Genomic DNA, 113986 nt, shown 5'->3' on the forward strand with positions numbered 1-113986 from the left:
GGTGCTGTGCGGTGGGTGCCGAGCCGGCACTGCACCTGCGGGGGGGGGCCGCCTGCACGCAGTGGTGCAGGCGGCCCCGCTCGGATTCTCGGCATCCGGCGACCGGGCGTGCCGCAGGAGGTGCCACCCGGGCAACGCGCTGTGGTGCGGCGCCGTGCCGGTCAGGCGACCTGGTACCTGCCGACTTCCAGGAAGTGGCGCAGTGCTTCGGGCGTGTTGTCGTCGAGGGCGGCGTTGGCCGCCGCGCGCAGGGCCGGGCTGATGGACGGGTCGGCGAGGATGCGGGCGATGGCGACGCGGTCGTCCTCGGCCTGGGCGATGCGGTAGCCGGTCTCCAGCCAGGCGCGCATCGCGTCGGAGTCGTCGGCGTCCAGGAGGGCGTTGACCTCGGCGATGACGCGCCGGCCGCTGTCGGGGTCCGCGAGCAGGCGCGTGATGGCGACGCGGTCGTCCTCGGCCTGGGCGATGCGGTAGCCGGTCTCCAGCCAGGCGCGCATCGCCTCGGGGTCGTCGGCGTCCAGGAGGGCGTTGGCTTCTCGTGTCACACGCCGGCCGCTGTCCGGGTCGGCGAGGATCCGGAGTATGGCCACCCTCAGGTCGTCGGCGTCCGGCTCGTCCGCGGACGAGGACACCGCGGGCACCGTCACCGCGGTCGGTGCCGCCGTGGCGGCGAAGGACGGGGTGGCGAGCAGGAGGGCCGGGGCGAGGATGCCCGCGGCAATGCCGGGCGCTACGCGATGCAGTCGCAAGGAGAATGCTCCTCTTCGTTCGCTACGGAAGTGAGTTGAGGACGCCTCAGGGCGTTCACTTCGGTCATGTTGTCACCTGGGTCTGACATTGGCGGGTGCTCGCTGCGGTCGCAGGGCACCGTCGCCGCGGACGTGGCCGGTGTTTCATGGCGGCGCGTTCGAGAAGGGCGGCCTTGAGCGCGGCTCGTGACTGTCGGGGCATGATCGGGGCGAGACGATGCCCGGGGGCGGTCGTGGTGCGGTCCGAGCTTGTGGTGGTGCGCGACGGGGCTCCGCTTGTCCGCCGGGACCGGGGCGGGGCGAGGGAGCCGGTCGTGCTGCTGCACGCGAGCGGCTGCGCCGTCCGCGGGAGGGCCTCACGCCCCGCGTGCAACTGATCGAGCCCGACCGGGCCCTCCTCGGCTGCCCGGCGCACTCCCCTGCTGGCAGTTTCTCTCGGGGCTCCGCGGGTCTGGTGCATGCCTTTGTTGGAGGGTCCCTCGTCGCGTAGTAGGCCTGGTCGCGCAGGTGAAGGACCATGGACTGCCCGGCGGCCGCCGCGTTCGATCACGCGGTCGGCCATGAAAGTGGTCGGCGCATCCCGAAGCGAGCCGAGGTGGCTCCGTCACCCCATTTCCGCGAATACTTGGCTAGCCACACGATTGCTGCTACCTTGAATATGTGGCCAGCCACGCTTTTGGTGGCCGAAGGAAACGGAGTCATCATGAAAGCAATCATTTTCGACCGGTTCGGCGGCCCGGACGTGCTGCACGAGGCAGACATCGAGGTCCCGCAGCCCGGCCCCGGCCAGGTCCGGATCCGCGTGAAGGCCGCAGGGCTGAACGCGCTGGACGGCAAGATCCGCGCCGGGACGATGGAGGCCGTCCGCCCGACGCCCCTCCCCGCCGTCCCCGGTGCCGAGCTCGCCGGAGTGGTGGACGCCCTCGGTGAGGGCGTGAGCGACATGCAGGTCGGCGATGAGGTACTGGGCTGGTCGGACACCGGCTCGTACGCCCAGTACGCGCTCGCCTCCACCGTGGCCCCCAAACCCGCCGGCCTCGACTGGCAGCACGCGGTCGCGTTGCCGGTGGCCGGCGAGACGGCCGAGCGGGTCCTGAACCAGCTGGAGGTCGCCGCCGGGGAGACCGTGCTGATGCACGGCGCGTCCGGAGCGGTCGGCACCCTGGCGGTCCAGCTCGCCACGGCCCGCGGGGCACGCGTGATCGCCACCGCAAGCCCCTCCAACCAGGACTACCTCACCTCGCTCGGCGCCGGCGCGACCGTGTACGGCGAGGGTCTGGTCGAGCGGGTGCGGGCGCTGGCCCCCGACGGCGTGGACGCGGTGTTCGACCTGGCCGGAAAGGGAGCCCTGAAGGACTCCATCACCCTGCGGGGCGGCACCGACCGCATCGTCACCATCGCCGACTTCGGCGCCCGAGAGCTGGGCATCACCTTCTCCCAGGGGTCCCAGGAACGCTCCGCCGCCCGCTTGGCCGCCCTGGCCCAGGACGCCGCGGCCGGCAAGCTCGTCACCACCGTCACCGCCTACCCGCTCGACCAGGCCGCACAGGCCCAGCAGGTCAGCGACGCCGGGCACGTGCGGGGCAAGCTCGTCCTGACCGTCGGCTGAGCGACCTTCCCCAGCTCCCCCCACACACACAACCACCCCTCCCTTTGCGGTGACCGCCGGTCACCGCCCTGTCGAAGGACCCCTCATGCTGGATTCCCTGTGGACACCCACCACCCTCGGCGGCACATCCCTGCCGCACCGCCTGGTCATGGCCCCCATGACCCGTGACCGCTCGACCCCTGAAGGCGTACCGACCGAGCTGAACGCCGAGTACTACGCCCAGCGCGCCTCGCACGCCCTGATCATCACCGAGGGAACCCAGCCCTCCGCCGACGGCCAGGGCTACCTCCTGACCCCCGGCATCCACACCGACGAGCAGATCGCCGGGTGGCGCAAGGTCACCGACGCCGTGCACGCGGCCGACGGCCGCATCATCGTCCAGCTGATGCACACCGGCCGCATCGCCCACCCCGACAACACCCCCCACGGGCGCCGGCCGGTCGCCCCTTCGGCTATCCGGCCGGCGGGCGTGATGTTCACCGCGTCCGGGCCGCAGGAGATGCCGACTCCCCGTGCTCTGTCGACCCGGCAGGTCGCGGCCACCGTCGAGGACTTCCGCCGTGCCGCGGCGGCCGCCGTCGCGGCAGGCGCCGACGGCGTGGAGATCCATGGCGCCAACGGCTACCTGGTCCACCAATTCCTGTCCGACAACACCAACCAGCGCACCGACGGCTACGGCGGCTCGATCGAGGGCCGCATCCGCTTCGCCGTGGAGGTCGCCGCCGCGGTGGCCGACGAGATCGGCGCCGAGCGCACCGGCATCCGTATCTCCCCCGCAAACCCCTACAACGACATCGCCGAGTCCGACACCGCCGAGCTGTATCCGACGCTCCTGCGCGCGCTCAGCCCGCTCGGACTGGCCTATCTCCACGTGCTGCACGCGGGCGACGAGGAGCTGCTGGGCACCCTGCGCGCACTGTGGCCGACCACGCTGATCCTCAACCGGGGCGGCTCCGACCTGCCCACGCGCGCCAAGGACATCGACAACGGAACGGCCGACCTCGTCTCCGTCGGCGCCCTCGCGCTCGCCAACCCCGACCTGGTCGACAGGCTCCGCGCCGGCGCGCCGCTGAACACCCCCGACCCGGCCACCTTCTACGGCGGCGGAGCGACCGGCTACACCGACTACCCCACCCTTACCGGCTGAGGAGCCGAACCGGAACCCACCGCCCGACCCCCGCATCCCCCTACGGCCGGCGCGGGACCGATGAGCTACGCGATCCTCCCACTCGCCCGCGCCCACCGCGCCTACGCCGCCACCCTGCTGCGCGAGATGGACCTGCATCCCGGACAGGAACTGCGGCTGATGCACCTGCTGGACCGGGAGGGGCAGTCCCGGTCCGAGCTGCTCGAAAGCGTCGGTGCGGCCCACCCCACCCTTTCCAAGGCGCTACGCCGCATGCAGGACGCCGGGCCGCTTGTCCATGAGCCGGCCACACATGACCGGCGCTTCATGGTCGTCCACCTCACCGACAAGGACCGGGCGATGTGCGGGCCCGTCGCTGCGCTGCGGCAGGCCCTGGAGGAGACCTCCGCCCGGAGTCTGTGGGCACCGCAGGCGGAGTTCTTGGCTTCCCACCGGTGCCCGGCGCGACCTGGGCACCCGGATGCGCCCCTCCGAGGCCGAACACCCTTGGCCCGGCCACCACTTCAACCGACAGGGGCAGCCGCAGCGGGCTGCGGTTCGACCTTGCCCACCTTGGGGTCGTGGTGGAGTTCCTCGCGGACACCGCCGTCGACGACGGCCGCTACCGCCACCCGGTTTGCTTCCTGCGGGTACACGAAGATCTCACCGCCGACCAGCCGCCCGTTCTCGGAGCCTGACCTCGCGCCGTGGGGAGCCGGGATTCCCGGCCTCATGCGTTTCCCGGCCTGCCACGGCGGAGGTGGAAGCGCCGTTCCTGCGGCGAGGAACCACATGGCCGGCGAAGCTACGACTGGGCCCGTGTCGAGGTGAGCCGTGGCACCGCGAAGAGCGCCGGCACTTGGTCATCGCCCGCGGCAGTGTCAGCCGGCCCGAGGCCTGCCGGCACCGCTCGACAGTCAGCGGGCGATCGAGATGGCGAAGGGTGTGAATCCGGTGGCACGGATGACGTGAGGTACGAAGAGGATCGCGGCCTCTGTGGCCCGGGCGGTCTGGATCCCGCCGAGGTCGGTTATCCATTCCTTTTGCCAGCCGAGGTCGGTGAGCAACACGCGGACGCTCTCCTTGGCCTGCGCGTCCTCGCCGGAGAGGAACACGGTCGGTGTCTGGGCGAGCGTGTCCGGCGAGGTCATCACGGGGAAGAGCATGGTGTTGAGTGTCTTGACGACGCGCGTTTCGGGGAGCGCCTGCTGGAGCTGTTCGGCCAGGCTCGAGCCGGGGTAGATCAGATCGGCGGGCAGTCCGTCCGGTCCGTCGGTGGTGGCGTTGGAGACGTCGACGAGGATCGTGTCCCGGAGTTCTTCGCGCAGAGCGGCGAGCCGGTCCAGCGAGCCGGCGCCCGGGGTGGCGTTGATGACGATCCGGGCGGTCCGGGCGGCGTCGGCGGCGGCGCCCGGCGTGCGGGCCGCCACTGTCACTTCGTGTCCTGCCCGGGCGAGGGCTGCGGCCAGGTTGCCGCCGACGCGGCCGTTTCCGAGAACTGCGATCTTGGTCATGATGGTCTGGTCCTTCCGTGGACGTGCGGTTGGTAGTGCGCGCTCAGCGCGAGAGCGTGGACACGGCCTCGGCGTGGACGCCCGGCGCGGCGGCCACAAAGCTCTGGCTCCGGGGGGTCCAGGGGCGGCCCTCGGCGTCGGAGATCCGTCCGCCGGCCTCAGTGACGAGCAGCGCTCCGGGAAGCAGGTCCGCGCGGGCGCCGGCGAACTGCCAGAAGGCGTCGGTCCGGCCGGCGGCCACGTTGAGCAGGTGCAGGGACGCGGGCACGGCGACGCGGACGACGAGCGCGTCGAAGAGCATCGCGGTGATCGAGGCACCGACCCGCCGCACGACCTCTGCGTCCTCGTCCGGCCGGGCCTGGCTGGTGGCCACGATGCTCAGGCCGAGGTCCGCGGTCTGGGAGACGTGCAGCGGCCGGCCGTCGAGGTGGGCGCCCGCGCCGCTGAGCGCGGTGTAGGTCTCGCCGGTCAGCGGCAGATGCACTGCGGTGAGCACCGGCTGGTTCTCCCGCACGAGGGTGGCGGTCACCGCCCACTCCGGCAGGGCGTGCAGGTGGTTGACGTTGCCCTCGGCCGGATCCACGACCCACCACTCGCCGGACGGCAGCGCCCCGCCGTCCAGTTCGTCCTCCACCCAGCCTGCCTGCGGGCGCAGGCTCGTAAGACGCGGACGCAGGATGTCGAGAGCCGCGTCGTCGTTGACGGCCAGTGCGCGCATCAGCTCTTCGCGGCTCTGGTAGCGGACCACCTCGCCGAAGCGCTCGCGCAGCGCCGAACCCGCCTCACGCACGGCGATCGCGGTCTGGGCGAGCAGGTCGGCGTCGGAGGCGGCGACGTCGGTGGTACGGAGCGTTTCGGACATGGCGGTATTCCCGTCTGAGGTGGGGTGCTGAGGTCGATCGAGGGCCGAACTGCGCGTTCCTTCTTGCGCTTTCGCTCAACGGTAGGCAGCCCATCGATTAACTTCAAATGCATGTCAGGCACGGCTAGGATTACTCTCATGCAATTGGATTTGAACCTGCTCGCCGCGCTCGACGCACTACTGGAGGAGGGCAGTGTGGCCGGGGCGGCGGCGCGCCTGCACGTCACCGCCCCCGCGATGAGCCGGAGTCTGGGCCGGATCCGGCGCACGACCGGGGACCAGATCCTCGTGCGCACCGGCCGCACGATGACCCCGACGCCGTATGCGATCGCCGTCCGGGAACAGGTGCACCAACTGCTGCACCAGGTCCAGGGGGTACTGGCACCGAGCCGTGAACTCGATCTGGCAACGCTCGAGCGCACGTTCACACTCCGCTGGCACGACTCCCTCGTCGCCTTGAGCGGCCCCGCACTGCTCACGGCCGTGCGCGGACAGGCGCCGGGCGTGCGACTGCGCTTCGTCGCGGAATCGAGCATCGACACCCCCGAGTTGCGGCGCGGCGAGGTCGACCTGGAGGCGAACTCCAGCCTCCCGAGCGCACCGGACGTCCGTGCCGAGAACGTGGGCGAGACCCGCCTCGTCGTCGTCGCCAGGCAGGGGCACCCCCTCACCCGCGTCAGGGCCCTCACCGCACAGCAGTACGCCGACGCTGAACACGTCACCGTCTCGCGACGTGGAAACCTCACCAACGCCATCGACGACGCCCTCGCCCGGCTCGGCCTCATCCGCCGCGTGGTGGCGACGGCGCCCACGGAAGCGGCCGCGCTGGAGTTCGCGCGCGGCTCCGACATCCTGATCAGCGTCCCCGAAGCCACCACGCGGTCAGCGGTCGCCGACCTCGGCCTGGTCGTGCTTCCTCTCCCGCTCGAACTGCCGTCGGCACCGATATACCTGTCATGGCATCAGCGCTACGACACCGATCACGCCCACGCCTGGCTGCGCGGACTGGCGCGAACCGCGCTGGCCCTGTGAGGAGCGTCGTAGTCGGCGCGGTGGCTGCGTCACACGCATACGTCACGATCCGCGCGACCACTACGGCGATCTGCCTGAACGTCAGCAGCGGCCTGTCCGCGGGGATGCCGGCCGTGGAGGTGGCCAGACCGACGCCCGCGGCTCACCACCGCGGAACCCCGGTGCGCAGATCAAGCTCACCAGGGTTTCCTGTACCTCAACTACTATCCGGGAGGCGGGCGTTGACCGGCACAAGACCCACCGCCCTCTAGCCATGACAAGGGCGGGCTCGGCACCGCCGGGCCACGCGGGAACGGCCGCTGAGCCTTGATCGATCAACGCCGGAAGCGACAACTCGAGCCCACCCGAGGTAAGACCTCGACCCGTGACTGCCCTGCACGGCCGCATGACACCCAGGGGCGGCCGTCGACGTCTGCTCACCCTCACCAACCGGAAGGCCGCTCATGACCGCTGACACCATCCCGCCGCGCCCGCCGATCGTCGTCCTGTGCGGGTCGACCCGGTTCTGGGACGCGCTCACCGAAGCCGCCCTGTACGAGACCGTGGCCGGCCGGATCGTCCTCGCCCCCAACTGCAACCTCCAGCAGCCCCACCCGATGTGGGACGACCCGGCTCGCGCGGACCGGCTCAAGCACCTCCTGGGCGACCTCCATCTACGCAAGATCGACCTTGCCGACGACGTCCTGGTCGTCAACCCCGGCGGCTACATCGGAGACAGCACCCGCCGCGAGATCGAATACGCCCACAGCCTCGGCAAGCCGATCCGCTACACCCACGCGACTCCCGACCGCCCCTGACACCCGGCACAGCAAGAGGGCCCTTCCCTCCGCCCGGGCGCCAAGGCCCGCGCCCGCAGGTCGGAGCCGGGGGCACTGCGCGGTGTGAGAACACGGAGCCGGGCCTGAGGCTCTCGTGGAGTCACAAGCCGGCAGCGGTGAGGATTCGATACATCTGGGTCGGCCACAGCGCGGAGTTGGCAGCGGCCTCGTCGGCTGCCTGGGGGTCTGGGTCAGAGAGCAGATGCTCCAGCAACTCGGTCGTGATGTTGGGGTGACGGGCGACCCCGCGGCGCAGGAAGGGCTCTGCAGCGGCGGCGAGTTGCTGAAGGTCCGGCACAGGTAGTTCTGGGTCCTGCAGAGCGAGGTAGCGCACGTTCGGGCTTGGTTCGTCAACGAACGTGCGCAGCATGTGACGGGGGAAGTTGGGGTGGTCGACGAGGAGCGGTCGGATGTGGAACACGTCGCCGTGTGCGCGGACCAGCCTTTCCAGGACCTCGGGTGGTGTGTCCGGCCGACGGGCGGCCGCACGACGGACCACGAGTTCCGGGTCGTTGTCCAGCCGACGCCATGCCTCTTCAGGCAGGTCGTGACAGGAGGCCAGTACGCACCGGAATGTTGTGTACCGGCTGTCCAGGTAGGTCAGCCGCTCGTTGAGTGGCGCTTCGCGCAACCACTCCGGTTCGGCGAAGTTCCAGTGCAAAGCCACCTCGGCCTCGATGCTTCCGTCCGCACGTTCGGCTTGTACGAGGTCGTACAGTCCGTCCCGGGTGCCGGCGTCGACATGGCGACTCTGCGCGGCCGCGACCCGCACGAGCGGGTCGTCGCTGTCCAGTAGCCGGGCAACCATCTCTGCCGAGAGATGCGGGTTCCCGGCGACAGCCCGACGGACCTTCTCCTCCCCGCTCCGCATGAGCTGCGCAAACTGCTCCGAGGTGAGCGGGACGTAGCGCGCCACGTTGAGCCGCGTGGCAGGGTCGGCGAGGCAACGCTCCCTCCATTCAGGCGGGACACCCGGTTGCTTGTGCTCGGTGGCGACGGCACGGACCTGCGGATCCGGATCGGCAAGTAGCTCCACTTGCACGGCGAGAGGCCGGTCGTGCCAGGCTCGCGCCACCGCGGCACGCAGGCTCGGACTCGTCGCACCGACGAGTGCCGTCCGAGGCCGGCCGTAGGCTTCCTCCAGGTCATCGATGCCGATCGGCACCTCGCGATCCACCATGCCGCGGACGAAGTCTGCGTACGCGTCACGGATCGCCGGATCAGGATGCTCGGCGATCCTTCGGCGCATCTCCGGTGAAACCCGGTCGCCGTGAAGGCCCACCGCGGTGTCGCCGTCGCCGTGCGTCAGAAGAGCCGCGACCACAGCGTCCTCCAGTCGCCCGCGACGCAGTGATATCCCGTGTCGGCCGGCCTTGTGTGCGGCCAGGCGGACCAGGACGTCCCGAGGGGCTGCTGGGTTCCGCCCCAGCCCGGACAGCTGGGGGTGATCGAGGCTTGTCATGCGCTCAACCTAGTCAGGCCGAGGCGTGCGAGCAGGCGACCCGGCGGCTCACCCTCGACCAGGGCGACGACAAGCCTCTCGCGCTCGAAGCCGTCGCCTTGACCACCCTGCCGCCCTCCGCCGCGAAGGCCTCACCGTCCGGAAGCATGCGGCGTCCGGACGGCGGGGCCGAGGGTCGAGCGGGGGCGTCAGGGCGCCAGCATCGATATCCCGAACGGCGTGGCCTGCGGGGCCGATTCGGTGCCGTCGGCGGCCACGGCGGTGACGACGTAGTAGTAGTACGCCCGTGCCAGACCGGGATCCTTGTACGTCAGTGCCGTCACTCCCGTGGCGATGCGGCGCTCAGGGGTGAAGACGTCCGCGCTGGACGTGGACCGGTAGACGTTGTACGAGATGGTCGCACCCTGGTCGCACGCTCCGACCTGCCAGTTGAGCTGGGCGTAGTCCGCGCCCCTGCCTCCGCCGGTGATCCGGGGGGTGGGCGGTCCGGTCAGGACCGGGCAGGGCAGCGTGACCTCGGCCATCGGCGAGTAGTCGGACCACTGGCTGTGGGTGCTGACGGCGCGCACCACGTAGTACCAGGAATTGCCGGCGGGCACGTCCACGTTCGTGAACGTCGTCCCTGTGATGAACGGGGAGACCGAGTAGGCCGTCGTCGGGTCCGCGACGGTCGTGCGGTAGACGTAGTAGCCCGCCACGTCGGTCGACGCGCTCGCGGTCCACTCCACCCTGACGTTGCCGTTGTCGGCCGTCGCGGTCACCGAGGCGGGCGCGGCCGGCTTCTCGTAGACCGGCAGGCGCTTGCCGTAGACGGTTCCGTAGCCGGGTTCGGGCAGGGGGGAGACGTTGCCGGCGCCGTCGACGGCACGGACGGTGTAACCGAACTGCACGTCGGCCGCGGTGCTCGTGTCAAGGTACTTGCCGTCCCGCACCACGGCGATCTGCTCCCACGCGCCGAACATCGGCTTGCGCATGACCAGATAGTGGTCCGTGTCGTCGGTGTTGGGCGTCCAGACGAGGTGCACACCGTCCGTGGCGTCCCAGGCGTCCAGGCCGTACGGCATGTGCGGCGGAGTGACGTCGCGGATGCGGGTGGCCGAGACCGGCGTGGACGGGTCCGACTGCGTGCCGAGTGTCGTGACCGTCCTGACCTGGTAGTAGCGCACCTCGCCGACGGGCGCCGCGTAGTCGTCCCAGCTGGTGCCGGTGACCGGGGTGTCGGTCAACCGGGTCCACGGGCCGGCGGCCGAGTCGGCGCCGTAGACGTGGAACCGGTGGGACGCGTCGCCGTCGTACTGCCAGCCGACGGTGTTGCCGTCGAGCCGGCCGGTGGCGGAGACGGCCGTCGGCGGCAGCGGTTCGGCCTCGGCGGCGTCGAGCCGGACGGGCGCCGAGTACGCGGAGGCGTTGCCCGCGCCGTCCTTGGCCCGCACGCGGTAGTAGTAGGTCGTGCCCACGGCGGCGGCCGGGTCGGTCAGGGCGGCGCCCGGAAGGGGCGCCCCGACCGCGGCGAACGGCCCCTCGGGCGCGACGGCCCGCTGCACCTCGTAGGAGCTCGCCCCGCTCACCGGGGACCACGAGAGCCGGGCGCCGGCGGACGGGTCGTACGAGGCCGTGAGCCCGGTGGGCGCGGCGGGGGCCGTCCTGTCGGCGCTCACGACGCTCGTCACCGCGGACAGCGGGGAGGCGTTGCCGGAGCGGTCGACGGCACGGAGGGCGTACTCGTAGGCGGCGCCGGTCGCCGGAGGTGCCTCGGTGAAGGTGGTGCCCGTGATCAGGGTGGAGTTGCGCAGGCTCCAGCTGGTGCCGGCGACGCGACGGTAGACGCGGTAACCGGCCAGGTCCATCTCGTAGTTGCGGGACCAGGTCAGGGTCGCCTTCAGTGTGGACGCCGAGAAACCGGACTTCAGGCCGACCGGGGTCAGGGGGACGGTCTTGTCGTACGTGGCGCCGATGACCGGCGCGTAGGAGAAGGAGATGTTGGCGGTGCCGGTGAAGGCGGCGAAGTCCACGCGCAGGGTGTGGGTCCCGTGCGGGATGGTGAGGCGTACGGTCTTCCGCTGGGTCGAAGTGACGTTTCGCCACAGGTCGATCTTGCGGGAGCCGTCGAGGTAGACGCGGGCGCCGTCCTGGACGGCGAGGCTCAGGTCGAAGGGGCCGCCGGAGCCGAAGTTGCGGGTGGTGGTCCAGCGGACGCCGAAGTTGTCGTTCGGCAGGGCCACGCCGGAGGGGTCGCCGGAGCCGTAGTTCTCGGCGACGGCGCTGTCGCAGACGGTGGCCTTCGGAGTGCCGGAGAGGGTGGTGTTGGCGTAGTACTGGGCCTTCCACACGCCGGCCGAGCAGGTCACGGCCGCATGCGCGGTCGTGGGGAAGGCGAGTCCGGCCAGGGCGCTCGCCAAGGAGAGCGCTACCGCACCGCCTGTACGGCGGGTCGTGCCGAGAGATATTCGCATCTACGGATGCTCACTCTTTCGTTGAGGAGATGAGGACAAGACGTGTATGCCGCCCCAATAGTGCCATTCGAAAGATCACTTGCGTAGGTGGTTTGTACGGGGAAGTCGGCGACGGCATGGGATGGCGCAGGATGCGAGGAAGCGATGCTCCGGCAGCGCGGCGGATTCCCTCGGTTGCTCCATGACCGCCGCGCCGCTGAAGTCCTTTCCGGCGTCGTAGTTCTTCGGTGTTCTCGTCGACGCCGTGCTTCTCGGTGAACTCCTCGTAGGCATCGTTGACGCCACATTCTGGAGTTGCCGCCCCGGCACCAGGGCTCAGTGGTGTACTCGACGCCGTCGAAGCCCACGGCGATGGCGTGGCCGACGCCGCCGAGGATGTCCTTGAGGGCTGCCCTGCTCCCGTGCGTCCTCCCGCTCCTTGTCGTCACAGATGCCGTAGTTGCGCTGTACCGGGGGGCAGGAATCGCCCTTTGCCGAGGCGCAGTTGGCGCTGCCCCCACAAGATGGCTCCGTGCCTGCGTCAGCGCCTCGTCACATCAGATCCCGGCATGCCTCCCCCCTCGTCCCGACTTGGTCGCGTCCCGGGCATCGAGGTCGTCGAGATGGAACTCCTTGGCGCTCAAGGCGCCGCACCCACAGGTCCGCCGCCCAGCGCGGCTGCGGTTCCCCGCCGCTCAGCGCTCGTCCGTGCGGCGGTTCGACTTCTTGGCCGGCCGCGACCGGCCGCCGTTGCGCCGGGACGAGCGAGCGACAAATAGCATGCAACTGGTGCAATGAGTTGACATTCCGCAGAAGTTGGGCCACGCGCCAGTGGCAGGTCTGCGCGGTGACATCGGGGGCAGACGGCGGTTCGTCGGCTCCACCATCTTTGGCCGACACCGCCGTATCGCGCCGACCCGTGGGAGAACTGATGCCGACCGCCGCACCGGAAAGACCGGCCGAGCTACCGGGCGAGAGGCCCGGAGCCGCTCCGACCGGCCGCTCGTTCACGCTGCCCCGAGGCACCGGCCGCACCTCCGCGCGTATCGCGGCGCTGACGGTCTGCCAGGGTGCGCTGATGGTGGGCTTCGGGCTGCTGATCACCGGACCCGCCCGTGGACTGTGGCCGATGACGGTCGAGGACGACGTCAACGAGGGCCTCGAACACGCCCGGACCGGCACCCTCACCGCCCTGTCGTTCTTCGCGTCGGAGGCCGGCAACACCCTCACGGTGATCGCCATCGCCGTCCTTGCCTGCGCGGGCCTGATCCTGGTCCCCCGCCTCCCGATGTGGCGCCAGGCGGTCTTCCTCGCCGTCGCCGTGTCGCTCCAGTCACTGGTGTTCCTGGTCATCACCGAGTCGGTGGACCGCCACCGCCCCGACGTGGACCGCCTCGACGCCTCCCCGCCCACCTCCAGCTACACGTCCGGCCACACCGGGGCGGCCACCGCGCTCTACGGCGGACTCGCGGTGCTCGCGCTGTCCCGGCTCCGCGGGCCGTGGCGGCGGATCGTGGGCGGTCTCCTGCTTCTCGTGCCGCTGCTGGTCGCCGCCGCCCGCCTCTACCGGGGCATGCACCACCCCACGGACGTCATGGGCGGGCTGGTCAACGGCAGCCTGTCCCTGCTGATCGTCGGCCGTGCCCTGTTCACCGACGGAAGCGTGACCGCTCCGGTCGAGACGGACTCCGCGCCGACTGCCGCGAGCGCGGCGGGGGCGGGCTCGGACGTGCCGGCCCGGGGGCGGGCTGCGGTGATCTTCAACCCCACGGTGACCGGCGAAGCCGACCGTGCGGCGCTGCGAGGGATCCTGGAGCGGCACGGTCACCGAGCGCCGGTGTTCATCGAGACCACGGCGGAGGACCCAGGCACGGGTCAGACGGCCGACGCGGTCCGGGACGGCGCGCAGCTGGTCGTCGTCTGTGGCGGTGACGGCACCGTGCGGTCGGCCGCGAGCGCCCTGGCCGGCAGCGGCATACCGCTGGCCGTGGTGCCCTGCGGCACGGGCAATCTCCTGGCCCGCAACCTCGGCCTGCCGCTGTCCCCCACCGACGCGCTCGACGCCGCCCTCCGAGGCGCCCCGCACCGCCTCGACCTCGGCCGCGTCGAGGGCGACGACCTCACCGCCACCCACTTCGCCGCGATGTCCGGGGCCGGTCTCGACGCCGCGATCATGGAGCACACCGATGACCGCGCCAAGTCCGTCCTGGGCTGGCCCGCGTATGTGCTGGCCGCCATCGGCACGCTGCCGACCCCGCGGATGCGCCTGACCGTCCGGCTCGACGACGCGCCCGCCCTGCGACGCACCGCCCGTATGGTGCTCATCGGCAATGTCGGCACCGTGCAGGGCGGGACGACACTCCTGCCGGCCGCCCGCCCCGACGACGGTCTGCTCGATCTGATGATCCTCGACCCGCGCGGCGTCGGCGGCTGGACGCGAGCGCTGACGACGCTGCTGCGCGGTGGTGCGAAGGCGCCCCGGCCGACGGCCGTGGACACCCTCACGCCCGAGGACGGCGACAGAAGCGGCGTACCGGTGGAGTTCTTCACGTTCCGCAGGGCCGAACTGACCTTCGACTCCGCGCAGTCCCGGGAGCTCGACGGTGATCCGGTGACTCCGGGCCGCCGGCTCGCCGCCGAGGTCAGGCCGGGTGCGCTGACGGTGCTGCTGCCCACGGGAGGTGCGTGACATGGGTACCGCGACCAAGGTCCCCGAGACCCGGGACATGACCGGCGACGAACTGTCCGCAGACGAGGCGCTGGCGTCGCTGCGCCGCTACGGCCGCTGGGCCCTGCTGCGCGACTCCTTCGTCCGATTCCGGTACGCCGACGGCTTCACCCACTCCCGCGCGCTCGCCCTCCAGACGGTCCTGTCGGTGATCCCGCTGGCCATCGCGTTCGTCGGCCTCTCCACCACCCTGCACACCGAGAACATAGGCCGGATCGCCGAACTCACCATCCACCGGATCGCCGAGGGCCCCAGCGCCGACGTCGTCGACGACGCGCTGAACCGCAGCCGCCGCACGGCGGGCGACGGCGCTCAGGTCGCGCTCTGGTTCGGCCTGCTCTTCTCCCTGGTCAACACCACCACCGCGATGTGCCAGGTGGAGCGCGGCGCGAACCGGATCTACGGGAACGAGCGCGACCGCCCCTTCGGGCAGAAGTACCTGCGCGGCCTGGTCATGTCCGTCACCGCGGGGCTGCCGCTCGGACTCGGGTTCATCGTCATGGTGGCCGGCGGCGACCTGGCCTCCGCGGCGGTGACCGTCTACCGGCTCGACGGCGGTTCACAGACCGCCTGGGAGATACTGCGCTGGCCCTTCGGGCTGCTGCTCGCGCTCATCTCGGCCAGCGTGATCTTCCGCAGGTCGCCGCGCCGCAGACAACCCGGTTACACCTGGCTGGCCTTCGGCGCCGCCGTGTACCTGGTGCTGTGGACGGCGCTGACCTGGCTGCTGAGCCTGTACCTCGGGATCAGCGGCTCCTTCGACACGGTCTACGGCCCGCTCAGCGCCTTCATGTCGCTGCTGCTCTGGGCCTATCTGACCTCCATCGCCCTTTTCCTCGGGATGGCCTTCGCCGCGCAGCTGGAGGCCGCGCGCGCTCTGCAGTCCGGCCCGATCGAACCCGATCCTGGAGTCTGAATGGTTGTGCGAGCCGCGGTCCACCATCTCCGAGACCGTCGTCGCCGGGCGGCCGACCGCAGATTCGGCGCCCGGCTGTTCGGGGCGGCTGTCGTCGCCGCCGTCGCCGCCGTGCCCTTCGCGCTGCTGCTCGTCCTCGTCGAGGGCCAGTGGGGACCGCTGCGCCGCCTGGACTCGGGCGCCGCTCAGCGACTGCATCACACGGCCCTGACCCATCCGGCGTGGACCAGCGTCCTGCGCTTCCTGTCCGACTGGGTCTGGGACCCGGCCGTCCTGCGGAGCGTCGTCGCGCTGCTGACCATCTGGCTGGTCTACCGCAGGGCCTGGCGGCTGGCCGCCTGGTCCGCGGTGACGGCCGTGGCCGGTGGGCTGATCGGGCTGCTGGTCAAGACGGTGGTCGAGCGGGCCAGGCCGTCCCTGGAGGATCCGGTGGCGCACGCTCCGGGGTTCTCCTTCCCCTCCGGTCACGCGATGACGGCCACCACGTCGTTCGCCGTCCTGCTGCTCGTCCTGCTGCCCATGGTGCCGCGCGCCTGGCGGCCCCTGTGCTGGTGCGCCGCGCTGGTCTCGGTGATCGGGGTGGGCTTCACCCGGGTCGCGCTGGGCGTGCACTGGTTCAGCGACGTGGTGGGCGGCTGGCTGCTCGGCCTGGCCGTCGTCGCCCTCACCGCCTGGGCCTTCGAGGCCTGGCGCGCCGATGTCGGCCGGGGCCACGCCGAGATGACGGACGGCCTGGAGCCCGAACTCGTCGACGCCCACCCCGAGCCGTGACCGGAGAGGAGGGAGCGGCCCCTCCGGGGTGCAGTCCCTCCCTCCGGATACGGAGCCCCTCCCCCAGGACGCCGACCGCCACGGGTCATTGCCCGCTTCGGCGGTCGAGAAGGACACCGAGCCGCCTGGTTCGTCAGCGGGCTCAGGCGACGCCGAGGACCGTCCGGCTCTAGCTGTAACCGCACGGCGGCCGCCCCAAGGACGGTCACCCCCTCTGCCATGCTGTCCCTCGTACAGGGATGGAGGGCGCGTGACCGAGCCGATCACCGGATTGGATCCGGGGCCGCAACCTGCGTGCCCTTCTTGAGCTGCTGTCCTGCTGCACCGGGTACGCCGTCGACGAAACCGGCTGGGAAACCATAGAAATCGGCGTTCAGGACACCGATGACGAAGCACGCGACGGCTGGTATTCGTATCCCCTGGTCGGCACGATCGCCACGCTGGAAGTCTCGCTCGCCCAAGCCGTCGGAGGCGAAGAGGTGTCCGTCAGAGTCACGGGAGCCGAGACACCCGCACCACGGCTCCGGACAGACACACTCCTGTCCGCCTTCGCCGGCAACTGACCACCGGCGTGTGCGACCGGATGACCCACGGCCCGCTGTCGATCGACAGTTTGAGTGCCTGACGCGTCCCTGCCGCGCATCGTCAAGGCCCAGTGCGCCCCGTGAGCAAATACGTCCACTTTCCGCTATTTGTTACCTATGAGTGATTTCGACTACGCCGACAGATCCGACTTCGAGGACGCTGACCGAGGCTTCATCGCCGCCCTTTCACCGGCGATCGTCCGGACGGACGACGGCCAGGTGATCTGGGACGGCGAGGCGTACGCGTTCCTGAACGAGGACTGCCCCGACACCGCGCACCCCAGCCTGTGGCGGCAGAGCCAGCTGTGCAACAAGCAGGGCCTGTTCGAGGTGACGGCAGGGATCTACCAGGTCCGGAACCTGGACCTGTCGAACATGACACTGGTCGAGGGCGACACCGGCGTCATCGTCATCGACCCGCTGATCTCCGCCGAGACCGCAGCGGCCGCTCTCGCGCTGTATCGCGAGCACCGTGGAGACCGCCCCGTGACAGGGCTGATCTACACCCATTCACACGGCGATCACTTCGGCGGCGCACGCGGGGTCCTGCCGCACGGTCACTCCCCGGTACCGGTGATCGCGCCGGCCGGATTCCTGGAGCACGCGGTCGCGGAGAACGTGTACGCGGGCGGCGCGATGACCCGCCGCGCGGTCTACATGTACGGCTCCGAACTGGCCAAGGGGCCCGCCGGTCACATCAGTGCCGGGCTGGGCATCACGACCTCCAAGGGCACGATCACCCTCGTCCCGCCGACGCTCGACATCACCCGCACCGGCCAGGAGGAGACCGTCGACGGTGTGCGGATCGTCTTCCAGACGACCCCGGACACCGAGGCGCCCTCGGAGATGAACTTCTACTTCCCCGACCGGCGCGCCCTGTGCATGGCGGAGAACGCGACGCACAACATGCACAACATCCTGACCTTGCGCGGCGCGCTGGTCCGCGACACCCGCATCTGGGCGCACTACCTGGGCGAGGCGATCAGCCTGTTCGGTGACAGGGCCGAGGTCGCGTTCGCCTCCCACCACTGGCCCACCTGGGGCCAGGACCGCATCGTCGAGCACCTGGCCGGCCAGCGGGACATGTGGGCCTACCTGCACGACCAGACGCTGCGCATGACCAACCAGGGACTGACCGGCCTGGAGATCGCCGAGCGGATGGAACTGCCGCCGGCGGTCGCGAGGAGGTGGGCCAACCGCGGCTACTACGGCTCCGTCAGCCATAACGTCAAGGCCATCTACCAGCGTTACATGGGCTGGTTCGACGGCAACCCGGCCCACCTGTGGGAGCATCCGCCCGTCGAGCAGGCCAAGCGGTTCGCCGCCGACTACGGAGGCGTGCCCGCGCTGGTCGCCAAGGGCGAGGAGTACGCCGCCTCGGGGGATCTGCGCTTCGCCGCGACGCTGCTGGGGCACGCCGTTTTCGCCGCCCCTGACAGCACGGCCGCCAGGCAGGCGCTCGCCGGGGTGTACGAGAAGCTCGGGTACGGGGCGGAGAACGGGCCCTGGCGCAACTTCTACCTCATGGGCGCCCAGGAACTGCGCGGCACGATCGCCCACACCGCGCTGAAGACCACCAACCCCGAGATGGCGATGGCCCTGACCGTCGACATGCTCATCGATTCCCTCGCCATCCGCATCGACGGCCCCCGCGCCTGGGACCGGACGCTCACCATGACCTGGAACCTCACCGACGAGGACCGAACCTGGCACCTCCTGCTGTCCAACGGCGCCCTCACCTGTCGCAGCGCCGAGACCGCCTCCGAGGCGGGCGCGGCGGTCACGACCGCCGATCTGACGCTGACGATGACCAAGCCGCAACTCCTCGGCGTCCTGGCCGGCAGCGGATTGGACGGCGTGCAGGTGGAAGGCGACCCGCAGGTCTTCGCGACCCTCGTCGGCCTGCTGGACACCCCCGACCCCGACTTCGCCATCGTCACCCCGTGACACCGCGCCGTGCACGCCCCCGGGCGGCCGCTGCCCGTCATCTCACGACACGTGAGCCGCGCGGTCCTGCTGCCGTCGCCTCGCCCCCCTGCCTCAGCGCGTGATCGGCCGGACAGGGGTCAGTGCACCAGCAAGTCGATCACTCCGGTCAGGCTTTCCTCGCCCTTGCCCTCGGCCAGCCGGCGGCGCATCAACTCGAAGTACGGGCTGAGCAGTTCCGGGCTGACGCCCTGCTGCTCTGCGGTGCTCAGGAAGGTGGGCGTGCCGGCCACCTGCATGGCGAGGTTGGAGACGACGCCCTCGGTGTAGTCGCCGCTCGCCAACTGGGCGGCGGTCTGGTGAACTGCCGGGGCCATCGCAGCGAGCCAGTCGGCGAGCAGCGGGGCGAGCGCCGCCGGGTCGATGTCTTCCTTGCGGATCAGGGCGAAGGCGTGCGCGGCACCGGCGAACATCCCGTACATGGCGCTGAGAAGGGCCACGTCGTGCAGGGCCGCGAAGCCGGCGTCCGCGCCGACATAGGTGGCCCCGGCCGGGACGTTCAGGGTCGCCTGGTGCCGCTCGAACAGGTCACGCGAGCCGCTGTAGAAGACGTAGCCGCCGGTGTCCGGGGCGCCGATCATCGGGGGGACGGCCATGATCCCGCCGTCCAGATAGCGGGCGCCGCGCGCACGGGCCCATTCGGCCCGGGCGCGGGCCTGAGCGGGATTGCCGGTGGTCAGGTTGACCAAGTCCCTGTCGACCAGGTCGGTGTCGGCCAGCACTTCATCGACCGAGGTGTCGTCCAACAGGCAGAGGACGATCAGGGTGTTCGCCGCGACCGCCTCAGCGGCGCTGTCCGCGACCTTCGCACCCTCGATGGCGAGCGATGCGGCGCGGGCCGGGGTGCGGTTCCATACGGTGAGGGGGTGGCCGGCGGCAAGCCAGGTGCGGGCCAGCGCGGTGCCCATGGCGCCCAGCCCCAGCATGGTGACGGGAGTGTTCTCAACTGTGTTCTGTGGCATGCCGATTAGGCTCGTCGCAGGTCCCGGAGGTGATCAAGTACACACTTCGCAGTGGGTGGTTACCTCGGGGTGAGCGAGCACGTCAGAAGGGCGGGGCATGACGACGCTGAATCGGCCGGGCACGCCGGACGGACACGTCTGCGGGATCGACACCGCGATGGAGGTGATCGGCGGCAAGTGGAAGGTGTTGATCCTCTGGGCGCTGCACGAGCGTCCTCACCGACGCTTCGGTGAGCTGCGTCGCCTGCTTCCGGGGATCACCGAGAAGGTGCTGGCCTCTCACCTGCGTGAGTTGGAAGCGGACGGCGTCGTGCGCCGCGTCTCCTACGACGAGGTCCCTCCCCGCGTCGAGTACTCGCTGACCGAGGACGGCATGCGCCTCAATGACGCACTCCAGCCGCTGGCCGCATGGGGACGCGATCGGCCGACCATGCCACGACAGCTGGAGGACAAGGCGAGCCAGGGGCCGCTGTGAACCATCAGCACCATCGACACCGACCACTGTTCGAACCGGCATTGCCGGGAGCAAATCCGACGAGGAAACGCTCGGTCGGGGCATACCCAGGGGCTTGACGGCACGCATCGCCGCCTGGTCGGCAACAGGTCTCGTCGCCTACGTCGAGGCGGAGTACTTCGGCGGGGCCGGCGAGCAGCATGCCGCGGTCCGGGACGGGGGCACTGTCACCCTGGGACCGCTGCACCTCCCCGAAGGAGAGCCGCTTCCCGAAGACGGCGGGCCGATCTCCCAGGCCCTTCGGGGTCTCGGGGTCGCGAAGGGCCACGCCCACGACGAGTTCGAAGCTGCCGGCCTGCACCGCCACCGTCACACCGAGGACTGGGCGTCGCCCGCATAGCCGCCGGCGCCGCCGCACCCGTTGCACAGCAGCACAACCTCCGCGGTCGGGTGGCCGACCGCTGCGACAAGACCGCCCTCCTCCGTCTCCCGGACTCCACCTCTCGCCTCTCACCTCTCCACCATCTTCATCTGGTCAGCAAGGTGCTCCGGGGGAAACGCCCGAGGAGAGGACCCGGGAAACGCCCCGACCGGGCTGCGGACGCTGTCGCGGAAGGGGCGGTCACCGGCTCTCACGCCGCGGCGCGGTCGCCAGCACGGGCCGGACGACGCCTTCCGCGTCCCGCGCGGTACCGGCGCCGATCCACTGATCCCCGTACACCCACGCCCGTATCGTCACGGCTCGGCCTTCGAGAAGGCCGAGCAGAGCCGCGCCGCAGAGGTCGTTCGCGGTCGGGTCCCTCAAGCCGTCCAGGACGAGGGTGCGAGGTGCCCCGTGATGGTCCGCCAGTGACTCGACGAGCGTATGCGGGTCGATGCCCAGAGGCAGGTACGAGTACCCCCCGCCCGGGGCGGTGTGCCGGGTCAGCAGGTCGTTGAGCATCGGTCCGGTAAAGCTCCGTGACGGACAGTGAAGCGCGCGCCACTGACAACGGGCTCACCGGGCCCGGCCCCGCGCATCGCCGACCGACCGTGACGTGGGTGCGTGGGTGCGTGGGTAATGTTCAGGGGTGCCGACAGGGCCCTGGCGCCATCCCCTGCACGGTGGAGGAGATCACCAGGTCCACACTCCGGCCTTTCGGCCGATGTCACCAGCCGCTGCTGACCGGCAGCAACTGGTGGGGCCCGGTTCGCCGTGTCAGGAAGGCCGGTGGGTCTCATTTCCGGGAGACGTGCGGGAGAACCAGGTCCGCGTCTCGTCCGCGGTCAGGACGCGGGTCAGCTCGGCCGTGCCGGGGAGATGCGGGAAGAACCGGTCGGCGTTCCAACTGCGCTGATATGTCGGTTCGTCGAGCACCAGCAGGCGGCGTCCCTCCACCACGGGGATGTCGTCGGGCAGCCCCTCGTTCCAGATCCGCTCGCCGTTCGGGGCGAGGAGTTCGAAGGCGCCGGTCGCGACGGTCCCGGTGCGTCCGCGTGCGGGCTCGGGGTCCGTGGCCAGGCGGACGCTCTCCGCCGAGGGCTTGGCGCCGGGCACGTGGCCGCCGCCGACGAGGACGTGGGCGAGCAGCGTGTGCAACTGGAAGTTGTCCCCGATGCCGCCGATGCGTATCTCGAACCCGGTCCCGGTGGGCCTGTGCAGCACCACAAGGGGCTCGTCGTCCAGTACCGCCGACGCGTACGCCAGGCATTTGAGATCGTGCCGCTCCAGGGCCGCCAGGTCCAGGCAGGCGGGGAGGATCGCGGATCCGTATGCGCGGCGTACCTCGGCGCTGCGGCACAGCACGGCCAGCGCGGGAGGCTGCCACTCCTCGATCGAGCACCAGGCCAGCGCCAGTCGCGTCGCCTCGTGGACATCGCCACCGAGGCGGGCCAGGAGCGCGTCTTCAATGATCTTCTCGTCCGGCTCCGGCAGTTCGTCCTCTGCCGCGCCGGTGGCGGTCCAGCGCCGGGCGAACTCCAGGGCGTCGACCAGGTCCTGCCGGACAGCGCCGAGGATCGGCTCGGCACAGGCCACCGGATCGGCCCCGCGTTCGACGCAGAAGCCGGCCGCCATGGCCAGCATCGGCCGCGGACCGGTGGGCGGGAAGCCGGGAAGCAACGCCGCCAACCGGGGCCCTGCCAGGACGAGTTCGGCGTCCGACGCCGACTGCACAGTGCGCATCATCGCGGTGAAGGCAGGCCCGGTGCGCTCGCCGTCGCGAGCGGCCACCGCTCCCTCCAGCTCGGTCACGATGGCGGCGAAGTCCGAAGCGTTCCGCTTCTTCTTGAAGATCACCAGCACACCTTAGGCCCGAGGCCGACGCGGCGTCACCCGACCGAGACGGGCCGAATCCAGCGGAGCGCCGACTGATGTCGGACCAGCGGGCGACTCCCGCCATGGCGCGAGCGCCTGATCGTCGACGTCAGGCGACCATCGGGCCGGGCCGCCTCGCAGCGGACCTGATCCGCGAGGCGGGCGGCGGCCCGATCACGGTGGCGGCACACGAGCGACGCGCTGCCTCCGGTCTCCAGCCTCCGCCTTCCAGCCTGCGGCATCGGGTTGCCGTACGACGTGCTGGACGACGGTCTGCGGAGCAGAGCCCGGGCGGTCACCCGACCCGGACACCCGATCCGGTCACCCAGGCCGGTCAACCAGGCCGGTCACCCCGCCCGGACTCCCCGGCCGGTCTACCCGCCCTCGACACGGGCTTCCTCCCGGTGACCGCGCTGGGCCGGTGGCAGCGTGCCTCGTGTCTGCTCGTGGGGGCTTGTCGTCTCGTCGGTCGCGGGGCGCAGGCATTCGATGAGGTAGTCGCCGGTGTCGGGGTCGAGGGTCACGCCGTGGGTTTCGCTGCGGAAGCCGGGAAAGCGCCGGTCGAAGGACTCGAGGGCGGAGAGGTAGCGCAGCAGCGGGCCGTCGGCGGCGCCGCAGTTCTCGCCGGGCATCAGGACGGGGATGCCGGGCGGGGTGACGGTGATCATGGCTGCGGCCACCTGGCCCGGCGCCTCACTCAGCCTTACCCGGTGGGTACCGCCGCGGATCAGGCGCTGGTAGCACGGCCCGGGTGGAGTGACCGGTTCCGGCAGCTCCTGGAAGGCGGTGTCCAGCAGGTCGACGAGACCGACGGAGCGCAGGTGGTCGTGCATCTCCTGGCACAGCTCGCGCAGGGTCAGGCCGGCGTAGCGCCTGGGGTGTTCGGCGACCAGGGCCGGCAGGGCCCGGTCGAGGGGGGCGTCCTGGTCGTAGAGGGCCTTGAAGTCCATCAGGGCGTCGAGGAGGGTGCCCCACTTGCCCTTGGTGATGCCCATGGAGAACAGGACGAGCGTCGTGTAGCTGTCGGTCTTCTCCACGACGATGTGACGGGTGGCCAGGTACGCGGTGAGCACCCGTGCCGGGATGCCCCACTCGCCGGTCGTGCCGCTCGCGTCGATGCCCGGGCAGGTCAGGGTGACCTTGATCGGGTCGAGCATGCAGTAGCCGTCGGTCAGACCCGGGAAACCGTGCCAGGCGGCGCCGGGTTCCAGGTGCCAGCAGGCCGGTTCGGTGCGCAGCAGGTCGGGCGGGGCCTCGTCGAACGGCAGCCGGGCGCCGGTGCTCGGGTCGGTGACCGCGTCGGGCTGCCAGACGCCGAAGAACCACGGCGGTCGGTCGCCGGCCTCCTCGACCCGGCGCCGGATACGGACCATCTCCTGGCGGAAGCGGACCGCTTCGGTCACAGCCTCGTCGATCAGCCAGCGGCCCTGCGGCCCGTCCATCATCGCCGTCGCCACGTCCAGCGAGGCGATCATCGGATAGAGCGGGGAGGTCGTGCCGTGCATCATGAGCGCCTCGTTGAACCGGTCGTGCTCGACGGGCGCTCTGGGTGCGGGCTTGACGTGGATCATGGCGCTCTGCGAGAGCGCGGCCAGCAGTTTGTGGGTGGACTGGGTGGCGAAGACGGTCGGCCGGTCCGCACCGGGGAAGGTCACCTCGTCCACGGACATGCCGTACCGGCCGGCGTAGAGCGGGTGGAAGCGGGCGTACGCGAACCAGGCCTCGTCGAAGTGCAGCCTGGGCGTGCTCGCGGCGAGCGCCTGTGCCGCAGCCGGGGCGTCATAACACAGGCCGTCGTACGTGGAGTTGGTGAAGACGGCGTACTGGGGGTGCGGCGAGACCGCACCCGAGGTCAGCGGGTTGGCGGCGACCCGGGCCGCGACCGATTCCGCCGCGAGCTCCGCCGGGGGCAGCGGTCCCGCCAGGCCGTAACCGTTGCGGGTGGGGATCAGGTAGACGGGGCGGGCGCCGGAGACGACCAGCCCGTGCAGCACCGACTTGTGGCAGTTGCGGTCCACCAGCGCGATCTCGTCGCGGGTGACGCTGAAGTGGCCGACCACGCGGTTGCAGGTGGAGTCGCCGTGCAGCACGAAGTAGGTGAGACCGGCGCCGAAGACCCGGGCGGCGTTGCGTTCCGCCTCGCCGATCGGGCCGGTGTGCTCGAACAGCGAGCCGAGCTCCCCCACGGAGATCGACAGATCACTGCGCAGCAGGCGTTCCCCGAAGTAGTCGTGGAAGGCCCGGCCCGCGGGTGACTTCAGCAGAGCGACGCCGCCGGAGTGGGCCGGGGTGTGCCAGGAGTACTCGTGCGCGTCGTCGAAGCGGCGCAGCGCACGGAAGAAGGGCGGCAGGACGGCGTCCTGGTAGGTGCGCGCGGCGGTGGTGATCCGGCCCGCGATGAACCCGGGAGTGTCCTCCAGGGGCCACACGTATCCCACGACCGACTCCGACACCCACAGCGGCAGGTCCCGTACGCCGTCGTCGCTCATGACCAGGAAGACGGGAAGGTCCTGGAACCGCCGGCCGAGGGAGCGCAGGACGGCGGCGCCGCCGGGCTCGTCGTCCGCGCCTTCCGGGCCCGGCAGCTCCCAGGCGACGAGGGCGGCGGTCAGACCCGCCTCCGTCCGCAGTACCGCCTCCGCGTCCGCGACACCCGCCGCCCACCGGATGTCGAATCCCTTCTTCTCGATGGCCTCACCGATGCGCGCCAGCTGCCCGGCTCCGGCCCCCTCGTCCCGTGGACGTTCCCGTACCGCGACCAAGATCCTGCTGTCCGCCATGAGATCCCTTCCGGCGGCGCGCGCCGCCTTCCGGCTCAGTGTCCGAGCAGACCGGCCGCCACCCGCAGCTGCACGGTCGCAAACCGCCCGCAGGACGGAATGTGCGAGCTCGGGCTTTACCCGCCGGGCCGCACAGGGGTCGGGTGCCTGCGGCTGTTGCCGATCGCCCTCTCGCCACGCGGCCGGTCCGCGTCGCCCTCGGCGACCGGGACCCTTCCCTGGGAGAGGCCTTCTCGGTGGGACGTCTGTCCTCTGTTCGCACACGGCGCAGCCTGGCCGACAGGTGCCTGTTCGGGCGGGTCCCGTGGGCCGACACTGGCCCCTGACATCAACCGGCTGGGGGGCCAATGACGGTGCCGACAGAAGAGGACGTCCTCGACGTCTACAGCGACTTCATCCAACGCTTCCAGAGCCTCGCGCTCGCCCATGAGCGCAGCTACCCGGCCGCCGTCCACGTGAGATCGGCCCGGGAGTTGCTGGACAGCGCCCGCCATCTCATGGAAGTCCTGGACCAGCAGCCACGCGCTGTCGTCCGGGGACCGATGCCGGCGGCCAGGGAGATCGCCACCGCGCTGCGCATCGCCGTACCCAGCCTGCTGGTCCACGCGGGCTACGCCACTCCCCCGCTGCCCGCCCTGCACATCGTTCTCACCCAGCTGATCCAGGCGACCCACTACCTGCACCAGGCAAGCCGACCCCACCCTCGGTGGCGACAGCCCGAGTTCGTGGAACCGCATCGCGGCAGACTCCAGGACGCCCTCTCCGTGCTCGCGGAGATCAGCGGCACCCTCACCGGCGATCGCACCGCGTACCCCACAGTCCCGCCCGCTTCACGTCGGAGTGCGGTCGTGCAGGGCGTGCTGCGCGTCTCGCGCCGCCTGCTGCCCTTCTTCACGTCCGCCACCGCCGTGGCCTGCGCGCCGCTGCTGCTGCCCGAGGCGGGCGGCGTGATCGGCGCGCTGGCCTCCGTCGGGTCATCCCTCGCCGGCATCCTTCTGCCCAGCGCCGACGACCTCATGGAGGCCTTCAACGACCAGCCTGATCCCGTGACCGTGCCACAGACCCACCTGCTGACCGTGGCCGCGGACCAGGCGTTGCAGGAAGCCGAGTCGTACCTCCCGCCTCCCACGGACGACTCACGGCAGCAATGGGCCCATTGGGCCTGCCAAGCCGCCGAACACCACCTCGACGCCCTTCTGGACGAGGCAGGCGATATCGACCTCACCACGACTCTCGACACCCTCCGCGTACGAGTCAATCAGGTACGCGACACACTCGACTTCCCGCCGGCCGGTCTCAGAGACATCAGGACACGACTCCCCACGCGACGCGTACGCAAGAAGCCCGAGCAAGAACTTCGCCCCGAAGCCGAACCGAAACCCGAACCACCTGAGCCACCCCGACCGGGCTCCAGCGAACCGGACGTCAGAAGGCCGCCCGAACCAGGCTCACCTGGCGCAACCTTCCTGTGAGCGTCCGGCAGGCCGTCGGCCCGCGTTCGGCTCGGGCGGGGCGGCCGACCGCGCTCCGAGCACGGCGCGCGCGGCAGACCGCTTGCCGAGCACGCGCGCCGTGCGGTCGGAGTCCGCCGGGGACGCTGCTCGGCGACGGCGGGCAGCGGCTCCGTCATACGGGTTCGACGGTCGTCCGGCGTTACGGCGAAGCCTCCCGGGCGCGGTCCGACGCCGGTTCGGCGGCTACGGGCAGAACGGTGTGACCGGCTACCGCGAGATCGACGGGTTCCGCCTCGGCGCTCTCGCCGAGGAAGCCGCCCGACTGGTGCTGCCACAGCTTGGCGTAGGCGCCGTCCGCGGCGAGGAGTGCCGCGTGGCTGCCCTCCTCCACGACCCTGCCGCGGTCGAGGACGACGAGACGGTCCATACCGGCGACCGTGCTCAGACGGTGGGCGACCACCAGGGCCGTGCGCCCCCGCATCAGCCGCCACAGGGCGTCCTGGACGAGGATCTCGCTCTCCGAGTCCAGCGCGCTGGTCGCCTCGTCGAGCAACAGGATCGGGGCGTCGCGCAGGATGGCCCTGGCGAGGGCGACCCGTTGGCGCTGGCCACCGGACAGTTTCACTCCCCTCTCCCCCACCAGGGTCGCGAATCCGGCCGGGAGCTGGTCGGCGAACTCGGTGACGTGCGCCGCCTCGGCCGCGGCATGGATCTCCGCGTCCGTGGCGTCGGGCCGGGCGAACGCGATGTTGTCCCGCAGGCTGCGGTGGAACATCGCGGGCTCCTGCGGGACGTAGGAGATCAGTGAGCGCAGGTCGGCCTGGCGCAGGCGGCTGATGTCCTGACCGCCGATCAGGATGCGTCCGCCGTCGATGTCCGCCATGCGCAGCAGGAGCCGGGTCAGGGTGGTCTTGCCGCCGCCCGACCTGCCGACCAGACCGATCCGCGCACCGCCGGGCACATCGAGGTCGAGGCCCTGGAAGATCGGCTTCGCACCACTGTGGGCGAACGTCACCGACTCGAACCGCACGCACGAGCCCTGCGGCGCGAGAGGTTCGGGTTCCGCCACGTCGAGCACGGTCGGCGGGCGCAGCAGGAGCTCCGTGAACTGAGCCGCCTCCGTCATCGAGTTCTCCAGACGCCGGTAGATCTGGTTGAACTCGAACATGATCTGCGTCGCGTTGGAGTAGTAGGTGAAGGCGACCACGATCTCCTCCACCCCCTGGCCCGAGCCGCCGAAGGCGATGGCGACCAACAGGCCCAGCACGTTGGTGAGCACCGACATCGGAGCCACCAAGGTGTCGACGCGCAGGTTGCCGTAGTCCCACGACTGCAACGTCAGACACCGGGAGTCCGCGACGCGGCTGCGGTGTTCGTCGGCCTCCCGCTGCTCGGCCGCGAATGCCCGGATGGTCTCCATGTTCATGAGACTGTCGGCGACGTGCCCGGAGACCCGGGCGATCGCGGCCTCACGATCGTTGACGAGCGCCTGACGGCGGCGGATCAGGGGTGTCGCGACGACCACGGTCAGCGCGATCATCACGAGGAGGCCCACGACGAGCATCGGTTCGTAGTGCCACAGCACCACGGCGCCGAACACCAGCGGCACGAGGCTGCCCACGATCCGGTACGTCACGGTGTCGACGAAGTCCTCGAAACGCTTGCCGAAGCTCAGCACCCTCTTGGTCAGGGAGCCGGCGAAGTTGTCGTGGAAGAACGCCGCGTCCTGGGTGAAGAGTTCGTCCATGCCGATGACGTACAGATGCTCCATGCCCAGGGCGTCCACGCGGTTCAGGCAGTGCTGCCCGATGCGCCATACCGTCTCGGCGAGCAGCAGCACCACGCCGAAGCCCAGTACGTACGGCAGAGCGGAGGCGAGCGTGAGTCCCCCGTCGTCGGCCGCCTGCCCCGCCAGTTTGGCGATCAGCAGCGGGGCGATGTAGCGGGTCCCGATGTTGCCGACGGCCGGCAGGAGCAGGGCGGGCAGGGCCAGCCGTCGTAATCGGAAGAGCTCCCGGTTGTAGTAGCGCAAGGCGAGAACGAACGCGCTCCTGCCCGGCGTCGGTCCGTGCGGATCGATTTTCCCCATGACACCCCCGGTGTGAGAAGACGGAAGTCTCCCCTCCGAAGCGGGCGACGGTCCAGGCATTTACCACGGAAGGGTGATAACAGGACACCGCGGACGGCCGGATGGGGTGCTGCTCGGGCCGGTCAGCCGCTCCCGGGGGTTCGACCTCGGTGCGCGGTGGGTTCCCCGCCGTCAGCCCAGAACCAACTGAGCGTTCGGTAATACCAAAGGAGCGCGATCGCCGATCCGCCAACTCCTCTTGCCGCTGGGGTATTTGTGGCTTCACACTGGGCCGGTGACATCGGGTCGGACGCCGTACACCGGTTCTTCCTTATCGATCGCTCAGCAGGCAGCAGGGCGGCGACGATCGAGGCTGCCCTCTCGACCGCGAGGACCGGCACGGGCCGTCGGCACCGGCAACCGGCCGCTCGTCCCGGCCCGGCGACATCCCGCAGTCTCACCTTCATGGTTCAGCACCGACGAGAGGACACCCAGCATGGACAGGCTCGAGGCCCGCGCCCGGTTCCACGAACTCCGCAAGGCGGACGACCTGGTCGCCGCCGTTGAACTCGACGAGATCTGGGCGGCGTTGGCGACCGCCCGTCCCGAAGACATACTCGGCGGGTGGAAGGGCGGCGAGTTCCGCACCGGCCACCCCCTCGAGGGCATGCTGGCGGAGGCCTCCTGGTACGGCAAGACGTTCGCCGCCGTACACGACGCCAAGCCGCTGATGTGCCGGAACGAGGCGGGTGAGCTGTACTCCAACATCGAACTCGGCCAGGGCGAGGCCAGTCTGTGGACCGTCGAGTTCCGCGGCGAGTCGACGGCCACGATGGTCTACGACGGCCGACCGGTCCTCGACCATTTCAAGTGGGTGGACGACACCACGCTGATGGGGATCATGAACGGCAAGGGGATCCCCGCCGAGGGCCCCTTCTACTACTTCTTCCTCGAGCGCGCCCCCGAGCCCCCGCACGGGAGTCCCCGTGCCGGAGAGGGCGCGTGAGGCGCGTCCGCGCCGCGGTCACGCAGGAACCGGGCGCCGGGTTCACCCTGCGGGACGTGGACCTGGACGACCCGCGGACGCGCGAAGTACTGGTGAGGATGACCGCGGTCGGCATCTGCCACACCGACCTCGGCATGCGGAACACCTGGCCCCGGCGGCTCACCCCGATGGTCTTCGGCCACGAAGGCGCCGGCCGGGTCGAGGCGGTGGGCGCGGAGGTGACCGGCCTCGCGGCGGGGGACCATGTCTGCCTCACCTTCGCCAGTTGCGGCGTCTGCGAGGAGTGCGCGGCGGGCCACCCGGCCTACTGCCACGCCGCGCAGGCCCTGAACCTCTCCGGTGGACGCGAGGACGGCACCACCGCGCTCTCGCTCGACGGCGCACCGCTCCACGGCGCCTTCTTCGGCCAGTCCAGCTTCGCCACGCACGCCGTCGTGCACGAACGCGGCGTGGTCAAGGTGCCCTCCGACCTGCCGGCCGCGGTCGCGGCGCCGCTGGGCTGCGGCGGTCAGACGGGCGCGGGTACGGTGCTCAACCGGCTGCGCCCCGAACCGGGTTCCTCGCTGGTCGTGCTGGGCGCGGGCGGGGTTGGCCTGAGCGCGCTGATGGCCGCGGTGGCCGTGGGCTGCGACCCGGTGGTGGCCGTCGACCCGGTCGCCTCACGCCGCGCCCTGGCCACCGGACTCGGCGCGAAGGCGGCCCTGGCTCCCGGGAACGGTCTGGTGGCGGCGTTGCGCGACCTCACCGGCGGTGGCGCGCACCACGTCGTCGAGACCACCGGCCGTCCGGAGATGGCCCGCCGAGCCGTCGGCATGCTGCGCCCGCGCGGCGGACTCGCCCTGCTCGGCCTCGGCGGGGAAGTGACGTTCGACGTGATGGGCCTGCTCGCCCAGGGCGTCCGCGTCCACGGGGTGATCGAGGGTGACTCCGACCCGGGCCGCTTCCTCCCCGAGCTGATCGGCCTGCACCGGCGTGGCCTCTTCCCGCTCGACCGGCTGGTCACCACGTTCCCGTTCGAGGACATCGGCCCGGCCGTGGCCGCCATGGAGGACGGCAGCGTGGTCAAGCCGGTCCTCACCTTCACCTGACACGGGCGCAGCGGCCGGCCGCCGTGCGGGCACGGGGCGCGAGGGCGAGTCCGGCACCCGGAACGGCGGTGCGGTCCCGGCCGCCGTCCTGGTCGGATGCCGAAGCCGCCTGTTGCCGCCGCCCGGCTGCCGCCTGGGCGCGCGGCAGGCACGGCAGACGGGGCAGGCAGCAGGCAGCAGGCAGCAGGCAGCAGGAGCCTTCACCTCGCGGGCGAGCAAGCACCAGGGAAGTCAGTCCCCAGGCACGTCCCTGTGCGGTCCGCGCCGAGGGAGCCCGGCCCCCTGACGGCGTGTGATTGACTCGTCCGCATGGCCTCCGCCTCCCCACCTGCCCGTTCGTCCGCGACCGCCGATCCGACCGCGGCCGCTCGGCCGCGCAACCGCAAGCAGCTCATCGTCGAGGCGGCCGGGCGGGTCTTCAGCGAGCGCGGCTACCACACGGCGTCCATGGAGGAGGTGGCCGCCGGCGTGGGCATCTCGGCGGCCGCCCTGTACCGGCACTTCCCGAACAAGTACGCGCTCTTCGCCGAGTGCGCGGACGTCATGGTGGACGGGCTGGTCGCCGCGCTCGACGAGGTGCCGCCCGGGGCGACCTTGGCGGAGGTGCTCACCGCCGTCACGCGCATCACCGTCGCTCATCGCGCGTCGGGCGGCCTGTACCGGTGGGAGGCCCGGTACCTGAGCCGCGAGGACCGGCGGCGTCTCGGGGCGAAGTTCGGTCAGCTCGTCGAGCGGGTCGACGAGGCGGTGCAGCGCGAGTACCCGCGGTCAGACGGGCGCCTGCGGGCCATGGCGGCTCTGGGTGCGATCGGGTCCATCACGATGCACCACACCTCCATCGCCGGGCGCCGCGCCGAGGAACTGCTGCTGGCGTCCGCGCTGGGCGTGGCCGCGAGTGATCCCTCGGCGGGACGGCGGGGCGCGCGTCCCGTGGCACTGCCCGCCCGGCCGGTGCCGCGCACGCGTCGCGCGGAGATCCTGGCGGCCTCCATCCCGCTGTTCGCCCGGGACGGCTTCGCCAGCGTGACGAACGGACAGATCGCGGAGGCGGTGGGGCTGACCCCGTCCGCGCTCTACCGTCACTACCCGGGCAAGATCGACATCCTGGCGGCGGCATGCCTCCAGGCGGCGGGTCTGCTGGCCCAGGGGGTCGAGCAGAGTCTGCACGAGGTGGGCGGCCCGCACGACGCCGTCGTCGCGCTGGCAGCGACGTATGTGGCGTACAGCTTCGAACACACCGAGCTCAACAGCGTCGCCGAGGCCGAGCTCGCCGGTTTGCCGGCCGGCCAGCGGCGGCCCGTGGTCCTGGCGCAGCGGGAACACATCGCCGTCTGGGAGCAGCAGTTGCGGCTGGTCCGTCCCGAGCTGGACCCGCGCCAGGCCCGGGTGCTGGTGCACGCGGGGTTCGGCGTGGTGGTCGAGGCGGGACGCAGGCTGCGGTGGCAGGACAGCCCCGGCCATCGTGAGGCCGTGACCGCTCTGATCCTGGGCGCTCTGGGTCTGTGAGAGGCCGTCGGACCCGCCCGCGGCGAGGCGCCGAGTCGTCGAGCGCGTCGTGCGCGCGGCACCCCGGTGCCCGCCCCTCGGCCCGTCCGGCGCGGGGGCGGGCAGGTGAGTTCGGTGCGACGGCTCAGCCCGCCCGGTTTCCGGTGGGGATCGTGATGGGGGTGGTGGTCCCGGAGGAGCCCTTGTTGAGGAACAGCATGCCCAGGGCGCGCACGAACTGGTCGAACAGGTAGAAGGTGGCGGGCATGACGGGCGACAGCCCCTCGCGGAAGAGGATGAACGCCGGCCACGCGGTGCGGACCAGCGCCGCCGACGCGTAGTCGCGTTTCAGTCCCAGCCAGTCCCCGACCTCGTCGCTGAGGACGTAGCGCACGAACTCGTTCAGGAACCCGCGGGTGACGCCGAGGTCGATCTGCGCGGTGAGACCGAGCAGATCCTCGGCCAGTGCGATGCCCTCGGTCGACGGGGTGAGGATCGGCGTGAGCACCTGCGCCGACTGCTTCTCGGCGGCCGCCCACGTCTGGGGGATGTGCTCGTACGGCACACCGAGCAGGTTGATGGCGACCTGCCACGAGTGCAGGAACGCCTCCTGGTCCGCGGCGGGGAACGGGATCTTCCAGTCGAGCAGCTTCCTGTATACGTAGGTGCCCAGGCTGTGGAAGGTGACCAGGATGTCGGCGGCGCTGATCGGGACGGTCTCGTCGGCGACCGCCCGCCAGTGCGGCGACTGCGGCAGCAGGTGCCGCACCGCTGCGTGCACGACGCGCGTCTTGTTGGCGGTGACGACGAACTGTCCCGTCGGCTCGAAGGCTCCCAGCTGGGACAGGTCGTAGCCGAAGGTGAACGTCTTGGCCGCGCGGTCCTGCATGTCGGCGCCGCCGGCGGACCAGTAGACGCTCTTGGCCTCGCGCGGGATCACGGTGCTCATGATTCCGCTGCCGAGGCCGTACAGCATGAAGAGGTAGGTGTCCCTGCGCCGGTTGAAGTCGGCGGCGCGGGCCAGCTTGGCGGGGTCGGCCCAGGAGGGCAGCCGGTTGACCTGCCGCAGGTACGCGGCGAACTCGGTCGGCAGGCCGCTGGGCAGTGGGTCGTCGTTGTTGACCCACGACGCCCACGCGGTGTTGATCGCGGGCACGTGGCCGTTGTCGAGCATCGAGACCATCAGCGGGTCGGCCGCGTCGTCCCAGATCCATCGCGGATCCGTTCCCGCGGCTGCTCCGGCCACCGGACCGGACGCCGCCCACGCCTGGCCGGAGTTGGCCGCCCCGACGAGGCCGAGGGCGACGCCGAGGGACAGGATCTTTCTCCTGCTGAGATTCTCCATTTACTTACCTGCTTCCCTGATGGGGCCAGATGGTTCCAGCTGCTTCGCAGGTGTGCCGGTTGTGCGTCCCATGCGTGATGCACCTTGTCGCACGCATGTGATTTTCGATTAACATAGCGAGGTGTGTTGCCGTCGGCAATGGTGGTGACCGAGGGCTCGTCGCCGCTCCGGGCGCAGGGTCGTCCGCCCGCACCCCGTCGGCAGGACTTCAGGCGGCGTCCCGGCAGCCACGGCTCCGCCCGCGGGCGACGCCGTGACGCAGGACGGTGTTCGACGGGTCGTCAGGGCCTACGCGCGAGCGGAGGGGGGACGCGGGCGGAACGTGGGGTGGCGAAACGGCGCGATGAGCCGGCTTGCCCGGGACGCGGTCCCGGGCAGGCACGCCGCGCAGCCGGACCCGGCCGAGCCGGCGCCCTCCGGATGCCCGGCGCGCCGCGGGGCCGTCGTCGTCCTACGGCGTTTCCGGCGCGGTGCGGGCCACGTAGACGGTGTTGGTCGAGGTGCGCCCCTGGAGGGGGTTGTCGAAGTCGACGACGTGAGCCGCCGTCCGGGCGAAGACCTCGGTGAGCGCGGAGGTGAACTCCTCGTCCGGCGGGTCGTTCGACCACAGGGCGAACACCCCGCCCGGGTGGAGGTGCGCGGCGAGGGCACGGAGTCCGGCGGGCCGGTAGAGGGCCGCGTTGCGTGGATGGAGCACATGGCGCGGTGAGTGGTCGACGTCCAGCAGCACGGCGTGGAAGCGGCGGCCCGGGGCCTCGGGGTCCAGGCCGCGGGGGTCGGCGGCCAGGGCGAAGAAGTCACCGTGCGCCAGGCGGCAGCGGGGGTCCGAGGTCAGCCGGGCTCCGAGGGGTACCAGGTGCCGCTGGTGCCAGTCGATGACTGCGGCGAGCGCGTCGATGACGGTCAGCGACCGTACCCGGGGGTCGTCGAGGGCCGCCCGGGCGGTGTAGCCGAGCCCGAGTCCGCCGACGACCACGTCCAGTTCGGGATGGTCGGAGTTCGGCAGCGCGGCCAGCCCGAGTTCCGTGAGCGCGATCTCGCCGGCGGTGAAGAGGCTGGACATGAGGAACTCGTCGCCGAGCTTCACCTCGTACACGTCCTCCCCCGAGACCGGGTGGCGGCGGCGCCGCAGACTGATCTCGCCGATCGGTGTCGGCTGCCAGTCGATCTCCTCGAAGCGTAGGCCCATGCCTTCACCTTTTCTGACGTTCACGGATGCATGGGCGCCGTCGCCTCGGCGGCGACGGACGCCGCCCCGGCGCACCGGCGGGGAGCCGGGGCGGCGCGGGGCGGCCGGGCGGCGGGCCCGGTCAGGCGTCGATGATGACGGGGATGATCAGCGGCCTCCGGCGATGCGTGCGGAAGGCCCAGTTGGCCACGGCGCGCGCGACGAGCTGTTCGAGCTGGTGGCCGTCGCCGACGCCTTCCTGCGCGGCGTTGGCCAGCGTCTTCTCGATGACGGGGATGACCGGCTCGAAGGTGGTGTCGTCGTGGACGAAGCCGCGGGCCAGGAAGTCGGGGGCCTCGGCGAGGGCGCCGGTGTCGGCGTCGACGATGGCCACGACCGTGATGACGCCCTCCTGGGCGAGGGTGACCCGGTCCTTGAGGGACGCCTCGGTCGCGCCGCCGACCTCCATGCCGTCCACGTAGACGTTCCCGGCGGGCACCTTGCCGGTGATGGAGGCACGGCCGTCGACGAGATCGACGACGACGCCGTCCTCCGCGATGACGACCCGGTCGGGGTCGACGCCGGTGCGGATGGCGAGGTCGGCGTTGGCCCGCAGGTGGCGGAACTCGCCGTGGACGGGCATGACGTTGCGGGGCCGGACGATGTTGTAGCAGTAGACGAGTTCGCCGGCACTGGCGTGACCGGAGACGTGCACCTTGGCGTTGCCCTTGTGGACGACGTTGGCGCCCCACCGGGTCAAGCCGTTGATCACCCGATAGATGGCGTTCTCGTTGCCGGGGATGAGGGAGCTGGCGAGCAGGACGGTGTCGCCCTTGCCGATGCGGATCGCGTGGTCGCGGTTGGCCATCCGCGACAGGGCCGCCATCGGCTCGCCCTGGGAGCCCGTGCACACCAGGGTGATCCGGTGGTCCGGCAGCTTCTCCAGTTCCTTGGCGTTCACGACCAGGCCGGAGGGGACCTTGAGATAGCCGAGGTCACGGGCGATGCCCATGTTGCGGACCATCGAGCGCCCCACGAAGGCCACCTTGCGGCCGTGCTGGTGGGCGGCGTCCAGGACCTGCTGGATGCGGTGCACATGGCTGGCGAAGCTGGAGACGATGACCCGGCGCGGGGCGGTGCGGATCACCTGTTCGATCGCGGGGTTCAGTTCGCGTTCGGAGGTGGTGAAGCCGGGGACCTCGGCGTTGGTGGAGTCGGTGAGGAACAGGTCGACGCCCTCCTCGCCGAGGCGGGCGAAGGCGCGCAGGTCGGTGATCCGGTCGTCCAGGGGGAACTGGTCCATCTTGAAGTCGCCGGTGTGCAGCACCAGGCCTGCCGCGGTCCGCAGAGCCACCGCGAGCCCGTCCGGGATGGAGTGGTTGACGGCCACGAATTCGCAGTCGAACGGGCCGAAGCGGCGCCGATCGCCCTCGCGCACGCGCACCGTGCGGGGCCTGATCCCGTGCTCCTTGAGCTTGGCCTCGAGGAACGCGAGGGTGAGCTTGGAGCCCACGACGGGGATGTCCGCCCGCTCCCGCAGCAGGTAGGGCACGCCACCGATGTGGTCCTCGTGGCCGTGGGTGAGCACGACGGCCACGATGTCGTCCAGGCGGTCGCGGATCGAGGTGAAGTCGGGAAGGATCACGTCCACCCCGGGCTGGTTCTCCTCGGGGAACAGCACACCGCAGTCCACGATCAACAGCTTGCCGGCGTGTTCGAACACGGTCATATTGCGACCGATTTCGCCCAAGCCGCCCAAGGCGGTCACTCTCAGCCCGCCTCCGGGCAGTGGCGGGGCGGCTTTGAGTTCTGGGTGCGGATGGCTCATGACCTCACGTTACCGAATGGCCGGGCGGAGTGATCCACAACCCGCACGGTCGACGCGCGACGCGCGCCCCGCCCGGCCGCCCGGCGGACGTCTCGCGGGCCGTTCCGCACCCCCTGTGCCGGCTCCCGGTGTGTTCGCTACGACCGGTGCGACCGCAGCGCCGACAGCAGCCCCTCGGCCAGGTGGAGGGCCGGGGCCGGGCCGTCGGGTGTCGTCGTGGCCCGGACCACCGCCCGCAGCTGGGCGCCGGGACAGGTCTCGGCGTACACCTCCGCGTCGTCGGTCGCGTACGCCCGGGCCAGCGGGTCGCCGAGCGCCAGGGTGTGGGCCTCGGCGAAGGCCCGCGCGTTGGCGTCGGTGCTCAGTCGCGCGTAGGTGTGGCCGTAGGCGTCCGCCTCGGCCGGGGTGAAGGCGTTGGCCAGTGCGTGGTCGCGGGCGCCCGTGTGGGCGTCGGCGTAGCCGCCCGCCCGGTCGTAGGCCGCCTCGTACAGGCGCGGGAGCAGCGCGTCGAGCGCCGTGCGCCACGTGTCGGGGCCGGCAGGCCGGCCCTGTGCCGACGCGCGGTGCAGCTCCGTCACGGCGTCGCACCCGGCGACCTCCTCGTCGGGCGACGCGTCCGCGAGAAGCGGCAGGACCGTGTCGGCGTGCCAGAGGTGCACGACGCGCAGGCCGGTGATGCGCGGGTGTCCGTCGAGGAGGGCGTCGAGCCGGACGCCCCAGGCGTCCGCCGCGACGGCCGGGAGACGCTCGTACAGGGCGGCGGCGAGGTGCCACAGCCAGCGCGGCGGGGATGCCCCGGCCGCACCCGCGGGAGGCGCGGCGGACGGGGCGCGCAGCGCGGCGAGGAACGCCTCGGGGTCGGCGGTCGTGGTCATGGGGCACCCTTCGCTTCGGCCGTGTCCGGATCAGGCTTCGAGGCGGCTGCCGTCGACCGCCACGCGGCGGCCCTCCCGGGTGTGCGGGAAGTAGTCCCACACGGCGTGGTGCTGGACGCTGCGGTTGTCCCAGAGCACGAGGGTGCGCTCCTGCCAGCGGACCCGGCAGTGCAGCAGCGGGGTGCCGGCGATGTGCGCGTACAGCATGCCGAGCAGGGCGTCGCTCTCGGCGCGGGACAGCTGCGTGATGTGCGAGGTGTACGGGGCGTTGACGAAGAGCAGCTTGTCGCCGGTCTCCGGATGCCGGACGACGACGGGGTGTTCGGTGCGCGGGACGTCGTACTCGGGCGGCGGGGTCTGTCCCGCGGCGGTCCACGGCAGGGCTCCGTCGTGCAGGGCGGTCAGGCCTTCGAGGAAGCTCCGCATGGTCGGCGAGAGCAGTTCGTGGGCGAGGTGCATGTTGGCGAAGAGGGTGTCCCCGCCGCTGCCGCCCTCGGGGACGGTGGTGATGTACAGCAGGGAGCCGAGGGAGGGCTCGGGGTCGGCGGTGCCGTCGGCGTGCCAGCCGTTGCCCGCGACGGCGCGGGACTCCTTGGTCGCCTTGATCTCCAGGATGTACGGGTCGGACCCCTCGGGCGCGAGCGCGACGGGGTGCAGCTCGCCGAAGACGGCGGCGAACCGCTTGTGTTCCTCGGGGGTGATGTCCTGGTCCCGGAAGACCAGCACGTGGTGGGTCCGGAACGCGTGCTTGAGTTCCTTCTCCTGCTGGGGCGTCAGCTCCAGGGACAGGTCGAGTCCGGTGACCTCCGCGCCCAGGAGCGGGGTGATCGGGGCGACGGACAGGGTGTCGTAGGGCTCGGCGGGACGGGTGGTGAGCCGCTCGACGGCCTGGAGCGCGTAGTCCTGCATGAGGAACCTCCGTGGCAAGGGTGGGGCGGGTGGGGACGGGTGTGTCAGAGCCCTCGGTCGAGGAGCTCGGAGACGATCAGGCGGCCGAAGGCGAGGTTGCCGTGGATCGTGTCGTCGGCCTGGCAGAAGGCGGGACGTTGCAGACCCGTGCCGTCGGTGACGCGGGCGCGCAGGTCCACGATCTCGACGCCCCGGGCGGCGAGTTCGCCCGAGAGGACGTCCTGGGCCGCGAAGAAGACGCGCGGGTCGGACATGCCGGGCACGCGCTGGGGCGGCAGGGGGGCGAGCACCCGCAGTCCCAGCGCGGCCGTGAGGTCGTAGAAGGCGAGCGCGCCGCGGACGGTGGCCCGGACGAGGTCGGCGAAGAGCCGTCCGGAGAGGAACGCGTCCGGGACGGCGCCGTGGCGGTCGCGGTGGATGTCCCAGTTCTGCCGGGTGGCCACCGTGTGGGCGCTCAGCCCGAACGTGCACACCAGCGGAACCGCGAGTTCGCCGAGCGCGCGCGCCCCGAGGCTGTCGAGGAACTCCCGGTGGAGGCGCTCCGTCTCGGCTCCCCGGAAGGTGAGGCCGGTGGCGTCGGCGTCGAAGAAGGGGCCCAGGAAGTCCCGTCCGGAGCCGACCGGGCCACCTGCGAAGGGCAGGTCGGCGGCGCGCGCCGCGCCTCCGACGCAGCCCGCGTGGGAGTCACCGAGCAGGAGGAACCGGGCGGGGGCCGTGGTGCGGGCGGGTGCTGTAGTAGTCGAGCACGGCGTCGTCACACGCGTGGTCCTCTCCGCCGGTGGCAGGGGTGGGGGGTCGGGGCGCGGGACGCGCCGGCGCCGACCGGCCCTGGAGGGCCTCGAAGAAGTGCCGCATCACGAAGGCCACGCCGTCGGGGCGGACCGTGCGGAGGTTGGGCTCGTAGAAGGCCGCCCGGTAGGGGTGACCGGTGATGATCTCGTACGACGGGAAGTAGTCGACGGCGTCGCACTCGTCGGCGAGCTGGCCGGCCGCCGCGCGCAGCACGGACTTGGAGTGGGTGGTGGCGACGAGGGCGTGGCGGCCGGTGGCGGTCGCCGTGAGCGGCACCGGGGAGACGGTGAGGACCGTGCGCAGCCGGGGGTTGACGCCGTGGGCCAGGCCGAGCACGGCCGTGAGGTCGTCGTGGACGCGGGCGACGGTGTGCTGGTGCAGGACGTGCCGGTCGGGGTCGTAGGTGCCGCGTACGGTCCCGGGGCACATCGGCAGCACGGTGCCGCTGCGCGTGTCGTGCCAGGCCTCGGTCAGGCCGAGCGTGAAGACCAGCACGTCGGCCTTGGCGAGGGCCCTGCGGACGGCCGCGAGGGTGACCTCGCGGGAGCGCAGGACGTCCTCGGGCGAGGCGAAGCCGTCCGGTTCGACGGTGGGCCGGTAGGGGTCGTGGAAGGTCCCGTCCTCCTCCCAGACCTCCTCGGGCGGCTTCTCCTCGCCGAGGGCCCAGGCGACCCACTGGCGCAGTGCGGCGGCGGTGTAGACGTTGCCGGTGCGGAAGGAGAAGCGGCGGTAGCCGCGTGCCGACCGCTCGGCGCGGGTGAGGCCGGGGGGCGCGGGTTCGGCGTCGTACCAGTGCATGCCCTCCTCCAGCAGGGCGCGCCCGACGTGGGCGGCGAAGCAGGATCCGGCGGTGACGACGGGGTCGTCCTGGCCGATGGTGAACTTGGGCGTCCACAGGTCGGTGATGTGGAGCGGGTCGGGTTCGGCGACGGCGGTGCGCCAGAAGGACCGCGCGGGCAGGCGGGTGTAGGGGTTCGCCACGGTGGTCTCCTCAGGTCCGTCCGGCGGGGTGGGGCAGGTCGGCGGGTGTGTCGGACGGCGGTGCGGCGAGGGCGTCGGCTATCGCCTGGACGTGCGGTGCGGTGACGAGTTCGTAGTGGGTGGCGTCGACGTGGTGGAGGCGGGAGGCCCGGGGCAGATGGGCGTCCCAGGCGCCGGGCGCGGTCGGTTCGGGGGCCAGGACGCCGTCGTCCACGGGGCGTTCGGCGAGCCACACGGTCGTGGGCGTCCGGTGGAGCCGAGGCAGCCGGTGTCCGGCCATGGACGCGAGGTTGGCGCGGCAGCAGCGCGCGAGGCGCTCGGCGTAGGCACGGCCCGGCCGGTTCAGCGGGTCTCCCGCGTTGCCGCCCAGTTCCCGGGCGAAGACGGCGTCGATCTGCCGCTGGTCGTAGGCGGCGAGCCGGCCTCCGGCGCCCGGCGGCGGCGGGTCGAGGAGGTGGAGGCCGGCGGCGGGGCGGCCGTCCGACTCGGCGAGGGCCGCCATCGACAGGGCGGTCCACGCCCCGAACGACCAGCCCGCGAGCCGCAGTCGGCGGTCGGAGCCGGGGAACTCGGCCCGGACGGCGTCGAGGTAGTGCGCGGCCCGGTCGGCGATGGACCGGACGGGCGCCCGGGGGTCGCGCAGTCCCGGGTCCGCGATCAGGCACACCGTCAGGTCGCCGGGCAGGGCGGCCACCAGCGGCCGGTAGGCCTGGATGTCGCCGCCGACGGGATGGACCAGGCAGAGCACGTCCGGGCCCGTGCCGCGCTGCCACACCTCGACGTCCACGGCGGCCGCCGCCGGGGTGCCGGTGCCGAGGTGGCCGAGGATCTCGGCGAGGCTCACCCGGTGGCTGAGGCGGGACAGGTCGAGGTCGGCGCCGAAGAGGCGTTTCACCTCGTCCAGCAGCTCCAGCAGGGTGAGCGAGTCGGCGCCCAGGTCGTAGAGCGCGGCGTGCGGGTCGACGGCGTCCACGCCGAGCAGGCCGAGCAGGGCCTCGGTGAGCTCCGCGGTGGGGTCGCCGTGCGCGGTCGTGGCCGGTGTCCCGGACAGGGAGAGCGACGCGGGGGCCGGCTCGTAGAAGTACGGGGCCTCGGCCAGCGGGGTGGTGTTGACCAGCAGGTGGGGCAGCTGCAGGTGCAGGGCCCGTTCGAACACGGCCGTGCCGTCCTCGGGGGTGAGGGCCACCGCCAGGTGGTCCCGGTGCCGGGCGTCCGCGGGGAGGGTGTGCTGCGCCATGCCGACCTCGCGCCAGGCGTCCCAGCCGATGCTCATGCGCACGGTGGCGTCCTCGCCGCCGGGGGGCGCGTAGTGGGCGAAGGCGTCCAGGCAGGCGTTGGCGGCCGCGTAGTCGAACTGTCCGACTCCGCCGTACCGGGCCGCCATCGACGAGCAGTACGCGGCGTAGTCGGGATCGTGCTCGGCGATGAGCTTCTCGACGAGCAGCGCTCCGCGGAGCTTCGCGGCGGTGGAGCGCCGGGCGGTGGCCGGATCGCGGCGGGCGAGGAGGCCGCCCGCGGCGGTGCCCGCGGCGTGCACGATCCCGGCGAGGCCGTCGAGGTGCGGGGCGAGCCGGTCCACGAGCGTGTCCAGGTCGTCGGTGGCCAGGTCGGCCCGGACCAGGGTGACGCGGTCCGGGTGCGCCCGCAGCACGGCGGGCGGGTCGCCGCCGCGGGCGACCAGCACCACGCGGTTGCCGGGGTGCTCCAGAAGCGCCGCGGCCAGGGTGCTTCCGATGCCGCCGGTCCCGCCGAGCACCAGGTGGGTTCCGGGGGCGGCCGACCGGACGGCGGAGGGGGGTGCCGCGGCGCCGGGGACGGGCTGGACCGCCCTGCGCCACCAGAAGCCGTCGCGCAGGGCGGTCGCCGGCTCGGCCTGGGTGTCGTCGAGGAGCAGGTCGGGCAGGTGTGCCGCCCAGTCCGCCGGGCGGGCGCCGGGCAGATCGACCCAGCGCAGGGACACGTCCAGTTCCTGCCGGGGCACGTCGAGAGCGGCGCCCAGCAGCCCGGCTCCGGGGACGCGGACGGCGCCGGTCACCGGCTGCGCCTGGTGGGAGAGCAACCAGGCGCGCGACCGGTGCGCGGCCGGAACGTCGGCCAGCGCGCGGGCGAGGGCCACGACGGTGTCGAGGCACGCCCACCGGGCCGTGTCCCCCGCCCGCTCGTCGAGCACGTCGTGCAGCGCGAGCGGCAGCGCGTGGAGCCAGTCGACACCGGCTCCGCCGTCCTGGGTCACGCGGTCCAGCAGGGACGCCAGTTGTCCGGCGTCGGTGGGGTCCGCCTCGTAGCGGTCCTCGCCGAGTCGGGTGAAGGTCTCGCCGGCCCGGACGGTCGTCACACGGGCGTAGTGCCTCTCCAGGAATCGCCAGGTCTCGGCGTCCGTGTGCCCCGCCGTGACCACCACGGCGGTGCGCCGGGGTGCGTGGGCTTCGGTGCGGGCGCGCCGCAGACGCGTCCACTGGGGCTGGTGCAGCCACTGGTCGGCGGGCAGCCGACGCGGTCGGGCCGTCGGTTCGGGCGTCGCGACGGGCGCGCGCGGGAAGTCGTGGTCGGTGGTGTCGAAGGCGGGCGGGGGGAAGTCCCACGGGGCCGGGGCAGGGCCCGCGGGCCAGTCGAGGAGGTACCCGGCCGTCCACGCCCGGGCGAGCGTGTGCGGGTCGCGGTCCTCGGTGGAGAGACGGCTCCCCGTGGGCGGCGCGGTGATCTCCGCCGGTGCGTCGAGCCAGGTGACGGCGGCGTCGACGTCCGGGCAGACCGCCGCGGCCCGGTGGCCGAGCGCGGGGCGTCCGGCCTGGAGGTGGCGCAGTACGCGTGGGTAGGCGTCGGGGTGGGCGCGCAGATAGGCGGCGACACGCTGCCCGTCGGCACGCACCGCGGCGGCGGAGGCCCCGGACAGCACCAGGCACGGCGCCGGCTCGGGGGCGGGCCCGGGCGGCGGTGACTCCCCGTGCTCCAGCAGCAGGTGGGCGTTGGTGCCGCCGATGCCGAAGCTGCTCACGGCCGCGACGCGCGGGGCGCCCTCGGGCCAGGGTTCGGCGGCCACCGGTACGCGGAAGGGCCCGTCCTCGATCTCGGGGTTGAGCCGGTCGAAGTCGGCGGTGGGCGGGATGACCCCGTGGTGGACGGCCAGGACCGCCCGCACCAGGCCGACGACACCGGCCGCGGCGCCCAGGTGACCGATCTGGCTCTTCACCGAGGACAGTGCCACGCGCGCGTCGGCCGCCAGGTCGTACGCCTGGCGCAGCGCCGCGGCTTCCACCGGGTCTCCCAGCCGGGTGCCGGTGCCGTGGGCCTCGACGTAGCCGAGGTCGGCGCCCCCACGTCCGCTGCGGCGCAGGGCCGCGCGGATCGCGGCGCGTTGCCCGGTCAGGGCGGGGGCGCTGTACCCGAGCTTGTCCGAGCCGTCGTTGTTGACGCCCGAGCCCGTGATGACGGCGTACACGGTGTCCCCGTCCCGGCGGGCGGCGGCCAGCGGCTTGAGGACGACGACCGCGGCGCCGCTGCCTCCGACGGTGCCCTCGGCGTCCGCGCTGAACGGCCGGCAGTGCCCGTCCGGGGAGAAGATGTGCTGGGGCCGGTAGGTGTAGCCGTCGGTCATCTCGGTGTCGATGAGGACGCCGCCGACGAGCATGACGTCCGCGTCGCCCTGCCGCAGCATCCCGGCCGCGACATGGACGCCGACCAGGGAGCTGGAGCACGCGGACTGCACGGTGAGGGCGGGTCCGGTCAGTCCGAGGTGGTAGGCGGCCTTGGTGGCGAGGAAGTCCTTCTCGTGGTGCAGGGCCAGCCGGAAGCCGTCCGGCAGCGCGTCCGGGTCGCCGTCGCGCAGGATCCGCTGGAAGTAGGTGTTCTCGCCGCAGGAGGCCACGAGCCCGACCCGCCGGGTGGCCGGGTCGCCGAGACCCGCGTGGGCGAGCGCCTCGACGCAGTTCATCAGCAGGTGGCGCTGCTGGGGGTCCATCAGCCGCGCCTCCTGGGGGCTGATGGTGAAGCGGCCGGGGTCGAAGGCGAGGAGGCCCGCCGGCTGGCTGCGGGCGCCGACCCGGCCGGCGGTGGCGGCGAATTCCTCGATGCCGCGTCGGCCGGAGGTGGTCAGGTCCCAGAAGGCGGCGAGGTCGGGGGCGCCGGGCAGCCGTACCGCCATGCCGATGACGGCGATGGGCTCGTCGGGCCGCTGCCCGTCCGGCTGCTGCGCGGGCCGGTGGGTCTCGGCGCGGCCGTCGACGAAGCGGGCCAGGGCGCGCGGGGTGACGTGCTCGAACAGGTCCGGCACGCCGAACGGCAGATCGCCCTCGCCCGCGCATCGCAGGTGGAAGCGCATGAGGTCCAGGCTGGTCGCCCCCGCGTCGAAGAACCGCTGGTCCGCGGCCACGGCCTTGCCGGTCACGGCCTCGAAGAGGCCGGTCAGCCGCGCTTCGAGGGGAGTGAGGGAGGCGGTGGCCGCGTCGGCGGACGGGCGCAGTTCGTCGCCCGGTGCGGTGAGGGCCGCCCGGCGGTCCAGCTTGCCGCTGGGGGTGCGCGGCAGCTCCGTCAGGCGGCGGAAGCGGGCGACGCGCACATAGGCGGGCAGCCGGGCGGCGAGATGGCCGGCGAGGTGCGTGGGGTCGGGATCCTCGCCCCGGCACTGGAGGGCGGCCGCCAGCCTGCCGTCGTGCACCACGGCGACGGCGTGGGTCACACCGGGGTACGACAGCAGTGCGGCCTCGACCTGTCCCAGCTCCAGCCGGAATCCGCCCAGTTTGACCTGGTCGTCGTCACGGCCCGCGTAGTGCAGCAGGCCCTGCCGGTCGAAGCGGGCCCGGTCCCCGGTGCAGTAGAGGACGCCGAGGGCCGGATCGTCGACGAACCGGTCGTGGTGCGTGACGGCGGCCTCGCCCAGATAGCAGCGGCCGGCCATCGGGCCGCCGATCAGCAGCTCCCCGGTGACGCCCGGCGGGACGGGCAGGCCGCTCTCGTCGACCACGCGCAGCACGGCGTGGGACACCGGTCGCCCGATCGCGGGACGCGTCGGCCAGGCGGCGGGGTCTCCGTCGAGGCACAGGGCGCTGACGACGTGGGTCTCGGTGGGACCGTAGTGGTTGAACAGGCGCGCGTCGGGCAGGCCGGCGAACCAGCGGCGGATGGCGTCCGTGCACACCAACTGCTCCCCCGCCGTGACGACTTCACGCAGCCGCGAGGGGAACCGCCCCGTGCGCACGCCGTGTTCGGCGAGCAGGTGCAGGGCCACGTACGGCAGGAAGATCCGCTCCGCTCCCCCGGCCTCCAGCTGCTCCAGCAGAGCCGGGGCGTCCTGCCGCCAGGCGGGTCGCACCAGGCGCAGCAGGCCGCCGGAGCACAAGGTGGTGAGGATCTCCTGGAAGGAGACGTCGAAGGACAGCATGGAGAACTGCTGGGTGACGGCGGGCCGGCCGAGTCCGCCTGCGGTCCGCTGCCAGGTCAGCAGGTCGCACAGCGTCCGGTCCGGGACCTGGACGCCCTTGGGCGTGCCGGTGGAACCGGAGGTGAACAGGGTGTAGAGGGGCCGCTGTCCGCGGTGGCGGTGGGGCACCGGGGCGGCCTGCGGGCTGTCCGTCAGGATGACCGGGTGCCGGGGCAGGGACGGCGGCGCGAGGGTGTCGAGGGCGTCCAGGTCCTCGGGGGCCACCAGGACGCACAGCGGGTCCGCCTGGTCCAGCACATGACGCAGCAGGGGTGGCGGGTAGGCGGGGTCGAGGGGGACGACGGTCAGGTTGAGGCGGGCCGCGGCCAGGAGCGCCACGACATGTTCGACGGACGGCTGGAGGTACAGCGCGACCGCCGCCGGGGCCGCCGGATCGGACGGCACCCGGGCGCGCAGAGCGGACGCCAACTGGTTTGCTTGGGAGTTCAGTTCGGCGTAGGTGAGAGTCGTGCCGCCGGTGCTGACGGCCGGGGCGGCGGGGGTGCGTGCCACCTGCCGGGCGAAGCCGTCGGCGACGGTGGTGAAGTCGGCTTCCGGTGTGGTGCCCCGGCCGGTGTCGGGCAGGGCCCGTCGGTAGGGGGCGACCAGATCGTGCAGGGTGACGTCGTCGCCCGTGGTCAGGTGGTCGAGCGCCTGGGCGAAGAGCCGGGCCGCGGCTTCGGCGCGGTCGGCGCCGATGTCGTCGCGGTACTCCCACAGGCAGTCGAAGCCGGACTCGTGCTCGATGACCGACAGCGTGATCGCGCACTTGGGCCCCAGCGGGCGGGGCCACACGGGACGGGTCCGGCAGCCGTCCAGGCTCAGTGCCGAGAACTCGGTGTTCTCCAGCACGAACAGGTAGTCGAACAAGGGGGTGCGCTCGCGGAAGGCGTCGTCGGCGAGGACGTCGGCGAGAGCGACCTCCTGCTCCGCCAGCACGGTACGCACGGTGTCGGCGTGCTCGGTGAGGTGCGCGGTCAGGGTCTCGTGCGGGCGTGCGCCGAGGTCGAGGAGCACCGTGTTGGCGAACATGCCGACGGCGTCGGCGAATTCGGGGCGGGGCCGGTTCGCCACAGGGGCGGCGATGAGCGGCCGGCTCTGTCCGCTGACGCCGTACACGCTCGCGGTGAACGCGGACACCAGGAGGTGGAACCTGGTGAGGCCGAGTTCCGCGACGCGCCGGTCCAGCGCGGTGCGGCGGTCCATGCCGAGGGAGGTGCGCAGCAGCCTCACCCCCGGCCGGCCGGGCCCCTCGGGCGCGGGCAGGGCGGGTGACGGCTCGCCTTCGGCGTAGTGGGCGAGCAGGCGGGTGCGGCGGCGCTCGTAGGCGGGGCTGGTGTGCCAGGTCCGCTGCCAGCGTGCGAAGTCCAGGGGGGTGGTCGCGGGGACGGGGTGGGGGTCCGTCGCGGCGTAGGCGTCGCCGAGGTCGCGGAAGAGGAGGTTCAGGGACCAGCCGTCCACGGCGATGTGGTGCAGGTGGAGCAGGAGGAGGCCGCCGTCCGGCCGCTGCACCCAGGCCGCCCGCAGCATCCGGGGATCGGTGAGGCGGAAGCGGTGGGCGAAGAAGCGGTCGGCGGTGTCCTGCCATCCCTCCGACGCGCCGGTCTCCAGCCGCTGCCAGGGGTCGTAGGGGGCCTCGGTCCGCTGGAGGAGTCCGAGCGGGGTGGGCTCCAGCCGGGTGCGCAGCGCCGGATGCCGCTCGACCAGGGTGCGGACCGCGCGGTGCAGGGCGTCCGGGTCGACGGCGCCCTCGACGTGGAAGACGAGCGGTACGTCGTAGGAGCGGTCCTCGGGGTCGCGCTCGTGCAGGAGCCAGAGGCGTTCCTGCTCACCGGTGGCCGGTGCGGTCGGCTCGTCGGAGGCGGGCGGCACGGGCGGGTGGGCGTCCGTGGCCGCGTCCGGCGCGTGGACGGCGGCGGCGATGGCGGCGAAGTCGGCCCGCAGCACGAGGTCCTGGGGCAGGTCGACGGCGTGGCGGCGCAGGATCTCGAACCGGAACCGCAGCGCTTTGAGGGAGTCCCCGCCGCTCGGTGTCCAGCGGTCGTCGGGACGCAGGCCGGTGAGGCCGAGGATCTCCTCGGCGATCCGGAGGACGGGCCGTTGCTCGGCGCTGACGTGCGCCTCGCGGGTGCGGGCCGGGCGCCACGGTGACCCCGCGTCGCGCAGCAGGGTGGCCTGATCGACCTTGCCGTTGGCGGTGAGGGGGAGTTCCCTGACGAGATGGGTGCGGTGGGGGCGCATGTACGGCGGCAGGGTGGCGGTGAGGTGGCGCTCGTAGGCGTCGAAGGAGAGGTCGTCGCCCAGGATGAGGAAGGCCAGCAGTTCGCTGCGGTCCGCCGCGTCGCGCCGGGTGCACACATGGGCCTGACGGACGGCCGGGTGGGCCAGCAACTGCCGTTCGACCTCGCCCGGTTCGATACGGAATCCGCGCACCTTGACCTGCCGGTCGGCCCGGCCGACATAGGTCACGATCCCCGCGGCGTCCCGGCGGACGAGGTCCCCGGTGCGATACCAGCGACGCGGTCTTCCCTCCCCGTCCGGCAGTTCGACGAAGCTCTGCGCGGTCTGGGCGGGCAGGTCGCGGTAGCCGCGGGCCAACGCCGTTCCCGAAAGCAGGAGTTCCGCCACCTCGCCGGCCTCGGCGGTGCGGTCGTCCTCGGTGCGCAGGAGTGTGCCGGTGCCGGGGAGCGCGGTGCCGATGGGGATCGCGTCACCGTCGAAGTCCCGTGGGATGGGGTGGCACAGGGCGAACGTGGTCGCCTCCGTCGGCCCGTACACGTTGTGCAGGACGGTCCGGGCGCCGGGGTTGGCGGCGTACCAGCGGCGTATCAGCGGGGCGTTGAGCTGCTCGCCTCCGACGAGGACCTGGGCGGCGCCCGCGAAGCAGTCGGGCACCTTCTCGACGACCGCGTTGAACAGGGCGACCGTGATGAACAGCGTGTCGATGCGCAGGGTGCGGAGCTCACGGGCGAGTCGGTGCGGGCTGTGCACGTGCGTGTCGTCGAGGATGACGCAGGCGCCTCCGGTCAGCAGGGGCGCCCATACCTCGAAACTGAGCGCGTCGAAGGCGGGGTTGGAGAGGCAGGCGTACCGCGCGCCGGGTCGCAGGTCGAGGTAGCCGGGGCGGCCCAGCCGCAGCACCCCCGCGTCGGTGACCTCGACGCCTTTGGGGCGGCCGGTACTGCCCGAGGTGTAGAAGACGAAGCCGGTGTCACGGTCGTGGGCGTCGTCGGCCGGTCCGACGGCGGGGGCCGGGTCCTCGGGTCCGGTCCCCGGGGTCGGGTGGGCCGGTTCGTCCGGGGCGAGGAGCAGCTCGGCGGACAGGTCGTCCGGCGCGTGCGCGTCGTCGCGGACGACGGCGACCGCACCGGAATCCGCGAGGATGCGCCGCTGCCGGTCGGGCGGGCTGAGCCGGTCCAGCGGGACGACGGTGGCTCCGGCACGGCGGATGCCGAGCAGGACGCAGACGAGCTGCCAGGAGCGGGGCAGGGCGACCGCGACGGCGTCCGCGGGCCGCACTCCGTGGCTGCGGAGCCGGTCGGCCACCCGGCCGCTGAGCAGGTCGAGTTCCGCGTAGTCGAGACGGCGCTCGCCGTCCTCGACGGCCGGGGCGGCGGGCGTGCGGCGGGCCTGGGCGAGCACGGCCGCGGCGAGCGGGCTGAGGGGGGCCGGCCACTCCATCACGCCTCCCGTGTCGAGGCCGTGACCGCGCGGGCGGCGGCCGGTGGGAGAGATGAGAGCCGTGGGGCCGATGGGGGCGTCGAGCCCGCTGGGGCCTGATGGTGAGCGAGTTCGGCGGCGAGCAGGGCGCCGACGCGGGCGGCCGCGCCGCCTTCCAGGATCTCCCAGTGGTCGCACTCCATCGTCTCGACCCGGAACTCGCCCTCCGCGCGGCGCCGCCAGAATGCGCGGACCTCGGCGTGGAAGGGGGTGTCGGTCCCGCCGGCCACGGCCTGGGCGAGGACGAGGCGGGTCGGGGAGACGGCGGGCACGTGGTCGCGGGCGGTGAGCCGGTTGTGGTTGTAGATACGGAAGTAGCGGTCCACCTGGGCGTCGTCGATGCCGGGGTACATCCCGTTGAACCTCACGAGCTTGTCGCGGAACTCGGCCGCGTCGACGACGGTGATCTCCGCGCGGGCGGAGTCGTCGTCGGTGGCCTGGGTGTCGAGAAGGACGACGCTCACGTCATGGCGTCCGGCCCGGTTCAGGGCACGGCCCATCTCGTGGGCGACGAGACCGCCGTAGGAGAGGCCGGTGAGGACGAGCGGGCCCTCGCCGAGGGGTTCGAGGAGACGGAGGTACGCCTCCGCCATCGCCTCCACGGTGGGCAGGACGTCCTCACCGGGGTTCACGCCCGGTGACTGGATGCCGTAGAGCCCGACGTGCTCCGGGAGGAAGGCGGCCAGGGGCAGATAGCAGAAGGCGGTGCCGCCGGCGGGGTGGACGCAGACCACGCGGGGACCCGTGCCGCGGCGGAACTCGATGAGGCTGCCGGGCGCGCGGTGTGTCCCCTCCTCCCGCAGCAGTGCTCCGAGGGCCTCGATGGTGGGCCGCAGCATGACTTCGGCGACCGGCAGTTGGCGGCCGAAGGTCTCCGTGACCTCGTGCGCCATCTTGATGGCCGACAGAGAGGTGCCGCCGATGCCGAAGAAGTCGTCCCGCACCCCGATGTCCGGGTGGAGCAGGATGCGCTGCCAGATGCGGTACAGGGCGTGTTCCACGTGGTCCCGGGGGCTGGCGGTGTTGACCTGGGTGGAGGTCCGCTCGTGCACGAGCCGCAGCAGCTCCGCCCGGTCGACCTTGCCGCTGCGGTTGAGCGGCAGGGTGTCGAGGGCGAGGACGACGGCGGGGATCATGTAGTCGGGCAGTCGGCGCGCGAGGGCGGTGCGCCAGTCGCCGACGGCTCGGTCCGGCTCCGCTCCCCCGCCCACCCCGGCGACGAGCCGGGGTTGCCCGGCCGTGTCGCGGTCGACGAGGACGACGGCCTCGCGGACGCCGGGCAGGGCCATGAGCGCCGCCTCGACCTCGGCGGGTTCGATCCGGAAACCGCGCAGCTTCACCTGGTCGTCGGCGCGCCCCACGTAGTGGGCCTGGCCGTCCCGCCCCCACCTGGCCAGATCGCCGGTGCGGTAGACGCGTTCGCCGGGCACGAACGGGTCCGGCAGGAAGCGCTCCCTCGTGAGGTCGGGGCGGTTGAGGTATCCCCGGGCCAGGGACGCCCCGCCCAGGTACACCTCGCCCACCACCCCGGGTGGGACGGGCTGCAGGCGGCCGTCGAGTATGTAGCAGCGGGTGCCGGGCAGCGGACGGCCGATGGGGCAGGGCCGCTCCAGCGGGCGCGGGTCGTAGTAGGCGGTGCTGTACAGGGTCGCCTCGGTGGGGCCGTAGCCGAAGCAGATCCGCAGGCCGGGCAGTTCCCGCGTCATGCGGTGCAGGGCGGCCTCGGTCAGGGACTCGACGCCGGTCAGGAGGGTGCGCAGCGGCAGGTCGCGCAGCCGGCCGGCGGGGTCCTCGTCGATCCACTTGACGTAGGCGGGCGGCAGGAACGCCTGGGTCACCCGGTGTTCGCGCATCCACGTCAGCAGGGCGTCCGGGTCGCCCCGCAGCTTCTCCGGGACGATGTGCAGCACACCGCCGGTGGTCAGCGGCAGCAGCAGTTCGTGGATCGAGGCGTCGAAGCCGATGCTGGACCAGGCCGAACCGGCGTCGCCGGGGGCGGTGCTCATCCGGTCGTGCCAGGTCGCGAAGAGGTTGAGGACGCTGCGGTGCTCGACGGCGACGCCCTTGGGCCGGCCCGTGGACCCGGACGTGAAGATCACGTACGCGGTGCGCCCCGGAGCGCGGCCGGGGTCGGCCGGCGGGTGCTCCCCGGTCGCTCCCTCCGCTTCCACCGCGTGCAGGTCGAGCCAGCTCCCGGGACGCTCTGCCGTGTCGTGGTCGCTCAGGACGACCGGGCAGGCGGCGTCCGCGACCATGCCGAGGAGGCGTTCCCGCGGCTGTCCGGGGTCGAGGGGGAGGTAGGCGGCGCCCGCCTTGAGAATGCCCAGGATGCCGACGGCCAGATCGACGCTCCGGCGCGCGTGCAGCCCCACGACGTCGCCCGGAGCCACCAGGCGGGCGACGAGGCCGTGCGCGAGCCGGTTGGCTCGGCGGTCGAGCGTGGCGTAGTCGAGACGGCGCTCCTCGTCGACGACCGCGTCCTGTGCGGGGTGCCGACGGGCCCAGGACTCGACGAGCGAGGTGATCGAGTCGGGGGCGGGCCGGGCGGTAGGGGCCGGGTCGGCCGAAGCAGTCGGAACGGCTGGAGCGGTCCGGGTGGCGTCGCCTTCCTGGATCACGCGGAGGCGCTCGTGCGGCGTCATCAGCTCCAGGGCACGGATGTCGCGGTCGGGGTGCCGGACCAGGTCGGTGAGGAGGTGGCGCAGGTGGCCTGCCCAGCGCTGGGCGGTGGCCCGGTCGACGAGGGCGGTCGCGTAGTCCAGGTGTCCGGTGAGCCGGCCGTCCGACTCGGTCACCGACAGGGCGAGATCGAATTTGGCCGGCGCGTGGTCGATCGCGAGCGGCCGGGCCTCGATCGAGGGCAGCCGCAGCAGGTCGTGCCGGTCCGGCACCCAGGCCACCATCGTCTGGAACAGGGGGGTGCGGGAGGCGCTGCGGGGAGGGTTCACCGCCTCGACGATGCGCTCGAAGGGCAGGTCCTGATGGGCGAGACCCTCGCGGACGACGGCGCGGGCGCGGGCCAGCGCCTGGGCGCCGGTCGGCCCGCCGGACAGGTCGATGCGCAACGGGAGCGAGTTGACGAGGAACCCGATGAGCCCCGCGGCACCCGGGCCTCGCCGACCCGCGACCGGGCTGCCGACAACGATGTCTTCCTGTCCGGAGAGTCGCGACAGCAGAATGGCCCAGCCGGTCAGGACGGTCACGAACAAGGTGGCGCCGTGCTCCCGCGCGAGGCTTCTGAGCGCGGCCGTGACGTCGGGGTCGAGGTCGAATTCCACCCGTGCGCCGTCGTAGTCCTGCTCAGCCGGGCGCGGGCCTTCGGCGGGCAGTTCCAGTACCGGGGGCGCGTCACGCAACACCCTTTTCCAGTAGTCCTCCTGGACGGCGAGCTCGCCGCCGAGGACGGCATCGCGCTGGGCTTGCGCGTGATCGGCGTACTGCCACGGGAGTTCGGGCAGCGGGTCGCCCGCACCGGTGGTCAACGCCTCGTAGAGCGCCGCCAGTTCCCTCATCATCACGTTCATCGACGCGCCGTCGTACACAGTGTGATGGAACGTCAGCAGCAGGACGTGGCGTTCGGCCGCCAGGGCCAGCAGGCGGCCGCGTCCGAGAGGTCCGGCCTCGAGGTCGAACGCCTGGCGTGCTTCGTCGCGCTGGCGGGAGGCCACCTGTGCGTCGGGGTCGGCGTCGGCGGAAAGATCCTCGAAGGCCAGGGCGAAACCCGCACCCCGCGGGTCGATGTGCTGGTTCACCACGCCCGCCTCGGCCACCAGCCTTGTTCGCAAGGTCTCATGGCGCGCGGTGAGTGCGTCCAGGGCGTCGGACAGGGCCTGTCGGTCGAGCGGGCCGGCGAGCGTGAAGGCGATGGTCTCGTTGTACGCGGCGTTCACACCACGTAACTGGGCCAGGAACCAGACGCGTTGCTGGGCGAAGGACGCGGGCCTGATCGTGGGGGCGGACCGGGGCGGGAGAGGGGGGTGCTGCACCGGCAAGACCTGGCCTTCCTGTCGGGGTGGGACCGGGGAGGAACTGGGGCGCAGTGAAATCGGCATCGTTCGAAGATGCCTTTATCGAAGTAATTCCCGAGGGGGTGGAAGGGGAATTCTCCGGGGAAAGTCGCATTGAATTCGGGTCACATCGTGCGCGGCAGTCAGGCAGAGTCCTACAGCGACTCCGTGACACAGCTGTGATCATCAATCACAAGCGGAGGACATGTCAACACTTGACTTCCAGCTGCCACTTCACATAGAAGCGATCCTCACGCCGCCCCAAAAGGGGCGACTGCGCGCATAAAGAGAATTGTTTAGCGGCACGGCCGGACCCAATTGAATGTTTAGAACTCCCGGAGCGCATTCGGAGATCAGTGCTCGGGCCACTGATGCCCGCTCGGCGTACTCGGCGCCCCCTGCGGACCGCCCGCCCGGAGTAGCGCCCGGAGGTGAGCCGGACGCGATTCCGCGAGGCGGGCGTCATGGCCGGGTGGCCCGCCCGGCGCCCGGGTCAGGACGGCAGGGACCGGCCGTCGGCCCCGGGTGCCCCGGCGCGCAGCCCGTCCATGACGAGGTCGAGGAGCCGGGCCGCGCGCGGGCGCCAGTCGTCCGCGGGCGTCAGCTGCCACAGGCCGCCGATGGCGAGCATCAGATCGTCGGGGGTCATGCCCGGCCGGATGGCGCCCGCCGCGTCGTTGGCGCGCAGGAGGAGTTCGGCCGCGTCGGCGACGGGGGTGTGGGCCGGCTTCTCGGGGCCGCCCGGCGTGCTGGTGGCGAGGCGGATCGCGTCGGCCAGACCGGCCTTGGTCATGGCGAACTCGGCCAGCCGGTCCATCCAGGCACGCAGGGCCCGGTCCGGCGGCAGCTCGTCGAGCAGCTGGGCCGCGCTGTCGGCGACCTGGTGCATCTCGTGGCGGTAGATCTCCAGGACGAGGGCCTCGCGGCTGGGGAAGTTGCGGTAGAAGGTGGCCTGTCCGACGCCCGCCTTCCTGGCGATCGCGCTCAGCGGCGCGTCGGGGCACAGCGTCAGCTCGGTCAGAGCGACCTGGAGGATGCGCTCGCGGTTGCGTTGTGCGTCCGAGCGCAGGGGCGCGTCCTTCTCGTGCTGCACTCGACTCTCCTCGGGGTGCGCGGCCGAACCCCACCCTTGCTAAGCGGACAACTGTCCGTTACGTTTGCCGGTAGCGGACGATTGTCCGGTTGGGTTCACCATAGCCCCGGCCGAGCCCACGCGGGAGTCCGCGAACAGCGTCGACGCCGTCCCGCGCGCCCACCCCCGCCCTCACGAACGACGTATCCCCGGCCGTCGCAGGCACCGGCGGCCGCCGCCCACAGGTTCCGGAAGCGCGAAAGAAGCTCTCATGGCCTTACCCACGTCCAGCGTCATCACCCTGCACATCAACGGCGAGCGGCACACGCTGCCCGTCGACCACCGCACCACCCTGCTCGACGCGCTCCGCGAACGACTCGACCTCACGGGCGCCAAGAAGGGCTGCGACCAGGGACAGTGCGGAGCCTGCACCGTCCTGGTCGACGGCCGCAGGACCGTGGCCTGCCTCCAGTTCGCGGTCGCGGCCGAGGGGCGTGAGATCACCACCATCGAGGGCGTGGCCGACGGCGACCGGCTGCACCCGGTGCAGCAGGCCTTCCTCGATCTCGACGGCTACCAGTGCGGCTACTGCACGCCGGGCCAGATCTGTTCGGCGATCGGCGTGCTCGCGGAGCACGCCGCCGGCTGGCCGAGCGCCGCCACGGCGGACGTACGGCCCGCGGCCGGACCGCCGACCCTGACGCCGGACGAGATCCGTGAACGCATGAGCGGCAACCTGTGCCGCTGCGCCGCCTACCCCTCGATCGTCGAGGCCGTCACCAGGGCTGCGGAGTCCCGGCCGGCGGCGCGCACGGACGCCGGACCGGAGCCGAAGGAGCCTGCGGCATGAGGGAGTTCGACTACCGAAGGGCCTCCGACGTCCCGGGCGCCGTCGCGCTGCTCGGCGCCGACCCGGAGGCGCGCTACCTCGCCGGCGGCACCAACCTCGTCGACCTGATGAAGACCGGCGTCGAACGCCCGGGACGGCTCGTCGACGTACGGGGCCTGCCGCTGGACCACATCGAGCCGACCCCGGCCGGCGGCGTACGGATCGGCGCCACCGTCACCAACAGCGACCTCGCGGCCCATCCCCTGATCCGCACCCGCTACCCCGCGCTGGCGCAGGCGGTGCTCGCCGGCGCCTCCGGTCAGCTGCGCAACATGGCGACCGTCGGCGGCAACCTGCTCCAGCGCACCCGCTGCGCCTACTTCGCCGACACCACCGGCCCCTGCAACAAGCGGGCGCCCGGCAGCGGTTGCCCCGCCGTCAGGGGCGAGAACCGCAACCACGCCGTCCTCGGCGCTTCCGCGCGGTGTGTGGCCGTGCATCCGTCGGACATGGCCGTCGCGCTGGCCGCGTTCGACGGCATGGTGCACTACGAGACCGCCGAAGGGCCGGGCGAACTGCCCCTCGGCTGGTTCTACCTCCCGGTCGCCGACACCCCGCACCGCGAGACGGCCCTGCCGGCGGGCGCGCTGATCACCGGCGTCACGCTGCCGCCGGCTCCCGTCGCCGCCCGTTCCCGCTACCGGAAGGTGCGCGAGCGCGCGTCCTACGCGTTCGCCGTCGGCTCGGTCGCCGCCGCGCTCGACGTCCGCGACGGCGTCGTGCGCGAGGTGCGCCTGGCCTACGGCGCGGTGGCCTCCCGGCCCTGGCGGGCCCGCGCCGCCGAGCGGACCCTCACCGGGGCGCCCGCGGACGCCGAGTCGTTCGCGGCCGCCGCGGACGCCGAACTGGCGGCGGCCCGGCCCCTGTCGGACAACGGATTCAAGGTGACCCTGATGCGCAACCTGACCGTGGCCGTGCTCGGCGAACTCGCCGAGGAGGCCGCGCGATGACGACGACCGACGCGCCCCTGGCCCCCGTCCGCGCCGTCGGCACCGGTCACGTCCGCGTGGAGGGGCGGGACAAGGTCACCGGTGCGGCCCGGTACGCGGGCGAGGTGCCCTTCGCCGAACTCGCCCACGGCTGGCTGGTGTTGTCCACCGTGGCGCGCGGCCGGATCCGGGACGTCGAGGCGGACGCCGTCCTCGGCATGCCGGGCGTCCTCGCCGTGCTGGACCATCGCAACGCCCCGCGCCTCACGACGGACTACGTGGGCCTGCTGGGCACGGTCCCCGACCCGACCTGCGCGGTCTTCCAGAGCGACCGGGTACCCCACCTGGGCTGGCCGGTGGCGCTGGTGGTCGCCGAGACCTCCGAGGAGGCGCGTGAGGCCGCCGAGGCCCTGGTCGTCCACTACGAACAGGCCCCGCACGACGTCGGGTTCACCGGGGACCACCCCGACGCCCACCCGTCCGACGGCCACATGCCCGCCCTGACGGAGAAGGGCGACCTGGAGGCCGGGCTCGCCGCGTCCGCCGTCGTCGTGGACGCCGTGTACACCACTCCGGAAGAACACCATCACCCCATGGAGCCGCACGCGGCCACCGCCCGCTGGGAGGCCGACCGGCTCGAACTGGTGGACTCCAACCAGGGCGCCACCTGGGTCGTCGGGGAACTCGCGAACCTCTTCTCGCTCGATCCCGCGTCGGTGCGGGTGCGGTCGGAGCACGTCGGCGGCGGCTTCGGCAGCAAGGGCGTGCGCGCCCACCAGGTCGCCGCCGTGATGGCGTCCAGGACACTCGGACGTCCGGTGCGGGTCGTACTGACCCGCCGTCAGATGTTCACGCTGGCCGGCCACCGCAGCCCCACGATCCAGCGGGTCAGGCTCGGGGCGGACCCCGACGGACGTCTGCGCGCCCTGGACCACCGCTCGCTGAGCCGCACCTCCACCGTGCACGAGTTCGTCGAGCCGAGCGCGGGCGTGGCCCGGGTGATGTACGACGCGGACGCCCACCGCACGGAGAACCAGGTCGTGCCCCTCGACGTCCCGAGCCCCACCTGGATGCGTGCCCCGGGCGAGGCTCCCGGGTCCTTCGCGCTGGAGGCCGCGCTCGACGAGCTCGCCCACGCGTGCGGCGTCGACCCGATCGAGCTCCGGCTGCGCAACGAACCGGACCGGGGCCCGGTCTCCGGCCTCCCCTTCGCCGGCCGCAATCTGCGCGCCTGCTTCGAGGAGGGCGCCCGGCGCTTCGGCTGGGACCGGCGCGACCCGCGGCCCGGCGTGCGACGCGAGGGGCGCTGGCTGCTCGGCACCGGCACCGCGGCCGCGTCCTTCGGCGCGGGCGCCGCCCCGTCCACGGCCGCGATCACCGCCGAGGCCGACGGCCGCTTCACCGTGCGGATCGCCGCGGCGGACATCGGCACCGGCGCGCGGACCGCTCTCACCCTGGTCGCCGCCGACGCCCTGGACGTCCCGCCGGAACGCGTCCACGTCCGCCTCGGCGACAGCGCCTTCGGACCCGCGATGATCGCGGGCGGTTCGATGGGCACACGCTCCTGGTCCTGGGCCGTCATGGCCGCCGCGGGCGAACTGCGCGACCGGCTCGTGCCGGGCGTGGCGATCCCCGCCGAGGGCATCACCGTGCGCTCCGACACGACCGCGGCGATCGCCGCCCTCGCGCGGAAGGAACGGCACTCCTTCGGCGCGCAGTTCGCGGAGGTCGCCGTCGACACCGCCTCGGGCGAGGTGCGGGTACGGCGCATGCTCGGCGTGTTCGCCGCGGGGCGCATCGTCAACCCCCTGACGGCGCGCGGTCAGTTCACCGGCGGCATGATCTGGGGCATCTCCATGGCCCTGCACGAGGAAGCCGCGCGCGACGCGGCCTCCGGCGGGCCCGTCGGAGCGGATCTCGCGGGCTACCACGTGGCGACGCACGCCGACGTCCCGCGCGTCGAGGCGCACTGGGTGGCGGACGACGACCCCGACGACCCGGTCGGCATCAAGGGCATCGGCGAGATCGGCATCGTCGGCGCGGCGGCCGCCGTCGCCAACGCCGTGTGGCACGCGACCGGCGTACGTCACCGCAGCCTGCCCATCCGCCCCGACCGGGTCCTGGCGGGCGGCATCGATGCTTGACCTCGCGCCGCAGCTCGGCGACTGGCTCGCCGAGGGCCGGAAGGCCGCCGTCGCCACCGTCGTGTCCGTCGGCGGCAGCGCGCCGCGCGGTCCGGGCGCCGCCCTCGCCGTCGACGGGGAGGGGACCGTCATCGGGTCGGTGTCCGGCGGCTGCGTGGAGGCGTCGGTGTACGACCTGTGCGCCCGTGCGCTGGAGACCGGCGACAGCGTGCTCGAACGCTTCGGCTACAGCGACGAGGACGCCTTCGCCGTGGGGCTCACGTGCGGCGGGGTCCTCGACGTCCTGGTCACCCCGGTCACGGCGGACGGTCCGGTCGGCGCGCTGCTGCGCTCGGCCCTGGACGGCTCGGCGCGGGGCGAGCCCGTCGCCCTCGTCCGGGTCGTCCGCGGTCCCGACGCGCTTCTCGGCGCCGCGTTGCTCGTGCACGCCGACGGCTCCCGCGAGGGCGGACTCGGCGGGCACGAGGAGCTCGACCGGACCGCCGCGGAACAGGCCCTGGCCGCGCTCGACGCGGGTCGTACCGGCACGGTCGAGCTGTCGCAGGACGGATCGCACTGCCCCGGCGGCCTCACCCTCCTCGTCGAGACGAGCGTGCCGCCGCCCCGGATGATCGTGTTCGGTGCCGTCGACTTCGCGGCGGCCCTGGTCCGGGCCGGCAAGTTCCTCGGCTATCACGTCACCGTGTGCGACGCCCGGCCGGTCTTCACCACCCCGGAGCGTTTCCCGGAGGCCGACGAGGTCGTCGTGGACTGGCCGCACCGCTATCTGCGGGGCACCCGGACGGACGGGCGCACCGTGGTGTGCGTGCTCACCCACGACGCCAAGTTCGACGTCCCGCTGCTGGAGGTCGCGCTGCGGTTGCCGGTGTCGTTCGTCGGCGCGATGGGTTCCCACCGCACCCACGCCGACCGGGACCGACGGCTGCGCGACATCGGTCTGCAGGAACACGAGTTGGCGCGGCTGAGGTCGCCGATCGGCCTGGACCTCGGGGGCCGCACACCTGAGGAGACCGCCCTGTCGATCACGGCGGAGATCGTCGCCGCGCGGCGGGGCGGGACGGGCCTGCCGTTGACCGGTTCGGGCAGGCCGATCCATCACCGTGACTCCGCCTGAGGCCCGACGGCCCGGCCGCGCGAGGCCAGGACCGAGGGACCACCGGAACGAAGGCTGTGCTGCGGGGCCGGGGCGGGAGGCCCCGAAAGGCCCCGGGAGGCATCGCCGGTCAGAGGCGAGTCGGCGCGTAGTAGGTGCTGATCCAGGCGTCACCGGAGGAGTTGACCGCGACCATGGTGGCGTGGTCGTTGACGACGCCGAAATAGTAGGTGCGGGTGGCGCCGGTCTGCGCCAGGGCGCTGGTGACCGTCGCCGTCGAGGTGGCGGTGACCTTGTCGCGGGCTTCCTGGAGGTACGTGGCGATCAGGCCGTGGACGCCGGCCTGATCGCCGGGGATCTGCGGCGAGGTGCGCAGGACGTGCTTGAGGGCGTGGCCCGCCAGGGCGTCGGGCGTACGGAAGTTCAGCCGCGCCGCGGCGGCGTGGACCGACACGGCGAACCCCGGCTGGTGGGTCTGCCAGTCGGTGACCGTGCCCAGCCGTACCGGTCCCGCCGACGCGGCCGCGGGTGAGCCCACCGCCAGGGCGTACATCGCGTCCACCCGTCCCGGGTACGTGTGCGCGTCGTAGGCCCCGCCGAAGCTGTTCACGGCGGCCAGGAAGAACGCGTGCAGCTGGGTGAAGTCGTGGACCGTGGCCGCCTGTCGGCGGTCGGCGAACGCGGTCCCGGCCGCGGCGATCACCGGGTTCGCGGCGCCCGGCTGCGACCTCGCCGTCTCGTGGTAGCGCAGGAGCGTGATCTGCTCGTCCAGAGCGGTGAAGCGGTGATCCGCGAGTCCGAGCGCGGTGCGCGCCTCCGGCACGCCCGTCAGGTGACGGTCCAAGGTCACCCGCCACCTCCCGAGCGCACCGGCGAGAGTCCGGTCGGTCGCGGTCAGCAGGTCGGGCAGCCCGCCCGCGGCCCGGACCTCGTCCAGGAACGCCGGGTGCGCGCGGAAGGACTCGCCGTTCGCCCCCGCCACCGTCCAGACGGGGTCGGTCTGCGTGAAGGTGGCCTTCTGGGCGGTGAGTGCCTGCTTGAGTTCGTCCCACGGCATGTGCATGTCCCCCTCGGTGACCTCCGCCCGCCTCTGCTGCCGCCGGGACTCTCCCCTGCCCGGACGGCGACGAACGGCCGCCAATCGGCGCGCCCTTCACCTTTTCGTGGCAAATCCGGCGTGCCAACCGTGCGGCAGGGGCGTGCGGGAGCAGAAGGGGCGCGCGACCAGGAGGCGCGCCGAGATCGCCGGACCTCTGCAGCACCCCTGCGCGTTCGGCGCACCGTGCGGCTCACGCCCCCCTCTCACCACGCATCCCGACGGGCGCAACCTTTGAGTTGCACGTTGAGCATTGATGTGCAACCGTGGGGTTGCGTACGATGGAGACGACGACGAAGGAGCCCCTCATGAGCGAGGACCGGATCGAACGCGAAACCCTGATCGCGGCGCCCTTGGAGCGCGTCTGGTCGCTGGTGGCGCAGCCCGGCTTCTGGGTGGCCGACAAGGCGAGCCTGCCCGGCACCGTGGCCAGGGAGGGCGAGTCGATGGTGGCGAAGAACGCCGAGCACGGCGACTTCCCGGTGCGCGTGGAGAAGGTCGAGCCGCCGACGTACCTGGCGTACCGCTGGACCAGCGCGTTCCCCGGGGAGGAACTGCGTGAGGACAACAGCACCCTCGTGGAGTTCACGCTGACGCAGGAGGGCGACCGGACGCGACTGCGTGTCGTCGAGAGCGGCTTCGCGGCGCTGGCCGGCTCCCAGGAGCTGCGCAGCCAGAACCACAAGGATCACAGCGCGGGCTGGCCCCTGGAGCTCGACGCGCTCAAGGCCCGCGCCGAACGGTCCGCCACGTGACGGAAGAGCGTCCCCGAGCCGCCGAGGTCGTCGACAGCGTCCTCGGCGCGCTGGCCGACCCTACGCGACGCCGACTGCTCGACCTGCTGGCCGCGCACGGCGAGGCCACCGCCACCACGCTCGCCGGACAGCTGCCCGTCTCGCGGCAGGCCGTGGTCAAGCACCTCGCCGTCCTGGACGCCGCCGGGCTGGTCTCCGGCGACCGGGTCGGCCGCGAGGTCCGCTACGCGGTGCGGCCGTCGGCGTTGGACACGACGGCGCGGTGGATGGCCTCGCTCGCGGCCGACTGGGACCGGCGCCTGGCGACCATCAAACGCGTCGCCGAGGCGGCGGAACGGGACACCGGTCCAGCACGCCCCGACTGACGGTACGCGCGCTGCGCCTACGCCCCCGGCGGAAGCCGGGGGCTTCTCCCTGCGCTGGTTCGCCTTCGCGACGGACGAGCGGAAGCATGCGAACCCGCCCGTCGGCCGCTTCGACGACGCCGGGATCCGTCACGCAACGCACCAAGCGCATCCACCCTGGCCTGCCACGGCGAAAGGAAGGGTGAGAGGCCCGCTCGGCACCGACCCGCGCGGTTCGGCAACGATGGCCTCACCCCTTCCGGGAGGCGTCATGCACCATCCGACCGACCCGACGAACGGTTGCCGCTGCGTACGCAAGCGCCAAGTGCTTCGACGCACCCTTTCCGTCCGGGTGCTCCTGAGCGCGGACGAGGCCGTCCAGCTCGCGGTGTGCTTCGTCCACGATCCCTCCGATCCGCTCGCCGTCCGCATGGACTTCCCCGGCTCACCCGAGCAGGTCGCGCCCTGGATGTTCTCGCGGGACCTGCTGTACGCCGGGCTGCGCGCGCCGTCCGGCGAGGGTGACGTGCGGGTCTGGCCGCCCTGCCGCTGCCACGGCCTGGACTCCGTCCGGATCCTGCTGCGGAGCAGTTACGCCGCGGCGGTCCTCTTCGTACCGGCCGACGAGCTTCGCGACTGGCTGGAGGAGACCTTCGCCTCGGTCCCGGCCGGCGAGGAATACGCCCATCTGAGCTGGGAGGGCCCGCTGGAGCGGCTGCTGTATCCCAGGTGATGGGGCGGGCGGCGCGTCGGCCACGACCGACACCTCGGCGCGGAGCCCCCGGCACCCCCAGGCAGGAACACCGTGCATCCGCGGGCCGTCCGACCACGGAACGAGGAGGTGCCACGGCCGGACGACGGGCACCGGCCGAGCGGGAGAGAAGAGGCAACCGTGGTCGAAGTCGAGCGCGTCCTGACCCTCACGCAGCCGTTGGGCGAGGTCGTGCGGTACCTCGCGGACTTCGCGCACGCCGAGATGTGGGATCCCGGCACCGTCACCTGTGAGCGGCTGGGCGCAGGCGCGGTGTCCGTGGGGGCCGAGTGGCACAACGTGTCGGAGTTCCGGGGGCGGCGCACGGAGCTGCGGTACCGGCTCGTCCGGTGGGACCCGGACCGCCTCACCTTCGTGGGGCGGAACAAGACGGCCACCTCCACGGACGACATGCGCTTCGAGGAACACGCGGGAGGCACGCGGCTGACCTATCGGGCGCAGGTCGACTTCCACGGCTTGGCCCGGCTGGCCGGTCCCCTGCTGCAGCGCGAGTTCGAGCGGCTCGGCGACCAGGTGTCGGAGCGGCTGCCCCGGGCGGTCGACCACGCGCTGGGCACTCCGCCCGCTCAGGGCGAGCGGCCGGGCTGACCGTCACCGGCACCCGCCCCGGTGAGCGGGCTACCGGTGAGCGGGCTACCGGTGAGCGGGCTGGGGCCACTGCCATCACGCGCCGCCACTCACGCGGGCGGGGCGGCACCGCCGAGCCTTGCGCGAGTGGCTCCCGGTGCGGCCTTTCCCGGCGGAACGCGCCTCAGATGAGTTCGGGCTGAGGTTCCGGCTGCCGCGCGGGCGTGGCCCTCGGTTCCCACAGCGCCGTGATCCGTACGTAGCCGTAGACCACGGAGGTCATCGCCAGCACGAGAAGCGGCCCGGCCACCCACGGATGCTCGGCCATCTCCACCGGCAGGAAGCGATACGCCAACAGGAGCGCGGTGAACACCGTCGCACCGTAGGCGGCCAGCTGCATTCCCGATCGGTCCCAGCCGCGGTCGAAGGCGCGCAGCGCCACTTCGATGGTGCAGACGAACACCACTCCGGCGATGAGATCCACTCCGTAGTGATAGCCGAATCCGAGTGTTGCGGCGAGCGTGGCGATCAGCCAGAAGGTCCCTGCGTAGCGCAGGACCCGCGGCCCCTTCCGGGAATGGATGAAGATCGCGGTCGCCCATGCCGTGTGCAGGCTGGGCATGCAGTTGCGCGGGGTGAATTCGTCGAACGGCATGGGGTGCGGAACGGCGATCGGCGACGGCGTGACCGGCCACAGGTCGCCCACCGCCCATGGCTCACTGGGCGGCATGTGCGGGGCCCACAGGCTGACCGACGCCCAGTGCTCGGCGCCGGAGCCGTAGGCGAAGACCGGTCCGACCACCGGGAAGATCATGTAGATGGCCGGCCCGAGAAGACCGATCACCAGGAAGGTGCGGACCAGATGGTGCGCCGGGAATCGACGCTCGACCGCCACGTTCCGCAGCTGGTACAGCGCGATGACCACCGCGGCCACCGCGAGCTGGCCGTACACGACGTCGAGGAAATTGAAGCCGATCGAGCCGGTGGCGGTGACGATCCGCCCCGCCAGCCACGACGGGGCGCCCAGCGCGTGATCGGCGGTAGCCACGTACTGGTCGAGCACCATGGGGCGGGTCTTCGAGGTGATGACCAGCCAGATGTCGCCGGTCTTCCGGCCGGCCACCAGCAGCAGGCCCAGCCCGACGCCCTTCAGCAGCAAGGTGCGCTCCTTGCCCGTGCGGCGCGTCACGGCGATGACCGCACAGCCCAGCAGCACCCACAACGCGCCGTTGCCGAACGGATGGCCTTCGGTCACCTTCACGTCGGCCACGCGGCGGACCAGGAAGAAGACGACGTCGATACCGACGGCGGCACCGATCGCGATGAACCGTTGCCGCCAGGTGAGCACCACCATCATCAACGCCAGGCTGGCGTACAACAAGGAGCCCGATTTGGGAGGGAATATCAGCTCCCCCACCTGGTTGCCCATCGGCCCCGGCAGACCGTAGCGATGCGCCGCGCTTTCCAGCGCTACGAGAAAACCCAGGGCGATCACACCGGCCGTGGCCCACAGTATCGCCCGGGGATGACGCCCCACGGAATTCGCGGTTCCGCCTTTTATTCGCGAAAGCGCCCGCAATGCTACGTTTATCAATTGCTTAACCAATTTGCTCGATTTTGACGGACCACGTTACTTATCGCGCCGGATGGCGCTTTTTCCTGGCGAGGGACGGGCATGGGGGGCGTTCGTCGCGAGTTCGAACATGTTAACGGAGTAGGGCGAGTGGGTTACGTCGATATGTGCAAGGGCGAAGCCGAGGGTTCACGCCGCCAGACGGCCACGCGTCGAGCACGCGCTTACCGTCCCGGAACCCGGCCCGTGCACCCGCCACCGCTACCGTCCGGCGCCGGCCGAGAGGCGCGGCGCAACCGCTGCCGAATGCAAAGGCCAGTCACAGACCACGAGCGGGACGGCCATCGCCGAGTGCCGTGATCCACGCCCGGATCGGCCTCGACCGCAGGACGTGCGACGACGCACCGGGGCGCCATCACACACCGGCCAGGAACGAGGGGCGCGGCCATTCATGCGGCTCACGGCGGCGCGGACCGCGAGGGCGTCGACCGACGAGCCCCCTGGCCTCCCCCGTCGACGCGTTCCCGTCGTGCGCACGTGAGCACCGTCGACCGGCCGTACAGGCAGTCCCTACACCCCGGTCGCGGACGAGCGGGCGGATCCGGCCGCGGTGACACGGTTCCGGGCCGACGGCACGGCGCGGCTCACGGCGGTCACTTCCGTTCCAGCGCGGCCAGCCGCAGTTCGAGCTGGTCGACGCGGTGCCGGAGCAGGGTGACCTGCGCTTCCAGGCTGACTTCCCGCTCCGCCCTGCGCTGGATGCGCGGTGAGGCGGCGGCGCGCTCGATCACCGCGTCCAGCTGGACCAGGCGCTGCGGTCCGTTCGGGCCGTCCACCAGCCGGGACCGGATCTCGCCGTTGCGGTACCAGGACCGCAGCGCCGAGCGGGAGACGCCGGTCTCCGCCTCCGCCTTGGCCAGCGTGACCCACGGCGTCTCGTCCAGGCGCTCGAACAGCTCCAGCTCGTTCTGCCAGCGCGCGAGCCGGTCCTCCCAGTCCGACGGTGTCTCCATCACACCCTCCCTTCAGCACGGTGACCCTATCAATAGCAGTGTATTGACAGGGTTGGGACCATGAAGTCATGCCATTCGAGAGGTTCACGGTGGAAGCCCGCAAGGTCGTCGTCACGGCTCAGGAGGAGGCGAGACTGCTCAAGCACCACCACATCGGCACGGAGCACATCCTGTTGGCGCTGCTCGACGCGCCGGACACGGTGGCGGCGAACGTCCTGCACCGGCTCGGGTACGACAAGAAGACGGCGCAGGCCGACATCGCCGCGCTGGTCAAGCCCGGCACGCAGGAACTGAGCGGCCACATCCCGTTCGCGCCCAGCGCGAAGAAGACGCTGGACCTCGCCCTGCGCGAGGCGCTGCAGCTGCACCACACCTCCATCGGCACGGAACACATCCTGCTCGCCCTGGTCGGAGAAGGTGAGGGCGTCGGCGCGAAGGTGCTCGCCGAGCGGATCGGTCCGATCAGCGGGATCCGCGCCGCGGTGCTGGCGTCGACCGAGGGAACTGAGGATGTCGCGGCCGGCCCTTGGCCGACCGGCACACCTGCCACCGACGACACCGTGTCCATCGCCGGCGCGCTGGCCGGCGGCGCACCGGTCGGCAGCCATCACCTGCTGGAGGCGATGCTGCGGACGGAGAACAGCATGGCGGCCAGGGTGCTGCGCGAACTCGGGGTCGACCCGGACGCGGTCGCCGCCAAGATCGACGACCTGGATCCGCAGACCACCACGGACGCGAACCCGGAGGAGACCGCCGCGCGACGGATGGAACTCCGGCTGGTCGACGACGAGGTGCACCTGATCCTTCGGGATCCGGCGACGGTCGCGCTCGCCAAGCAGGTCACGGGGCTGTCCGGCGGCCCGGTCCGGGGCGTCGGGCCGGTGGTCGGCATGTTCGTGCCGCTCTGGCGGGCGACCGGCCAACTGCTGCAGCGGCTCCAGGGTGTCCTGGAACCGGAGCCCGAGGAGGACGGCGGTTCCGCCGCGAGCAGCGCGGCCGAGGTCGTACGCAAGGTGCTCGCGCCCAGGCTTCGCCGGTGAACCGCCCCGCGTCGCTGCCGAGCGGCTCACCGTCCGGCAGCGACGAACCGGTCGTCGGCCCGACCGAGGCCGGCTCTCCGATCGGCTTCCCGGCCATCTTCCCGCCCGCCTCTCCGACCATGGTGACCGACGCGTCCGGGATCGCGGTCTGCGCGGTCCGGCGCACCGCCGGTGGTGGTCCGGGTGCGCCAGGGATCGATCTCCCGCGAACAGACGATGTCGATCTCCCGAGACCAGGCGCTGCGGTGCCTCGGAGGCAGCCATGACCATCACCGTCGTCGGAGCCGGACCGGGCGGCCTGGCCCTGGCCCGCGTGCTCCACGTGAACGGCATCGACGCCGTCGTGTACGAGCGGGAGCCGTCGCGCGGCGCGCGCGGTCAGGGCGGCATGCTCGATCTGCACTCCGGGACCGGGCAGCGGGCGTTGCGCGAGGCCGGCCTGATCGACCGGTTCCGGGCGGTCGCCCGTGGTGAAGGCCAGGATCTGCGCCTCCTCGAGCCGGACGGCACCCTGCTGCTCCAGGAGGACACGCCCGACGACGCCCCGCTCGAACGACCTGAGGTCGACCGTGCCGATCTGCGCGACCTGCTGCTGGACTCCCTCCCCGCACACACGGTGCGCTGGGGGCACGAGTTCGCATCCGCCGGCGACGGCCTGCTGCACTTCGCCGACGGCGGCAGTGCGGCGTACGACCTGCTGGTCGGCGCCGACGGCGCGAACTCCAGGGTCCGCGCGCTGCTCACCGACGCCCGACCGGCGCACACCGGCCAGAACGTCGTGGAGCTCGTCATCCCGGACATCGACCGCACCCACCCCGACCTCGCGGCGATGGTGGGGCGCGGCAACTACTGGGTGCTCGGCGACGGACGGTCGCTGTCGGCCCAGCGGAACGGCGACGGCTGCGTACGCGTCGGCCTCAGCTTCTACCACTGCGCCGGGGACTGGTTCGCGACCAGCGGCATCCCGTTCGGCGACCCGCACGCCGCCCGGCTGCGGCTGATCGAGATGTTCGCGGACTGGGACCCGCGGTTCACCGCCCTGATCGCGGCCTGCGACGACACGATCGTGCCACGGTCGATCACCACCCTCCCGGTCGGTCTGACCTGGCCGTCGACGCCGGGCGTCACGCTGATCGGCGACGCGGCGCACCTGATGCCGCCGGTGGGGCAGGGCGCCAACATGGCGCTGCTCGACGGCGCCCTGCTCGGCCTCGCACTGGCCGCGCACCCGGACGACCTTCCCGGCGCCGTCGAGGAGTACGAACGCGAGATGTTCGAACGCACCGCGGCCGCCGGTCGGCAGTCCGCGCAGGTCCAGGAAGTCCTGTCGTCGCCCGACGCGAGTCAGCGGATGCTTGCCTTCTTCCGCCCGGGCTGAGGACGACCGCAGGACCGCACGGGCCTCGCGGTCGTCCGGCCTCACCGGGCGACGCGATCACCCGCGGTGCGGATCCTCGGTGGAGCCGCAGGGCGGGCCCGCGTCCCTCGGCCCCCGCAGCTTCCCGGCCCGACCCCGACGCGTTCGGTGCTTCAGCCGACGGGACGGCCCGACCCGGGCGAGTGGAAGGCCCTCGCGCTCAGTCGGCGGCGCGGGAGTGGACGCTGACGGCGTAGCCGCCCTCCGGTCGGTACGGTGCGCCGTCCCAGGTACCGAAGCGCTGTCGAAGCGTCAGTCCGGCGTCCGTGCACCAGTCGTCGAACTCCGTCAGTGTCACGGTCGGCTCCGGCAGCGGCAGGTGGGCCGCGTCCAGTCCCATGCCGGTGACCAGCAGACCGCCGGGACGCAGTGCGCCGGACAGTTGCCGGGCGACCACCGGTCCGGTGCCGGGGGCCAGCAAGGGGATGACGTTGCCCGCGGCGAGCGTCAGGTCGAAGCCGGGTGCCAGATCGAGGCCGTCCAAGTGGGCCAGGTCACCGTGGAGCCATTCCAGCTCCGGGGCGTCGCGTCGCGCGACGGCGAGCATGGAGCGGTCGAGGTCCACGCCCGTGCAGAGGTGGCCCAGCGTGGCGAGCCGGATCGCGATCCGCCCGGTGCCGCAGCCGGCGTCGAGTACCCGTGCGGCGGGCTCCAGCAGCGCGTCGCAGAAGGTGGCCTCACCGTGGACGTCGTGGCCCGATTCCGCGAGCCGCGCGAACCGCAGGGCGTACTCCTCTCCGGCTTGTCCGCCTGTCAGTTCCGCCCAGCGGTCGCGTCGGCTGCTCATGCTCTGCGGTCCTCCACATGATCGGGGCGAGGACGGTGTCATCGCGCGTCTTCCATCGTAGGGACAGGGGGCGCGTCTCCCGTCATAGGCACGGGGTACAGGGGGGCGGGGGTGCAGGCCTCGCGTCCGCCGGGGGGCGCGGACCGCGTCCGCCGGGCTGCCACCGGGATCCGTGACCTGCCCGCTGCCGGTGGCCTCCGGCCGCCCGCGGACCGGCCTCGGTCACGGCTTGTCGACCCGGGACGGGTCCGGTTGCGGGACCGGCTCGCCCGCGGGCGCCGGAACGCTTCCGATGGAGGCGCGTTCCCCGCGCCAGGGCAGGAGGAGCGCGCTCCCCATGCACAGCACACCGGCGATGAACAGCGCGCCGCGGACGCCCACCGCTTCGGCGACGAGACCGCCGACGATCATGAACACCGCCTGGCACGTCTTCGAGCCCACCGACCAGGAGATGGCCACGCGGGACATGAACCCGTCCTGGGTGGCCTCCATGCGGTAGGTGGTGAACGACGGGTTGAAGACGCCGGCGGCGAAGAGCAGGCCGAAATCGACGGCCACGATGACGAACACGCCGACGGGTCCGGACGGCGCCAGCGGCAACAGGATCGTCCAGAGGGTGCGTGCGACGCCCGACAGCAGCAGAATCCGGCGTTGCCCGAAACGCCGGGTCAGCGGCGGCGTCAGGCGTGAACCCAGCACGCCACCCAGACACGGCAGCCCCAGAGCGAGTCCGTACTGCCACGGCGCGAGGCCGAGGTCACGCAACATCAGAACGGCCATCAGCGGCGACGTCATCATGATGGAACCGCCGAAGAGCAGGGAGTTGAAGAACAGCGCCCGCAGTCCCGGATGCCGCAGGAGGTACCGCCAGCCGGCGACGATGTCATGGCCCAGGCGGGCGGCGGCGCCAGGTGTCGGAGGCGCCGGTTCGGGCTTCCGGATACGGCGGATGCCGAGGGCGGATCCGAGGAACGACGCGGCGTCGGCCGTCATCGCGGCGGTGGGACCCAGAACACCGACCAGGAGCCCGCCGACCGGTGGCCCGGCGCTGACGCTGATCCAGTTGGTGGTCTCGAACAGACTGTTGGCACGCAGGCGGTCCTCGGGCAGGACGAGCGCCTTGAGGTGTGCGCCGCTCGCCGCGTCGAACGCGACGGACGCGGCGGTCTGGAGGATGCCCACGACACACAGCTGGGCGAAGGTGAGCACGCCGAAAGCCGCAGCGACCGGCACGCTCACCAGCACCGCGCAGCGGGCCAGATCCGCGGTGATCATGACGGGACGCTTGTACCGGTGCTCGATACGGACGCCGAGCGGCAGGGCGATCGCCGCACTGGCCACGGCGGACAGGGCGGTGAGCAGCGACACCTGGAACGCCGAGGAGTGCAACACCAGGAGGGCGACCAGCGGCAATGCCCCCATGGCGACGGCACTGCCCACGGCACTGACCCCGTAGGCGCCCCACAATCGCCGGAAGTCCTCCCCCAGCGGGACCTGCCGCCTCAATGAACCCTCCCCCGTGCGAAAGCGATCAGCGTAGTGGCTCGGAGCGCGCGCCCGCCGGTCGCCGATCCACTGCCGGAACCGCGGCACGGCGAGCCCGGAAGCGCGAGAACCCGGAGGGAGGCGGACGACGACACCCGCGCGTCGGACGACCGTGCAGCGGCGGCCTCCAGGACCCGGACAGGACCCGGAGATCGCCGTCGAGGGCGACGACGGGTCTCGTGTCCGCCCGTCGGCACCCGGCGCAGGAGCCGTCGGCGAAAAGGAAGCGTCGGCGAAGAGGGCGGTCAGGTCAGGGCCGGTCGACGGAGCCCTGGCCGGCGTCGCGCGATACCGGGCCGGGGCTCGCGGGGTCAGGCCGGAGGCGGCGGAGTCGCCGCCGGGATGTCGGCCAGGGCGATGCGGGCCGTGATGCGTTTGCCGACCGGCTGCTGCTCGATGAAGAGGTCCTCCGCGACCGCCTTGACGATCTCCAGGCCGTGCTGGCCGACTCTGTCGGGATCGGCGGGCCTGGCAGAGGGAACGGTGGGATCGCTGTCCCACACGACGACGTCCACGGCGTGCGCGGTGAGCCGAAGCTCCATCAGGACCGGGCCGGGGGCGTACTTGCGGGCGTTGGTGACCAGCTCGCTCACCACCAGCTGCGTGAGGTCCCTGGCCCGTGCGGACACGGTCAGCTGATGCTCCGCACCGGCCTGGTCCAGGAAGACTGCGGCATGATGGCGGGCGTCGGCGATGCAGCCGTCGTCTCCGCCCAGCGCGTGCCCGGCACGCATCAGGTGTTCGTCCGGCGCCGTACAACCGTCACCGTCGGCATGGGATTCCACTGGCCTCGCCCTCATTCCCCGTTTTACGCGCGCTACCCCCGATTCCGTCATACATGTCAGAGGCATGTTGTTCGGCACAGCCGCCTGAGTGTATTTGGCCGGAGCGGTGGGGCAGAATCCTCGGTGCACGCCCTGAAGCGGGGCAGTACCAGCACAGTCGAGGAGACGGTGAGCGACATCGAGCAAGCGGACCGGCCGGACCGGTTCTCCGTCGAGCATCGCGTGGTCGGCGGTGTACGTGTCGTGACGGTGCGGGGAGAGATCGACCACGACGTCAAGAGCGTCCTCGGCGACGCCCTGCTGCGTGCGGACGGCGCGACTCCGCCGTCACGCATAGTGGTGGACCTCAGCGGCGTGACCTTCATGGACTCCAGCGGCATCAACGTCTTCGTCGCCGCCCATCAGGCTGTCAGCGCCGGCGAGGGCTGGCTGCGCATCGCCGCCGCCCAGGATCCCGTCCTGCAGGTCCTGCGCCTGGTCGGCATCGACACCCTCATTCCCTGCCACCCGACCCTCGAGCAGGCCCTCGGCACCTGAGCGACCTGCCGAGGCCGACCCGGCCAACCCTCCCGCGGCGAGCGGCGGCGCCGCTCGGCCGCCGCGCGGGAGGTCGTCATGGCCGGCTCTCACCGGGACGCTGTTTCCTCGTACGCCTGCCCCGGACCGCACGGCAACCACCCGAGCCCGGATCGACGCGGCGATCTCATGGTGCGCGGCAGGCCGAGCGGCTCTTCGCCGTCCATGGTCGGCGAAGAGCCCGAGAGGCTGTCTGCCCAACCCCTCCCCTGCCGAGTCGCCCTCGCATCCCCGCTCACACGCACTCCGGCCCGCCAATAGCGGCGTTCGCTGAGCGCGTGAGAGCACACAGAGTCCCCGTGGGTACGGATCTCGGCCGCCTCGCAGGTGACAGGCGTCCTGGGCAGCGGTCGCACTGCGGAGTCGTACCGCACAGTCGTACGGCGCCGCGACGCCCGCAGGCAGACCCCTCGGCTTCGGAGGGTTATGCGGTCTCCCGGAACTGTGTGCAGCCCGCATTCCGTGTCGCGCGTGCGGCGATTCGCGTCCGGCCGGTGCGAGACGGTCCTGTGGGGTTCCGGGGTCAGCGCAGGGCGGTGCCCACGAGGGCGTGGAAGTACGTTCCACCCGGCCCGCTCATGAAAGGGGCTGGGGCGAGTCGGGCCCGGCGAACTACCACCCGAACTCAGGGGGACCGACCACTTGGGCGCCGACCTCGGCCGCCAGCCATGCGGCACGCTCGTCATGCCCGGGTCGCGCGTGGATGAATACGGTGTGCTCGGGCGCCCACTCCTCGCAGTGGATCGTGTGGCTGTTGCACGCGACCTGCAACTCGGCGTACTTGTACTCCTCGCCCAGCCCGAGTTCCGGCACGGCGGGCCACTTCATGTCGTGCCAGAGGAGGTAGCACCTGGTGATGCCCGCCCAGGTCTTCAAGGCATCGCCTGCCTGCGCCACGGTCGGGGCGGGCTGACTCACACTCGCACGTGGCCCGTCACCGGGTGCTCCGTACCACCTGACGTTCGCCGTCGGAGCGCTTTCGGTCAGGCGCCGCAGTTGGGCGTCGTCGTGCGCCCACGCATCCAGGTAGCACCCCTCGGGGTCGTACCAGGACGCGACCGACAGCAGCCTCTCCGCGAGCGTCAACGCCTCATCGAGGTCCGTGCTCCGCAGCACGGGCCAAGCCTGTGTGTTCCCCATGCGGGCATCCTGCCAGAGTGATCGTTCCACGCATCGCCGAGGGAAGCCACGCACCGCTCGGCCAGGCGGACACGCGGGCACATCGCCGTGTTGCACGCCTGCGGCCGGCGTTGATGATCCGTGCCCGCCTGCCCGGGCGCGGTGACGTGAACCTCGGACGGGTCCCCTGACCTCGCACCGATGGAAGACCATGCAGCATGGATATACGGTGGCAGAACAGGGCCGGCCGCCGACCGAGGAGCCCGAATGATCGACAGCCCGACGGCAATCGTGGAAGCGGCGTTTCGGTACTACAGGTCACAGGACCGCGACGCGGCCTTCCCTCTCTACGCCGCCGACTTCACGTTCACGAGTCCACAGGACGATCACATCGACAAGGCGGCGTTCTTCGAGCTCTGTTTCCCGACCGCCGACCGGTTCAGGGAGCAGCGGTTGCTGCACGTCATCCCCGCCGACGACGAGGTCGTCTTCGTCCAGTACGCGTATGAGCTCACGACGGGCGGCAGGTATCGCAACGTGGAGGCGATCACCGTCCGGGACGGACTCATCCGGGAGGTCCAGGTCTTCTTCGGCGGCACGGTGTGACGAGACCGGCGAACCTCCGGTGTCACAGTCCCCGCCGCCCGGATCGGCAAACGGGCGTAACCGGCGGGCCAACGCCCTTGTCGGACTGACGCTGTTCGCTGTGGGCAACCGGCCCGCAGCCGCGGCACGTCCGTGACCGCGGGCCAGTGGCGCCCGCAGGAGCGCGGGTGCCACCGGCAGTTGCGTCACCCGTGCGCGTTCTACGCGTTCGGGTCCCACTCTGCGAGCTGCTCCATCGGCTCCGTGTCGCCGGTGGTCTCCAGGCCGTCGAGCGGGACGCGCTCGTAGAAGTAGAGGACCAGTTCGCTCGCCGCGCCTCGCATCGCCATGTCGCCCGGCTCCGCGTCGGCGGCGAGGTCGTCGCAGCGCACGCCGTCGGCGTCGAGGGTCAGGCGCCAGGAGCGGCCCTCGGTCGCGTGCAGGTCGATGGTCGCCGGCTGGAACGGCCAGGGGACGTTCGTCGCCGAGACGGTCGTCAGGAACTCGTCGACGCCCTCGACCGCGACGTCCGTCGGCAGCGGCTGCGCGGTGCCCTGGGTGAGCTGGACGTCGTAGGTGTGGACGGCGATCTCCTGGATCTGGTGCCGGGCGACGGCTCCGCTGGTCTCCGGGGCCTGCGAGCGGCCCCACCAGGTCCAGCAGCCGCGGTCCGGGCCGGCCTCGCGCATCGCGTCGAGCATGAGCTCGGTCGACTCGGCGAGCCAGGCGTCCAGGGCTTCACGGTCGCGGGGCGCGGTCGGTGCGCCCTTCGGGTCCGTCCTCGCCGGGGGCTCGGCGCCCGGGCCCGCCGCGACGATGGCGGCCTGACGGCGGCGGCCGTCACCGAGGTGCTGCGCCAGTTCGCGCAGCGTCCAGTCCGGGCAGGTCGGGACCTGGACGTCAAGGTCGGAGACGGACGCGATCGCCGCGCGGAACGCGGCCGAGCGGTCTTCGATCAGCCGCAGGACCTCGGGAAACTCCAAGATGTTGTGCACTGCGGTTGTGTATCACGGCGTTCCAAGCCCCGGGTAGCGAATTTGTCGAACGGACGTGCCGACGGCCGGGCGGAACGCCGACGCCGAAGCCGTCCTGCAGCTCCTCGCGGCTCACCGACGGCGACTTCGGCCGCTACCGGGACCCACCGTCCGGGCCGAGAGCACCAGCGCGACCACAACGCCCGCTGCCGACACGCCCCTTGACCGCCGAAGCCGCTCCCCGCCATCCGCACCGCCGACCGAGGTGAGCGGCCTGCGGAGTGTGTGCGGCCCTGCGGCCCTGCGGCCCTGCGGCGCCGGCGGAGTGCAACGGGAGTCCAGACCTGTCTCCTTGACACGTCTTCATGCCTCGGACTGGGGCGTCTGCGGGTGGACCATGGTGGTGCCGTCCGGCTTTCTGCCGAAGGCGGCCTCCAGGACGGCGGGAAGGTCTTCCTCCGGGACCGTGGTGCGCACGTCCGCCAGAACCTGGGGAAACTCGTCATCGTCGATGACGCCCGAATGCTCCTGCCGGAGTCGGTGGATGATCTCGACGAGCTCCGGTCTCAGCCGCATCCAGGCACGGGAGGTACGGATCTCTTCATCGACCTGGTGCATGAACCAGCGCATGACCTCGTACGGGACGTCAGCGTGCCCTGCGTGCGGGTCGAAACACACCGTCGGGTCCCGTGCCGGATCCTCGTCGGGGACGATCGCGGTCATGAGAGTCCGTCGCCCGGCGACGAGATCGAGTTCCAGATACCAGGCGTCGTCGGGCACGGAGTACATCACGGTGATGGCGTAGTCGCCGTCGGGGTGTCGAAAGACCATTGCCGCATGCTGCCACGCCGGACTGCGGAGGCGCCTCTCCACGCCCATGCCGTCGGCGAAGGCATCGGGTGCGGGCGCAGGACCATGAGCGAACCCTCCAGGGTCGCCACCATGGCGAAGGGGAACCGGTCGGCCTCGAGGCAGAGCGCGACGTCATCGGGATGGACCCCTTGCCGCACCCCCTGGGCCAGTTCGGCGGCGGCGCGCGACGCGGCGGCGCGGCGGAGGAACCCGGCGGCGTCCGTCGCGGCCTCGGTGGTCCGCCCGGCGATGTACTGGGCACACGCCAGGTCTTCGTCTGCCCGTCCGTCCTCGCCGGTGACCACGAACGTGACGCTGTCACTCGCGCGCGCCCGCAGGAGCCGGGCCGTCGCCTCCGCCACGACGAACGCGGCGCACAGCACCAGCGGCGCGTCCTTGACCGCCAGGGCGCCGACCGTCCCCGCCGTGGTCTTCTGCACGACGGTCCGTCCGCCGAGGTCGAGAGACCGCAGCAGGCCCGGGGAGTTGACGGTGTCGAACCCGGGTGCGGGCGGACCGTCCTTGAGCGTCACCCAGTCCGGGTGGCGGGCCTTGAGCGCCAAGGCCTCGTCCAGCGACCCGGCGAGAACGATCTTCTCCGCGCCCTGGGCGAAGGCCCAGGCAGCGACGGTGAACGCGCGCATGACGTCGACCACGACCGCGACGGACGGGGCTTCGGCCAGCTCGGGGATGCCGAGGAATCGAGCGTCCATTCCGGTCATGGTCGCGCATCCCCGACCCGGAACACCCGGAGAGTGTCGCGCGTCACACCGACGGTTCCGGGGCCGAGACGCGGCGGGCGTCACCCACGGGTGTGGGCCGCCCGGTGCGGCCTCGGCCGTCCGAATCCCGGCCGATCATCCTCCGCGTCCGACCGCCGGGGACTAGGGTGCGAGGGCGGCGAGTGACCCACGAGGAGAAGAGATGATCGGTCGTCCGGGCGCGCGTTGACGTGGTGGGCCGGCATCGGCCCGTCATCGCGTGCCGCCCTTGACTGTGCGGCACAGCGAGCCTTCCCGCTCCGACCGCAGGTGCGCCCCTGGTGCGCCCGGTGGCGGGTCTCGTAGTCGGCGATCCAAGGGGCCCCTGTGCCGTCCGCTTCCTCAACTTCCGCTGCGTCCGGTTCCGTTCGGCCTGCTCCGCCGAGCCTGTGGCGGGACGGCGACTTCCGCAGGCTCTGGGTGGGTCAGACGGCCTCCCAGTTCGGCGAACACGCGACCCTGGTGATTCTGCCGCTCTTCGCCGTTCTCGCCCTCGACGCCGACGCCGGGCAGTTGGGCCTCCTCCGCGCGGTGGGGCAGGCGCCGATCCTGTTGCTCTCGCTCTTCGTCGGCGCGTGGGTGGACAGGTGGCGTACCCGCACGGTGATGGTGTGCACGGACGCGGGCCGGGCCCTGGCGCTGGGCGCCGCAGCCCTCGCCGGCCTCCTCGGCGGGCTCGGTCTGCCCGCGCTGCTCGTGGTCGCCATCGCGGTCGGGGCGCTGTCCGTCTTCTTCGACGTGGCCTACCAGGTCGCCGTCGTACGGCTGGTGACGCCTGATCAGTGGGTGCGGGGCAACAGCGCGCTCGAGGGCAGCCGGTCCGCGGCGCAGATCGGCGGTCCCGCTCTCGGCGGCGCGCTGGTGTCCCTGCTGTCGGTGCCGATCGCGGCCGCCTCCGGCGCGCTGTTCTTCGCGCTGTCGTTCCTGTCGCTCCGGCGGATCCGTCGGAGCGAGTCGGTCCCGGAGCCCTCGGGCCGGACTCGCCCCATGGGCCGCCGGATCCGTGCGGGGCTCCGATTCGTCGTCGGCGAGAAGTCGTTGCGCACCCTGTGCCTCGCCTCGGCCGCCTTCCAGTTCTCCTTCGCCGCCATGATGACCGTCTATCTGCTGTTCCTGCCACGGGAACTGCAACTGCCGGGCGCCGTGGTCGGGTTGGCGATGGCGGCGATGGGGCCCGGCGCGCTCCTTGGCTCCGTGCTGGCCGCCCGGCTGCCGAGCCGGTTCGGTCATGGCGTGGTGCTCATGTCCGGGGCGGCACTCGGCGACGGCGCGTTCCTGTGTGTGCCCGCGCTGCACGGCTCCGCCGCGGTGACCGTCCCCGTGCTCCTGGCGGTCAACCTCGTGTTCGGGGCCGGCGGTCAGCTGGTGAACGTCACGGTCATGGCCGTCCGGCAGGCGCTCACTCCGGACGACATGCAGGGCCGCGCGGCCGCGACGATCACGTTCGTGGGGATGGGGCTGACCCCGCTCGGCTCTCTGCTCGGCGGATTCCTCGCCGCGGAGTGCGGGTTGCGCACCGGCCTCCTGGTGACGGCCGTCGGCATGATGGCGTCCCCCGCGCTGATGGCTCTGTCCCCTCTGGCGCGCCTGGGAAAGGAGCTTCCTGCCCCCGTCCGGGCTCGCCGTCGCGTCGAGGACCGCCCGGCGGCCGGCCCGGTTCCCGCGGACTCGGACGGCCGGGAGGAAGCACCGGATCCTCGCCGTGGGACTCCCCCGGGGCCTTCCGGGGCCGGGTGACCTTCCCGTGGCGCGCGGGTCGCTGGGGAGCAGGGCATGCGCCCGGCTCCGCAGCCCGGGCGGCTCGTGCCCGAGCCGGCCGGAACGGCTCCCGTCCCGGCTCGGGGGTCACGGGACGGGAGCTCGTCACCTGCCTCTTCCGCACATCGCGGCCGTACGGATGCACGGGTGGCGAAGTGCCGCTCGAGAGCGCCTCAGACGGTGGAGGGGGTGAGCCGCACCGGGAGCTCGTAGAGGTCGTTCTGGGTCACCACCGGCTTGTTGCGCAGGGCCGACGCGGACACCGCCAGGTCCAGTCCGGGGAAGCGGGCGTACAGCGCGGGCAGCGCCACGCCCGCCTCCAGGCGGGACAGGGCGGCACCGGGGCAGACGTGCGGGCCGTGACCGAAGGAGATGTGCCGGGTGCGGATCTCACGGGTGATGTCGAAGTCGCCCGCCGAGGGGCCGTGCGCCTCCTCGTCACGGCCTATCGCGCCGTGGGAGACGATGAGCGCGTCGCCCGCCGGGATGACCCGGTCGCCGACCGGCACGTCCTCCGTCGCGAACCGGATCAGCACGTGCGACGTCGGCGTCGACCAGCGCAGGGTCTCCTCGATCACTGCGGACCAGTCCGCCTCACCCGACAGGACCAGGGCCCGCTGGTCGGGGTGGGTGGAAAGGTTCACGACGGCGTTGACGATCAGCCCGATGGTGGTCTCGTGGCCGGCGGCGACCATGAGCTGGAGGGTGGAGACGATCTCCTCGTCGGTGAGCCGGTCACCGTCCTCCGAGGCGAGGATGAGCGCGCTGGTCAGGTCGTCGCCGGGCTCGGCACGCTTGGCGGCGACCGTCTCGGTCATGATCCCCGCCAGTTCGACGAGGGTGGCGACGACCTCCGCGGGCGGCGTCTGGGTGGAGAAGAACTTCTCGAACAGCTCCTTCAGGCGCGGCAGCCGGCCCTCCTCGATGCCCATGAGGTCGGCGACGACGTACATGGGCAGCGGGTAGGCGAACTCCGCCTTGAGGTCGATCACGTCGGCGTCCGTGGGCAGCCGGTCCAGGAGCCGCGTGGTGAGCTCCGTGATCCGCTCCCGCAATGCCTCCACCCGGCGCGGGGTGAGTGCCTGGGCGACGAGGCCGCGCATCCGGCGGTGGTCGGCGCCGTCCACGGTCAGCATGGAGCGGCCGGGGTTGGCCAGCCCGATCAGGGGCCAGTCGGGCGGGATCTCGCCGCGCTGCCAGGCGCCCCACACGTCGATGTCCTTGACCAGCCTGGGGTCCGTCAGCAGCGCCTTGGCCTCGGCGTGCCGGGTGACGGCCCACACCGGGACGCCGCCGGGCAGTTCGACCGCGGCCAGCGGGCCCGCCGCCCGCAGCTTGGCGCTCTCCCCGTCGAGGTCGGTGACGAACGGATCCAGGGGAATCCGCAGCTCTTCGGTTCCGGACGTCATGATCAGTTGCCTCCCAGGGCAGGGGTGGGTGTGAACCGCACGGGCAGTTCCGTCAGCCCGCGCAGCCAGGGCGACGGGCGGCGGGTCAGGGAGTCGGCCGGGACGTCGAGGTCGATGTCGGGCAGCCGGTCCAGGACGACCTCGATCCCCGTCCGGGCGATCACCTCGGCGACCTCCTGGGCCGGGAAGGGACAGCGGTGCTCGCCGTGGCCGAAGGAGAAGTGGGCGTTGTTGCCGCCGGTGAGATCGTTTCCGACGGGACGCACCTGGGGGTCGGAGTTGGCTGCCTGGAGGCCGAGCAGGAGCAGGTCCCCGGCCCGGATGTGCTGCCCGCCGAGGTGGGTGTCCCGCGACGCCCAGCGCCCGGCGACGTTCTGGCTGGGAGTGTCCTCCCAGAGCACCTCGTTCATCGCCTCCGCGACGCTGTTGCGGCCGCCGAAGAGCGAGGCGGCGAACCGGCCGTCGGTGAGCATCAGCCGCAGCGAGTTGCCGATCCAGTCGGCGGTCGGCTGGTGCCCGGCCGCCATCATCACCATGAGGTCCTGGGCGATCTCCTCGTCGGTGAAGCCACCGGGGTCGGCCAGCATGCGGGAGACGACGTCGTCGGCGGGCGCGGCCCGGCGGGCGGCGAGCAACTCGCCCATCGAGGACGCCAGATGGCTCTGTCCGGCGAGCGCCCGCTCCCGGCCGTCGATCATGTCGTTGAGCGCGGTGACGAGGCCGGGGCCGTCCTCGTCGGAGAAGCCGTACAGCTGCGCCAGGACACGCACGGGCAGCAGCATGGCGTACTGGCCGATGAGATCGGCGGTTCCCTCGGCGCACAGCCCGTCGATCAGCTCGTCGGCGAACCGCTCGGCGTGGCGGCGCAGCCGGGTCGGGTCGCTCGCCTCCAGGGCGTTGCTGATCATCGCGGCCCGTTCGCGGTGCCGCTCACCGACGGTGTAGAGGATCGACGGCTGCTTGCGGCCGATCATCGGCAGCAGGGGCCAGTCGCCCGGGATCGTGTCCCACTGGTTCCACAACTCCGAGTCGCGGCTGAAGAGGACGGGATCGCCCGTGACCTGGTGCAGTTCGCGGTAGCCGAGGACGAGCCAGGCCGGGACCCCGCCGTCCAGCAGGACGGGGGTGACGGCGCCGTGCTGCGCCCGCATCTCCCGGTACAGCCTGGCGGGTTCGGTCTGGAAGCGCGGACCGCTGAGCGGAACGGCGTCGGTGCTCACACGAACTCCCGTGGTGAAGCGGCGGTGTGGGCCCTCTGCCCGGCGTACCGGCTCTGGATGTGCTGGACGAGCGTGATGAGGACCTGCTTGCTGGACTCCCGGGTGCGGGCGTCGCAGTCGATCAGGGGCACCTGCGGATCGAGGTCGAGGGCCTCGCGGACGTCGCTGTGCGCGTGGCGGGCGCCGCCGAAGTCGTTGCAGGCCACGATGAACGGCGTGCCGTGGCGCTCCAGACGGTCGATCGCGTACCAGGAGTCGTCGATGCGCCGGGTGTCGACCAGGACGACCGCGCCGAGGGTTCCGGAGAACAGCCGGTCCCAGAGGAACCAGAAGCGTTCCTGGCCGGGCGCGCCGAAGAGGTACAGCACGTTGCGCGCGTCGAGGGTGATCCGGCCGAAGTCGAAGGCCACGGTGGTCGCGGTCTTGCCGCGGATCTCGCTGATGTCGTCGACCGCCTCGCCGGCCCTCGTCATCGTCTCCTCGGTGTTGAGGGGACGGATCTCGCTGACCGAACGGACCATGGTCGTCTTTCCGACGCCGAAGCCGCCCACGACGACGATCTTGAGACCGTTGTCGGCGGTGGCACCCAAGGGGGTGCGCACGTCAGAGGTTGCGGAGTCCAACGAGCACCTGCTCCAAGACGTCGGGATCGGGAAGGGCTGAGTTGCGGGGGTGGCGGGCGCTGACCCGGCCCGCGGCGAGCAGGTCGGACAGCAGGATCTTGGTGATGCTCACCGGAAGCCCCAGCTCGGCGGCGACCTCCACCACGGCGGTGGGCGCCTGCGCCAGTCGCAGGACCGCCGCGTGCTCGGACTGCATGCCGACGGTGGGGTCGCTCTCGGCCACCACCAGCGTCACCAGGTCGAAAGGACTGTCGGGCCCCGAGCGGCTGCGTCCCCCGGTGAGGGTGTACAGCCGGTCGGGGGCGTCGTCCCTGCCGGGGCGCTTCACGCCGTGCGAGGCGGGGCCGTCAGGTGCTCGCCGAGTTGTTCCACCAGCTCGCTCATGTTGTGCCCGACGAGCCCGGGTTCGGCCTCCTCGGTGGTGACCACGGCCAGGTGCGCGCCCTCACCGGCCTCCACGATGAACAGCGTCCCGCCGTAGAACTCGGTCATCGAGGAGCGCACGCCCCCGCTGCCGTCGCCGAACTCGACCGAGGCGCCGTGCGACAGCGACTGGATGCCGGCGGCGATGGCGGCGAGCTGGTCGGCCTGGTCGACCGTCAGTTCCGGGGTACGGCACAGCTTCAGCCCGTCCCGGGAGAGCACGAGGGCGTGCCGGGCGCCCGGGGTGCGCTCAAGGAGTCCTTCTATGAGCCAGGTGAGCTTCTCGTCGGCGGTGGTCGTGCCGGTCATGAGGTGGTGTCGCCTTCCGGGTGCGAGGGGGTGGGACTGCCGGGCGCCGTCTCGGTCTGCGGGGACGGCGTGGCGTGCGAGTCGTCGGGGTCGGCCGGCAGCGGGTGCCCGCCTGTGCGCTCCGCCGGACCTGCGGCGCGCACCGCCTGGCGGAAGGCGCCGAAGCGGTTGGCGCGGACCCGGATGTCCTCGGGCGGGTCCGTGCGGCGCTCGGCGCTCTGCGCGGCGGCGCGGGCGCTCTCCGCGGCGGCCAGGGTGCGGCCGCGCCGGCGCTTGGGCAGCCCGTCACCCGTCTGCGGGGCGTCCGCACCGGTCTCCTGCGGCGTGACCTCCTCGGGAGCCGGGGCGACTTCGGCGGGGGCGGGCCTCCCGAGGTCCGCCGGCAGGGTGCGCGCCGGGGTGTTGCGCGCGGGCGGGTCCGCCGGGCGCCGCACGGGGGACGGCGCCGCCGTGAGGATCTCCTGGGGGATGAGCATGAGCACACCGGTGCCGCCCCGCGCGGAGGGCCGGAAGGACACCTTCATGCCGTGCTTGCGCGAGAGGCGTCCCACCACGGCGAGGCCGAGCCGGGTGCCGGTGAGACCGCCGAGTCCGCCCGCGTCGCCGGAGACGGCCTGTTCGGCGCGGCGCAGCTGGACGTCGCTCATGACGAGCCCGCTGTCCTCGACCGAGACGATGGCGCCCGCCGGTACTTCCTCGACGTAGACGTGCACTTCGGCGTTGGGGGGCGAGAAGTTGGCGGCGTTGTCCAGCACTTCGGCGAGCGCGTGCATGACGCCCTCGGCCGCGTGCCCGGCCACCGCGGTGTCGCTGACGGAGTGCAGGCGGATCCGCTGGTAGCCGCTGATCCGGCCCATGGCGCCGCGCAGGACGGACTCCATGGAGATGGGGCGTGCCCAACGGCGCCCCGAACGCGCGCCGGTGAGGACGGCGACGGAGTCGGCGAGTCGGCCCGCCTGCGCGGTGCGGTGGTCCAGGTGCAGCAGGTCGGCGAGGACGTCCTCGTCGCTGTGCCGTTCCTCCATGGCGCGCAGGTCGGCCAGGGTGCCGGTGGCCAGCGCCTGCATCCTGGCCGCGGCGTTGGCGGTCGCGGCGATCGCGGTGTCGCGGTCTCCGACGGCGCGTTCGAGTTGCGCGGAGAGCCTGCGGACCTCGGCCGCGAGCCGGACCCGTTCGGCCTCGGTCTCCTGGGCGCGCACGGCGCGCTCCCGGGTGAACTCCTCGGCGAGCCGGGCGCGTTCGTGTGCGGTGGCGTCGGTGTGCCGCTGGTGTTCGCGGCGCCATCGCTCCGCCTGGAGGTCGCGTTCCTGGGCGGCCCGCTCGGCTTCGGCGGTCGCCGTCCGCAGCGCGGCACGTACGGAGCGCGCGGTGCGCCGCGCGTGCACGGCGACGGTGACGGCCGCGCACAGCAGGACGGCGGCGACGGCGCCGCCGGAGCCCACGAGCGCCTGTGCCGACGCGGGTACGGAGGTGACGGCCCATACGACGGCAAGGGCGGACAGGGCAGCGGTCAGCAAGGGTAGGGGCAGCAGCGAACGTAGGGTGGATCGGTCGCCGGAAGGGGCGGGCGCGGTCATCGCTCAGGTCCTCGGGTGGCCGCTCGTGAACGCGACCCTTGTGTTGTCCTAAGGGGCAGATAGTGCTCAGAAGTCTGTAGTCGGTGATCAACCGGGCGTCACTATACGAGAGTTTCGATCACGCCGAACAGTGTTCGACCAGCACAGTTCGCAAACTCCCCCTCGAGCGCAGCGGAATGCGGGTGCGGGAGGGCTCGACTCGACGCCCTTCTGCCCCCGCTGACCAGACATTCTTTGCGCGGACTGTGCGAGTCGTGTGACAAGAGGCGGAGCGGGGCGGGCACCGCAGATGCGTCCTCGACCGGGCCGCGCGACCCGGCCCAGGAGGACGCCGTCGGACTCCCCCTCCCCTTCGCCGCCCACGCGGCACGTCGGCAGGAGGGCGGCGGGTCCTCCCCCCACGCGGCAGGCGAGGCGGCGTGCGTGTCGCCCGTGGCCGAATGGGCATACGCGGCCGCAGGCCGTCGGCGTCGCCGGAGTGGCGAGGCCGTCGCCCTGCGGCCAGGCTGACGGCAGACGCACCGGCAGGCAGGACGCACAGACGCACGAACGCGCAGAGGGACTGGTTCCACATGCAGATCGACCTGACGGGACGCACCGCCCTGGTGACGGGCTCGACGCAGGGCATCGGCGCGGCGATCGCCGCCGGGCTCGCACGCTCCGGCGCCCGCGTGGGGGTGAACGGCCGGGACGAGCGACGGGTCGCGGAGGGCGTGGCGCGGCTGGCGACGGAGGTGCTGGGGGCCTCCTTCGTGCCGGTGGCCGCCGACGTGGCGAGCGAGGAGGGCGCGCAGCGTGTGCTGGAGGCGCTGCCGGAGGTGGACGTCCTCGTCAACAACCTCGGCATCTTCGGCTCCGCCGACCCGCTGGAGATCAGCGACGACGAATGGCGGCGCTACTTCGAGGTGAACGTACTGGCCGCCGTACGGCTGACCCGGATGTACCTCCCCGGCATGACGGAGCGCGGCTGGGGCCGGGTCCAGTACATCGCGAGCGACTCGGCGGTGGTCATCCCGGCCGAGATGATCCACTACGGCATGTCCAAGACCGCGCTCCTCGCCGTCGGCCGCGGCTTCGCGAAGCAGGCGGCGGGCACGGGGGTGACGGTCAACTCGGTCATCGCCGGCCCCACCCACACCGGCGGGGTCGAGGACTTCGTCTACGAACTCGTCGACCGCGGCCTGCCCTGGGACGAGGCCCAGCGCGCGTTCATGCGCAAGCACCGGCCGCAGTCCCTCCTGCAGCGGCTGATCGAGCCGGAGGAGATCGCCCACATGGTCGTCTACCTCAGCTCCGACCAGGCCTCGGCCACGACCGGCGGCGCCCTGCGGGTCGACGGCGGATATGTCGACTCGATCCTGCCCTGACCACGCGGGACCGGTGTCCGCCCCACCTCCCCGCCGCTCGACGCGGTGCGGGGCGGGGAGGGCTCAGGCGTGCAGGGTGGGCCGGTAGACGAGCTCTTGGATGTCGCCGTCGAGGGTCCGGCGCTCGATCAATGTGAGGTCGAAGTCGGCCGCGCCCTGGAAGACCGGGTCCAGCCCGGTCCGCCCGGTGATCACGGGGAAGAGCGTCACCTGGACGCGGTCGACCAGACCGGCGGCCATCAGCGCGCGGTTCATCGACAGGCTGCCGTGCGAGCGCAACGGCACCTCGGACTCCTTCTTCAGGCGAGCGACGACGTCGACGGCGTCGCCGCTCACGACGTCCGCGTCCGGCCAGTCGAGCGGCCCTTCCAGCGTGGTCGAGACCACCGTCGCCGGCAGACTGCGCATCCGCGTGACCCAGGGGTCGCGCACCTCGGACTCCTCGGTGCTCGACGCCAGCATCCGCGCGAACGCCCGGTAGGTGTGGGCCCCGAAGACCATCCGCTGCTCCTCGCGGTACAGGTCGAGACGGTGATCCAGCAGCTCAGGGCCCTGCTTGCCCCAGTAGCCGGTCCAGTCGCCGCCGGCGGCGCCGGAGCCGTCGAGGCTGGAAAAGACGTCGAACGTGTAGGTGACGGTCATGGCGTTCTCCTCGGAGTGTGGTGGGCACGCGTCGGAGACAGAGACCGGCTACCGCGGCGAGACTCATCGCCCACGGGGATTTCAGGGCCGGGCCCCGCGGCGAGGGGCCTCGCACGGCACAGCACGCACACCTCGACCGAGCACGGGATGACCGTGCCCGGGGCGTCCGGCTGCGACTCCATGACCGTCACATCCACAGCACGCCCTCGTCCTCGTGCTCGCACACGCGGAACGCCGTCACCCCTGTCCGTGCGGCGGCGCTGCCTCGGCGCCCCGCCTCCCTTCGCCTCCGCAGGAGAGGCGTCAGCCGTTCTCCGTCGGGCCGGTGCGGACGACGGCCTGGTCACCGTGGGGGCCGAAGAGGTGCAGGATCTCCACCGCTTCGGCGTCGGCGGGCCCGAACCAGTGGGGTTCACTCGTGTCGAACTCGGCCACCTCGCCCGGCCGGAGCGTGAGTTCGCGTTCCCCGATGACGAGGCGGAGCCGGCCGGCGAGCACGTAGAGCCATTCGTACCCTGCGTGGGTCACCAGTCTCGGTTCGCGCTGCGCGAGCACCTGCTTGAAGACCTGGACCCGGCCCGGGTACTGCGTCAGCGGCACGAGGACGCTCCCCCGCTCCCGGCTCCGGGGCTTCAGATGCACCCGCGGATCACCGGTGGCCGGAGCCGTCACCAGTTGGTCCAGCGCGACGCGGTGGGTGCGGGCGAGCGGGATCAGGAGGTCGAGCGTCGGGCGCCGCCGACCCGACTCCAGGCGCGACAGCGTGCTGACGGAGATCCCGGAGTCCTTCGACAGGGCTTCGAGAGTGAGCCCCCGGTCGCGTCTCAGGGTCCGCAGCCGGGGCCCGATGCCGTCGAGGAGTTCCGCGAGTTCGGCGTCCATACGGCCATTTTTGCAGTCTTCGCAAAGTTCCTGGGCCGGGAGCGGCCCCCGGTCCGAGCCTGGGCGGCAGCCGATCCCGTGGACCGGCGGCATTCGATCCCGTAGAAGGGGGACCTTCGTGCTCACGACATCCCTGGCCGCTCCGCCCTCCCCGCCGAGCGCGCGCCGCCGCTGGACGGTGCTGGCCGTCTGCGCCCTCAGCATGTTCCTGGTGGGTGTGGACACCACCATCGTCAACGTGGGCCTGCCCGAGATCGGGCACGGCCTCGACGTGGGCACCCGCGATCTGGAGTGGGTCGTCAACGCCTACACCGTGGTCCTGGCCGGCCTCCTCATCGTCTCCGGCGCGCTCGCGGACCGCTTCGGACGCCGTCGCGTCTTCCGGTGCGGGCTGATCGTCTTCGGCCTCGCCTCGCTCGCGTGCGCCCTCGCCCCGTCCCTCGGCGCGCTCGTCGCCGCCCGGGCCGTCCAGGGGGTCGGGGCCTCCATGCTGAGCCCGGTGGCCCTGGCGATCGTGGTGAACGCGATGCCCGACCCGCGCGAGCGGGCCCGGGCGATCGGTGTGTGGGCGTCGGTCTTCGGGCTCAGCATGGCGGCGGGTCCGGTCACCGGCGGGGCGTTGATCGCCGCGTTCGGCTGGCGATCGGTGTTCTGGATCAACGCCCCGGTCGTCGTCACGGCCCTCGTCCTGGTCGCCGTGTTCGTGCCCGAGTCCCGCGCGGAGCGCGTCCGGCGCGTCGACCTGCCCGGCCAGGTGCTCCTCACCGTGGTCCTCGGCCTCTTCGTCGGCGTCCTCATCGAGGGGCCGGGCATCGGCTGGCTGTCGCCCGCGGCCCTCACCGGCTACGCGCTGATCGCCGCGGCGACGGCGGGGTTCGTCCTGGTCGAACTGCGCCGTGACGACCCTCTGATGGACCTCGGCCTCTTCCGCAGGCCGGCGTTCGCCACGGCGGTGCTCGGCGCCGTGGCGGTGTTCGTCGCGCTCAACACGAGCCTGCTGCTCAACACCCTCTATCTGCAGCACGCCCGCGGCTGGACACCCCTCGCGAGCGGTGCCGCCACCCTGCCCATGGCACTCGGGGCCGCCCTGTGCGCACCCTGGTCCGGCGCCCTGGTGGGGCGCCTCGGACCACGGCGTCCGCTGATCCTCGCGGGCGCCTTCACCGCGGCGGGCGGCCTGTGTCTGGTGCACCTGGGCCAGGACACGAGCGTGCCGCTGATCCTCCTCGCCCACCTGCTGATCGGCGTCGGGTTCGGCTTCGCCAACGCCCCCCTCACCAACACCGCGGTCAGCGGTCTGCCGCGCTCCCGATCCGGCGTGGCGGGGGCCATCACCTCCACCGCGCGCCAGGTCGGCGCGGCGGTCGGCATCGCCGTCGCCGGGGGCCTGGTCGCGGGCGTCGGCCCCACCGGACTCGCCGCCGCGTCGCGCCCGGGGTGGCTGCTCGTGGCGGCGTGCGGACTGTTCCTCCTCGTCGTGGCACGCGCCGCGCGGCGCACGGCCGTCGAGACCGCCTGACCCGGACCCGCCACGGCCCGGACCTGCGCCGCGGACCCGGGGCAGGGACTCAGCCTGTCGGCCGCGGCGTCACGGACGCCGGTTCGGGCCGCTTGGCCGTACGGCCGTCTCCCGATGACCGGCCCCGCAGCCGCCGCCACAGCCAGGGGCCGAGAAACGTCCCCGCCCAGCGCACGTCGGCGCCCACGGCTCGCAGGGCCGGGACCGGCGGGAGCAGCGGCAGCGGTTCGATCCAGCCGTGATGCCCCGGCAGGCCGAGCGTGTGGGCCATGCCTGCGGCGATCCTGGCGTGTCCGAGCGGACTCGCGTGCAGGCGGTCGTCGCTCCACAGGCGCGGGTCGGTCGTGACGGGGTGGGGGAAGACGTCCAGGACCGCTACGCCGTGCCGGCCGGCCGCGGCGTGCAGGCCCGCGTTGAGAGCGTGGACGCGGGGAAGTACCCGGCGTGCGAGCGGCGACACTCTGCCCAGGTCGGGGAAGCTCACCGTGGCCACGCGGGCGCCGGAGGCGGTGAGGCGGACGAACATCTCCTCGATGTCCGCGACGACGGCCGCGGCATCGAAGCCCGGCCGGATGAGGTCGTTCATGCCGGCCATGACGGTCACCAGGTCCGGTCGCAACGCGAGCGCCGGGCCGACCTGTTCCGTCCTGATCTGCGCGGAGGTCTTTCCTCGCACGGCGAGGTTGGCGTAGGTGAACGACGGCCGCCCGTCCGCGAGGATCTCGGCGAGCCGGTCGGCCCAGCCGCGACACCCGCCCGCGGGATCGGGGTCGCCGACGCCCTCGGTGAGGCTGTCACCGAGGGCGACATAACGAGCGTAGGAGTGCGCCGCCATCATGCGGCAGAGTCTAGGGTCAGCCCGATGACGCCGTACCTGCGAGCAGGGGCAGGTCGTGCCGCCCGGGCCGCGGCCCCCTTCGCCTCTGCGTCCCTCGCCCCTCCCCCTGCGGGAGCGGGAAGTCCTGGGTGCGGATGATCCCTCAACCCCGGCGGCTCAGCGCTCGGTCGTCCTCCGGCGCGCGGCGGGACGTGCGCCGGAACGCTCCCTGCTCTCTTCACGGGACTGCTGGAAGGCGCCGGAGACCGTCTCCGCGGCGCCGGACAGCGCTCCCTTGGTCTTGCCGCGGGCCCCGGACTCGGTGAGCTGGCCCGTCAGCTCCGTGAGCCCGGCCGGCTTGCGCGGTCCCGCCTCGAGATCGAGGCGGTTGCACGCCTCGGCGAAGCGCAGGTACGTGTCGACGCTCGCGACGACGATCCGTATGTCGATCTTGAGTATCTCGATGCCGACAAGAGAGACCCGGATGAACGCGTCGATCACCAGTCCTCGGTCGAGAATGAGTTCCAGGACGTCGTAGAGGCCACTCGAACCTCCACCGCCTCCCTGCTGTGTCGCCACGGTCATTACGAACAACCCCTTGCCGTCTGTCTGTGTGCATTCCCGTCGGCGCTGTCCCTCGCTGCGACGCAGGCTTGCATGGGCGAGTAGCCCCGCCGCCCACCACCAAACACCCGTACGAGCATCGGGTCGGTGACCTGCGAGGACGCCGCCATGTGGCGCGGCGGCCGCCCACCTTCGCGCGCACCGCCCGCACGCGCGTCTCCAGGGCGGGTCGTGATCGAGCGGAGCTCATGGGCTCTCCGTGTGGCAGGGATCACATCGAGGGGAAAACCCGCGGCCGGACCCGGGCGTCTAGCTGGCGTGAGATCAGTCAGGGCGGCGGCGCCGCACGAGGTGGACGAGGAGCGTCTCGTCCGGCTGGTGGCGAAGGGCGACCGTGCCGCGTTCGAGGAGTTGTACCGGCGTACGGCGCCGTGGATGGCGGTGCGGCTGCGCCGCCGCTGCGGGGACGAGCAGATCGTCGCGGAGGTCATGCAGGAGACCTACCTGGCGGTCTGGCGCGCGGCGGGCGCGTTCGCCGGGGCGGCGGTCGGAGGGTCGGCCACCGGCTGGCTGTGGACGATCGCGGCGCGCCGTCTCGTCGACGCGTTCCGCCGCAGGGCCCACCACGCGGAACCGCCGCCGGCCGCCGCCGTGCCCGACGCGGCGCCCGCCGCCGAGGAGGAGGCGCTCGCGGCGGCCGTCGGCGGCGAGGTCGGGGACGCGTTGCGGTGCCTCGCGCCGGAGTTGAGAGAGGTACTGCAGGCCATGGTGCTCGACGGGCTGTCCGTCCGGGAGACCGCGGTCCTGCTCGGGTTGCCCGAGGGCACGGTCAAGACCCGTGCCCGCCGGGCCCGGATCGCGATGCGGAGGGCGCTGGCATGAATGCGGAACATGCGTCGATGCGGATCATCGAGGGCTACGCGCGCGGCGGCGCGGACCTCGCCGCCGACGAGGTGTGGGCCCTGGAGGCCCATCTGGAGACCTGCCGGGCGTGCCGTGACCGGCTGTCCGCCGCCGTCGGCGCCGGGGTGCCCGCCGTCGCGTCACTGGTCGACACGGTGTGGTCCGGCCTCGAACCCCGGCTGGCGGTCACCGCCACGATGCCGCGCGGACGGCGCTGGTCGGCGCGGCTGTCGAGGTGGATGACGCCCGCGATGGTGCCGTGGCTGGCCATGGTCGTGGGCGTGACGTCGCTGGCCCTGCTGCTCGACATGGCCGGCACGGGTTTCGGCGAGGTGTCGCTGCTGCTGCTGTTCGCGCCGGTGCTGCCCGTGCTCGGCGTCGCGGCGTCCTGGTCGCGCGGTCTGGACCCGGCGTACGAACTCACGGCGTCCGCGCCCAGGGCCGGGCTGTACCTGGTGCTGCGGCGCACCGCGTCCGTGCTCGCCGTGGTCGTCCCCGCGCTGCTGGTGGGCGGCTGGGTCACGGGGGTGATGGTGGCCCAGTGGCTGCTGCCCTGTCTGGCCTTCACGGCGACCACGCTGGCACTCGGCGGGATCGTCGGGGTGACCCGCGCCGCCGTCGCGCTGGCGGCCGTGTGGGCCGCCGTGGTCGTGGCGCCGACCCTGGCCACCAGCCGTACGGCCTTCACCCTCCGGTCGGGCGGCCTGCCCGCCTGGGGGCTGATCCTCGCACTCGGCATCGGTGTCGTGATCGTCCGCAGGGGCGCGTACTCCGTGCCGGGAGCCCATCGATGACGATCGGAAAGGAACGCCACATGACGTCCGCGACGAACGCGGCCGACATCACGCCGACGACCTGGGCCTGGGAGATCCAGGCGACCGCGCTGAAGGTCAGGGTCGGCAGGAAACGGATGGCCGTCGACGGCCTCGACCTGTCGCTGGGCACCGGCGTGCACGGCCTCCTCGGCCCCAACGGGGCGGGCAAGACCACCCTCATCCGGACGCTGGCCACCGTGCTGCGCCCCACCGAGGGCACCCTGACACTGCTCGGCGAGTCCGCGGGCGGCCTGGGCGCACACCGTGCGCTGCGCCGCCGGATCGGTTACCTGCCGCAGGAGTTCGGCTACTACAAGCGCTTCACGGTGCGCGAGTTCGTCGAGTACATGGCGTGGCTGAAGGAGGTACCGAAGGCCGAGATCCCCGCGGCGGTACAGCGCGCCGTGGAACGGGTGGGTCTGGCGGACCGCGCCGACGAGAGGATGAAGGCCCTGTCGGGCGGCATGGTGCGCAGGGTCGGCATCGCCCAGGCGATCGTCAACGACCCCACGATCCTGCTGCTGGACGAACCGACGGTGGGCCTGGACCCGGCGCAGAGACTGCGCTTCCGTGCGCTGCTGCAGGAGCTGGGCACGGACACCTGCGTGGTCGTCTCGACCCATCTGGTGGAGGACATCGCCGCCGCCTGCACGAGCGTGGTGCTCTTCGACGAGGGCCGGCTGGTCTTCCAGGGCCCTCCGGACGAGCTGGCCTCGGTGGGCGGTCCTGAACACGCGGGTGACAGCCCGCTGGAGCGCGGCTACTCGGCGATGCTGCTCAGCACCCGGCACGGACAGGACACTTGGTGAACGCCCGCGTGCTGCGTATCGAGTTGAGGCGTTCCGTCGCCCCGTGGGCCGGCGCCGTGGTCCTGACGCCGGCGCTGGCGTTCCTGTACCTGGTTCCCGGCTCGTGGTGGACGGGCACCGCTGCGTGGACGGCCCAGTGGACGTCCATGGCCCTGTGGACCCGTTCCCTGCTGTTCTACCTGTGGCCGCTCGCCGTGGGGCTCGGGGCGCTGCAGGGCCTGCGCGACCACCGCGCGAAGATGACCGAGCTGCTGACGAGCACGCCACGGCCCGCCCGGCACCGCGCGGCCACGCTGGCGGGCGCGACGGCGATCACGCTGACCTCGGCCTTCGCGCTCCTCGTCGCCGTGGGCGGGGTCCAGGTGATCGCCCACACCGGGTACACGCACCTCGGTTGGCTGCCGATCTCGCTGGTGGGGGCACTCGCTCTGGTCGCGGGGGCCGTGCTGGGCATGGGGGCGGGCCGGGCCCTGCCGTCCGTCCTCACCCCGCCCGCGCTGACCATGGGCGCCTTCGTGTTCACGGCCCTCATGCAGATGTCGTTCGGCCGTACGGAGACGACCACGGACACGGGGGTCCCGAGCACGGAACCGAACCGGGTCTCCCTGCTGTCACCGGCGGTCCAGGAGGTGCGTGACGCGCTCGTCACGCTCTCCGCCTCGGTGCACATCGGGCAGACGATCTGGCTCCTCGCCCTGGCCGTGACGGGCTTCGCGCTGCTGGTCGCCGCTACCCCGCGCGCCCGGCTGATCGCCCTGACGCCGGTCGTGGCGGGCGCGGCGCTCGCCCTGCTCGTCCTCCCCTCCGACCCACGCCGGATGTACGTCGTCGACGAGGCCGCCGCGGAGCCGGTGTGCGACGGCCCGGTGTGCGTGACGAGGACGCAGCAGGCGCGACTCGCCGAGGTCGCGGGTCCTGGCAAGGAGGCGCTGCGCCTGCTGCGCGGCGCCCTGGGCAGCCAGGCGCCGCTCTCGGTCCGGGAGAACGCCTCCGTACCGCCGCAGGGCTCCACGCCCCGCTGGTCCCCCGAGACCGTGCTCTTCGACTTCGACGACGACATCGTCGCGTCCGCGAAGGGCGAGCAGCTGACCTGGGCCCTGATCGCCGAGGGCATGGCGCCGGGGTGCTCCCCCGTCGGCTGGAGCAGCTTCGGCGGCGACCAGTTCGCGCAGACCGTCGCGGTGGCCTGGGTCCTCGGCGAAATCCAGCCGCTGCCCGCCTCCTGGTCGGCGGGCATGCGGCGTGAGGCCGACGCGGCGATCCGCCCGGTGTGGAAGGAACTCGAGTCGCTGCCGCGGGCCCAGCAGCTCTCTCGGATCGAGGCGATGCGCGCCGCGGCCCTCTCCTGCGAGGGCGACGCCTTCGACGCGCTGAAGGGCGGGGGGTCGCGGTGAGATGGCTGACGCTGTACGCGCGCTCGCGACGGGTGCCCGCGTCTCTCGCCGTGACGGTGATCGGCGCGGCGGCGGTGGGGGCGCTCGTCCGGGACGCGGGCGGTGCGACAGGTGATCCGCGGCTGCCGGTGCTCGCCCTGGCCACGGGGGCGATGGCGGCCTCGACAGGGCTCAGCGGGCAGGATCTCGCGCTGGACCGGACCGCCGCGATCCGCTGGGCGCCCCGCAGAGTGGCCCATGTGCTGCTCTGCGGCGCTGCCGTCGGCACGGTGCTGCTGGTGGTGCAGGCGCTGGGCCGGGACATGGCCGGCACCGCGTTCGTCGTCCGGGACAGCGCGGGCCTCATGGGACTGGCCGCCCTGGGCGCGGCGCTCTCGGGCGGCCGGTACGCCTGGACGCCGCCCTTCGCCTGGCTCTCGGTCTCGTTCTTCGCCCCGCCCCCGACGAGTACGCCGACCCAGGTGGCGAGCTGGCTGCTGCTGCCATCGGGCTCGGCGGCAGCTGCCTGGACGGCCCTGGTCCTCACGGTCGGCGGCACCGCGGCCTACGCGGTCGCGGGACCGAGGCGGTGAGTCGAGGTGCCCGCGCAAGTCGGTGCGGGTGAAGGCGATGTGGCGGCGTGCACGCCGGCGGGGCCCGTCGGACGGATCGCCGCGGCCGACGACGGAAGGGGGCCGCGTGGCCATGGGCGCGGTACGGACAGCCTGCGCGGATGAACCGGTCACAGCGGGCCGCCGGCGCGGTCGTCGGCTCAGCGGTGGGTGACGCCCTGGGCGGTCCCTTCGAGTTCGGTCCCGAGGGAGCGTTCTCCGCGCGGTTTCCGGCGCCCGGCGTCGGGGGCGAGATGTGCGGGGGCGGCGGCTGGGACCCCGGCGAGGCGACCGACGACACGCAGATGGCCGTCATGGTCGGTGAGTCGCTGCTGGAGCGGGGCGGACTGGATCTGCCCGACATGTTCGCCCGCTTCCAGCGCTGGGCGGCATCGGAGCCGAAGGACATCGGCCTGCAGACCGAGGACGTGCTGACCAACGGCATGCCCTGGGACCTCGCCGCCGCGCTCCACTTCCAGGTCGAGCGACGGGCAGCGGGGAACGGCTCCCTGATGCGGGCGTCGACCTCCGCGGTCCACTTCGCGGCCGCCGGCCGGGCGGCCACCATGGACGCGGCCCGCCGCATCGCCGCTCTCACCCACGGTGACCGCGCTGCCTGGGAAGGCACCGCGGTCTTCCATGAGCTGATCCGCGTCGCGCTGGAGGACGTCGACCCGCTCACCGCGCTCCCGGCCCTCCTGGCTCTCGTCCACCCCGACCACCGCGCCCGTTACGCCACGGTCCTCGCCCCCGACTGGCACCCCGATCAGGCGACCGAGTTCAACGGCGCCGTCTGGCCCTGCCTGGGCTCCGCCGTCCGGGCCCTGCGCACCACCACCGGCTTCGAGGACGCGGTACGCGCGGCGATCGACCTCGGCGGCGACACGGACACCGTCGCCGCCGTGACCGGAGGCCTCGCGGGGGCGCTCTACGGGCTGGACGCGATCCCCGCCCGCTGGACCCGGCCCCTCCATGTCCCCCTCCCGGGATCCGGCGGACGGGTCCTGCGGCTGTCGGACCTGCTCGACCTCGCACACCGCCTCGGAAGCTGAACCCGCGGGTGCTCAGGCGGCATCAGGTGGCGGGCTCGCCGAACCAGCGGGAAAGGTGGTCGTCCAGGTCCCGCTGGTCGTCGCCGATCCAGGCGATGTGGCCGTCGGGGCGCAGCAGGACGCACGGAACGTCCAGGGGCGCGGCGGGATCCGCCAGGTGGTCGACCCGCTCCGACCAGCCGCCGACGGTCAGGCCCGCGGTGCGGTCCAGCAGCAGCCCGCGGCCGCGGTGCATCAGACCGTAGAGGCTGCCCTGTGCCACGTCGATGTCGCGCAGGCGGCGGCCCAGCAGGTCGGGGCCTTCGCCGAAGTCGTAGCGGATGCCGATCGCCGTGATCTTCTCGATCAGACGGCGGTTCACCTCGTCGAAGTCCATCAGTTCGGTGAGCAGTCTGCGCACGGCCCGCGGGCCCGCTTCGGTGGAGTGCAGTTCCATCTGGGCGCGGGTGTTGTCCAGCACGTCCTCGGCCACCGGACGGCGCTCGGCCTGGTAGGTGTCCAGCAGGGTGTCCGGCGCCCAGCCGCGGATCTGTGCGGCCAGCTTCCAGCCGAGGTTGAACGCGTCCTGGACGCCCAGGTTGAGGCCCTGGCCGCCGGTGGGCGGATGGATGTGGGCCGCATCGCCGGCCAGCAGCACCCGCCCGACCCGATAGCTCTCGGCGAGCCGCGTGGCATCCCCGAAGCGGGACAACCAGCGCGGGGAGTGCACGCCGAAGTCGGTTCCGGCGACGGCGCGCAGCTGTCGTCTGACATCGTCGAGGGTGGGCGGTTCCGCGCGATCGCCGACTCCCGCGGCGGGGACGACGACGCTGTACGTGTCCTCGCCTACGGGCCTGAGCCAGAATCGCCGCCCGGTCACGCCGATCCCGGCCGTCTTGGCGGCGATCTCGTCACGCGGCACCCCCACGCCCATCTCGCCCATGAGTGTCTCGTTGCGCGAGGGCTCGCCGGGGAAGCCGACGCCGAGCAGTTTGCGCACCGTGCTGCGCCCGCCGTCACAGCCGACGAGATAGCGCGAACGCAGCTTTTCTCCGTCGGCCAGTCCGACGGTCACGCCCGCGTCGTCCTGCTCCAGATCGGCCACCGCGCAACCGCGCCGGACGTGCGCACCCAGTGCGGTCGCGTGTTCTTCGAGGAGCCGCACCAGGACGGGCTGCCGGATGCCCAGCAGGTAGGCGTGCGCGGAATCCAGGCCCTGGGGCGCGGGCTTGTCGATGGCGGCGAAGAATCCGCCTGCCGGACGCTGTCTTCCATGGGGACGGATGCGCTCCAGCAGTCCGCGCATCGCCATCAGCTCGAGGCTGCGGATGTGCAGACCGACGATGCGGACGAACGGCGCGGGCTCGGTCTCCTTCTCCAGGACGAGTACCCGCACATCGTGCAGCCGTAGTTCGGCGGCCAGCATCGCGCCGGTGGGCCCGCACCCGGCGATGATCACGTCGAACATGCCGGGCGCGCGATCGGCGCGGGAGCCCGACGACCGGAGTCCGGGGGCGGCGCTCACGGTGGAGCCGCGCTCGCCGGTGTCGCCCGGCGAGGGCTCGGCGGTGAACCGCGGAGAATGCATGGCTGTGGCCTTTCGGGAGTGCCTTGGGGGGGGAAGGCGCTCCCGGCGACACCTACGTCGATCGCCCGGCCGTGACGGGAAGGGGGAGCACCCACATCGATACAGCGTTCATGGGTCTCACCTCCTCGGGCGGTGTCGCGGTCAGGTGCAAGCTACAAGCCCCGGCGCCACCCCGTCCAACCATTTCCCGGCGTCGCCGTCCGGCCCCTCGACGGACCGGTCGCGTCGCCCGTCACCCGGCTCGTTCGGCGCTCCACAGCGGCAGCTGCTCGAAGAAGGCGACCGACTCCGGACGCCAGCGCGACCTCCACCCGGCGGCCACCGCGGACGCCTGTCCCCCGTAGCGGCGCATGTCCGACCGCATCCGGCCCGGCACGCCCCGGGCCTGCGCGATCTCCCGGACGGCGGCGATGGCCTCCGGCGTGCAGGACGGGTCACCGAGGGCTCTCTCCACCACGCGCCGCTCGGCGCCGTCGACGACCGCCAGCAGGGCGCTGACGGTGTAGCTGAGCTTGCCGTCACGGATGTCGGTGCCGGTCGGCTTGCCCATGGCGGCCGCGTCCCCGAACAGGTCCAGGTAGTCGTCCCTCATCTGCCCGCAGATCCCCACCAGCCGCGCGTAGTCGCGCAGTTCCTTCGCGAAGAGCTCCGGCTGCCCGCCCGCGGCGAGGAGACCGAGCTGCAGGGGCGCGAGGATCGAGTAGCGGGCGGACTTGCGGTCGGCCACGCAGTGCAGGACGTCCTCCCCCGGCAGGCCGGTGTCCCGTTCCAGGTCGATGATCTGGCCCACGAACGTGTCGGCTGCCGCTCGCGTCTGCACCTCGACCATGGCCTGCCGCACCGCCACGGGCAGCCTCGCGTCCAGCAGGACCCGCAGCGACAGGGCCAGCGCGAGGTCGCCAGCGAGCACGGTCAGAGCGACGGCCGTCCTCGGGCGGCCGGGGAACCGCTCCCGGTAGGCGTAGTAGGTGGACGGGCCGCCGCGGCGGGTGGGGCTGTCGTCGATGAGGTCGTCGTGCACCAGGCCGTGCGTCTGCAGCAACTCGATGCTCAGCGCGGCGGCGTCCAGCCCTTCGACCGGCTCGTCCGTCACCAGCCCGGCCGCCTCGTGCAGCAGGACCACCCGCATCCGCTTCCCGCCGCGCAAGGACAACTCCCGCAGCAGACCGAGGCAGTCCGGGGTGAAACGGCTGAACGGCGGCACGTCGAGGCGGGTGCCCAGCGTGTCGAAATACTCCTCGAAAAGCGCGTTGAAGCGGCGCTCGTATCCGGCGACACGTTCCAGGATCTGCTCGCTCATCAAGGGTTACTTCCTGCTCGGCAAGGGGGGCACGCACTCCATGCAGACGCACGACAGGTCGGGCGGGTGCCCACGGCTGCGCTCGGGGCAGGGGTCAGGCGGTGCGCCGAGTCGCTGCGACCGCCGAACGCTGAGGGCGCGATCGGGCCCCCCGCGCAACTCCCGGGTCCGGCGCACGCACCTGTGTCCGCACGCTCAATCCTGCTGTCCGTCGACGTTGACATGGAGGCGGACGGTGGTGCCCTGGTCTCGGGTGGAGCGGATTTCCACCAGGTCGCAGAGCTGGTGGACGAGCCAGAGCCCGCGGCCGCCCATCTGATCGACGGTGGGGCGGGTGCGTCCGGCCATCACATCGGGGATGTAACCGGCGTCGCGGAACTCGCAGAGGAACGTCGAGTCCTGGATCCACGTGCGCAGCGTGCCGCTGCCCCCGCCGTGCCGGATGCTGTTGGTGGCGATCTCCGTGACGGCGACGGCCAGCTTTCGCCGCTGGTCCTCCGAGACCCCCGCGTCCGAGGCGCACTGGGCGACCTTCGAGCGGACCGCGGCCAGGTCACCGTGCGCGTAACTCAGCTCCTGGAAGGGATCGCACGGCGCGTTCAGCGCCTCGAAGGGATACTCCTCGGCGGTGAGGTAGTCCTCGCTGGGCATGTGGCGGCCGTCCTGGCGGATCAGCGGGTGACAGCGGGACAGGGACCGCAGAGCGTCCCGGTCCTCGTCGGCGTCGTCGTAGGGGCACAGCATCGACCACGCGGCGCTGCGGGCAAAGGCCCGGTTCAACAGCCACTCGTGATAGCGCAGTTCAGAGAGGTGCGCGGCGTTGCGAGCCTCCCGCCAGGCTGTCTCCCCGATGCCGCGTACCGGCCGGTCGCCCGCACCGCGCTCCTGCATCCAGGCCACCCAGGCCCCGATGAGCCGACCGGGGTTGGGGCCCGGAGTCGTGGTGTCGACGAACGTGACGTCGTGCTCGTCGGCGAGTTCGCCGCGCAGAAGCGACGCCTTGGCCGGGGGGACCGCGACGACCACGGCCTCGCCGCCTTCCAGCGCCTCGCGGATATAGCCCAGGGTGCCGGACAGGAACTGCGCGTCACCGCGGTAGGGATACAGCTCGTGGCGGAACGCGGGCTGCTCGAGGCCGGGCCGGTTCGAGGGCTCGATCGCAGTCATGCCGCCATCACCACCGGCGTGCCGACGGTCGCATAGCCGGCGAGCTCCCAGCACAGGCGCACGGTCTCGTTGGCGCCGTGCACGACGATCCGGCGGTCCGGCACGTGACGGGCGGCGTCGACGAGCGCCCGCATGCCGGCGGCGTCGATCATCTCCAGGGTGTCGAAACGCAGCTGCACCTTGGGCGAGCACCGGAGCACCGCGCGTACCGCGGCGTTGAACGCGTCCGCACACTCCGAGTCGATCACTCCGTCAACGCTCCAGCTGTCGGCCCCCGTGCTGTACATCCGGAAAGCCGGACGTTCAGCGCGTATGCCCATCTCGTGCGGGTGCACACCTGTCACATGTTCCAGCGTAGGCGCGTCCCACTGCGAGGGACGAATGGCGCACACCACGATGGCATTGCTCTCCGAGGCGAATTCGTCGAGCTTCAGCTCCTGGGCCACCAGCTCCTCCGGCCCCCTGGACGCCGCCGCGGGCGCCGGCTCGGCCAGCACACGCACCGAACGGTAGCCCTCGCGCTCGGCCGTCCGCGCCTCCCGGCGCACCGCGGCCAGGATGGAGTCGGCGTCCGCGACGCGCGGGAAATCGAGGATCACCGAAGCGGAAGGCACGGCATCACGCGGAAAGCCGGAGGCGACGCCCGCGGAGCCGACCACCACGATCTTGTCCCCGTGCACCACGCCGTCGGCCACGTAGGCGAGCACGTCCGCCGGGGACGAGACAGCCGAGTCCGTGCGCCAGCAGATGTGGTCACCGAGTTCGACGTCGTCGAACGAGGCCAGCGTCCGCACCGCTCTCACCAGATCCCCTTTCCGACTTCCCACTCACCGTGCACCACAGACAGTACTGGTATCCGGTCAGAAGATCGTCAAGCCGAAGGAAGTCGGCCGGGCGATGGGCATGGGCAGCGAGCGCGGCTGTCCCCGGCCTGTCGGCCGGGGACAGCCGCTCCGTGTTCCCTCGCAGGCCACACGGGCGGAAGGGGGCGTCTCGTGCCGGTGGGAAGGCCGCGCCGCGCACTGCACGGAGGACGCGGCGCGAGGTGCCGCTGGTGGGCTCGACCGCGCGCTCCGCGTACGGTCGTTCCTACAGTCAACGATATATCGTCCGGCAGGTGAGCGACGGCGCGGGCGGGCGCCCGTCGACCACACGCGCGGTCGCGTCGCGCCCCACCGCGAGCCGCTGCCGGGCGATCGCGGGCCGGGCTCAGGGGCGTCCCACGACGTCGGTGCCGCGTGCGTCCCGGCGTGCGGTTCCCGTCCCGCGGTGCCAGGTGTCCCGCGCGGCCTCGGGGCGGGTCCGGCCGATGAGACCGAGCAGGAAGCCCGCCGGGATGGTGATCAGGCCCGGGGTCTGGAGCGGGAACCAGTGGAAGTCGTGATCGGGGAAGAGCGCGATGGGCGTGCCCGACACGGCTGGCGACCCCGCCATGAGCAGCCCGATCAGCGGCAGGGTCCCGTAGACGGTCCAGCGCGCCCCCGTCGCGGTGTGGCCGGGCAGGAAGAGCGCGTACAGCAGGACCGGAGCGAGCACCGAGGCCGCGACGGTGAACGACAGTGAGATCAGCGTCAGCCGGCCGCGGTCCTCGACGAGCACGGCCAGTACGACGGCGGCGGATCCGACCGCGACGATACCGATCCGGGCCCGGCGGATCTCGCCGCCGGGCGCGCGGCGCGCGGTGCCGTCGCCCGGCCCGCAGCCGAAGTCGCGGACGAGGCTGGAGGCGGCGGCCAGCGTGATACCGGCGACGGCCGCGAGCGTGGTGACGAAGACGGCGCAGGCGACGGCGGCGAACACCATGCTGTGCCGGACTCCCCCGGCGACCGGGTCGAGCGCGCCCGTCAGCATCAGCAGCGCGGTCGCTCCCCCGGGGTCGGCGGCCCGCAGCAGATCCCGGCCGATCAGCGCGCAGGCGCCGAGTCCGGCCACCACCACCGCGGCGCACACCACCGTGACGGGGCCCACGGCCCAGCCGACGGCACGGCGAGCGGTACGGGCGTCGCGCAGCGGGTGCAGCCGCATGGTGAGGTGCGGCAGACAGGCGGCACCGATCAGGAGGGTCGCCTCGAAGCTGATCAGGTCGAGGCGCCCGGCCAGGGAGTGGCCGAAGTGCAGTCCGGGCAGCGTGTAGTCGGCGCCCGCCTCGGAGCGGTCCCGGGCGGCCCGGAAGAGACTCGCCGGTGACCATCCGTAGCGCGCCAGGACGAGCCCGGCCACCAGCAGCACCGCGGTCAGCACGACCCCGACCTTGAGGACCTGCACGTATCCGATGCCGCGCATCCCGCCGAACGCGGCGTAACAGACCATCAGCGTCCCGCCCGCGATGGTGCAGCCGGTGAGCGCGCCGTCGGGGAGGCCGAACATGGCCACCATGATGTGGCCCGCGGTGGAGAGCTGGACCAGGAGCAGCGGGGTGAGGACGACGAGGGTGGCGACCCCGAGAGCACGGCGCACGGAGGGGTCGCCGAGCCGGTCGGCGAAGAAGTCCCCCAGCGTGAACACGCCGCCGCGGCGCAGGGGTTCGGCCAGGATCCGCATGACCAGGTAGAGCGAGACGACGGTCGCGAAGGCGAAGAGGATGCCGTCCGCGCCGTCGAGGGCGACCGAGCCCGTGGTGCTGAGCAGCGTGGCCGCGGAGATGTAGTCGCCGGCGATGGCGAGTCCGCTGCCGACCGGGCCGAAGGCGGCGCTGCCGCCCGCGTAGAAGTGCTCGGGGTCGTCCAGGTCGGCCGCCGCGAGCCCGCACATGAGCAGGGACACCGCGACGAAGACCAGGAAGACCACGGCGGCGAGCGCGTGTCCGTCGCCGGTGCTCATCTTCGGCGCTCCGGTGCCGACGCCGGATGTGAAGTCGCGGGAGCGGAGCGGGCGTCGGACGCGTACCGGCCGTTCGGCGCGTACGGGTGTTCCGCCGCGTCCGGGTCGTTCGGCGGGTACGTGTTCTTCGGTGCGTGCGGGTCTTTCGCCGCGTACGTGTTCTTCGGTGCGTGCGTGTTCTTCGGTGCGTGCGGGCCCGGCGGTGGCGGAGATGCGAATGACATGCCGGTCATGCCATCAGCCGACCGGGGCCGCGTACAGCGAGCCGCGCACGCCGGAGGCGGTGGCACAGCCTGGCCTCCACGCAGCTGTGCCGGGGCACAGACGGCCCTTCCCCCCTCCCCCGCGACCGCAGCCGACGACGCCACCGGCCTGCCGACTCCCGCGCGTCTCGGTGCGGTTCACCGCGACCGTCGCGGCGGTCAGAAGAGCTCGTCCTGCTCCACCGTGCCGGACCGGCCCCCGGCGCGGCGGACCGGCTGCCGGGCGGGCGGCTCCTTGCCGAAGAGAGGGATGGTGCCGTACTCGTCGGGCTCGGCCGGCACGGGGACGGGGCCTGTGCCCACGTTCAGACGCAGCGGGACGTCCCGGTCGAAGTCCGCCGGCGTCATCGCGGGCCACTCGCAGTCCTGACGTTCACTCATCGACGCTCCTCCGCCCCTCGCACCTGCTCCTACCCCTGCCCCTCCACGGGCACGCCCAGGCGATGATCAAGGAACCGTACGGCCGAACGCCCGACGACGCCACCCGCTCGCCGTCCCCCACGCGTCCGCGGCGCCGAGCCGACCCCGTCGAGCCGCCTCCGGGACGCAGTGACGAGGTGGCGAGGTGACGAGGTGACGAGGGTGCGATCGGCTCGGCGACGACGGCCGGTCCGCCGTACGCGGCGGCTGACGAGCGCGGCGCGTACGGCAGACGGAACTCGCTTGAGTGTCAGCCTCCGACGCCCGAGCCCTGGGCGGTGGTGACGACCGTGGCCGCGTCCTCCGGCAGGAGGTGTCCGGCGGTCACGGAGGCCCGCGCGGCCGCCCGCACCTTGGTCACGTACTCCTCGTGCGTCGGGTACAACCGGCTGAGCACCGGTTCCGCGCGGGGCGGGAAGGAGGGGTCGGACGGGTCGGCCGCGTCATGCCGGTCCCACGGGTCGGCGTCGCCGTTCCACGGGTCCCGGGCGCCGTAGAGGCCGCAGAAGACCCCACTGCCGCCGGTGTCCCGGGCGCCGGTGAGCGTACGCGTCGGCACCGCCACGTCGGGGAGCCGGATGCCGCCGACGGCCAGGCCGGTGGCGGGGTCGCGCAGGTCGGCGTCGAGCCGCGCGCCGCTCGCGGGCCGGGGGCCGCCCCGCGCCCAGCCGGCCAAGTAACGCAGCGCCGCGTTCATCGCGTAGTGGCCGGGGCCGTCGTTGTACGGGGCCGATCCGGCGGCGCAGTCGGGCTGCGGCGCGGCCGAGCCCGCGGACTTGATCACTGTCGGCTGCCCCAGGTCGTAGGCCCACTGGTCGCCATGGGCGGTGCCGGCGACTTCCCAGCGCACGACGCGATCGGTGTCGGGCTGACGTGCCGCGGACGCCCCCGGCACGTCGGTCTCCGTGAGCACGACGAACGTCGGCACGGACAGGTCGGTCCGGATCCGCGACGGGTACGGCATCAGCAGGATGTCGCCCAGGTCGCCGCTGATGGGTGCGGCGATCGCGCTGTTGCTGTGCACCATGAAGCCGTCGTAGACGCCGGAGACGGGCTGGACGGCGTTGGCGTACGTAGTCATGAGACCGGCCGACTGCGACTCGCCGTCCGCGAGCAGCGTCCTGATCGCGAGGCCGCCGAGCGGATCCGGCCCGTCCGGGGTGCGCAGCGCCTGCCCCGCCTGGCTGAAGATGTCGTAGGCGAAGGCGTCGCCGGGGTGCACCAGGCCGCCGTACCGGGCCGGATCCCAGCCCTTCAGTCCCTTGATCTCGCCGAGACCGCCGTTGACGCCGACCGACTGCGCCGAGACGCCGACCCAGGCGTATCCCTCGCGCAGCAGTTCGTCCCGCGCGAACCAGTAGTCCGGGGAGAGTTCGATCTGCCCACTGACGTTGAGCCACTCCACAACGACGGTGCCGTTGAACTTCGCCGCGTCGACGGGCCGGCGGACGAGAAGCCGGCTCTTGTACGCGGCACTGCCGGAGGCCCGCACGTTCCAGCGGCCGTCGGAGCCCCACAGCCCCGACTTCGCGTACGACGTGGCGGTGCCCTCGATGAAGTACTCGCTCTCGGTGTAGCCGAACGAGCCGAGGTTCTCCGCCGCGGCGAGGAAGGGGAAGCCGTGACTGCCGGCCTGCGGGACGCTGATGACGGGGTTCGCGGCCCCGGCCCGAGCGGGAGCGGCCTGGAGGGGCGCGGCCTGGGCGGGTGAGGTGCCGAGGAGCGTGGTGACGAGCACCGCTCCCAGGGCGGCGGCGGTGGTCCACCGCCGGGGTAACCGGACGGACATGCGCACGGGTTGCCTCCGTGAATACCGTGTCGAGTGGTCGGGGTGACGCAGTCTCGTGTGCCGGTGCCGGCCGCCCAACGGCAAATTCACCACTGTCACGCGGCGCCGGCCCCTGCCACCCGGTCGCCCGCGGCGCGGATGCGGTTCGGCGACGCGACCGCTCCCCCCTCCCCCGCCCCCTACCGCCGTCCGCAGCGGAGTCGCCCCTGATGGCCTGGGCGTGGCCGGCCGCCGGTGGTTCAGGCCCGGGCGTCCTCGACAGCGGCTCGGCGCACGGTACGGAGCGTCGAACGGAGGCTGTCCGGATCGGTCGAGCCCAGGGCCAGGCGGATCGCCTGCGGGGTGTGCGTCGTGGTGCTGAACGGCTCGGCCGTGGCCACCGAGATGCGCTGACGTGCGAGGGTGGCGGTCAGGCGGTCGGCGCGTGCGTCGTCGGGCAGCGGCAGCCAGGTGAAGTAGGACGCCGGATGACCGACCAGCGGAAGGCCTGCCAGCTCCTGCCGGGCGATGGCCTGACGGGCCTTGGCGTCCTCCCGCTTCCGCGCTTCCAGAAGGTCGACCGTCCCGTCCTCGATCCAGCGGCAGGCGATCGCGGCGGTGAGAGCCGGGGTGTTCCACGTCGTCGCCCGGATCGCCCGTTCGAGCGCCGGCATCACGGACGGCGGGGCGACCACGAAACCGACCCGCAGGCCGGTGGCGACACTCTTGGACAGTCCCGAGACGTGGACGGTGATGTCCGGCGCGCTCGCGGCCAGCGGCGGCGGCGGGTCCTCGACCAGGTAGGCGTAGGAGGCGTCTTCGACGATGAGCGGACCGTGCGCGCGGGCGATCCTCACCAGGCGGGTCCGGTCCGTCGCCGGCATGACCCAGCCGAGCGGGTTGTGCAAGGTGGGCATGGTGTAGATCGCGCGCACGGGGCGGGTCGCGCACAGTTCCTCCAGCGCGTCGAGATCGGGGCCGTCGGCGGTCGCGGGTACGGGCGCCAGGTCGAGACGGAAGGCGTGCGCGAGCACTTTGAAGCCCGGGTAGGTGAGCGCGTCGACCGCGACGACGTCACCGGCGCCGAGTGCGGCCATGACCGTGACGGCCAGGCCGTGCTGCGCGCCGTCGACGACGAGGATCCGCTCCGCGTCCGTGGTGATTCCTCGGCGCCTCAGGTGCCGGGCGATCGAGGCCCTGTCCTGGGCACGCCCGGCATGCGGCTGGTAGCGCAGCAACGCGTCCAGGTCGCCGGCGGTGGCCAGCTCCCGCAGGGACTGCCGGAGGAGATCGGCCTGCCCGGGCAGTGACGGACAGTTGAAGTTGAGGTCGACCGCGTCCGTGGCGACGGCCTGCTGGTCGATGCCGTGACCGGCGGGAACCGCGATGTCCCGCACGAACGTGCCGCGCCCCTGCTCGCGGCTCACCAGACCCATCGTCTCCAACTCGGCGTACACCCGGGTCGCGGTCACCACGGCGATGCCCTCGTGGGCGGCGAGCTCGCGGTGCGTCGGCAGCCGGGCGCCGGCGGCGAGCCGCCCGGTCCGGATGTCGGAGGCGAGCGCGTCGACCAGCTTCTTGTACCGCGGAGCCGCCATGCACCGATTGTATGCATGACAATTCTTTGACTGTCATGTGTGCGGCTTCCTACCGTCGGGGTTCGTCCACGCGGAGAGGACCGTCGCCGTGCATATCGCCATTCTCACCTTCGAGGGTTACAACGAGCTCGACTCGCTGATCGCGCTCGGTGTGCTCAACCGGGTCAGGACCGCCGACTGGCGCGTCACCCTCGCCACCCCCGGCCCCAGGGTGACGTCGATGAACGGAGTGGTCGTCGAGCAGATGTCCACGCTCGACGAGGCCTGCGCCGCTGACGCCGTCATCGTCGGCAGCGGCGTCGCCACCCGCGAGGTCGTCGAAGACCCGGCGATCATGGCCGTCCTGCGCCGTCTCGACCCCTCGCGCCGGCTGATCGCCGCACAGTGCTCCGGCGCCCTCGTACTGGCCAGGCTCGGCCTGCTCGACGGGATCCCCGCCTGCACCGACCTGTCCACCAAGCCCTGGGTCGTCGCCGCGGGCGTCGACGTACTCGACCAGCCGTTCTACGCCAAGGGCAACATCGCCACCGCCGGCGGCTGCCTGGCGTCCCCCTACCTCGCCGCCTGGATCATCGCCCGCCTCGAGGGGAACGCGGCCGCCGAAGGAGCGCTGCACTATGTCGCCCCCGTCGGCGAGAAGGAGGAGTACGTCGCGCGCGCCCGGCGCACCATCACCCCCTACCTGCACGCACCGGCACTGGCCTGAACGGCCGGTCGCGAGGCAGAGGCAGGCAGGCCGGGACGCGTTCGCGAACGCGCGTGCACGGGGCCAGCCGGGCAGGGGGCGGGAGTTCAGGCCGGTGCGGCGGTCCGGGAAGCGGCGCGCAGCGGCGCGAGCGCGGTGCTCCAGGCGACGACCTGGTCCAGCAGTGCGTCCAGCGCGGTCGCGCTGTGGTCGGTCGGCTCGAGGGTGGTGTAGTTCTCGAACTCGCTGGTGAGCGACAGCGTGACCTGTCGGCTGACGTCGGCCATCTGCAACGCGCCGCAGATCAGCCGCAGTTGTTCGGCCGCCCGGGCGCCGCCGACGACGCCGTACGAGACGAATCCCACCGCCTTGTCGTTCCATTCCGCATACAGGTGGTCGAGGGCGTTCTTGAGCACCCCGGAGGTGGAGCGGTTGTACTCGGGGGTGACCATGACGAACCCGGCGAACGGAGCGATCCTCGCCGCCCAGGCCTTCGTGTGCGCATGCTGATAGTGGCCGTGCATGGCCCCGTGCGGCTCGTCGAGGTGGGGAAGCGGGTGGTCACGCAGGTCGATCAGCTCGAACTCGGCGTCCGTGCGGCGTGAGGCGGTGTCATGGACCCAGGTGGCGACCTGTTCGCCGTTGCGTCCGGGGCGGGTGCTGCCGAGGATGATGCCGATCCTGATCATGTCCGAGTCTCCTGTGGTGTTCGTGGTGCGACGGGCAGGTCAGCGGGCATCCGCGTCGCGCGAGGGCACGGAGCCCGTCAGGGGGCTTTCGTCGAGGTACCGGATCTCGTAGACGCGTTCGGTGAACTTCCAGCCGTCCGAGGTGCGCTGGTAACGGTCGTGGTAGATCGCGTGGTTCGAGCCGGACCGGCCGTCGCGTCCGCGCCCGACCTCGGAGATGTACGCACGGCCGGACGCGGTGTCGCCGTCGAGCCGGATCAGGCCCGGATGCGTGTTCTGGACCAGGAAGTCCACGAACTCCGGCACCCGCCGGCCCCAGGCGCGGATCTGCTCCTGGCCGGTCATCTCGGCCGGGATGTCGGGCATCCGCCACACGCCGTCCGGGGTGAACAGCGACGCGACCCGGTCGTAGTCACGCATCATCACCGCGTCGGTGAACTCGCCGCGCAGCGCCTCGATCTCGACGCGGTCCGCGATCGCCCGAAAGTCGCCCATCGTGTCCTCCCTGTCGCATCCCACGAGGGATGCTGTGCCGGTGTCAGCGGTACGACGGCGCGGCTCCCCGGAATGTCAGGCGCGAGGTCACCTCACATTCCGGTGCGGTGTCCCGTCGGTCCGGTGCACGCAGATCCGACCGACACAGGGCAGGGTGAGGACCGTGACCACCGGAGACGATCAGAGTCCGAGCGCGATCATGAGCGAGCGCCGTCAGCTGATCAATCTCTCCTACCGGCTGCTGGGCTCCCTGGCCGAGGCCGAGGACGCCGTCCAGGAGACCTACGCCCGCTGGTACGCCATGTCCCGCCCGCAGCAGGACGCCATCAAGTCCCCGGGCGCCTGGCTGACGAAGGTCGCGGGCCGCGTCTGCCTGGACGTGCTCGGCTCGGCCCGGGCCCGCCGCGAGCGCTATGTGGGTGAATGGATCCCCGAGCCGCTGCCCGGACCCGCCCGGTGGGCCGCCGGGCCGGCGGGAAGCGCGACCGACCCGGCCGAGCGGGTGACCCTCGACGAGTCGGTCAGCATGGCCTTTCTCGTGGTGCTCGAAGCGATGACCCCGGCCGAACGCGTCGCGTTCATCCTGCACGACGTCTTCCGCTACTCCTTCGCCGAAGTCGCCGAGATCGTCGGCCGCACCCCCGCGGCCTGCCGTCAGCTGGCCTCCTCCGCCCGCCGCCGCATCCGCGACTCCCGGACGCCCGCGACTCCGGCGGCCCACCAGGCCGGCATCGTCAGAGACTTCGGACAGGCGTGGCAGGCCAAGGACATCCGTGCCCTGATCCGCCTCCTCGACCCCGACGCCACCGTGATCGCCGACGGCGGCGGCCGCACCCGGGCCTCGCTCCACCCCATCGAAGGCAGCGAGCGGATCGCGCACTACCTGACCGACCTCTTCGCCAGGGCGCCCGGCACCCTGACCGTCGTGGAGCGCGCGGTCAACGGTCGGCCCGGCCTGGTCGCTCAGCAGGAGGGCCGTACGGTGGCGGTGTACGCGTTCGACCTCGCGGGCGACCGGATCTCCCGCATCTGGGCAGTACTCAACCCCGAGAAGCTCCGCCTCTGGACGACGGCCTGACACGCCGTCTTCGGTGGCCCCATGTCCGGGCCCGCGCACCGAGGCCGGCCGCGCCCTCCGGGCCGGGGAGGACGCCCGACCCGAACGAGTCGTCACGGGGAGGAAACCGGTCGGTGTGGAGGGCGGAGGTCGGCGTGGAGGGCGGTCGGTATCAAGAGCGGTCGGCGTGGAGGCCGCCGACCATCGCCGACCTGCGCCGTCCCTCGTCCGGCGGACCGGGACGGCGCCGGTCGCCTCAGGTGTAGATGATCTGGCCGCCGGCCGCGCGCTCGTAGAACTCGCCGACCGTGATGATGCCCTGGACCTGTTCGACGAGGTCGTCCTTGCCGAGCGCGAAGAGGTCCGCCGATGCCTTGCAGGCGTAGATGCCCGTGCCGGTGTCGGAGATCATCTCGATGAACTCGGGGATCGGCGGGATGTCGAGCTTGTCCATCTTGCGTTCCATGTACCGGGTGACCAGGTCGGGCACCCCCGGTATGCCGCCCAGCAGAGTCGGCAGGTGCAGGCCCGGGTTGCCGACGGTGGCCAGCTTGATGTGCTCCCAGCGCTTCTTCGTGATGGCGTCCAGGCCGAAGAAGGTGAAGAACAGATCGGCCTCGATGCCTTCGGCGCGGGCGCCGTTGGCCATGATGAGGGCCGGGTAGATCCCTTCGAGGGATCCCTTGGAGACGATGATCGAGACCTTTTCGATCGTGGCGGTCACAGCCATGACGGCACGCTCCTCGATGGCGGGGATGTCAGATGCAGCCGCGCGGCTTGGGGATGCCGGCGATCTTGGCGGCGGTCTTCGCCGGGCCCTTGGGGAAGAGCTGGTACAGCTCCTTGACGCTGACACCGGACGTCTTGCCGAGGACCCGCACGGTGGGGCCCGTGCCCTTCTCCGCGTAGTGGAGGCGCATGAACCGGATGACCGTCCAGTGCCGGTCGGTCAGTGTCGCCACGCCGGACTCGCGGGCGATCTGCTCGGCCATGGATGCGGTCCACTGCGCGGGATCGGTGAAGAAGCCCTCGTCGTCGACAGGGACTGCTGTCTCGCCGTAGGTGGCGGTGGGCATGGCTTGTCCTCCTTCGTCGCAACGTTCAGGAGTGGACGTGATGCTTGCCGCGCCCGGGCATCGCCGAGCCGATGCCGGGCAGCTCCCGGCCGGGCAGGAGGCTGTGCCAGTACAGCCATTCGAAGGCGAGTTTGCCGAGGTGGTTGGCGTGCGACTCCTTGAGCAGCGGCAGGCCGAACTCGGCCGGGAAGTGGCCGGGCAGGGGCTCGGTGTCGTAGTTGAAGTCGATCAGCAGCGCCTTGTGGAAGCCGGTCTCGACGAAGCAGTTGGTATGTCCGTCGAAAACGGCGTCCAGGGGCTGCCCGGCCAGGAAGCGGCCGATGTTGCGGGTGAGCGCCTCCCCGGCGAAGTGCGCGACCGAACCGGCCTTCGACGCCGGCAGCCCGGCCGCGTCACCGATCGCGAACACCTCGGGGCGGTCGGGGTGTTGGAGGGTGTGCTGGTCGACGGGGATGAAGCCCAGCTCGTCGCCGAGCCCCGGGGAGCGGCCGACGTACGAGGCCCCGCCGTGCAGCGGCACGACCACTGCCAGGTCGAACGGCACTTCACGCTCGTCGTACGAGACCAGTCGGCCGCCTCGGCCGTCGACCTCTGCGAGCGTGAACTCGGTGACCAGCTCGATGTCCTTGCGCTCCAGCAGCCCGCTGAGCGCCTTCGCCGCGACCGGCTTGGTGAAGGCGCCGTCCAGCGGGGTCACGTAGATGAGTTCGACCCGGTCTCGGATGCCGAGCCGCCGGAAGTGCCAGTCGGCCAGGAAGACGAACTCCAGGGGTGCAACCGGGCATTTGACCGGCAGATCGGCCACGTTCACCACGACACGGCCTCGCTCGAAACGCTCGAGGGCATGGTGCAGTGCGACGGCTCCGGGCAGGTCGTAGAAGGTGAAGACCTTCTCGCGCCAGCCGGGGCCGGTCAGCCCCTCGGTCTCCTCGGGGAGGAGCGCGGCTCCGGTGGCGACGACGAGGACGTCGTAGGACAGTCGAATGCCGGCGCCCAGGTGCACGGTCCTCGCGTCCAGGTCGACCCGCTCGATCTTCGCCTGCTTGTAGTCGACGCCGGGGTGCAGTTGCCGCGGGCGGGAGCGGACGAGGTGGTGCGGCTGCGCCGTGCCGAAGGGGACGAACAGCAGGCCGGGCTGGTAGACGTGGTCGTCGTCCTGGTCGACGACGGTGATCCGGCATGCGCGCTCGTCGTGCACGCGGCGCAGCCGGTTGGCGGCCGACGTGCCCGCGGTGCCGCCTCCGAGTATCACGATGTGTGTGCCCATGTCCCCACTGTCGTAGGGGAGATGAGGTCCGGGCAGGGGCCACTGGTCCCGGGGCGGTACCCACCCGGGTATGTCTTTGGCTCAACTCCTCCGGATCACACACCGCACTGCTTGACGGGTATGCACCGAAAAAATACCCTCCAGAGTATATCTTCGAGGCCGCCGGTGCGAGGGCCGAACGGGCCCCGTCCCACCCCGACGGCCTCTCGATCAGCAGTGCGGTCAGCGATCGACTGGAACCTGGCAGAAGTCGACGCCGAAGAGGAAGGGGCCCGGCCATGACCGGCACCGCACCCCAGGTCACCACCACGAGCCCACCGCCGCAGATGGAGACGCACCGCCTCGAGGTCGCTCACGTCGACCGCGACATCTACACCGTGGACGTCCGCGGCCATCGTTTCCGGGTGGACCAGCCTCTCGAGGCCGGCGGCTCGGACCTCGCGCCGACTCCCACCGAGCTGTTCGCCGCCTCCCTGGCCACCTGCGTCGCCTTCTACGCGGGCCGATTCCTCCACCGCCACGGCCTGGATCAGACCGGGCTGAGAGTCCTCACGGAGTTCACCATGGCCGCCGACCGCCCGGCCCGTGTGGCCTCCGTGCGCGTCACGGTCGTCCCGCCACCCGGGCTGCCCGAGGAGCGCCGCGCGGCCCTGCTCGCCGTCGCCTCACACTGCACGGTCCACAACACCTTGCACCGGCCGCCCGACATCGACATCGCACTCGCGTCATGAGCACGCCGATCACGCCGGCCGTGGCACTGCTCGTGGAGCGCATCCGCCGCGGCCTCATCGGCGACGACGAAGTGCTGGAGGGCCCGTACGGGCCCCTTCGCCTCGTCTACGCCGACTACACCGCGTCCGGGCGTTCCCTGGATTTCATCGAGGACTTCGTGCGCGAGCACGTGCTTCCCCTCTACGGCAACACCCACACGGAGAGTTCGAGCACCGGGCGGCAGACGACCCGGCTGCGCGAGGACGCCCGGCGCATCGTCCACGACGCGGTCGGCGGCACGGACGACGACCTCGTCGTCTTCTGCGGCTCGGGAGCCACCGCGGCGGTGAACAAGCTGCTCGGCATCCTGGGGCTGCGGCGGCCCGACCCGCTCCCACCGGCACTGCGGCCGGTCGTCTTCGTCGGCCCGTACGAGCACCACTCGAACGAACTCCCCTGGCGGGAGTCGGCCGCCGACGTCGTGGTCATCGACGAGGACGCGGACGGTCACGTCGATCTCGGCGAACTGGAGGCGGGCCTGGTCCGGTACGCCGACCGGCCGCTGCGCATCGGCAGCTTCTCCGCCGCCTCGAACGTCACCGGCATTCTCACCGACACCGACCGCATCGCGCGCCTGCTGCACACGCACGGCGCCCTCTCCTTCTGGGACTACGCGGCCGCCGCCCCGTACGTCCCGATCCGGGTCGCGGAGAGCGCGCCCGGCGCCGGTGACCACAAGGACGCGGTCTTCCTGTCGCCGCACAAGTTCGTCGGCGGGCCCCAGACCCCGGGTGTTCTCGTCGTCCGCCGCGAGCTGGCCGGTCATCCGGTACCCACAGCGCCCGGCGGCGGCACCGTCGCGTTCGTCGGCCCGTTCGGCCATCGCTACCTCGACGACCCGGTCGCCCGGGAGGAGGGCGGCACCCCGGCGATCGTCGAATCCATTCGCGCCGGACTGGTCTTCGCCCTCAAACAGGCCGTCGGCACCGACACGATCCAGGCCGCCGAGGAGCGTCACTGGCGTGCGGCGCTCGCCCGGTGGGACACCAATCCGCACATCGAGATCCTCGGCAACCACCACGCCCGGCGTCTGTCCATCATCTCCTTCCGCATCCGCCACGGAGATCGCGCGTACCTTCACCACCACTACGTCGTCGCCCTGCTCAACGACCTGTTCGGGATCCAGGCCCGCGGAGGCTGCTCCTGCGCCGGACCGTACGGCCACCGGCTGCTCGCCATCGACGCGGCCACCTCCGACGCCCTGCTCGACGAGATCGTCCACGGCTGCGACGGCATCAAACCGGGCTGGACCCGCCTCAACTTCAACTACTTCATCAGCGACACCGTCCGTGACTACCTCATCGACGCCGTCGACCTGATCGCCACCTGGGGACATCGGCTCCTGCCCGACTACCGCTTCGACCCGCACGACGGACTGTGGCACCACCACACCGGCGCCGCCGACTCCCCGATGCGCCTGACGGACCTGCGGTTCAGCGCGACAGCAGGCGTCAGCGGCCGATCCGTCCCCCACCTCCGCGTGGGCGAGGACGCACTGCCCGGACAACTGGCCCGTGCCCGCGAGGTGTTCGCGTCTCATGCCGACCGGCTGGACGACGGCCCCACCTCGCTGCCCGCCGATTTCGAGCGCATGCGCTGGTTCCCGCTGCCCCCTGTCTGCCTGCCGCCGGGGGAGGCCCGGAGCGGTCGGTGACGGCACAGGACGATGCCGAGGCCGGCCTCCGGACGACCGTGGCGCGCCTCCCTCCGCCCCCCGGGGTGTTCCGGTCCGGCCGACACCGGGGCCGGGAACAAGACCGGTCCCGCACCGGTTGGAACACATACCCCACTGGGTATGCGAGAGGAGGCCGGTTCCCCATGCCGACCGTTGAACTGACCAAGGACAACATCCTGGAGACCGTGACCGGTTCGGAGATCGTGTTGATCGATTTCTGGGCCGCCTGGTGCGGCCCGTGCCGGATGTTCGGCCCCCTCTACGAGAAGGCGGCCGAGCGCCACCCCGACATCGTGTTCGGCAAGGTCGACACCGAGGCGCAGCCCGAACTGGCGAGGGCCTTCCAGATCACCGCCCTCCCCACGCTGATGGCCGTCCGCGACCGGACCATGCTCTTCTCCCAGCCCGGCGCGTTGCCGCCGCAGGCGCTGGAGGAGCTCATCGAGGGGATTCGAGCCGTGGTCGCGCAGGACGCCGCGGAGATGAAGGACACGAGTCGGCAGGCCCCGGACGCCGCGATGGCCGACTGACACCGAGGGCACCCGGGCACGACCACACGCGGCCTGGAGGCCGAGGGGTCAGCCGCAGCACGGAACGGCGGGCCCACCGCCACCCGGGCGCCGCCGGCGTCCGGAGAACGGCGTGCCGGGCCGGTCCTGGCCCGTGTGATTCTTTAAGGGTCGACGACGTCGTCCCGAATCGGGACGTACAGTACCCCTAGGGGTATGTTCATAGGAGTGATCGTGGAACTGGAACTCGCTGGTGCGGACCTCAAGGCCGTGCT

General features: G+C 72.2%; 95 protein-coding genes and 1 pseudogene (1 of these 96 cut by a window edge). 42 read left to right on the plus strand and 54 right to left on the minus strand.

Annotated elements, in window-relative coordinates:
• Window positions 1–161 precede the first annotated feature (161 nt).
• Window positions 162–749: an ALF repeat-containing protein gene (locus J2X68_RS25040; protein WP_310434820.1), complete on the minus strand. Its 588-nt coding sequence runs from the start codon at window positions 747–749 to the stop codon at window positions 162–164.
• A 703-nt stretch (window positions 750–1452) separates the two neighbouring features.
• On the opposite strand from J2X68_RS25040, the gene J2X68_RS25045 reads away from it, so the two are divergent.
• Both J2X68_RS25045 and J2X68_RS25050 read left to right on the plus strand, forming a co-directional pair.
• Window positions 1453–2358: an NADP-dependent oxidoreductase gene (locus tag J2X68_RS25045; protein WP_310434821.1), complete on the plus strand. Its 906-nt coding sequence runs from the start codon at window positions 1453–1455 to the stop codon at window positions 2356–2358.
• Between the two features lie 85 nt (window positions 2359–2443).
• The gene (locus J2X68_RS25050) at window positions 2444–3505 is read left to right on the plus strand and encodes an alkene reductase (protein ID WP_310434822.1); all 1062 of its coding nucleotides are present in this window, start codon (window positions 2444–2446) and stop codon (window positions 3503–3505) included.
• Between the two features lie 503 nt (window positions 3506–4008).
• Here J2X68_RS25050 and J2X68_RS25055 read toward each other — a convergent pair.
• A complete protein-coding gene (locus tag J2X68_RS25055; protein ID WP_310434993.1) occupies window positions 4009–4218 on the minus strand; it encodes a hypothetical protein in 210 nt (69 codons plus the stop codon).
• A 3-nt stretch (window positions 4219–4221) separates the two neighbouring features.
• Here J2X68_RS25055 and J2X68_RS25060 point away from each other — a divergent pair.
• Window positions 4222–4379: pseudogene (locus tag J2X68_RS25060) on the plus strand (IS701 family transposase); the annotation flags it as partial.
• Window positions 4380–4401: 22 nt separating this feature from the next.
• On the opposite strand, the gene J2X68_RS25065 reads toward J2X68_RS25060, so the two are convergent.
• The gene (locus tag J2X68_RS25065; protein WP_310434823.1) at window positions 4402–4998 is read right to left on the minus strand and encodes an NAD(P)-binding domain-containing protein; all 597 of its coding nucleotides are present in this window, start codon (window positions 4996–4998) and stop codon (window positions 4402–4404) included.
• A gap of 43 nt (window positions 4999–5041) precedes the next feature.
• Window positions 5042–5860: a 3'(2'),5'-bisphosphate nucleotidase CysQ gene (locus J2X68_RS25070; RefSeq protein ID WP_310434824.1), complete on the minus strand. Its 819-nt coding sequence runs from the start codon at window positions 5858–5860 to the stop codon at window positions 5042–5044.
• A 138-nt stretch (window positions 5861–5998) separates the two neighbouring features.
• Here J2X68_RS25070 and J2X68_RS25075 point away from each other — a divergent pair, with 138 nt between their 5' ends.
• Window positions 5999–6892 carry a LysR family transcriptional regulator gene (locus tag J2X68_RS25075; RefSeq protein ID WP_310434825.1) on the plus strand — a complete coding sequence of 298 codons (894 nt, stop codon included), beginning with the start codon at window positions 5999–6001 and terminating at the stop codon, window positions 6890–6892.
• 443 nt (window positions 6893–7335) lie between these two features.
• On the plus strand, window positions 7336–7689 hold the full coding sequence (locus J2X68_RS25080) for a hypothetical protein (protein ID WP_310434826.1): 354 nt from the start codon (window positions 7336–7338) through the stop codon (window positions 7687–7689).
• 121 nt (window positions 7690–7810) lie between these two features.
• Here J2X68_RS25080 and J2X68_RS25085 read toward each other — a convergent pair whose 3' ends face one another.
• Both J2X68_RS25085 and J2X68_RS25090 read right to left on the minus strand, forming a co-directional pair.
• A complete protein-coding gene (locus J2X68_RS25085) occupies window positions 7811–9034 on the minus strand; it encodes a hypothetical protein (protein WP_310434827.1) in 1224 nt (407 codons plus the stop codon).
• A gap of 326 nt (window positions 9035–9360) precedes the next feature.
• Window positions 9361–11625, minus strand: coding sequence for a PA14 domain-containing protein (locus J2X68_RS25090; RefSeq protein ID WP_310434828.1), 2265 nt, complete (start codon window positions 11623–11625; stop codon window positions 9361–9363).
• A 910-nt stretch (window positions 11626–12535) separates the two neighbouring features.
• Here J2X68_RS25090 and J2X68_RS25095 point away from each other — a divergent pair.
• The 4 genes from J2X68_RS25095 (at window position 12536) to J2X68_RS25110 (ending at window position 18550) form a co-directional block, all read left to right on the plus strand.
• Window positions 12536–14293 carry a diacylglycerol kinase family protein gene (locus J2X68_RS25095; protein ID WP_310434829.1) on the plus strand — a complete coding sequence of 586 codons (1758 nt, stop codon included), beginning with the start codon at window positions 12536–12538 and terminating at the stop codon, window positions 14291–14293.
• A gap of 1 nt (window position 14294) precedes the next feature.
• Window positions 14295–15248 carry a YihY/virulence factor BrkB family protein gene (locus J2X68_RS25100; RefSeq protein ID WP_310434830.1) on the plus strand — a complete coding sequence of 318 codons (954 nt, stop codon included), beginning with the start codon at window positions 14295–14297 and terminating at the stop codon, window positions 15246–15248.
• Entirely contained in the window at window positions 15249–16019 is a 771-nt protein-coding gene (locus J2X68_RS25105) for a phosphatase PAP2 family protein (protein ID WP_310434831.1), read from the plus strand. It abuts the gene before it with no gap.
• A 701-nt stretch (window positions 16020–16720) separates the two neighbouring features.
• Window positions 16721–18550, plus strand: a complete 1830-nt coding sequence (locus J2X68_RS25110) for an alkyl sulfatase dimerization domain-containing protein (RefSeq protein WP_310434832.1) — start codon at window positions 16721–16723, stop codon at window positions 18548–18550.
• 119 nt (window positions 18551–18669) lie between these two features.
• Here the strand turns inward: J2X68_RS25110 and J2X68_RS25115 are convergent, their stop codons facing one another.
• Window positions 18670–19551, minus strand: coding sequence for an NAD(P)-binding domain-containing protein (locus tag J2X68_RS25115; protein ID WP_310434833.1), 882 nt, complete (start codon window positions 19549–19551; stop codon window positions 18670–18672).
• Between the two features lie 97 nt (window positions 19552–19648).
• On the opposite strand from J2X68_RS25115, the gene J2X68_RS25120 reads away from it, so the two are divergent.
• Complete coding sequence (locus J2X68_RS25120; RefSeq protein WP_310434834.1) at window positions 19649–20026, plus strand: helix-turn-helix domain-containing protein; 378 nt, start codon at window positions 19649–19651, stop codon at window positions 20024–20026.
• A 94-nt stretch (window positions 20027–20120) separates the two neighbouring features.
• Entirely contained in the window at window positions 20121–20405 is a 285-nt protein-coding gene (locus J2X68_RS25125; RefSeq protein WP_310434835.1) for a hypothetical protein, read from the plus strand.
• Between the two features lie 222 nt (window positions 20406–20627).
• On the opposite strand, the gene J2X68_RS25130 is transcribed toward J2X68_RS25125, so the two are convergent.
• The 3 genes from J2X68_RS25130 to J2X68_RS25140 form a co-directional block, all read right to left on the minus strand.
• A complete protein-coding gene (locus J2X68_RS25130) occupies window positions 20628–20948 on the minus strand; it encodes a hypothetical protein (RefSeq protein WP_310434836.1) in 321 nt (106 codons plus the stop codon).
• Window positions 20949–21203: 255 nt separating this feature from the next.
• Window positions 21204–22283: a hypothetical protein gene (locus tag J2X68_RS25135; RefSeq protein ID WP_310434837.1), complete on the minus strand. Its 1080-nt coding sequence runs from the start codon at window positions 22281–22283 to the stop codon at window positions 21204–21206.
• Window positions 22284–22675: 392 nt separating this feature from the next.
• Entirely contained in the window at window positions 22676–25081 is a 2406-nt protein-coding gene (locus J2X68_RS25140; protein ID WP_310434838.1) for an Orn/Lys/Arg decarboxylase N-terminal domain-containing protein, read from the minus strand.
• A 347-nt stretch (window positions 25082–25428) separates the two neighbouring features.
• Here J2X68_RS25140 and J2X68_RS25145 point away from each other — a divergent pair, with 347 nt between their 5' ends.
• Window positions 25429–26553, plus strand: coding sequence for a hypothetical protein (locus J2X68_RS25145; RefSeq protein ID WP_310434839.1), 1125 nt, complete (start codon window positions 25429–25431; stop codon window positions 26551–26553).
• Between the two features lie 181 nt (window positions 26554–26734).
• Here the strand turns inward: J2X68_RS25145 and J2X68_RS25150 are convergent, their stop codons facing one another.
• Window positions 26735–28624, minus strand: coding sequence for an ABC transporter ATP-binding protein (locus tag J2X68_RS25150; RefSeq protein ID WP_310434840.1), 1890 nt, complete (start codon window positions 28622–28624; stop codon window positions 26735–26737).
• A gap of 475 nt (window positions 28625–29099) precedes the next feature.
• On the opposite strand from J2X68_RS25150, the gene J2X68_RS25155 reads away from it, so the two are divergent.
• The 3 genes from J2X68_RS25155 to J2X68_RS25165 all read left to right on the plus strand — a co-directional run bounded on the left by J2X68_RS25155 (window position 29100) and on the right by J2X68_RS25165 (window position 32203).
• Window positions 29100–29609, plus strand: coding sequence for a DUF4334 domain-containing protein (locus tag J2X68_RS25155; RefSeq protein ID WP_310434841.1), 510 nt, complete (start codon window positions 29100–29102; stop codon window positions 29607–29609).
• Entirely contained in the window at window positions 29606–30697 is a 1092-nt protein-coding gene (locus tag J2X68_RS25160) for an NAD(P)-dependent alcohol dehydrogenase (protein ID WP_310434842.1), read from the plus strand. The genes J2X68_RS25155 and J2X68_RS25160 overlap by 4 nt, the downstream gene beginning before the upstream one ends.
• 309 nt (window positions 30698–31006) lie before the next feature.
• Window positions 31007–32203: a TetR/AcrR family transcriptional regulator gene (locus J2X68_RS25165; protein ID WP_310434843.1), complete on the plus strand. Its 1197-nt coding sequence runs from the start codon at window positions 31007–31009 to the stop codon at window positions 32201–32203.
• A 124-nt stretch (window positions 32204–32327) separates the two neighbouring features.
• Here the strand turns inward: J2X68_RS25165 and J2X68_RS25170 are convergent, their stop codons facing one another.
• The 10 genes from J2X68_RS25170 to J2X68_RS25215 form a co-directional block, all read right to left on the minus strand.
• Entirely contained in the window at window positions 32328–33527 is a 1200-nt protein-coding gene (locus J2X68_RS25170) for an oxygenase MpaB family protein (RefSeq protein ID WP_310434844.1), read from the minus strand.
• 451 nt (window positions 33528–33978) lie between these two features.
• Window positions 33979–34716, minus strand: coding sequence for a spermidine synthase (locus J2X68_RS25175; protein ID WP_310434845.1), 738 nt, complete (start codon window positions 34714–34716; stop codon window positions 33979–33981).
• A 121-nt stretch (window positions 34717–34837) separates the two neighbouring features.
• Window positions 34838–36523 carry a ribonuclease J gene (locus J2X68_RS25180; protein WP_310434846.1) on the minus strand — a complete coding sequence of 562 codons (1686 nt, stop codon included), beginning with the start codon at window positions 36521–36523 and terminating at the stop codon, window positions 34838–34840.
• Between the two features lie 137 nt (window positions 36524–36660).
• Window positions 36661–37398, minus strand: a complete 738-nt coding sequence (locus J2X68_RS25185; RefSeq protein ID WP_310434847.1) for a hypothetical protein — start codon at window positions 37396–37398, stop codon at window positions 36661–36663.
• A gap of 30 nt (window positions 37399–37428) precedes the next feature.
• Window positions 37429–38307 (minus strand): TauD/TfdA family dioxygenase, encoded by an 879-nt coding sequence (locus J2X68_RS25190; RefSeq protein WP_310434848.1) that lies wholly within the window; start codon window positions 38305–38307, stop codon window positions 37429–37431.
• 44 nt (window positions 38308–38351) lie between these two features.
• Window positions 38352–39065 carry a hypothetical protein gene (locus tag J2X68_RS25195; protein ID WP_310434849.1) on the minus strand — a complete coding sequence of 238 codons (714 nt, stop codon included), beginning with the start codon at window positions 39063–39065 and terminating at the stop codon, window positions 38352–38354.
• Window positions 38992–40080 carry a GSCFA domain-containing protein gene (locus J2X68_RS25200; RefSeq protein ID WP_310434850.1) on the minus strand — a complete coding sequence of 363 codons (1089 nt, stop codon included), beginning with the start codon at window positions 40078–40080 and terminating at the stop codon, window positions 38992–38994. The genes J2X68_RS25195 and J2X68_RS25200 overlap by 74 nt, the downstream gene beginning before the upstream one ends.
• Before the next feature lie 10 nt (window positions 40081–40090).
• The gene (locus J2X68_RS25205) at window positions 40091–49177 is read right to left on the minus strand and encodes a non-ribosomal peptide synthetase (protein WP_310434851.1); all 9087 of its coding nucleotides are present in this window, start codon (window positions 49175–49177) and stop codon (window positions 40091–40093) included.
• A complete protein-coding gene (locus tag J2X68_RS25210) occupies window positions 49177–53268 on the minus strand; it encodes an amino acid adenylation domain-containing protein (protein WP_399040775.1) in 4092 nt (1363 codons plus the stop codon). Before J2X68_RS25210 ends, J2X68_RS25205 begins: the two co-directional genes overlap by 1 nt.
• Window positions 53269–53716: 448 nt before the next feature.
• Window positions 53717–54316 carry a TetR/AcrR family transcriptional regulator gene (locus J2X68_RS25215; RefSeq protein WP_310434853.1) on the minus strand — a complete coding sequence of 200 codons (600 nt, stop codon included), beginning with the start codon at window positions 54314–54316 and terminating at the stop codon, window positions 53717–53719.
• A gap of 250 nt (window positions 54317–54566) precedes the next feature.
• On the opposite strand from J2X68_RS25215, the gene J2X68_RS25220 reads away from it, so the two are divergent.
• From J2X68_RS25220 to J2X68_RS25235, 4 genes are read left to right on the plus strand one after another with little or no spacing between them, the layout of a single operon-like run.
• On the plus strand, window positions 54567–55145 hold the full coding sequence (locus tag J2X68_RS25220; RefSeq protein ID WP_310434854.1) for a 2Fe-2S iron-sulfur cluster-binding protein: 579 nt from the start codon (window positions 54567–54569) through the stop codon (window positions 55143–55145).
• Entirely contained in the window at window positions 55142–56134 is a 993-nt protein-coding gene (locus J2X68_RS25225) for a xanthine dehydrogenase family protein subunit M (protein WP_310434855.1), read from the plus strand. The genes J2X68_RS25220 and J2X68_RS25225 overlap by 4 nt, the downstream gene beginning before the upstream one ends.
• Window positions 56131–58257 (plus strand): xanthine dehydrogenase family protein molybdopterin-binding subunit, encoded by a 2127-nt coding sequence (locus tag J2X68_RS25230; RefSeq protein WP_310434856.1) that lies wholly within the window; start codon window positions 56131–56133, stop codon window positions 58255–58257. The genes J2X68_RS25225 and J2X68_RS25230 overlap by 4 nt, the downstream gene beginning before the upstream one ends.
• Complete coding sequence (locus tag J2X68_RS25235; protein WP_310434857.1) at window positions 58250–59371, plus strand: XdhC family protein; 1122 nt, start codon at window positions 58250–58252, stop codon at window positions 59369–59371. Before J2X68_RS25230 ends, J2X68_RS25235 begins: the two co-directional genes overlap by 8 nt.
• Before the next feature lie 109 nt (window positions 59372–59480).
• Here the strand turns inward: J2X68_RS25235 and J2X68_RS25240 are convergent, their stop codons facing one another.
• Window positions 59481–60413, minus strand: a complete 933-nt coding sequence (locus J2X68_RS25240; RefSeq protein ID WP_310434858.1) for a hypothetical protein — start codon at window positions 60411–60413, stop codon at window positions 59481–59483.
• A 341-nt stretch (window positions 60414–60754) separates the two neighbouring features.
• On the opposite strand from J2X68_RS25240, the gene J2X68_RS25245 reads away from it, so the two are divergent.
• From J2X68_RS25245 to J2X68_RS25260, 4 genes are all read left to right on the plus strand, one after another.
• Window positions 60755–61201, plus strand: a complete 447-nt coding sequence (locus J2X68_RS25245) for an SRPBCC domain-containing protein (protein WP_310434859.1) — start codon at window positions 60755–60757, stop codon at window positions 61199–61201.
• Entirely contained in the window at window positions 61198–61566 is a 369-nt protein-coding gene (locus J2X68_RS25250) for a metalloregulator ArsR/SmtB family transcription factor (protein ID WP_310434860.1), read from the plus strand. The genes J2X68_RS25245 and J2X68_RS25250 overlap by 4 nt, the downstream gene beginning before the upstream one ends.
• A gap of 250 nt (window positions 61567–61816) precedes the next feature.
• Window positions 61817–62278: an SsgA family sporulation/cell division regulator gene (locus J2X68_RS25255; RefSeq protein ID WP_310434861.1), complete on the plus strand. Its 462-nt coding sequence runs from the start codon at window positions 61817–61819 to the stop codon at window positions 62276–62278.
• 159 nt (window positions 62279–62437) lie between these two features.
• Window positions 62438–62905 (plus strand): SRPBCC family protein, encoded by a 468-nt coding sequence (locus J2X68_RS25260; protein WP_310434862.1) that lies wholly within the window; start codon window positions 62438–62440, stop codon window positions 62903–62905.
• Between the two features lie 163 nt (window positions 62906–63068).
• Here J2X68_RS25260 and J2X68_RS25265 read toward each other — a convergent pair whose 3' ends face one another.
• Window positions 63069–64421 carry a phosphatase PAP2 family protein gene (locus J2X68_RS25265; protein ID WP_310434863.1) on the minus strand — a complete coding sequence of 451 codons (1353 nt, stop codon included), beginning with the start codon at window positions 64419–64421 and terminating at the stop codon, window positions 63069–63071.
• A 689-nt stretch (window positions 64422–65110) separates the two neighbouring features.
• The gene (locus J2X68_RS25270) at window positions 65111–65470 is read right to left on the minus strand and encodes an excisionase (protein ID WP_310434864.1); all 360 of its coding nucleotides are present in this window, start codon (window positions 65468–65470) and stop codon (window positions 65111–65113) included.
• A gap of 68 nt (window positions 65471–65538) precedes the next feature.
• On the opposite strand from J2X68_RS25270, the gene J2X68_RS25275 reads away from it, so the two are divergent.
• Window positions 65539–66510, plus strand: coding sequence for a Clp protease N-terminal domain-containing protein (locus tag J2X68_RS25275; protein WP_310434865.1), 972 nt, complete (start codon window positions 65539–65541; stop codon window positions 66508–66510).
• A 262-nt stretch (window positions 66511–66772) separates the two neighbouring features.
• A complete protein-coding gene (locus J2X68_RS25280; RefSeq protein WP_310434866.1) occupies window positions 66773–67888 on the plus strand; it encodes an FAD-dependent monooxygenase in 1116 nt (371 codons plus the stop codon).
• Window positions 67889–68087: 199 nt separating this feature from the next.
• Here J2X68_RS25280 and J2X68_RS25285 read toward each other — a convergent pair whose 3' ends face one another.
• The 3 genes from J2X68_RS25285 to J2X68_RS25295 form a co-directional block, all read right to left on the minus strand.
• A complete protein-coding gene (locus J2X68_RS25285) occupies window positions 68088–68714 on the minus strand; it encodes a class I SAM-dependent methyltransferase (RefSeq protein ID WP_310434867.1) in 627 nt (208 codons plus the stop codon).
• Window positions 68715–68936: 222 nt separating this feature from the next.
• Window positions 68937–70220 carry an MFS transporter gene (locus J2X68_RS25290; protein WP_310434868.1) on the minus strand — a complete coding sequence of 428 codons (1284 nt, stop codon included), beginning with the start codon at window positions 70218–70220 and terminating at the stop codon, window positions 68937–68939.
• 350 nt (window positions 70221–70570) lie between these two features.
• Complete coding sequence (locus J2X68_RS25295; RefSeq protein ID WP_399040783.1) at window positions 70571–71044, minus strand: ATP-binding protein; 474 nt, start codon at window positions 71042–71044, stop codon at window positions 70571–70573.
• Between the two features lie 168 nt (window positions 71045–71212).
• On the opposite strand from J2X68_RS25295, the gene J2X68_RS25300 reads away from it, so the two are divergent.
• Complete coding sequence (locus J2X68_RS25300; protein WP_310434870.1) at window positions 71213–71581, plus strand: STAS domain-containing protein; 369 nt, start codon at window positions 71213–71215, stop codon at window positions 71579–71581.
• Window positions 71582–72232: 651 nt separating this feature from the next.
• Here the strand turns inward: J2X68_RS25300 and J2X68_RS25305 are convergent.
• Window positions 72233–72760, minus strand: a complete 528-nt coding sequence (locus J2X68_RS25305; RefSeq protein WP_310434871.1) for a hypothetical protein — start codon at window positions 72758–72760, stop codon at window positions 72233–72235.
• A gap of 246 nt (window positions 72761–73006) precedes the next feature.
• On the opposite strand from J2X68_RS25305, the gene J2X68_RS25310 reads away from it, so the two are divergent.
• Entirely contained in the window at window positions 73007–73345 is a 339-nt protein-coding gene (locus J2X68_RS25310) for a nuclear transport factor 2 family protein (RefSeq protein ID WP_310434872.1), read from the plus strand.
• Window positions 73346–73545: 200 nt separating this feature from the next.
• On the opposite strand, the gene J2X68_RS25315 is transcribed toward J2X68_RS25310, so the two are convergent.
• The 3 genes from J2X68_RS25315 to J2X68_RS25325 form a co-directional block, all read right to left on the minus strand.
• A complete protein-coding gene (locus tag J2X68_RS25315) occupies window positions 73546–74319 on the minus strand; it encodes a maleylpyruvate isomerase family mycothiol-dependent enzyme (RefSeq protein WP_310434873.1) in 774 nt (257 codons plus the stop codon).
• Between the two features lie 342 nt (window positions 74320–74661).
• Entirely contained in the window at window positions 74662–75129 is a 468-nt protein-coding gene (locus J2X68_RS25320; protein WP_310434874.1) for a hypothetical protein, read from the minus strand.
• A complete protein-coding gene (locus J2X68_RS25325; RefSeq protein WP_310434875.1) occupies window positions 75087–75863 on the minus strand; it encodes a 2-phosphosulfolactate phosphatase in 777 nt (258 codons plus the stop codon). The genes J2X68_RS25320 and J2X68_RS25325 overlap by 43 nt, the downstream gene beginning before the upstream one ends.
• 375 nt (window positions 75864–76238) lie before the next feature.
• Here J2X68_RS25325 and J2X68_RS25330 point away from each other — a divergent pair, with 375 nt between their 5' ends.
• A complete protein-coding gene (locus J2X68_RS25330; protein WP_310434876.1) occupies window positions 76239–77648 on the plus strand; it encodes an MFS transporter in 1410 nt (469 codons plus the stop codon).
• A 194-nt stretch (window positions 77649–77842) separates the two neighbouring features.
• Here the strand turns inward: J2X68_RS25330 and J2X68_RS25335 are convergent, their stop codons facing one another.
• From J2X68_RS25335 to J2X68_RS25360, 6 genes are read right to left on the minus strand one after another with little or no spacing between them, the layout of a single operon-like run.
• Window positions 77843–79078, minus strand: coding sequence for a cytochrome P450 (locus tag J2X68_RS25335; protein WP_310434877.1), 1236 nt, complete (start codon window positions 79076–79078; stop codon window positions 77843–77845).
• Between the two features lie 2 nt (window positions 79079–79080).
• Window positions 79081–80298, minus strand: coding sequence for a cytochrome P450 (locus J2X68_RS25340; RefSeq protein WP_310434878.1), 1218 nt, complete (start codon window positions 80296–80298; stop codon window positions 79081–79083).
• Entirely contained in the window at window positions 80295–80921 is a 627-nt protein-coding gene (locus J2X68_RS25345; protein WP_399040789.1) for a GTP-binding protein, read from the minus strand. Before J2X68_RS25345 ends, J2X68_RS25340 begins: the two co-directional genes overlap by 4 nt.
• Window positions 80902–81249: a DUF742 domain-containing protein gene (locus J2X68_RS25350; protein ID WP_307167251.1), complete on the minus strand. Its 348-nt coding sequence runs from the start codon at window positions 81247–81249 to the stop codon at window positions 80902–80904. Before J2X68_RS25350 ends, J2X68_RS25345 begins: the two co-directional genes overlap by 20 nt.
• Complete coding sequence (locus J2X68_RS25355) at window positions 81246–81653, minus strand: roadblock/LC7 domain-containing protein (RefSeq protein ID WP_020126464.1); 408 nt, start codon at window positions 81651–81653, stop codon at window positions 81246–81248. Before J2X68_RS25355 ends, J2X68_RS25350 begins: the two co-directional genes overlap by 4 nt.
• On the minus strand, window positions 81650–83230 hold the full coding sequence (locus J2X68_RS25360) for an ATP-binding protein (RefSeq protein WP_310434879.1): 1581 nt from the start codon (window positions 83228–83230) through the stop codon (window positions 81650–81652). The genes J2X68_RS25355 and J2X68_RS25360 overlap by 4 nt, the downstream gene beginning before the upstream one ends.
• 572 nt (window positions 83231–83802) lie before the next feature.
• On the opposite strand from J2X68_RS25360, the gene J2X68_RS25365 reads away from it, so the two are divergent.
• The gene (locus J2X68_RS25365; protein WP_310434880.1) at window positions 83803–84597 is read left to right on the plus strand and encodes an SDR family oxidoreductase; all 795 of its coding nucleotides are present in this window, start codon (window positions 83803–83805) and stop codon (window positions 84595–84597) included.
• A 63-nt stretch (window positions 84598–84660) separates the two neighbouring features.
• Here the strand turns inward: J2X68_RS25365 and J2X68_RS25370 are convergent, their stop codons facing one another.
• The gene (locus J2X68_RS25370; protein WP_310434881.1) at window positions 84661–85239 is read right to left on the minus strand and encodes a dihydrofolate reductase family protein; all 579 of its coding nucleotides are present in this window, start codon (window positions 85237–85239) and stop codon (window positions 84661–84663) included.
• A 303-nt stretch (window positions 85240–85542) separates the two neighbouring features.
• Window positions 85543–86121, minus strand: a complete 579-nt coding sequence (locus J2X68_RS25375) for a helix-turn-helix transcriptional regulator (RefSeq protein WP_310434882.1) — start codon at window positions 86119–86121, stop codon at window positions 85543–85545.
• A 118-nt stretch (window positions 86122–86239) separates the two neighbouring features.
• Here J2X68_RS25375 and J2X68_RS25380 point away from each other — a divergent pair, with 118 nt between their 5' ends.
• Window positions 86240–87640, plus strand: a complete 1401-nt coding sequence (locus tag J2X68_RS25380; RefSeq protein WP_310434883.1) for an MFS transporter — start codon at window positions 86240–86242, stop codon at window positions 87638–87640.
• Between the two features lie 49 nt (window positions 87641–87689).
• Here J2X68_RS25380 and J2X68_RS25385 read toward each other — a convergent pair whose 3' ends face one another.
• Both J2X68_RS25385 and J2X68_RS25390 read right to left on the minus strand, forming a co-directional pair.
• The gene (locus J2X68_RS25385) at window positions 87690–88475 is read right to left on the minus strand and encodes an SGNH/GDSL hydrolase family protein (RefSeq protein WP_399040830.1); all 786 of its coding nucleotides are present in this window, start codon (window positions 88473–88475) and stop codon (window positions 87690–87692) included.
• 159 nt (window positions 88476–88634) lie between these two features.
• Window positions 88635–89042: a gas vesicle structural protein GvpA gene (locus J2X68_RS25390; protein ID WP_310434885.1), complete on the minus strand. Its 408-nt coding sequence runs from the start codon at window positions 89040–89042 to the stop codon at window positions 88635–88637.
• A gap of 297 nt (window positions 89043–89339) precedes the next feature.
• Here J2X68_RS25390 and J2X68_RS25395 point away from each other — a divergent pair, with 297 nt between their 5' ends.
• The 6 genes from J2X68_RS25395 to J2X68_RS25420 all read left to right on the plus strand — a co-directional run bounded on the left by J2X68_RS25395 (window position 89340) and on the right by J2X68_RS25420 (window position 94584).
• Entirely contained in the window at window positions 89340–89903 is a 564-nt protein-coding gene (locus J2X68_RS25395) for an RNA polymerase sigma factor (RefSeq protein WP_310434886.1), read from the plus strand.
• The gene (locus J2X68_RS25400; protein ID WP_310434887.1) at window positions 89900–90718 is read left to right on the plus strand and encodes a zf-HC2 domain-containing protein; all 819 of its coding nucleotides are present in this window, start codon (window positions 89900–89902) and stop codon (window positions 90716–90718) included. Before J2X68_RS25395 ends, J2X68_RS25400 begins: the two co-directional genes overlap by 4 nt.
• The gene (locus J2X68_RS25405) at window positions 90715–91548 is read left to right on the plus strand and encodes an ABC transporter ATP-binding protein (protein WP_310434888.1); all 834 of its coding nucleotides are present in this window, start codon (window positions 90715–90717) and stop codon (window positions 91546–91548) included. The genes J2X68_RS25400 and J2X68_RS25405 overlap by 4 nt, the downstream gene beginning before the upstream one ends.
• Window positions 91545–92942: a hypothetical protein gene (locus J2X68_RS25410; protein WP_310434889.1), complete on the plus strand. Its 1398-nt coding sequence runs from the start codon at window positions 91545–91547 to the stop codon at window positions 92940–92942. The genes J2X68_RS25405 and J2X68_RS25410 overlap by 4 nt, the downstream gene beginning before the upstream one ends.
• On the plus strand, window positions 92939–93514 hold the full coding sequence (locus J2X68_RS25415; protein WP_310434890.1) for a hypothetical protein: 576 nt from the start codon (window positions 92939–92941) through the stop codon (window positions 93512–93514). The genes J2X68_RS25410 and J2X68_RS25415 overlap by 4 nt, the downstream gene beginning before the upstream one ends.
• Window positions 93515–93654: 140 nt before the next feature.
• Window positions 93655–94584, plus strand: coding sequence for an ADP-ribosylglycohydrolase family protein (locus J2X68_RS25420; RefSeq protein WP_310434891.1), 930 nt, complete (start codon window positions 93655–93657; stop codon window positions 94582–94584).
• Window positions 94585–94606: 22 nt separating this feature from the next.
• Here J2X68_RS25420 and rox read toward each other — a convergent pair whose 3' ends face one another.
• The 8 genes from rox to J2X68_RS25460 form a co-directional block, all read right to left on the minus strand.
• Window positions 94607–96151, minus strand: coding sequence for a rifampin monooxygenase (gene rox, locus J2X68_RS25425; protein ID WP_310434892.1), 1545 nt, complete (start codon window positions 96149–96151; stop codon window positions 94607–94609).
• Window positions 96152–96383: 232 nt separating this feature from the next.
• Window positions 96384–97451 carry a polyprenyl synthetase family protein gene (locus J2X68_RS25430; protein WP_310434893.1) on the minus strand — a complete coding sequence of 356 codons (1068 nt, stop codon included), beginning with the start codon at window positions 97449–97451 and terminating at the stop codon, window positions 96384–96386.
• Between the two features lie 195 nt (window positions 97452–97646).
• On the minus strand, window positions 97647–98618 hold the full coding sequence (locus tag J2X68_RS25435) for a sensor histidine kinase (RefSeq protein ID WP_310434894.1): 972 nt from the start codon (window positions 98616–98618) through the stop codon (window positions 97647–97649).
• Window positions 98615–99412, minus strand: coding sequence for an MEDS domain-containing protein (locus tag J2X68_RS25440; protein WP_310434895.1), 798 nt, complete (start codon window positions 99410–99412; stop codon window positions 98615–98617). Before J2X68_RS25440 ends, J2X68_RS25435 begins: the two co-directional genes overlap by 4 nt.
• A 415-nt stretch (window positions 99413–99827) precedes the next feature.
• Window positions 99828–101438: a cation acetate symporter gene (locus J2X68_RS25445; protein WP_310434896.1), complete on the minus strand. Its 1611-nt coding sequence runs from the start codon at window positions 101436–101438 to the stop codon at window positions 99828–99830.
• Between the two features lie 422 nt (window positions 101439–101860).
• Window positions 101861–102082 carry a hypothetical protein gene (locus J2X68_RS25450; RefSeq protein WP_310434897.1) on the minus strand — a complete coding sequence of 74 codons (222 nt, stop codon included), beginning with the start codon at window positions 102080–102082 and terminating at the stop codon, window positions 101861–101863.
• Between the two features lie 289 nt (window positions 102083–102371).
• Window positions 102372–103910 carry an alpha/beta hydrolase domain-containing protein gene (locus tag J2X68_RS25455; protein WP_310434898.1) on the minus strand — a complete coding sequence of 513 codons (1539 nt, stop codon included), beginning with the start codon at window positions 103908–103910 and terminating at the stop codon, window positions 102372–102374.
• 239 nt (window positions 103911–104149) lie between these two features.
• A complete protein-coding gene (locus J2X68_RS25460; protein ID WP_310434899.1) occupies window positions 104150–105487 on the minus strand; it encodes a PLP-dependent aminotransferase family protein in 1338 nt (445 codons plus the stop codon).
• Between the two features lie 88 nt (window positions 105488–105575).
• Between J2X68_RS25460 and J2X68_RS25465 the strand changes: the two genes are divergently transcribed.
• Window positions 105576–106193, plus strand: a complete 618-nt coding sequence (locus J2X68_RS25465; protein WP_310434900.1) for a DJ-1/PfpI family protein — start codon at window positions 105576–105578, stop codon at window positions 106191–106193.
• An 86-nt stretch (window positions 106194–106279) separates the two neighbouring features.
• On the opposite strand, the gene J2X68_RS25470 is transcribed toward J2X68_RS25465, so the two are convergent.
• Window positions 106280–106861, minus strand: coding sequence for an NAD(P)H-dependent oxidoreductase (locus J2X68_RS25470; protein WP_310434901.1), 582 nt, complete (start codon window positions 106859–106861; stop codon window positions 106280–106282).
• Between the two features lie 39 nt (window positions 106862–106900).
• The gene (locus J2X68_RS25475) at window positions 106901–107356 is read right to left on the minus strand and encodes a nuclear transport factor 2 family protein (RefSeq protein ID WP_310434902.1); all 456 of its coding nucleotides are present in this window, start codon (window positions 107354–107356) and stop codon (window positions 106901–106903) included.
• Between the two features lie 199 nt (window positions 107357–107555).
• Between J2X68_RS25475 and sigJ the strand changes: the two genes are divergently transcribed.
• Window positions 107556–108434 (plus strand): RNA polymerase sigma factor SigJ, encoded by an 879-nt coding sequence (gene sigJ / locus J2X68_RS25480; protein WP_310434985.1) that lies wholly within the window; start codon window positions 107556–107558, stop codon window positions 108432–108434.
• Between the two features lie 235 nt (window positions 108435–108669).
• Here the strand turns inward: sigJ and J2X68_RS25485 are convergent, their stop codons facing one another.
• From J2X68_RS25485 to J2X68_RS25495, 3 genes are read right to left on the minus strand one after another with little or no spacing between them, the layout of a single operon-like run.
• Complete coding sequence (locus tag J2X68_RS25485) at window positions 108670–109143, minus strand: DsrE/DsrF/DrsH-like family protein (protein WP_310434903.1); 474 nt, start codon at window positions 109141–109143, stop codon at window positions 108670–108672.
• Between the two features lie 28 nt (window positions 109144–109171).
• Entirely contained in the window at window positions 109172–109489 is a 318-nt protein-coding gene (locus J2X68_RS25490) for a TusE/DsrC/DsvC family sulfur relay protein (RefSeq protein ID WP_310434904.1), read from the minus strand.
• A gap of 25 nt (window positions 109490–109514) precedes the next feature.
• A complete protein-coding gene (locus tag J2X68_RS25495; RefSeq protein ID WP_310434905.1) occupies window positions 109515–110756 on the minus strand; it encodes an FAD/NAD(P)-binding oxidoreductase in 1242 nt (413 codons plus the stop codon).
• 278 nt (window positions 110757–111034) lie between these two features.
• Here J2X68_RS25495 and J2X68_RS25500 point away from each other — a divergent pair, with 278 nt between their 5' ends.
• The 4 genes from J2X68_RS25500 to J2X68_RS25515 all read left to right on the plus strand — a co-directional run.
• A complete protein-coding gene (locus J2X68_RS25500; RefSeq protein ID WP_310434906.1) occupies window positions 111035–111487 on the plus strand; it encodes an OsmC family protein in 453 nt (150 codons plus the stop codon).
• Window positions 111484–113181 carry an aminotransferase class V-fold PLP-dependent enzyme gene (locus J2X68_RS25505; RefSeq protein WP_310434907.1) on the plus strand — a complete coding sequence of 566 codons (1698 nt, stop codon included), beginning with the start codon at window positions 111484–111486 and terminating at the stop codon, window positions 113179–113181. The genes J2X68_RS25500 and J2X68_RS25505 overlap by 4 nt, the downstream gene beginning before the upstream one ends.
• A gap of 164 nt (window positions 113182–113345) precedes the next feature.
• The gene (locus tag J2X68_RS25510) at window positions 113346–113732 is read left to right on the plus strand and encodes a thioredoxin family protein (protein WP_310434908.1); all 387 of its coding nucleotides are present in this window, start codon (window positions 113346–113348) and stop codon (window positions 113730–113732) included.
• 213 nt (window positions 113733–113945) lie between these two features.
• Window positions 113946–113986, plus strand: the 5' portion of a protein-coding gene (locus J2X68_RS25515) for a metal-sensitive transcriptional regulator (RefSeq protein WP_310434986.1). It continues 247 nt past the right edge of the window; the window shows 41 of its 288 coding nt (coding positions 1–41); its start codon is at window positions 113946–113948; the stop codon falls past the right edge of the window.

The organism is Streptomyces sp. 3330, assembly GCF_031456635.1.
GTDB lineage: Bacteria > Actinomycetota > Actinomycetes > Streptomycetales > Streptomycetaceae > Streptomyces.

What these genes read in the sequence shown, in the direction of transcription:
- J2X68_RS25090 (WP_310434828.1), bottom strand. Translation starts at nt 11,625, where the DNA reads ATGCGAATATCTCTCGGCACGACCCGCCGTACAGGCGGTGCGGTAGCG.
- J2X68_RS25325 (WP_310434875.1), bottom strand. Translation starts at nt 75,863, where the DNA reads ATGGACGCTCGATTCCTCGGCATCCCCGAGCTGGCCGAAGCCCCGTCC.
- J2X68_RS25280 (WP_310434866.1), top strand. Translation starts at nt 66,773, where the DNA reads ATGACCATCACCGTCGTCGGAGCCGGACCGGGCGGCCTGGCCCTGGCC.
- J2X68_RS25305 (WP_310434871.1), bottom strand. Translation starts at nt 72,760, where the DNA reads ATGGGGAACACACAGGCTTGGCCCGTGCTGCGGAGCACGGACCTCGAT.
- J2X68_RS25390 (WP_310434885.1), bottom strand. Translation starts at nt 89,042, where the DNA reads ATGACCGTGGCGACACAGCAGGGAGGCGGTGGAGGTTCGAGTGGCCTC.
- J2X68_RS25145 (WP_310434839.1), top strand. Translation starts at nt 25,429, where the DNA reads ATGACGGTGCCGACAGAAGAGGACGTCCTCGACGTCTACAGCGACTTC.
- J2X68_RS25185 (WP_310434847.1), bottom strand. Translation starts at nt 37,398, where the DNA reads ATGACCACGACCGCCGACCCCGAGGCGTTCCTCGCCGCGCTGCGCGCC.
- J2X68_RS25360 (WP_310434879.1), bottom strand. Translation starts at nt 83,230, where the DNA reads ATGACCGCGCCCGCCCCTTCCGGCGACCGATCCACCCTACGTTCGCTG.
- J2X68_RS25505 (WP_310434907.1), top strand. Translation starts at nt 111,484, where the DNA reads ATGAGCACGCCGATCACGCCGGCCGTGGCACTGCTCGTGGAGCGCATC.
- J2X68_RS25245 (WP_310434859.1), top strand. Translation starts at nt 60,755, where the DNA reads ATGAGCGAGGACCGGATCGAACGCGAAACCCTGATCGCGGCGCCCTTG.
- J2X68_RS25105 (WP_310434831.1), top strand. Translation starts at nt 15,249, where the DNA reads ATGGTTGTGCGAGCCGCGGTCCACCATCTCCGAGACCGTCGTCGCCGG.
- J2X68_RS25100 (WP_310434830.1), top strand. Translation starts at nt 14,295, where the DNA reads ATGGGTACCGCGACCAAGGTCCCCGAGACCCGGGACATGACCGGCGAC.
- J2X68_RS25460 (WP_310434899.1), bottom strand. Translation starts at nt 105,487, where the DNA reads ATGGCGGCTCCGCGGTACAAGAAGCTGGTCGACGCGCTCGCCTCCGAC.
- J2X68_RS25510 (WP_310434908.1), top strand. Translation starts at nt 113,346, where the DNA reads ATGCCGACCGTTGAACTGACCAAGGACAACATCCTGGAGACCGTGACC.
- J2X68_RS25095 (WP_310434829.1), top strand. Translation starts at nt 12,536, where the DNA reads ATGCCGACCGCCGCACCGGAAAGACCGGCCGAGCTACCGGGCGAGAGG.
- J2X68_RS25075 (WP_310434825.1), top strand. Translation starts at nt 5,999, where the DNA reads ATGCAATTGGATTTGAACCTGCTCGCCGCGCTCGACGCACTACTGGAG.
- J2X68_RS25275 (WP_310434865.1), top strand. Translation starts at nt 65,539, where the DNA reads ATGCCATTCGAGAGGTTCACGGTGGAAGCCCGCAAGGTCGTCGTCACG.
- J2X68_RS25110 (WP_310434832.1), top strand. Translation starts at nt 16,721, where the DNA reads ATGAGTGATTTCGACTACGCCGACAGATCCGACTTCGAGGACGCTGAC.
- J2X68_RS25130 (WP_310434836.1), bottom strand. Translation starts at nt 20,948, where the DNA reads ATGCTCAACGACCTGCTGACCCGGCACACCGCCCCGGGCGGGGGGTAC.
- J2X68_RS25310 (WP_310434872.1), top strand. Translation starts at nt 73,007, where the DNA reads ATGATCGACAGCCCGACGGCAATCGTGGAAGCGGCGTTTCGGTACTAC.
- J2X68_RS25500 (WP_310434906.1), top strand. Translation starts at nt 111,035, where the DNA reads ATGACCGGCACCGCACCCCAGGTCACCACCACGAGCCCACCGCCGCAG.
- J2X68_RS25435 (WP_310434894.1), bottom strand. Translation starts at nt 98,618, where the DNA reads ATGACTGCGATCGAGCCCTCGAACCGGCCCGGCCTCGAGCAGCCCGCG.
- J2X68_RS25255 (WP_310434861.1), top strand. Translation starts at nt 61,817, where the DNA reads ATGCACCATCCGACCGACCCGACGAACGGTTGCCGCTGCGTACGCAAG.
- J2X68_RS25270 (WP_310434864.1), bottom strand. Translation starts at nt 65,470, where the DNA reads ATGGAGACACCGTCGGACTGGGAGGACCGGCTCGCGCGCTGGCAGAAC.
- J2X68_RS25115 (WP_310434833.1), bottom strand. Translation starts at nt 19,551, where the DNA reads ATGCCACAGAACACAGTTGAGAACACTCCCGTCACCATGCTGGGGCTG.
- J2X68_RS25045 (WP_310434821.1), top strand. Translation starts at nt 1,453, where the DNA reads ATGAAAGCAATCATTTTCGACCGGTTCGGCGGCCCGGACGTGCTGCAC.
- J2X68_RS25235 (WP_310434857.1), top strand. Translation starts at nt 58,250, where the DNA reads ATGCTTGACCTCGCGCCGCAGCTCGGCGACTGGCTCGCCGAGGGCCGG.
- J2X68_RS25210 (WP_399040775.1), bottom strand. Translation starts at nt 53,268, where the DNA reads ATGCCGATTTCACTGCGCCCCAGTTCCTCCCCGGTCCCACCCCGACAG.
- J2X68_RS25490 (WP_310434904.1), bottom strand. Translation starts at nt 109,489, where the DNA reads ATGCCCACCGCCACCTACGGCGAGACAGCAGTCCCTGTCGACGACGAG.
- J2X68_RS25400 (WP_310434887.1), top strand. Translation starts at nt 89,900, where the DNA reads ATGAATGCGGAACATGCGTCGATGCGGATCATCGAGGGCTACGCGCGC.
- J2X68_RS25120 (WP_310434834.1), top strand. Translation starts at nt 19,649, where the DNA reads ATGACGACGCTGAATCGGCCGGGCACGCCGGACGGACACGTCTGCGGG.
- J2X68_RS25385 (WP_399040830.1), bottom strand. Translation starts at nt 88,475, where the DNA reads ATGGCGGCGCACTCCTACGCTCGTTATGTCGCCCTCGGTGACAGCCTC.
- J2X68_RS25285 (WP_310434867.1), bottom strand. Translation starts at nt 68,714, where the DNA reads ATGAGCAGCCGACGCGACCGCTGGGCGGAACTGACAGGCGGACAAGCC.
- J2X68_RS25445 (WP_310434896.1), bottom strand. Translation starts at nt 101,438, where the DNA reads ATGAGCACCGGCGACGGACACGCGCTCGCCGCCGTGGTCTTCCTGGTC.
- sigJ (WP_310434985.1), top strand. Translation starts at nt 107,556, where the DNA reads ATGAGCGAGCGCCGTCAGCTGATCAATCTCTCCTACCGGCTGCTGGGC.
- J2X68_RS25205 (WP_310434851.1), bottom strand. Translation starts at nt 49,177, where the DNA reads ATGGAGTGGCCGGCCCCCCTCAGCCCGCTCGCCGCGGCCGTGCTCGCC.
- J2X68_RS25495 (WP_310434905.1), bottom strand. Translation starts at nt 110,756, where the DNA reads ATGGGCACACACATCGTGATACTCGGAGGCGGCACCGCGGGCACGTCG.
- J2X68_RS25485 (WP_310434903.1), bottom strand. Translation starts at nt 109,143, where the DNA reads ATGGCTGTGACCGCCACGATCGAAAAGGTCTCGATCATCGTCTCCAAG.
- J2X68_RS25335 (WP_310434877.1), bottom strand. Translation starts at nt 79,078, where the DNA reads ATGACGTCCGGAACCGAAGAGCTGCGGATTCCCCTGGATCCGTTCGTC.
- J2X68_RS25070 (WP_310434824.1), bottom strand. Translation starts at nt 5,860, where the DNA reads ATGTCCGAAACGCTCCGTACCACCGACGTCGCCGCCTCCGACGCCGAC.
- J2X68_RS25220 (WP_310434854.1), top strand. Translation starts at nt 54,567, where the DNA reads ATGGCCTTACCCACGTCCAGCGTCATCACCCTGCACATCAACGGCGAG.
- J2X68_RS25180 (WP_310434846.1), bottom strand. Translation starts at nt 36,523, where the DNA reads ATGAGCCATCCGCACCCAGAACTCAAAGCCGCCCCGCCACTGCCCGGA.
- J2X68_RS25055 (WP_310434993.1), bottom strand. Translation starts at nt 4,218, where the DNA reads ATGAGGCCGGGAATCCCGGCTCCCCACGGCGCGAGGTCAGGCTCCGAG.
- J2X68_RS25405 (WP_310434888.1), top strand. Translation starts at nt 90,715, where the DNA reads ATGACGATCGGAAAGGAACGCCACATGACGTCCGCGACGAACGCGGCC.
- J2X68_RS25430 (WP_310434893.1), bottom strand. Translation starts at nt 97,451, where the DNA reads ATGAGCGAGCAGATCCTGGAACGTGTCGCCGGATACGAGCGCCGCTTC.
- J2X68_RS25065 (WP_310434823.1), bottom strand. Translation starts at nt 4,998, where the DNA reads ATGACCAAGATCGCAGTTCTCGGAAACGGCCGCGTCGGCGGCAACCTG.
- rox (WP_310434892.1), bottom strand. Translation starts at nt 96,151, where the DNA reads ATGCATTCTCCGCGGTTCACCGCCGAGCCCTCGCCGGGCGACACCGGC.
- J2X68_RS25165 (WP_310434843.1), top strand. Translation starts at nt 31,007, where the DNA reads ATGGCCTCCGCCTCCCCACCTGCCCGTTCGTCCGCGACCGCCGATCCG.
- J2X68_RS25190 (WP_310434848.1), bottom strand. Translation starts at nt 38,307, where the DNA reads ATGCAGGACTACGCGCTCCAGGCCGTCGAGCGGCTCACCACCCGTCCC.
- J2X68_RS25420 (WP_310434891.1), top strand. Translation starts at nt 93,655, where the DNA reads ATGAACCGGTCACAGCGGGCCGCCGGCGCGGTCGTCGGCTCAGCGGTG.
- J2X68_RS25155 (WP_310434841.1), top strand. Translation starts at nt 29,100, where the DNA reads ATGGACAGGCTCGAGGCCCGCGCCCGGTTCCACGAACTCCGCAAGGCG.
- J2X68_RS25175 (WP_310434845.1), bottom strand. Translation starts at nt 34,716, where the DNA reads ATGGGCCTACGCTTCGAGGAGATCGACTGGCAGCCGACACCGATCGGC.
- J2X68_RS25470 (WP_310434901.1), bottom strand. Translation starts at nt 106,861, where the DNA reads ATGATCAGGATCGGCATCATCCTCGGCAGCACCCGCCCCGGACGCAAC.
- J2X68_RS25225 (WP_310434855.1), top strand. Translation starts at nt 55,142, where the DNA reads ATGAGGGAGTTCGACTACCGAAGGGCCTCCGACGTCCCGGGCGCCGTC.
- J2X68_RS25375 (WP_310434882.1), bottom strand. Translation starts at nt 86,121, where the DNA reads ATGGACGCCGAACTCGCGGAACTCCTCGACGGCATCGGGCCCCGGCTG.
- J2X68_RS25320 (WP_310434874.1), bottom strand. Translation starts at nt 75,129, where the DNA reads ATGGTCTTTCGACACCCCGACGGCGACTACGCCATCACCGTGATGTAC.
- J2X68_RS25230 (WP_310434856.1), top strand. Translation starts at nt 56,131, where the DNA reads ATGACGACGACCGACGCGCCCCTGGCCCCCGTCCGCGCCGTCGGCACC.
- J2X68_RS25150 (WP_310434840.1), bottom strand. Translation starts at nt 28,624, where the DNA reads ATGGGGAAAATCGATCCGCACGGACCGACGCCGGGCAGGAGCGCGTTC.
- J2X68_RS25475 (WP_310434902.1), bottom strand. Translation starts at nt 107,356, where the DNA reads ATGGGCGACTTTCGGGCGATCGCGGACCGCGTCGAGATCGAGGCGCTG.
- J2X68_RS25240 (WP_310434858.1), bottom strand. Translation starts at nt 60,413, where the DNA reads ATGCACATGCCGTGGGACGAACTCAAGCAGGCACTCACCGCCCAGAAG.
- J2X68_RS25450 (WP_310434897.1), bottom strand. Translation starts at nt 102,082, where the DNA reads ATGAGTGAACGTCAGGACTGCGAGTGGCCCGCGATGACGCCGGCGGAC.
- J2X68_RS25170 (WP_310434844.1), bottom strand. Translation starts at nt 33,527, where the DNA reads ATGGAGAATCTCAGCAGGAGAAAGATCCTGTCCCTCGGCGTCGCCCTC.
- J2X68_RS25050 (WP_310434822.1), top strand. Translation starts at nt 2,444, where the DNA reads ATGCTGGATTCCCTGTGGACACCCACCACCCTCGGCGGCACATCCCTG.
- J2X68_RS25355 (WP_020126464.1), bottom strand. Translation starts at nt 81,653, where the DNA reads ATGACCGGCACGACCACCGCCGACGAGAAGCTCACCTGGCTCATAGAA.
- J2X68_RS25140 (WP_310434838.1), bottom strand. Translation starts at nt 25,081, where the DNA reads ATGGCGGACAGCAGGATCTTGGTCGCGGTACGGGAACGTCCACGGGAC.
- J2X68_RS25370 (WP_310434881.1), bottom strand. Translation starts at nt 85,239, where the DNA reads ATGACCGTCACCTACACGTTCGACGTCTTTTCCAGCCTCGACGGCTCC.
- J2X68_RS25080 (WP_310434826.1), top strand. Translation starts at nt 7,336, where the DNA reads ATGACCGCTGACACCATCCCGCCGCGCCCGCCGATCGTCGTCCTGTGC.
- J2X68_RS25455 (WP_310434898.1), bottom strand. Translation starts at nt 103,910, where the DNA reads ATGTCCGTCCGGTTACCCCGGCGGTGGACCACCGCCGCCGCCCTGGGA.
- J2X68_RS25365 (WP_310434880.1), top strand. Translation starts at nt 83,803, where the DNA reads ATGCAGATCGACCTGACGGGACGCACCGCCCTGGTGACGGGCTCGACG.